Origin of the sequence: Escherichia sp. 10290, from assembly GCF_030295155.1 — a bacterium.
GTDB lineage: Bacteria > Pseudomonadota > Gammaproteobacteria > Enterobacterales > Enterobacteriaceae > Escherichia > Escherichia coli_F.
In genome coordinates this window covers 230686-346028 of the sequence record NZ_AP025741.1, presented here as the reverse complement: position 1 = coordinate 346028, position 115343 = coordinate 230686, and the positions used below count along the sequence as shown (strand labels likewise).

The following is a 115343-nucleotide window of genomic DNA, read 5'->3' as shown; positions in this document are numbered from 1 at the left end:
CAAAATAGGGATGCAACTCGACCTGGTTGACCATCGGTTTAACTCTTACCGTTTCACAAAAGTTTGCCAGAACATGAGGGTAGAAATTGGAAACCCCAATCGCTTTTAATTTGCCCTCTTCATAGGCATCTTCGAGTGCACGCCACGCACTGAAATAATCGCGCATAGCCTGGTGCAATAAATAGAGGTCGAAGTATTCTAGTCCCGATTTTTTTAATGACGCTTCAATACCTGCTTTTGCCGTATCCTGATTCAACATATCCTGTACCCACAATTTAGACGTTATAAATAACTCATCTCGGGTACATAAACCTTCAGATATAGCTTCACGAACGGCTTCACCGACGGCATCTTCATTACCGTATACCGCTGCAGTGTCGATGAGTCGATAACCCGTGCGGATAGCATTCAACACTGACTGTTTGCACACGTCTTTATCGGTAACCTGAAAAACACCAAATCCCATCATCGGCATTTTCAGATTGTTACTTAATACGGAAAATTCCACTGTCAGTCCCTCCATTAGGTATGAACAATGAGTCTACGTTAAAACGTAACCTCAAATTAGTATGTGGATTTTGATATCACTTATGCAAAAAATTCATTAATAATGTAGGACTGAAACCTCTCTATTTTTGGGGCAATGAAGCAGACGCTATCAGTGCTTTTGCCTTGGGACTTGCTGTTTTTGATACACTTAGGGCCCAGGACATAACGAAAATGTGCGATATGACAAAGAATTAACGGTGAATGTGATGATCAGGCAGAAGATTCTACAGCAGCTCCTGGAGTGGATTGAGTGCAATCTTGAGCACCCTATTTCAATCGAAGATATCGCACAGAAATCTGGCTACAGCAGGCGCAACATCCAGCTTCTGTTCCGAAATTTCATGCATGTGCCTTTAGGAGAATACATTCGCAAACGAAGGCTTTGTCGCGCCGCCATTCTTGTCCGGCTCACCGCGAAATCTATGCTTGATATTGCACTCTCTTTGCATTTTGATTCACAGCAGTCATTCAGCCGCGAATTTAAAAAGTTATTCGGCTGCTCTCCCCGTGAATACCGCCACCGTGATTATTGGGATCTCGAAAATATCTTCCCTTCTTTTTTAATACGTCAACAGCAAAAGACGGAGTGTAGATTAGTCAACTTTCCTGAGACACCTATTTTTGGCAATTCATTTAAATATGATATTGAAGTGTCGAATAAATCACCGGATGAAGAAGTCGAACTGCGACTTCATCATTTAGCCAGATGTATGAAGAATTTTAAGACGGATATCTATTTCGTCTCCACGTTTAAACCGTCAACAAAATCGGTCGATTTGCTGACAGTTGAAACTTTTGCCGGTACGGTATGTAAACAAACCGATTCAGAGATGCCGAAAGAGTGGATAATTAACCGAGGACTGTATGCCTCTTTCCGCTATGAAGGTGAGTGGGAGCACTACCCTGAATGGGCGCGAAACCTCTATCTGATGGAATTACCTGCCAGGGGGTTAGCCAGAGTGAACGGCAGTGATATTGAGCGATTTTATTACAATGAAGATTTCGTAGAAAAGGATAGCAATGATGTTGTTTGCGAAATATTTATCCCTGTTCGTCCGGTTTAGTTATCGCTATGTCTAAATGAATTTATAACAAGACTACTGTCAGGCAATTCAATAAATAATGGCGTTGAAGATGTCAACGCCATTATTGTTTATTAGAATGTTACTTTCATACTCTTAATATTATTTCATCGCCTCCTCGCCCGTTGCCGTATTGGCATCCACCGCGGTAATGGTCACCGTCACTGGCTTCATTTCGTACCCGCCATAAGTCAGGGCGTTAAATGTGAACGTATAGACACCAGGCTTGCTGGTACTAAATGTACGCGTGATTTTTCCGCTCACGAAATGGTCATTTTTCGACGGCAGGAACTGATAATCCTTCTCCGTCACCCCTTCCGGCGTCTGAATGTCAACCCACATATTCCCCCCAACAGGGTTGTTTGCCGACATCAGGGTAACCTTCAGCGTTGCGGTCGATTCCCCATCTGCCACCAGAGATTCCATATCAGATGTTGCGGTGAGTACCGCATTTTTATCATCCGCCACGAAACTGGATTCAGCCGTTTTCGTTGATACCTGACCGTTGTCCTGACTCACTTGCGCCGTAAGTGTATATTTCGCTGCAACAGTCGTGGTGGCGGTGAAAATAGCCTGCCCTTGCTCATTCGTTGTCGCTGTGCCATTCGGTTCCAGGTTTAACGAAGCCGGGCTGGCGGTCAGCGTCACTTCGCTATCTTTCAACAAATTGTTATTGGCATCAGTCACCGTAACTTTATACGTCTGTTTGGCTTTGCCATCCGCCACTGCACGGTTGCCAATCACCTCAATACTGGAGATGGTCGCCGTAGTCTTATCCGCCACAAACGTAATGCTCTTCGCGTCTGAAGGCTGGTTATTTCCTGCTGAAGCCGTGATCTCATACGTTCCGGCAGTCACTGAAACCACCTGCAACTCTGCTTTCCCTTCATCGTTGGCTTTCACCCAGACATTATCACCTGTAAGTGGCTTGACGCCCCGAGGCAGATTAAAGGTCACCAGAGTTCCTGGAACAGGGTTACCGTTTTTATCCTCAACGGTCGCCGTCAGCGTAAAGGCATCTTTGCCGTTTGCCACTTTTTGAGCGGCAGTGTCAACCTGCAGGTTTGCCTGACCGGTGCTGGCGTCTGCGTTGAATTTCACCGTGACCGTCTTCTGAGAGTTTTTCACCGCGGCCGCGATTTCAAGTTCCCCTGCAACGGTTGATATCAACTCAATATCCGCTTTACCTGCCGCATTGGTTGTTACTGTATTCCCCGTCTTGCTAGTCACACCCTGCGGTAAAGTCAGCGTAACTTCTTGCCCCTGCAACGGGTTACCATAGCTGTCCACGACGGTCAGGGTTACCTGGTTAGCAGACTGTCCATTTGCCAGTTGGTTATTCACCTTCACCGCCATATCACTGATCACTGCCCGGGAAGCGTCGCCTGCAACATTCAGCATCAGTGGCTGAGCAACGGCATTTTGGCCGTTCACGCGTGGCATGACAGACAACTGACCTGCAGCCGATCCCAGCGTTAAGGTCGCCACGTAGACCCCATTACTTTGCTCTGTCCAGCTTCCAGCTGAAGGTCGCTCTGATCCCGTGCTGGCGGCACCGCTAAACACGGGTGCATCTGGCTTCAGCCCGGTGACCGGGTTCCCGTACGCATCCTTCACGGTGAAGGTGAGTTCCGTCGTCGTTTTGACGACCGGAGCCTTATTGTCCGCAACAAGCGTAGAGTTCGCTGATGACATCTCCCCGGCAATAACAGTCAGCTGCGCGGCTTCGGTGGCTGCTGGCTGGCCGTTGAAGAGCGGCATGACACGAAGCTCGCCCGTCTTTCCGCCTGTAGTTAACGTAGCAACATAGGAACCGTCACCTTTTTCGGTCCAACTGGAAACGGTCGCCCCTTCAGAGGCGGTCCCCGTCAAACTTGCCGACAACGAAAGACCACTAATAGCGTTGCCATGCGCATCTTTTGCAATAAGCGTCACGGTTGTGCTTTCGCCTGCTTTTACGCGATCTGCGGCTACAGACACTGTCGACTGGCCTGAAGATAACGCATCAGCCACCACGGTCACTTTAGCCGCATTCGCTGCCGCGTCCTGCCCATTGAGCTTCGGCATAACCTCTAATTCACCCGCCGTAGAGCCGAGAGTAATTTGCGCAGTCCACGTCCCATCACCATTATTTGTCCAGCCAGATGCCGTAGAACCAGCAGCTGCTGCGCCCGATAATGACGGTGCATCCGGATTGAGGCCAGTTACAGGGTTGTCATTAGCATCTTTTGCCGTCCAGATTGCCGTAACTGTACCGCCAACCACCGGTTTATCAGGATTCAGGGTGATGGACGAATGTGCTGCATCAAGCGGCCCGGCAACAAACTTCAGCGTTTGTTGTAACGTGCCCAGCTGATACTGCTCGCTGAAGGCACGCACAACAACGTTTCCGGCACGGGTCGAAGAAACCGTGGCGCTGTAAACCCCTGGTTTTATTTCCGAAATGGCACCAACGGTTACACCATTAGTGTCTTGCGGAACAAGTCGCAGGCGGCTGGCTTCTCCCGTCACCGGATTACCCTCGGAGTCCACCGCTGTCAGTGTCAGCGTGTAGGCTTGCTGACCATCAGCAACCACATCACCTGACGGCTCGTTAGCGCTCAGGGTGGAGTTTGCCACATCCATCATCGTGGCCCGCAGTTCTGCAGTGACAGTTTTGCTCATGTCATCAACGCTAACAGTAATCGTTACCTCACCTGACTGCGTTCCGGTAGTAAAGACAGACTGATACACCCCTGCTTCAGTTTCGGTGAACTCACCCAGTGTGGGTTTTGCCTGTGATTTAGCGGCCTTCAGGGTACGAGTCACAATATTTCCAGCCGGTTTGAAGGTTAGTTCAGTCTTGATCTGATCTTTCATGCCCGTGACTGGCTGGCCCTCGGCGTCGCGCAGAGACAGCACCAGCGGCTTTTGCTCATTACCGTTAGCAAGCATTTGAATACTGCTCTGACCGTCAAGCGTTAACGCCGTACGATCGGCGCTCATACCAGCTCCGCTAATAACCACTTCTGTCTGCACACGTTTCGAGGCATTGCCTTTGTTATCGTAGGCAACTGCTGAAATCGCATAATAATTGTCTTTGCCTGGACGGTAAGCCGGGAGCGTTACTTGCCACTGACTACCCTGACCGGTAATTTTGCCACCTTCAGCCAGTAATGACGGCGCTTCCCACTGCACATTTTTCAGTCCGTGAGTTGCTTTGCTGACCACAAGCCCCAGGGAAACCGTCTGACCGCCCTTGCCTTCAATACGCTCAGGCAGAGCAATACGGATCACTTCAGATTTGCGGTACTCAAGAACGATGTTGTTATTACGCTCAACCAGGTCATAGCGGCTGCCTGCCAGCATTCGACGCTCGCGAATGCTGTCTGTATCGAGTTGTTTTTGCAGAGGTTCGCCAATTCGGTAGTTAACTTCCAGGCCAAAGCGAGTGTCATTCTCACCACTCTTGCCCTGCTTATGCCCGGCGCTCAGTGTCAGAAGAGGCACTGGTGTATAGGTTACCTCGGCAGAAATAGCATGCGGGTCTTTCTGGCGTTTATCTTTACCAAACAGCCCGACTTCATCGCCATAATACTGCTCATACATCAGGCTTGCGCCAAGCTGCGGCCAGGCAGGTAAATAGCCCTCAGCACGAATATCCCAGCCATTCGCCGGGCGTTCCTGATAATCCTCAACATCCGGCGATTTTTTCCAGCCAGAAGCCCGGATATAACCATTGGCGCTCAGTTTCAAATAATCACGCCAGTATTCCGCACCAACACCAATGCGGGTATGACTACGGGATAAATCATGATCGATAAAAGTATTCACCCCCGCCATCCAGTCATTTCCTGAAAAATGACGCCAGCCAAAACCAATATTTGACTGAGTACGATCGTCGGTACGATGTATTGCCCCCTGAGTGAACAACATATTTGTCGGCGTGTCATAAATCGGATAAAGCATTTCCAGCGAAGAATCCTTCAGCGAGAAATCTTTATCGACATTCAGTTTGACGCGCGCTGTACCATATTTCCCGAGCCACTCCTGTATTTCCTGGTTAGCTTTAGCGGTGGCCATTCCGGTAATAAAGTTACGTGTCGCATCGCTATCTGGCTGACTGCTTAAAAATGTCCCGGCATTTGCGGCAAACGACGCGACATTTTTCTCCACATTATTATCAGCAGCTACCGTGGTATTTTCCATGCTCAACCGTGGCTGAACCGCATGCTGCGCGCGTGCTGCCATTACTGGGGTAAAGGTGACAGCGAGTGGGAAAAGAACCTGAACAGAGATATTTGCCCACGCCACGCAGCGGGCCAGAACTGAATAACGAAATCGTGGTTGTTTATGACCTGTTTTATAACGTGACATTGAGATAATTTCCTGATGAACGAATTAACGAACATAGGCAGACACAAATAATGGCGTCTGCTTGTCAGAAAAACCGGGATTTCCCGGTTTCCTTTTCCGCAGAAAAGGAAATACCTTTATGTAAGAAAGTACACCGCCACCTAATATATCCAGTGCCTGTAGCCACTCATCAGGTGGTTGGGCGCGGGATTATATTTTTATTTATGGGTGAGAATTTAGCTTTTTGTGCAAACCATTAAATAGATACCTAAGTTATCTTTCTTACTCTGCGGATAGTGAATAATTCATTATTCAGAGTGAATAATAATGACCTGCTTTTAATTTACCACGATTGGAAATACGTCGAAGTAGGTATATACGCCAGGATAAACCAATGTATTTTTTATGGATATTCATTTTTCTTCATCGGACTGTAAATTCCGGGGATATCGAACTTGCACGACTAATCTCAACCCTCAAACAGATTTATGAATTTTGTTCATAACCCCTGACAAATCCTGCCGTCTAATCGAGCTTTTCCCTTTACGTTATGCTTCTCATGAACGATAACACAACTTGTTCCTGAATTAACCATTCCGGATAAACTATGGGATCAAATTCAGGCATCGAAAGGAACTGGCTGGTTTCCGTTAATGGATTAAATATCTATTACTCTCCCGAGAGTAAAACTATCAAACCAATGAGTAACCGATACAGCCTCGCAAATTCTTTCAGATAATTAACCCGTCACTGCGGCACGTTCTCTCATAAGGCGTGCCTGCTGTGTAATCCAGTATGTATCCGGCATACTTGACGGTTTAATAGAACTCAATTCCTTTCCCAGGTTACCAACAACGATATCTTGTATAACACCCCAGGAGATACGACATTATGATGAGATGAGGTATGCTCCTCAGCGCCAATCAACGCCAGGGCTGGGCCAGTTTTGAGATCAGACTCATTCCCGGACTGACTTCAGGCGACATATATCAATGACGTTGGGGCAATAAAAGATAGCCGATGTAATACATCTATTCAAATTTGTGATACATGTCAAAAAATTGGTTGACCAAACTCGTTATTTATATAAGGGCACTTACGAAGTGCACTCTTTTTTAAAGCGAGGAAGTACCAATGAAAGAGAATAAAGTACAGCAAATCAGTCATAAACTGATTAATATCGTTGTTTTTGTCGCAATTGTAGAATACGCCTATTTATTTCTCCATTTCTATTAATAACGGCAATAAACTGTTCACTTCAGTGATATTTAAAATATGCATCCTCTCCCTTTTTTTTAAGTAATTATTATATCCGTGGGAGAGGAATACACGCTGTCAGGTAATCAATCAAACTGCGATAAATCATCGGCCAGTAAAGTGGAGATAGCCTCCATTCTCGAAAAATTCATACTCTCAGCGAAACCATCATCAATCACTCATCCAGGCGTTTATGGGAGCGTCGCCAATGGCTGCTAACAATGCCAGACTTCCCCGTTGCCGAAATTCCACATACCACAAATGGTCACAGGGATTGGGTGTTGAAATGATCCGGATGAGCATGTATCTTTACGGTTATGTTATAACATAACAGGTAAAAATGATGAAACCCAATATCCATCCTGAGTATCGTACTGTGGTGTTCCATGACACCAGTGTTGATGAGTACTTTAAAATCGGCTCGACTATCAAAACAGACCGTGAGATTGAGCTGGATGGCGTAACGTATCCGTACGTGACAATTGATGTCTCTTCGAAATCGCACCCGTTCTATACAGGGAAGCTGAGAACAGTGGCATCAGAAGGAAATGTTACACGATTCACCCAACGTTTTGGTCGTTTTGTTAGCACGAAAAAGGGGGCGTGATGAAAGTCCTTAACTCTCTGCGTACCGCAAAAGAACGCCATCCAGACTGTCAGATTGTGAAGCGAAAAGGACGGCTGTATGTGATTTGTAAATCTAATCCACGTTTTAAGGCCGTTCAGGGGCGTAAGAAAAAGCGTTGATTCATAATTCGCCGAATTAACGATATTTGTCTGATTAATAATCAGACCGGATTAATGTTGGTGTGTTTATAACACCAACATTAATTTCCTGGGGATATATTCTTCCTGTTCATTTGAGGTCAACTGCCTGACGTTTCTCTCCGAATATTCCATTATCTTAATGTTGACTTGTTGACCAACTTCGCCCCTGTATGCTGGTATCAACTCTCTTTTAGACTGAACAAGCCACTCCGCCCCCTCCCTTTGCGGAGCAGCCTGCATTTACACTCAAACTGTTAAGAAGATAAATGTGGTAAATCTGTTGGTACTAACATAAAAACGTTTACGCCACAGGAACAGCCTGATCCACCGGTAACCCCATCGCCGACGTTCGAGTGCCAGTTAGAGTAACGCGCACAGATGACTGCACGCAGTGCCCTGTCAAAGAGGCCATCGTTCCTGTGACAGCTGGCAGCCTTCGTTTAACTTCACTTAATTTGGCTCTTGGGGGGCTTACCGAACAGATGACGTAGTCACACCTATTCAATTTATCACCACTTATTGGAGTAAACACCCATAACCATTTTGTGCGGCATGTTAATCCATTAAAACACCTTATTGATTGTCAAATCTTCTTTAATGATGGCCAATAATAGTTTTATGTTCTATTTATTATCATTAAAAATTGTTTTTTTACTAGTCGAGCACAAAACGCATTAAGACTATTCCTAACACCTCAGGGCAAAGTTCCTGGCTAATATAAAATGCAAGTAAGAATTGAACGTTATATTGCCAATAACCTTATGAAACTGAATGTCTTTTTCTTCTTATCAAAAAAGCAATATTTTCATTTTTAGTAAATATTGACTTAACCATGGAATTCCTTTTCTGTTCACATATTGACACTCATCAGGAAAAAAACATAAATTTAAGCCCAATCGAAAATAATTAAAACTTAATCTCGTTTAACCTATATTGATATGTGCTACGTATCTTATTTACTTCCGATTTACTAACAACACTGAATGTACCTGTAAAAATTACAGGTTTGGAAAGTAGTGACATGGCAAAATGATTACAGCAGGGACTATGAGGTTAAAAACCATATGGAATATCAAAACCGTTCTGATAAATACATCTGGTCTCCCCATGACGCCTACTTCTATAAAGGACTCTCTGAACTGATTGTGGATATCGACAGATTAATTTATCTATCGCTGGAGAAAATTAGAAAAGATTTCGTGTTTATCAATCTCAATACGGATTCTTTAACTGAGTTTATAAACCGTGATAACGAATGGTTATCCGCGGTAAAGGGGAAACAGGTCGTATTGATTGCGGCCAGAAAGTCAGAAGCCTTAGCAAATTATTGGTATTACAACAGCAATATTAGGGGCGTGGTATACGCTGGGCTGAGTCGTGATATTAGAAACGAATTGGCCTATGTGATTAATGGCAGGTTTCTCAAAAAAGATATTAAGAAAGATAAAATCACTGACCGGGAAATGGAAATTATCCGCATGACGGCCCAGGGAATGCTGCCTAAATCGATTGCCAGAATTGAAAATTGTAGTGTGAAGACAGTGTATACCCATCGGCGTAATGCTGAGGCCAAGCTGTACTCAAAAATATATAAGTTGGTTCCGTAAACTCCAGGCAAGTTAGTTTTAAAAAATGACTCACAGGGACATCATGTCCTCAATTTAACTCGGGAAGAAAAGCAATGAAAAAAAAGGTTCTGGCAATAGCTCTGGTAACGGTGTTTACCGGCATGGGTGTGGCGCAGGCTGCTGACGTAACAGCTCAGGCTGTAGCGACCTGGTCGGCAACAGCCAAAAAAGACACCACCAGTAAACTGGTTGTGACGCCACTCGGTAGCCTGGCGTTCCAGTATGCCGAAGGCATTAAAGGCTTTAACTCACAGAAAGGTCTATTTGACGTGGCTATTGAGGGTGACTCAACGGCTACCGCCTTTAAACTGACCTCACGTCTTATCACCAACACCTTAACCCAGTTGGATACCTCAGGTTCCACACTGAATGTGGGCGTGGATTATAACGGCGCGGCAGTCGAAAAAACTGGCGATACCGTGATGATCGATACCGCCAACGGCGTACTGGGCGGCAACCTTAGCCCGCTGGCTAACGATTACAATGCCAGCAATCGTACCACCGCACAGGATGGTTTCACCTTCTCCATCATCAGCGGTACCACCAATGGTACCACCGCAGTAACCGATTACAGCACTCTACCGGAAGGCATCTGGAGCGGCGACGTTAGCGTACAGTTCGACGCGACCTGGACCAGTTGATCTCTTTGATGTACCAGCAGGGGTAACCCCCTGCTTTATTCCTGGACGGAATTGTTATGAAAAAGCACCTTCTGCCTCTCGCTCTGCTGTTTGCCGGAATATCTCCGGCCCAGGCGCTGGATGTCGGCGATATATCATCGTTTATGAACAGTGACAGCAGCACGCTGAGCAAAACAATCAAAAACAGTACCGACAGTGGTCGCCTCATCAATATCCGTCTCGAACGGCTCTCTTCACCGCTTGACGACGGGCAGGTTATCGCAATGGACAAGCCGGATGAGTTGCTACTCACTCCCGCCAGCTTGCTGCTACCCGCCCAAGCCAGCGAAGTGATCCGCTTCTTCTATAAGGGACCAGTAGATGAAAAAGAGCGCTACTACCGCATTGTCTGGTTTGATCAGGCCCTCAGTGATGCGCAGCGCGATAATGCCAACCGCAGCGCTGTAGCCACTGCTTCCGCCCGCATCGGCACCATTCTGGTCGTCGCCCCCCGCCAGGCGAACTACCGCTTTCAGTACGCCAACGGCTCCCTGACAAATACAGGAAATGCGACGCTGCGGATCCTCGCCTACGGCCCCTGCCTGAAAGCCGCCAATGGTAAGGAGTGTAAAGAGAACTACTACCTGATGCCGGGCAAGTCGCGTCGTTTTACCCGCGTGGACACGGCGGATAACAAAGGACGGGTTGCACTTTGGCAGGGTGATAAGTTCATTCCCGTGAAATAGATAGCTGTGCAGATGGATAACGACAATGCCTTTACGACGGTTCTCCCCAGGACTGAAAGCCCAGTTTGCCTTCGGCATGGTCTTTTTGTTCGTTCAACCCGATGCCAGCGCTGCTGACATAAGCGCGCAGCAAATAGGTGGGGTGATTATTCCGCAGGCCTTCAGTCAGGCGCTTCAGGACGGCATGAGCGTCCCGCTCTATATTCATCTTGCCGGTAGCCAGGGTCGCCAGGACGATCAGCGAATCGGCAGCGCTTTTATCTGGTTGGATGATGGACAGTTACGCATCCGGAAAATACAGCTGGAAGAGAGTGAAGATAACGCCAGTGTCAGCGAACAAACTCGACAGCAGCTGATGGATCTGGCGAACACCCCGTTCAATGAGGCCCTTACCATCCCCCTGACTGACAACGCGCAGTTGGATCTCAGCTTGCGCCAACTGCTGCTGCAGCTGGTGGTCAAGCGCGAAGCACTGGGCACCGTACTACGCTCACGTAGCGAAGACATCGGGCAATCCAGTGTTAACACCCTCAGCAGTAACCTGAGCTATAACTTCGGCATCTATAACAACCAGTTGCGTAACGGCGGGAACAATACATCCAGCTATCTGTCGCTAAATAACGTGACAGCACTGCGCGAACATCATGTGGTACTCGACGGCTCGCTGTATGGGATCGGTAGCGGTCAACAGGACAGTGAATTATATAAAGCGATGTATGAACGCGATTTTGCTGGTCACCGATTTGCCGGTGGAATGCTCGACACCTGGAACTTGCAGTCCTTAGGGCCGATGACCGCCATTTCAGCAGGGAAGATTTACGGCCTTTCCTGGGGAAACCAGGCCAGCTCCACCATCTTCGACAGCAGCCAGTCGGCCACGCCAGTGATCGCCTTTTTACCTGCAGCGGGCGAAGTACATCTCACCCGTGATGGGCGGTTACTGAGTGTTCAGAACTTCACCATGGGCAATCATGAAGTGGATACCCGAGGTCTACCGTACGGTATTTACGATGTGGAAGTTGAGGTCATCGTTAACGGTCGCGTGATCAGCAAACGCACCCAGCGGGTCAATAAGCTGTTTAGCCGGGGGCGCGGTGTCGGTGCGCCGCTGGCGTGGCAGATATGGGGCGGCAGCTTTCATATGGATCGCTGGTCGGAAAACGGGAAAAAGACGCGACCAGCTAAAGAGAGTTGGCTAGCAGGAGCCTCGACCTCCGGCTCACTGAGTACGCTTAGTTGGGCGGCAACGGGATATGGGTACGATAATCAGGCAGTGGGTGAAACCCGTCTGACGCTGCCGCTTGGGGGAGCAATCAACGTTAACCTGCAAAACATGCTGGCCAGTGACAGCTCATGGAGCAATATCGGCAACATCAGCGCCACACTACCGGGAGGCTTTAGTTCACTGTGGGTTAATCAGGAAAAAACCCGCATTGGCAATCAATTGCGACGTAGCGATGCCGACAACCGTGCAATCGGCGGCACACTCAACCTGAACTCACTGTGGTCGAAGCTGGGCACATTCAGCATCAGCTACAATGATGACCGCCGTTACAACAGCCATTATTACACGGCAGATTACTATCAAAATGTCTACAGCGGTACCTTTGGTTCGCTTGGCCTGCGGGCCGGTATTCAGCGCTATAACAACGGCGACAGCAGCGCCAATACAGGGAAATATATCGCTCTCGATCTCTCGCTACCACTGGGCAACTGGTTTAGCGCAGGGATGACCCATCAAAACGGCTACACCATGGCAAACCTGTCAGCACGCAAACAGTTTGATGAAGGAACCATTCGCACTTTTGGTGCCAATCTGTCACGAGCCATCTCCGGCGATACCGGTGATGACAAAACTCTCAGTGGTGGGGCGTATGCACAGTTCGACGCTCGTTACGCCAGCGGAACGCTGAACGTCAATAGCGCGGCGGACGGCTACGTCAATACCAACTTAACTGCCAATGGCAGCGTTGGCTGGCAGGGTAAAAACATTGCTGCCAGCGGGCGGACTGATGGCAACGCCGGGGTGATATTCAATACCGGGCTGGAGGACGACGGTCAGATCAGCGCCAAAATCAACGGACGGATTTTCCCGCTTAACGGCAAGCGCAACTACCTCCCGCTCTCTCCGTATGGGAGATATGAGGTGGAGTTGCAGAACAGCAAAAACTCACTCGACAGCTACGATATCGTCAGCGGCCGCAAAAGCCATCTGACCCTCTATCCAGGCAATGTCGCCGTCATTGAGCCAGAGGTGAAGCAGATGGTTACCGTCTCCGGTCGTATCCGTGCAGAAGACGGCACAGTGCTGGCTAACGCACGGATTAACAACCATATCGGCCGAACCCGAACCGATGAAAACGGCGAGTTTGTCATGGACGTGGATAAGAAATACCCCACTATCGATTTTCGCTACAGTGGCAATAAAACCTGCGAAGTGGCACTGGAACTCAACCAGGCGCGCGGTGCCGTCTGGGTCGGTGATGTGGTCTGCAGCGGCCTCTCATCGTGGGCGGCGGTGACGCAGACAGGAGAAGAGAATGAGAGTTAACCTACTGATAGCAATGATAATCTTTGCGCTATTCTGGCCAGCAACCGCGCTCAGAGCGGCAGTGAGCAAAACAACCTGGGCGGATGCACCGGCACGCGAGTTTGTGTTTGTCGAAAACAACTCAGACGACAACTTTTTCGTCACTCCTGGCGGGGCGCTGGATCCGCGCCTGACCGGTGCCAACCGCTGGACCGGTTTAAAATACACTGGCTCAGGAACCATCTATCAACAAAGCCTCGGCTACATTGATAACGGTTACAACACCGGCCTTTATACCAACTGGAAGTTTGATATGTGGCTGGAAAATTCGCCGGTTTCATCTCCTTTAACTGGCTTGCGCTGCATCAACTGGTACACAGGGTGTAATATGACCACCAGTCTTATCCTGCCGCAAACCACCGACGCCAGTGGATTTTATGGCGCGACGGTGACCAGCGGCGGCTCGAAGTGGATGCACGGCATGTTGTCAGACGCGTTTTACCAGTATCTGCAACAAATGCCCGTTGGCAGCAGCTTTACGATGACCATCAATGCCTGCCAAACCTCAGTGAACTATGACGCCAGCAGCGGCGCGCGCTGTAAGGATCAGGCCTCCGGCAACTGGTATGTTCGCAACGTCACCCATACGAAAGCAGCAAATTTGCGGTTGATAAATACCCACTCGCTGGCGGAGGTATTTATCAACAGCGACGGAGTACCGACTCTGGGCGAAGGGAACGCCGACTGCCGGACGCAAACCATCGGCAGCCGTTCAGGATTAAGTTGTAAGATGGTTAACTATACCCTGCAAACAAACGGGCTCAGCAACACCTCAATCCATATATTCCCGGCGATCGCCAACTCGTCGTTAGCCTCGGCCGTCGGGGCGTACGATATGCAGTTCAGTCTGAATGGCAGTTCATGGAAACCGGTGAGCAATACCGCCTATTACTACACCTTCAACGAGATGAAGAGCGCAGACTCGATCTATGTTTTCTTCTCGAGCAACTTCTTTAAGCAGATGGTGAACCTGGGGATCAGCGATATCAACACCAAAGATCTATTCAACTTTCGCTTTCAGAACACCACATCACCGGAGTCTGGCTGGTATGAATTTTCTACCTCCAACACGCTGATTATCAAACCCCGTGATTTCAGCATCAGTATTATCTCCGATGAATATACTCAGACACCGTCGCGAGAGGGATATGTCGGCAGCGGCGAACCGGCACTAGATTTCGGCTATATCGTAACCACCAGCGGTAAAACAGCTGCCGACGAAGTGCTGATCAAGGTGACCGGACCCGCGCAGGTGATTGGCGGGCGCTCCTATTGTGTCTTCAGCTCCGATGACGGTAAGGCGAAAGTACCATTCCCGGCGATGCTTTCCTTTATTACCCGCAACGGAGCTACAAAAACCTACGATGCCGGGTGCGATGATAGCTGGCGGGATATGACCGATGCGCTGTGGCTAACCACACCGTGGACTGATATCTCTGGCGAAGTGGGGCAGATGGATAAGACCACTGTCAAATTTTCAATTCCAATGGATAACGCCATTTCGCTGCGTACGGTAGATGATAACGGCTGGTTTGGCGAAGTCAGCGCTTCAGGAGAGATTCATGTTCAGGCGACGTGGCGTAACATTAACTAAGGCGCTGCTGACAGTGGTCTGTATGCTGGCGGCACCTTTGACACAGGCGATTTCGGTCGGCAATCTGACATTTTCGCTGCCGTCCGAGACTGACTTTGTCAGCAAACGTGTAGTGAATAACAACAAAAGCGCACGGATATACCGTATTGCCATCAGTGCCATCGATAGCCCAGGCAGCAGTGAATTGCGCACTCGACCGGTGGATGGTGAACTGCTTTTCGCTCCCCGCCAGCTGGCGTTGCAGGCTGGTGAGAGTGAGTATTTTAAATTTTACTATCATGGCCCCCAGGATAAACGCGAGCGCTACTACCGGGTCTCATTCCGCGAGGTCCCCACTCGCAACCAGACAAGACGTAGCCCAACCGGCGGCGAGGTCAGCACAGAGCCGGTGGTGGTGATGGATACCATTCTGGTAGTACGACCACGTCAGGTTCAGTTTAAATGGTCCTTCGACCAGGTGACAGGAACGGTAAGTAACACCGGCAACACGTGGTTTAAGCTACTGATTAAACCAGGATGTGATTCGACCGAAGAGGAAGGCGACGCCTGGTACCTACGTCCAGGGGACGTGGTTCATCAGCCTGCGTTACGTCAACCGGGGAATCATTATCTGGTCTATAACGACAAATTCATTAAGATTAGCGATTCCTGTCCGGCTAAGCCCCCTTCGGCGGACTAAGACTTATCCATCGGACGAGGGAAGAATTCCACCTCAGAGACTCAAATAATCGTTTAAATGATGTGGAAGCGATCGTCAATGTCACCTGTAATGATGGGCTTTCTCATATGTACACCATAGTGTTCAGGAGACACGGAAAGGTGCCAGGCAGCCTGCTAACGAGTGGTTTCTTCACGAATTAGTACGTAAAATCGGTAACGGCTGGAAATCATTCAATACTCACACTATCGAAAGTTCCCCAGCCAACCGCGGTACGTTCTTACATACGAGGTACCGCTGTTCTCTTTACGATTTATAGCTGTACTGGTGAATTATGAGCAATCTGAATCCATGCATGACGTGTGGTGCCTGTTGTGCATTTTTCCGCGTCTCTTTTTACTGGGCCGAAGCCGACGATGCTGGCGGTACCATTCCCGCCAGGCTCACTGAACAAATATCCCCTTTTCACCGATGCATGAGCGGTACCAATCAGAAAAACCCCCGATGTATTGCCCTTGCAGGAACACCGGGCAAAAATGCCTGCTGCACGATATATAAAAATCGATCGTCCACGTGCAGAGAATTCGCCATGTCTGGTGAGAACGGAGTCGTCAATGAGGCTTGCAATCGTGCAAGAGCTAAATACGGGCTGACACCGTTATAAATATGCAATAATTAATTGCACTGCCCCGCCAGCTATAATCGCGGGGCTTCGTTTTTCAGGGATAACAAAACCCGAGACTTCTTCCATCTGCCAGCAACAATGCCTCTTCCTCTACAGTGTTCTCCGGATCTACAGCATCCTGAAGTAGCGCGATGTACTCACTGGCTATCTGCATCAGAAAGTTAAAAACAATGTTTTTAACCTATAAAAATGGCGCTGTATTTGCGCCATTTTTATCATTCAATGCATTATCTGTTTGAGCCTAAAGGGATCTCAGGGTCTGGCTCATGAGTAATTCTGTTTCGTAAATCTCTGCGAATAATTTCAATGGACCAGAACCAGACTAAATGTCCAAAAATTTCAGAAACATTCTCATACCACGGGAGATCAAACAGAGGTGGCGTCAGTCCCATGAGAGGGAATGAAATCATATGAACAAAAAGTTGGGCTAAAGCACCTGCCAGTAAGCCCTGCCAGAGTTTAATTTTTGGAAATACTTCAGCGACCACACAATAACCGACAGCAAACACTATCGAAAAGATAATGTGCGTAACACCAACCCAGTTAAAGACATGCCCGGCAAAGGTATAAACAGCCGCATTGGGATCTGTCAGCCCCAGCCAGTCTCGAAGAAAAATATACGGAGGATTGAGAAAATTACGGGAGCAATCAATTTGCCCAGCAGCCCTGATTAATGATTCCGGGCCACACGCTGCATTAAACATATCCACCGGGCTACGTGGCGGCAATGGAACTTCTGCCCCCCACTTCACAAATGCGGAAACAACGCCAGCAATCAGCCCAATGAATGCAGCAAGACCATAACGTCTGCGGTTCGGTGGAGTTTGTTCAAATATATTCATATTTACCCTGTTTGTTTCATTATGTTGTACACCTCTTCAGGAGTATTCATAAAACAAGATAAATGTAAAGAACTGTATTGTTTTGTATAATGCAATGGTGACTAATCGCCAATTAATATAAGCACCATCATTTCTCCATATTTTTATGTTAGAAGTGACAACGATTTGCAGGGTGATGCAGAGCTGACAATCACAGGTTTCCTTATCGGTTTTTGCATCGCACAACTAAAGCAATAAACTAGCTCCCGTCATCGGCGAATATGAATTAATTAGCCGGGCTCATAGCTGCATTCGCGTTTTAAGAATAATCCTCCTGCTCTCACCGACTATGCTTAACGTTTAAAAAAGCATCAACACTCTCGCAACGCACTCTTATTTTCCCCTTTAGAATACCGGAGGCCTGGTATGAGCAACCAAGGCGAATACCCCGAAGATAATCGGGTTGGGAAGCACGAGCCGCACGATTTTAGTTTGACCCGCCGCGATCTGATTAAAGTGAGCGCCGCAACGGCGGCGACCGCCGTGGTTTATCCTCATTCTACGCTTGCGGCAAGCGTTCCGGCAGCTACACCCGCGCCAGAGATAATGCCCCTGACACTTATGGTGAACGGCAAAACCGAGCAGCTTGAGGTGGATACCCGAACCACGCTACTGGACGCTTTGCGTGAAAATCTGCATCTGATCGGTACCAAGAAAGGTTGCGATCACGGACAGTGCGGAGCCTGTACCGTGCTGGTCAATGGTCGCAGGCTTAATGCCTGCCTGACGCTGGCAGTCATGCATCAGGGGGCCGAGATCACCACCATTGAAGGCCTGGGTTCACCAGAGAATCTTCACCCCATGCAGGCGGCCTTTATCAAGCATGATGGCTTCCAGTGCGGCTACTGCACCTCCGGGCAAATTTGCTCATCAGTAGCGGTGCTAAAAGAGATTCAGGACGGCATTCCCAGTCACGTCACGGTCGATTTGGTTTCCCCTCCAGAAAGAACTGCCGATGAGATCCGTGAACGTATGAGCGGCAACATCTGTCGCTGTGGTGCATACGCTAACATCCTTGCCGCCATTGAAGATGCTGCGGGGGAGATAAAATCATGAAGGCGTTTACCTATGAACGTGTGAACACCCCTGCCGAGGCGGCACTTAGCGCTCAGCGCGTACCCGGCGCAAAATTTATCGCTGGCGGGACCAATCTGCTGGACCTGATGAAGCTGGAAATTGAAACGCCAACCCACCTTATCGATGTGAACGGGCTCGGGCTCGATAAGATTGAAGTGACCGACGCGGGTGGGCTGCGCATCGGCGCACTGGTACGGAACACCGACCTGGCGGCTCACGAGCGCGTGCGTCGTGATTACGCGGTACTCTCCCGCGCTCTGCTCGCTGGCGCGTCTGGTCAGTTACGTAATCAGGCAACCACCGCAGGTAATCTGCTCCAGCGCACGCGCTGCCCCTATTTTTACGACACCAATCAGCCCTGCAATAAGCGCCTGCCCGGGAGCGGCTGCGCGGCACTTGAAGGCTTTAGCCGTCAGCACGCGGTGGTAGGCGTAAGCGAAGCCTGCATTGCCACCCATCCGAGCGATATGGCGGTCGCAATGCGGTTGCTGGATGCGGTGGTGGAAACCATCACGCCGGAGGGAAAAACTCGCAGTATCACACTGGCTGATTTTTATCACCCACCGGGGAAAACGCCGCACATTGAAACCGCCCTGCTTCCCGGTGAGCTTATCGTTGCGGTGACGTTACCTCCGCCGCTCGGCGGAAAACATATCTACCGCAAGGTGCGCGATCGCGCCTCCTACGCCTTTGCCCTGGTATCGGTCGCGGCGATTATTCAGCCTGACGGCAGCGGGCGCGTCGCGCTGGGCGGAGTAGCACATAAGCCCTGGCGCATTGAGGCTGCGGATGCTCAGCTATCCCAGGGGGCGCAGGCCGTGTATGACGCGCTGTTCGCCAGCGCCCATCCCACCGCTGAAAATACCTTTAAACTCCTGTTGGCGAAGCGAACGCTTGCCTCCGTACTGGCTGAAGCGAGGGCACAGGCATGAAATTTGATAAACCCGCAGGGGAAAACCCGATCGATCAGCTGAAGGTTGTCGGTCGTCCCCATGACCGCATCGACGGACCGCTGAAAACTACCGGCACGGCACGCTACGCCTACGAATGGCATGAAGAAGCCCCCAACGCCGCCTATGGCTATATCGTCGGTTCCGCCATTGCCAAAGGGCGCCTCACCGCCCTTGATACGGACGCCGCGCAAAAAGCGCCGGGCGTACTGGCTGTCATTACCGCCAGTAACGCTGGGGCACTCGGCAAAGGCGACAAAAACACCGCCAGGCTGTTAGGCGGCCCCACTATTGAGCACTATCATCAGGCCATTGCGCTGGTAGTGGCCGAGACCTTCGAACAGGCGCGAGCGGCGGCCTCGCTGGTGCAGGCGCACTATCGCCGTAATAAAGGAGCTTACTCCCTGGCGGACGAGAAACAGGCCGTCAGTCAGCCGCCGGAAGACACGCCCGATAAAAACGTTGGTGACTTTGACGGGGCTTTCACCTCCGCTGCGGTGAAAATTGATGCTACATACACGACCCCGGACCAGAGCCATATGGCGATGGAGCCGCATGCCTCGATGGCCGTCTGGGATGGAAATAAGCTTACCCTCTGGACCTCAAATCAGATGATTGACTGGTGCCGCACCGATCTGGCAAAAACGCTGAAAGTGCCCGTGGAGAATGTGCGTATTATCTCCCCGTATATCGGCGGAGGGTTTGGCGGCAAGCTATTCCTGAGAAGCGATGCGCTGCTGGCGGCCCTCGCCGCCCGTGCGGTGAAACGTCCGGTTAAAGTGATGCTCCCCCGCCCCACTATTCCCAATAACACCACGCACCGCCCCGCCACCCTTCAGCACCTGCGTATCGGTGCCGACCAGAGCGGGAAAATCACCGCTATCTCACATGAAAGCTGGTCCGGAAACCTGCCCGGCGGCACGCCGGAAACGGCGGTACAGCAAAGCGAATTACTCTACGCAGGGGCAAACCGTCATACCGGCCTGCGGCTCGCCGCGCTTGATTTGCCGGAAGGGAACGCCATGCGTGCGCCCGGCGAAGCCCCCGGTCTGATGGCGCTCGAAATCGCGATCGACGAACTGGCGGAAAAAGCGGGCATCGATCCCGTCGAGTTTCGCATCCTGAATGACACTCAGGTTGACCCCGCCGACCCGACGCGCCGCTTCTCTCGCCGTCAGCTTATCGAGTGCTTGCGCACCGGAGCGGATAAATTTGGCTGGAAGCAGCGCAACGCCACACCCGGACAGGTGCGCGACGGGGAGTGGCTAGTCGGCCACGGTGTTGCGGCGGGCTTTCGCAATAATCTGCTGGAAAAATCGGGTGCTCGGGTTCACCTCGAACAAAATGGCACCGTTACCGTAGAAACGGACATGACCGACATTGGCACCGGCAGCTACACCATTCTGGCCCAGACGGCAGCGGAAATGCTTGGCGTACCGCTGGAGCAGGTTGCGGTTCACCTCGGCGATTCCAGTTTCCCGGTTTCTGCGGGTTCTGGTGGACAATGGGGCGCGAATACCTCCACCTCCGGCGTTTACGCCGCCTGTGTGAAACTTCGCGAAATGATTGCCTCGGCGGTCGGGTTTGATCCTGAGCAGTCGCAGTTTGCCGACGGCAAGATTACCAACGGTACCCGAAGCGCCACGCTACATGAGGCCACCGCAGGCGGCAGACTGACAGCGGAAGAGAGCATTGAGTTCGGCACTCTCAGCAAGGAGTACCAGCAATCGACCTTTGCCGGGCATTTTGTGGAGGTCGGCGTGCATAGCGCGACGGGAGAAGTTCGGGTCCGGCGTATGCTCGCCGTGTGCGCAGCGGGGCGCATTCTGAATCCGAAAACTGCACGCAGCCAGGTCATTGGCGCGATGACTATGGGCATGGGCGCGGCACTGATGGAGGAGCTGGCGGTAGATGACCGTTTGGGCTACTTCGTTAATCACGATATGGCGGGGTATGAGGTGCCGGTTCATGCGGATATCCCAAAACAGGAGGTGATTTTCCTGGATGATACCGACCCCATCTCCTCCCCGATGAAGGCCAAAGGTGTCGGTGAGCTGGGCCTGTGCGGCGTGAGCGCGGCTATCGCCAACGCGGTGTATAACGCCACCGGTATTCGGGTACGGGATTATCCCATCACTCTGGATAAGCTGCTCGATAAACTGCCGGATGTGGTTTAAGGAGGAACAATGTCATACTCGCTTTTTGACAAAGACGAGCACTGGCATAAGCCAGAGCAGGCGTTTCTCACCGATGACCACCGGACCATTCTGCGCTTCGCCGTAGAGGCGCTAATGTCCGGTAAAGGAGCGGTGCTGGTGACGCTGGTGGAGATACGCGGCGGCGCGGCGCGCCCGCTCGGAGCACAGATGGTGGTGCGCGAAGATGGTCGTTACTGCGGTTTTGTCTCTGGCGGCTGCGTGGAGGCCGCTGCCGCTTTTGAAGCGCTGGAGGTGATGGGCTCAGGCTGCGATCGCGAAATTCGCTATGGCGAAGGTTCGCCGTGGTTTGACATCGTTCTGCCCTGCGGCGGTGGGATCACGCTGACGCTCCATAAACTACGCTCGACACAGCCTCTGCTCGCCGTGCTGAACCGCCTGGAACAGAGAAAACCGGCGGGTCTGCGCTACGATCCGCAAGCTCAATCGCTGGTGTGCCTGCCCACGCAAACCCGAACGGGCTGGAATCTCAATGGCTTTGAGATGGGGTTCAGGCCATGCGTCAGGCTGATGATTTACGGACGTTCTCTTGAGGCGCAGGCAACCGCGAGTCTTGCAGCAGCCACAGGCTATGACAGCCATATCTTCGATATTTTTCCGGCCTCAGCCAGCGCTCAGATCGATACCGATACGGCGGTCATTTTGCTGTGCCATGATCTCAACCGGGAGCTGCCAGTGTTGCAGGCCGCGCGAGAGGCAAAACCCTTTTATCTCGGCGCATTGGGCAGCTATCGAACCCACACGTTACGTCTGCAAAAGCTCCACGAGCTAGGATGGTCCAGGGAGGAGACAGCGCAAATCCGGGCACCCATCGGGATATTCCCCAAAGCCCGGGATGCGCATACTCTGGCACTCTCCGTGCTGGCAGAAGTCGCTTCTGTACGTCTCCATCAGGAGGAGGATTCATGCCTGCCCCCGTCGTCGTGATCCTTGCGGCCGGGCGTGGAGAGCGCTTTCTCGCCTCCGGGGGAAATACCATAAATTAAGAGAAAAATCTGCAGTAGCCGTTTTAGAAAATCACCTAAATCGTTTAAAAGAGCGCCCAACCCATAGTGGGCGCTCATCGCCTTGTGTAACTTATTCAGCAACGCGCGCCCTCGCCGGACTAAAGCGCACCGGCCTTCTGGCGTGCGGTAACAAAGGTCAGTACGCCAGCGCATAGGAGCAGCACGCTACTCATGGCAAACGTACTCTGCCAGCCGAGGTGGTCAAACACGATGCCTCCTGCCGTCGATCCAAGGGCGATTGAAAGCTGAATCACCGCGACCATTAGCCCGCCTCCGGCTTCCGCGTTGTCGGGCAACGTACGCGCAATCCATGTCCACCACCCGGTTGGCGCGGCGGTTGCCAGCATGCCCCAGAGGCCTAACAGCAGCGAGACCATCCAGACGTGATGCCCGGTAAGCATCAGGCTGATGGCAATGACGGCCATCAGTCCAGGTATAGCCATCAGCGTGGGGTAGAATTTCCTGTTGAGGAATGTCGAAACAACCAGCGTGCCGATAAAACCGGCTACTCCGATAATCAGCAAAATCAACGACAAGCCTGAGGAATCAACCAGCGTCACGGTCTCCAGGAACGGGCGCACATAGGTGAATAGCGCAAACTGCCCCATGAAAAACAGGCCACAAGCTATCATGCCGACCACAACCATGCGGCGGCTAAATAAGCGGAATACCGTGCCAAATGACGTGTGGCTTTTATTCGCATCCATACTGGGCAGGCTGATGCACTGCCAGATAAAGGCGACAACCGCCATGGGCACCAGGCACAAGAAAGCGCCTCGCCATCCGACCGTAGCCCCCAGATAGCTTCCCAGCGGTGCGGCCACGACCGTCGCCAGCGCATTACCGGCATTGAAAATCGCCAGCGCACGCGTGACCTGTTGCTGCGGCACCAGACGAATCGCCGTTGCCGCAGACATCGACCAGAATCCGCCAATCGCCACACCAATCATCGCGCGACCGATCATATACATCAGATAACTGGAAGCCAGCGCAATAATAAGCCCCGATACGGCCATCAGAACCGTCATTCCCAGCAGCAGGAATTTACGATTCATCTTTCCTGCTAGCGTTGAAAGCGTCAGGCTGGTCAGAACCGCCAGTGCGCCGGAGATAGCAATCCCCTGCCCAGCCAACCCCTCCGTCACGCCTAAATCGCGGGCAATCGGCGTGAGCAGGCTGACGGGCATAAATTCAGAAGCAATCAGCACAAACACGCACAGGGTCATGGCAAAAATACCGCCCCAGTATGCGCGCTGATGATGAGGTGATGGTGTTTGGTTTAGCGTCGACATAGTGAAATTTCACGAAGGCCAGGATAAAAGCCACCAGCCTATGGCCGGTGGCTTTGCATCAATTCAGGAGAGGTTTTATTTCAGTTTGGTCTGGAAAAATTGTTCGAACTTCGCGAAAGGTATTTTTCCGGCCACGTTATCGTACAGGTCCACGTGATTTGCCCCAGGTACCACCACCAGCTCTTTATCTTTACTGCCAACCGCCTTGTAAGCATCTTCAGCAAAATAGCGTGAATGTGCTTTCTCACCGGTCACAATCAGCGTCGGAATGGTGATTTCACTGGCGTAACTCAACAGCGGCATATTCATAAATGACAGCGGCATCGTTGCCGTCCACGCCCCGGTAGAGTTAACGGAACGTTCGTGGAAGCCGCGCGGCATGCGATAGTAGTCAAAGAACTCTTTCAGTACCGAATGAGGATTTGCCGGCAGCGTTTCTGGCAGAATGCGCTCGCCCGCACTGACCTTGCCGTTGCTATCGACATTAATATCATGACCACCATGAGCGAACGTTCCGCTCTGCGCATCCTTCCAGCGCTGTTCATTCAGATATTGCAGAACAGCACGACGGTCGGCGGTAGAATAACGGTCTTCGCCATCCCCCACACCATGGCCCATCGCCCGGCTCATGTCATACATCACGCTGGTAGCAACCGCTTTAACGCGGGTATCCATCGCCACGTCGTTCAGCGCCATGCCGCCCCAGCCACAAATACCGAGCAGCCCGATACGGTTGCGATCTACCTCTTTTTGCAGCCCTAAGAAATCCACCGCCGCGCTGAAATCTTCAGTGTTGATATCCGGTGAGGCGACGTTTCGCGGATAGCCGCCGCTTTCCCCGGTGTAAGAAGGATCGAACGCCAGGGTAACAAACCCTCGTTCCGCCAGCGTCTGCGCATACAGGCCGCTGGATTGCTCTTTCACCGCGCCAAATGGCCCACTGACCGCAATCGCCGCCAGCTTGCGATCGCCACGGTCTTTAGGCAGGTAAAGATCGCCCACTAAGGTGATGCCATATCGGTTCGGGAACGAGACTTTACGGTGATCGACTTTCTGGCTCTCGGCGAACGTTTTATCCCATTTATCTGTCATGGACACAGGGGCATTAGGATTGGTTGAATCAGCATAACTCATTGTCGTGACTCCACTTAATGATGCGAAAAGCAGCATGGTCGGCATCGCGGTTTTTAGCGTTCGGGTGAAGGCTTTCATAAAAATCCCCATAAAAAACAACAGAGAGATACAGGTTTCCGACGGACAACACTGCGGTGCTTTACTTTGATGGGGTCATTATAGTGAGCAGAATTAGTGCTGATTAGGGGGCGATTAATGCTAAGATTAATACCATATTGTTATAAATTAATGCGGAGATTGCCGGCATGAAGGGGGGATGTTTCAATGGCGAAAAGGGAGAACTACAACGAGCTGTACCTGCTTATGCAGGTGGTGCGGGAAGGCAGCTTTACCGCAGCGGCTCAGCGGCTGGGTCTTGCTCAGTCAGGAGTCAGCCGTTCTGTTCGCGAGCTTGAAGAAAGGCTCGGCGTCCAGCTGCTAGTGCGCACCACGCGTAAACTGTCGCTGACGCAAGCAGGCGAGCAGCTCTACCAGAAGACGGCATCTGGATTTGAAATGTTAGATCTTGGGCTTGCCACACTGGCGCACTATCGAGAGACGCCCTCCGGCACGGTGCGTATCAATGCCAGCCAGCACGCGATTGATAAATGCCTGCTGCCAAAGCTGGCGGTATTTAAACAGCGATATCCTGATATCCGGCTTGAACTGATAAATGAGAGCCGGTTCGTCGATATCATCGAGGAAAGATTCGATGCTGGTGTCCGCCTGGGGCCTGAAGTCGGCCAGGGTATGGTCGCGGTACGCATCACGCCCGATATGGAGATGGCAATTGTGGGGACTCCGGAACATTTTCGTCGCTATGGTTTTCCGCAAACCCCGACTGATTTAAAGGCACATCCCTGTATCGCCTATCAGTTTGCCGACGGCAGCGTATACCAGTGGGAACTCAATCAGGATGATAAAAAAATTACCCACCGGCCTGAAGGGCAATGGGCCCTATCCGACAGCTATATGGAAGCAGAAGCCGCACGGCTGGGCCTCGGATTGGCCTATGTTCCTGTTGAACTGGTTGCGGATGATTTAGAACACGGTAAGCTTATCAGAGTGTTGCAGCGTTACAGCCTGCGAATGGAGGGATTGTTTCTCTATTACCCTCATCGCAACGTCTCCCCCGCTCTGCGGATGGTCATTGATACATTGAAAATCTGAACGTTAACAACGACCGACTCTTCACTGTGCAATATTGTGTCAGGTAGTCACTCTGCGTTCAATTCCAGGGGCCGCTTTGAGCGAGAAAGAGCGGACTTATCTGTACAAGGGGACTATCCAGCAATGGAGATCACCCATAAGAAAAAAGTACCAGGCTCCCTCGACAACCTTCATCCGGGAATTTAGCCTCAATCAACATTTTTATATCTGTCAGGTTACTTCATTATGAAAACCGATCAATATCGTTGTTTTTGTTGCAATAGTAGAATACGCGTATTTATTCCTCCATTTCTATTAATAACGGCCATAAACTGTTCACTTCACTGATATTTAAAATATGCATCCTTTTCCTGTTTTTCAAGTTGTTCAGCGGCGTAAGAAAAAGTATTAATTATGAATTCGACGATTTAACCATTTCTGTCTGATTGGTAATCATCCGTGATTAATGCTGGTCTATTGATTACGCCAGCATTAACCGCTTAGGGATGTATTCTTCCTGATCATATACCTCCCTCGAAAAGAGAGAAAATAAAACTGTGTCCAATATTACTCTACCACTCCAGACCGAAGCATCGGTAGAATTAGCAGAACGACTGGTACAATAGATTGGGATAGCGTCATTTGTCAGGTATTCCATTGCCTGACAAATGACAATTTTGAGTCAATAGACGTGCTTCTTGATCATGTCTTAAAAATTATACCATGAGCCTTATGAAGCATCATTTTTACTGACTGGTGTTAACTTTGCTATCATATAAACTCTGTTCTTAAAAAACGCGCCCAGAATTTTATATGATTTCCCTTGTTTTTCTGCCTGTAAAGAAATTTCTTTTTCAGTGCTGTTAATGGTTGAACCGACGGCAGTAATCGTTTTGGCGACGCTACTGAATGATAATAAAGACAGTGTAACCACAACAATTAAAGAACAGATAGTATTCACGTTAATTCTCCTGACAATTGAGAGGGTGAGTTTTATATACATAGGTATTAAACATGAGTCATATTTACTCCAAGAGAAAATACTCCTTCTGTAATTAAACCTTCATCTCCTTCGGGGTGAGAAATACATAATGCATCTTACTATGAAAAACAGGTGGATATAAATTTTCCTCCCTACCTATTTAATAAAACGTGAATATAAAAGTTATTCTTCAGTTTGCAGATGCAGTAGGTCTGATGGTAATTTCGGTTGTATCAACGCTTTCGGGAGATTCAATAATATGCCTTACAGCACGGGCAATATCCGCGGGTTGAAGTGCAACAGAACGGTAGGCGTCCATTGACTTCATGGTTTCCACATGGGTCATGGTTGAAGCCAGTTCACTTTCTACAACCCCAGGATTTACGCAGGTCACACGGATTTTCGAGCTTTCCTGCCGTAAGCCATCAGAAATAGCCCGTACTGCAAATTTTGATGCGCAATAGACTGCGCCTGTGGGCACAACAGAAAGGGCACCAATAGAACCAAGATTGATTATCTGACCGGAACCCTGTGCGTCCATCACCGGAAGTACAGCGCCAATTCCCCAAAGTACGCCTTTGATATTCACGTCAATAGTGAGCTCCCATTCATTTTGTTTTCCTGCTGCAAGCGGTGAAAGCGGCATAACGCCCGCATTATTGATAAGAACATAAACTCGCCCCCAGCTATCCAGCGCTGCTTGCACGAAATCTGCCATGGACTGTCGGTCTGTGACATCCAACTCCCGCGCTTTAGCAATTCCTCCTGCGCGGCAGATTTCTTTTGCAATGGCTTCGATACGCTCAAGTCTGCGTGCTCCCAGTAAAACCTTTGCACCTGTCGTTCCCAGCTCTCTGGCAATACCTTCCCCAATACCACTTGATGCGCCGGTGATTAATATGACCTTATCCATTACGTTCTCCTTCAAATGTGTTCGGAGAGATAATAGAACTTTATGATTGGTTCCAGTATCCTGCTTTCAATGTACTCAATGGTTAGCGGCATTAAACAATGAAAATCGATCTTAATCTTTTACCCATTTTTATCGCGGTAGCAGAAGAGAGTAATTTCAGTAAAGCCGCCGCACGACTGGGCGTTACCCGTTCAGCGGTCAGTCAGGGAATAAGACGTCTTGAAGATGCATTCGGGACAATGCTTGTAATGCGGACCACGCGCTCAGTTAATTTGACGGAAGCGGGAGAACGGCTGCATAAATCGTTGTCATTACCTTTATCCGGTATTGAGGCAGCGTTCGAAGAGATGGTCTCTGACCATGTACCACGTGGACATCTCAGAATCGCGGTGACGTCGATAGCAGAAGAATTTCTTTCAGGTCCGCTAATCGCTTCGTTTGCAGCTGCCAATCCAGCCGTTACGCTTGATATTGTTGTCACGGATGAGGAATTCGATATCGTTACCGCAGGTTACGATGCTGGCGTAAGGCTCGGAGAGGTCATTGAAAAAGACATGATTGCTGTTCCCCTTACCGGTAAGCAGCGTGAAATGGTCGTTGCCTCTCCCTCCTATCTCGCAGCCAACAGCACACCTGTTCATCCGCGCGAACTTGTGAATCATAAGTGTATCGGCTGGCGTCAGTCCCCGGAGGTTGCGCCTTATCGCTGGCCATTTGAAGAAAACGGTAGAGCTTTCGACCTTGCGATTGAACCGCAGATTACGACGAATGATCTGCGTCTGATGTTGAGGCTGGCTCTTGCCGGCGGAGGAATAACAATTGCCACTCAGGAAACGTTCAGGCCATATATTGAAAGCGGTAAGCTTGTATCGCTGCTTGATGACTTTCTTCCACAATTTCCGGGCTTCTATCTGTATTTCCCACAGCGTCGCAATATTGCACCAAAGCTCCGCGCCCTGATTGACCACGTCAAGGAATGGCGGCAGCAATTGGCTTAAATGTCTGCACCTGCACTGCCTGATGTCAGAACAGTATTTTGAGAAATTGCCAGGGTTACAATGGCACAAATATGGCACAGGAGGAAAACGTGGTGTAATTGAATATGAGGTAACTACTTGATTTAAATGGTGCCGATAATAGGAGTCGAACCTACGACCTTCGCATTACGAATGCGCTGCTCTACCAACTGAGCTATATCGGCCCTGAAAGGACATGTTCACGAGCGTGAATCACGGTGGACAAGGTTAAAACTAACCGGGCGATGCGTCAATGGCCTTGTGAATCAAATGGCTACTTTTGCATCACCCGGTTTTATTTATGCACGAATGGTGTAATCACCAATGCCGATCCACTTGTAGGTGGTCAGAGCTTCCAGCCCCATTGGGCCGCGCGCGTGGAGTTTTTGTGTGCTTACCGCAACTTCCGCCCCCAGACCAAACTGGCCGCCGTCGGTAAAACGCGTAGAGGCGTTAACGTAAACAGCGGAGGAATCCACTTCGTTGACAAAACGCTGGGCATTACGCATATCGCGGGTCAGGATCGCATCGGAGTGTTGCGTACCGTGTTCACGAATATGGGCGATGGCATCGTCAAGATCGCTGACGATTTTGACGTTCAAGTCTAATGACAGGAACTCATCGTCATACTCTTCGGCTTTAACAGCCACCACCTTCGCGGGACCTGCCTGCAACTGCGCCAGCGCAGTTGCGTCAGCGTGTAATGTCACGCCGCTTTCCGCCATTTGCTTGCTTAATGCGGGCAGGAAGCTATCTGCGATGTTTTTATTTACCAGCAACGTTTCTACCGTATTACACGTGCTCGGGCGCTGAGTTTTCGCGTTGACAATCACTTTCAATGCTTCAGCGATCTCTGCACTTTCATCAACGTAAATATGGCATACGCCTATACCACCTGTGATTACCGGAATCGTCGACTGCTCGCGGCACAGTTTATGCAAACCAGCCCCGCCGCGTGGGATCAGCATGTCGATGTATTTATCCATACGCAGCATTTCACTGACCAGTGCACGGTCAGGATTATCAATCGCCTGCACGGCACCCGCCGGTAATCCGCAGGAATTCAGAGCATCCTGAATCACCGCTACCGTTGCAGCATTAGTGCGGCAGGTTTCTTTACCGCCACGCAGAATCACCGCGTTACCGGTTTTCAGGCACAGTGAAGCAACATCAACCGTCACGTTCGGGCGCGCTTCATAAATCACGCCAATCACCCCCAGCGGCACGCGACGGCGTTCCAGGCGCAGGCCACTGTCCAGCACGCCACCATCAATCACCTGCCCCACTGGATCGGCGAGGTTACACACCTGGCGCACATCATCGGCAATGCTTTTCAGCCGTGCGGGCGTCAGTGCCAGGCGGTCAAGCATCGCGTCACTAAGACCATTGGCACGCGCGTCAGCAACATCCTGGGCGTTAGCATTGAGGATGCTTTCGCTTTGTGCTTCCAGTTCATCGGCGATTTTTTCCAGCACGCGATTTTTTTCGCGGCTGGAGAGTTGCGCTAATTTATACGAGGCTTGCTTCGCGGCAATGCCCATTTTTTCCAGCATCGGCCTGCTCCTTAACGGGTAATCATGTCATCACGGTGAACGGCAACCGGGCCGTATTCATATCCCAGTATTGCATCAATTTCTTGCGAGTGGTGTCCGGCAATACGGCGTAATGCATCGCTGTTGTAACGACTGACGCCGTGGGCGATATCGCGACCTTCGAGGTTGCAAATGCGAATGACTTCACCACGCGAGAAGTTGCCGGTTACGCTTTTAATGCCTTTCGGCAACAGGGAGCTGCCGCGTTCAAGAATGGCGGCGGTTGCCCCTTCATCTACCGTGATTTCACCCGCAGGTGGCGCACCAAAAATCCAGCGTTTACGGTTTTCAAGCGGAGTTGCCTGGGCATGGAACAGCGTACCGACGGAAATGCCTTCCATCACATCACCAATGACGCCCGGCTTGCTGCCCGCGGCAATAATGGTGTCGATACCCGCGCGGCAAGCCACGTCAGCGGCCTGCAATTTGGTGCTCATGCCGCCGGTTCCAAGACCTGAAACGCTGTCACCGGCAATCGCGCGCAGAGCGTCATCAATGCCGTACACATCTTTAATCAGTTCTGCCTGCGGATTGCTACGCGGGTCAGCGGTATACAAACCTTTTTGATCGGTCAGCAACAACAGTTTATCGGCACCGGCCAGAATCGCCGCCAGTGCCGAAAGGTTATCGTTATCGCCGACTTTAATCTCTGCAGTAGCGACAGCATCGTTCTCATTGATTACCGGAACGATGTTGTTATCGAGCAGTGCACGCAAGGTGTCGCGGGCGTTCAGGAAGCGTTCACGGTCTTCCATATCAGCACGAGTTAGCAGCATCTGCCCGACGTGAATACCATAAATCGAAAACAGCTGTTCCCACAGTTGAATCAGTCGACTCTGCCCTACCGCCGCCAGAAGTTGTTTCGAGGCGATAGTCGCTGGCAGTTCCGGGTAACCCAGGTGCTCACGTCCGGCGGCAATCGCCCCCGACGTCACAATTACAATCCGATGCCCGGCGGCATGTAGCTGCGCGCACTGGCGAACAAGTTCAACGATATGGGCACGGTTCAGGCGGCGCGATCCGCCTGTTAGCACACTGGTGCCGAGTTTTACCACCAGCGTCTGGCTGTCACTCATGATTCTCTGCCATTCAATTTTAGGGAAAATGATATCAAACGAACGTTTTAGCAGGACTGTCGCCGGTTGCCAACCATCTGCAAGCAAAGCATGGCGTTTTGTTGCGCGGGATCAGCAAGCGTAGCGGCAGTTGTTTACGCTTTTATTACAGATTTAATAAATTACCACATTTTAAGAATATCATTAATCTGTAATATATCTTTAACAATCTCAGGTTAAAAACTTTCCTGTTTTCAACGGGACACTCCCGCTGAATATTCGCGCGTTAATTAAAATCAGGAATGAAAATGAAAAAGAGCACTCTGGCATTAGTGGTGATGGGCATTGTGGCATCGGCATCCGTACAGGCCGCAGAAATATATAACAAAGACGGTAATAAACTGGATATCTATGGCAAAGTTAAAGCCATGCATTATATGAGTGATAATGACAGTAAAGATGGCGACCAAAGTTATATCCGTTTTGGTTTTAAAGGCGAAACACAAATTAACGATCAACTGACCGGTTATGGTCGCTGGGAAGCCGAGTTTGCCGGAAATAAAGCAGAGAGTGATACTGCTCAGCAAAAAACGCGTCTTGCCTTTGCCGGGTTGAAATATAAAGATTTGGGTTCTTTCGACTATGGTCGTAACCTGGGGGCGCTGTATGACGTGGAAGCATGGACCGATATGTTCCCGGAATTCGGCGGCGATTCCTCCGCGCAGACCGACAACTTTATGACCAAACGCGCCAGCGGACTGGCAACGTATCGGAACACCGACTTCTTCGGCGTTATCGATGGTCTGAACTTAACCCTGCAATATCAAGGAAAAAACGAAAACCGCGACGTTAAAAAGCAAAACGGTGATGGCTTCGGCACGTCATTGACATATGACTTTGGCGGCAGCGATTTCGCCATTAGTGGGGCCTATACCAACTCCGATCGCACCAACGAGCAGAACCTGCAAAGCCGTGGCACGGGCAAGCGTGCAGAAGCATGGGCAACAGGCCTGAAATACGATGCCAATAATATTTACCTGGCAACTTTCTATTCTGAAACGCGTAAAATGACGCCAATCTCTGGCGGCTTTGCCAATAAGACGCAGAACTTTGAAGCAGTCGCTCAATACCAATTCGACTTTGGCCTGCGTCCATCGCTGGGTTATGTCTTATCGAAAGGGAAAGATATTGAGGGCATCGGTGATGAGGATCTGGTCAATTATATTGATGTCGGTGCTACATATTATTTCAACAAAAATATGTCAGCGTTTGTTGATTATAAAATCAACCAACTGGACAGCGATAACAAATTAAATATTAATAATGATGATATTGTCGCGGTTGGGATGACCTATCAGTTTTAATGGAGATTGCCGGATGCGGCGCATCCGGCACTTTTCACTCACGCGGTTAACTTCACCGGTTCATCACGAAAATCATCCGCCGGTTCCAGCTTCAGATTCAGTGTCGTCAGCAGTTCACGCAGCTTCTCATGAAACTCACGCAGGGTATGTTCCAGTCGCTCAACCACTTCGGCATCTTTTACCGGAACGTTCTTCCAGTCGCCTGCTTTATCGAACAGACCAAACTGGTAGCTGTAAGTAAAACGGGATTCCTGCGCTTCAAGCTCCATCCACCAACCCCAGAACTCACGCACTTCCGGCGCTGGTTTCACGTTGACGCATACAGCCAGACAATCGAAAAAGAATCGATTATCTTCGCACTTACCTTCACGAATATAGGGGCCTAGTGCGGTAAATTTTTTGATCAATCTGCTCTTCGGGTGTCCACTCGGTAACGTCATTGCGATCTCCTGTTGTGATGCACCTGTTTTACCAAACTGGTAAAATTTAGCAAATTTTTAACACAATCGTTTTTCGATCCAGCTCGTGATTTCCTGAAGACCTTTGTCAAAATTCCGATACACCGGATTAAATGGAATCTCTAACAATTTACCATCAGCAGATGATGAGGTGATTAAGCGTGAGTCCTCTTCCGGGCTGAACGGATCGTTCTTCCAGTAGCCTGATAACATTGGCGTTGGGCAGCGACGGCCCAGCAATCCTTGCACTTTTAATGAATAACGATTCAGTTCCACACGCAACGCTTCATCGGAAGCATCATGCATCCCCAAACGACTCGCCAGAACGTCAAGATACATTTCCGGCACCTGTTGCTGGCACTTAAAATCACTCAACAGGGTATGAACTACTGGACCAAGACAAGCAACCGCTTTCAGACGCGGCGATTCAAGATATGCCAGACGCACAGCAACGTTAGCGCCAAAACGGAAACCAAAGGCCGCGACACGGGTGTGATCCACCCACGGGACGTTAGGCAGCGCCTTTAAGACGTGCTGATGCAACAGGCTGGAGTCCTGAGTGAGCTTCCATTTTGAAGAAAAGCCCACCGACGGCATATCAATAGTCAGCATCGCAATGCCGCGCGGGGCAAAATAACGTTCATACAGACTGTAATAATCCGTCTGCATCGCATCCAGACCACCACACATTAATACCGTCGGGAACGGGCCATCGCCTTTCGGCATATGCAAAAAGCCGGTGATGGGCGCACCGCCTGGTACGGTAAACTCCATCTGCCGCATCGTGCCCGGCAGACGTTGGGCGGCCTCTTCATAGGCACGGTTTGACAAAGCCTGCGCTTGCTCGGCCAGGTCATCCCCTTTCAGATGAGGATAGGCGGCAATGTTGTACAACGTGGCCGCATGCAGCCAGTGACGACCACTGAGTTGTGGATCTTCTTCCGCACAAGCTTTTTGTTGCCACACCATCGCCTGGGTGGCCCATTCATAAATCCAGTTGCCGCCGCGGTAGCCAATCACCGTATCGTATAAATCATCGTCGGTACGTTCAGCATCGCTCATCACAATACGCGCCTGAACGTCGAGGATTTCACGTGGGTCAATGCCGCGCCAGATCCACATCAGACGGTTTATCATGCGATACCAGTGGGGGATGGTTTTACCATCAAGGGCCGACTGCACAGGCGGTTGTGCGCCGTGATTAAAGCGGCGGACTAGCGTCGAGGTTTCAGGATGTTTAAAGCGGGGTTTGAACAGGGTTTCGCTCAGGTTTGCCTGTGTCATGGATGCAGCCTCCAGAATACTTACTGGAAACTATTGTAACCTGCCTGAAGTTAAAAAGAACAACGCCCGGCAGTGCCAGGCGTTGAAAAGATTAGCGACCGGAGATTGGCGGGACGAATACGACGCCCATATCCCACGGTTGTTCAATCCAGGTATCTTGTGGGATATCAACAACATAATCATCAACCAGCGGACGACCTGCCGGTTTAGCGAAGATGGTGACAAAGTGCGCTTTTGGATACATTTCACGAATCGCAACCGCAGTACCGCCGGTATCCACCAGATCATCAATAACGATGAAGCCTTCGCCATCGCCTTCTGCGCGTTTCAGCACTTTAAGCTCGCGCTGGTTGTCGTGATCGTAGCTGGAAATACAAACGGTATCGACATGACGAATACCCAGTTCACGCGCCAGTAACGCACCCGGTACCAGACCGCCACGGCTTACGGCAATAATGCCTTTCCATTGTTCAGAAGGCATCAGTCGGCTTGCGAGTTTACGTGCATGGATCTGCAACATGTCCCAGGTGACGATGTATTTTTCGCTCATGTGAAGTGTCCCAGCCTGTTTATCTACGGCTTAAAAAGTGTTCGAGGGGAAAATAGGTTGCGCGAGATTATAGAGATCTGACGCACTAAAAACCAGTATTTCACATGAGTCCGCGTCTTTTTACGCACAGCCTCTCCCTGACGCGGGATAAAGTGGTATTCTCAAACATATCTCGCAAGCCTGTCTTGTGTTGACAACATTTTCTGCTAACCCTGTGACCTGCAATACTGTTTTGCGGGTGATCGACAAGGAGACTTAACGTGTCTGAACTGTCTCAATTATCTCCACAGCCGCTGTGGGATATTTTTGCCAAAATCTGTTCTATTCCTCACCCGTCCTATCATGAAGAGCAACTCGCTGAATACATTGTTGGTTGGGCAAAAGAGAAAGGTTTCCATGTCGAACGCGATCAGGTGGGTAATATCCTGATTCGTAAACCTGCTACCGCAGGTATGGAAAATCGTAAACCAGTCGTCTTGCAGGCCCACCTCGATATGGTGCCGCAGAAAAATAACGATACCGTGCACGATTTCACTAAAGATCCTATCCAGCCTTATATTGATGGCGAATGGGTTAAAGCGCGCGGTACCACGCTGGGCGCGGATAACGGCATTGGTATGGCCTCTGCACTGGCGGTTCTGGCTGACGAAAACGTGGTTCACGGCCCGCTGGAAGTGCTGCTAACCATGACCGAAGAAGCCGGTATGGACGGGGCGTTCGGCTTACAGAGCAACTGGTTGCAGGCTGACATTCTGATTAACACCGACTCCGAAGAAGAAGGTGAAATCTACATGGGTTGTGCTGGGGGGATCGACTTCACCTCCAACCTGCATTTAGATCGTGAAGCCGTTCCGGCTGGTTTTGAAACCTTCAAATTAACCTTAAAAGGTCTGAAAGGCGGTCACTCCGGCGGTGAAATCCACGTTGGCCTGGGTAACGCGAACAAACTGCTGGTGCGCTTCCTGGCGGGACATGCAGAAGAACTGGACCTGCGTCTTATCGATTTCAACGGCGGCACACTGCGTAACGCCATCCCGCGTGAAGCCTTTGCGACCATTGCTGTCGCAGCTGATAAAGTCGACGCGCTGAAAACGCTGGTGAATACCTATCAGGACATCCTGAAAAACGAGCTGGCAGAGAAAGAGAAAAATCTGGCCTTGTTGCTGGACTCTGTTGCGAACGATAAAGCTGCCCTGATTGCGAAATCTCGCGATACCTTTATTCGTCTGTTGAACGCCACCCCTAACGGTGTGATCCGCAACTCCGACGTAGCAAAAGGCGTGGTTGAAACCTCACTGAACGTCGGTGTCGTGACCATGACCGACAACAACGTAGAAATTCACTGCCTGATCCGTTCTCTGATCGACAGCGGTAAAGACTACGTGGTGAGCATGCTGGATTCGCTGGGTAAACTGGCAGGCGCGAAAACAGAAGCGAAAGGCGCATATCCTGGCTGGCAGCCGGACGCTAACTCCCCGGTGATGCATCTGGTACGCGAAACCTATCAGCGTCTGTTCAACAAGACGCCGAACATCCAGATTATCCACGCGGGTCTGGAATGTGGTCTGTTTAAAAAGCCGTATCCGGAAATGGACATGGTTTCTATCGGGCCAACCATTACCGGTCCACACTCTCCGGATGAGCAAGTTCACATCGAAAGCGTAGGCCATTACTGGACACTGCTGACTGAACTGCTGAAAGAAATTCCGGCGAAGTAATTACAATAATGTCCACGCCTGCGGGCGTGGACTACTGTTTGAAGCCAATGGCTATCTATATCGAAATAACAAAACATTATGAAACTCATGAAAAGGTCGCATATTTATATAGCTGCGACCATATTTCATGGGGAGAATTTCTGATCACCAAAGAAAGTTTTGCGCTGGAATCCGTGAAAGAACTTAAGGGTGAAAAGCAGAATTTTTATATGTTCAGAGCCTGGGGCAAAGTCAGGAAAACATACTTAGCCACGGGAGAATTTCCCCTGGAAACATGTTACGCCGCTTAAAGTCAGAATCATTTTTTCACGCGTTTTACATTTACCATTTTAGCATTACGCCTGCACCACATAGCAATGGCGGCAGCTACTAATGCCAGTTCCAGTAAAAAAGACCAGTGTAATAAAAAATTGAGCCACCACGGATGATGTACCGCTGTAATATGAAAGAATGCAAATGGCTGGTTAACGAAAGGCATCAACCACCAGATATCACCGACCAGCGTATCGAGTAATAAATGCGCGATACTATTCAGGCAAAACACCACGCCCAACCACGCCGGAAGTTTATTCTTCGCAATTGCGGCCCAGACTAATGTCGCCGCCAGCAGAGCAAACCATAATAATGGCCAATGAGACGGGTAAAGATGATGATGTCGTTGCCCGTTATCCACCAGATAACACCAGAAGAGATCAAAATCGGGTGCAACGGCCCCGACTAAGCCAATAACCATCGCCCACCGCGCATGACGAGAAATCAGCGGTAGGCGTTTCACTAAAGTACAAGTTATTAAATATCCAGCCGGAAGATGACCGATAAACATGACGAATCCTTTCATTTTTGCCCGCCGCTTTCACGAAGAAAACGGCGGGTGACATTCCTCAATTACACAGCGATAAAAGCCATCCCTGTAAACGTCCGTCGCGGGTTGCCACGTTCAATCTGGTGATGGAACATTCGCCGCTGCGATTTCAGCGCCGCGCTATTTTCCTGTCGCTGTTGTTCCAGCTTCCAGGCAATCAGTAATCGCGCCAGCCGTTTGTTAGCATGCTGACTGCGCTCTGACTGAACCTTCACCCTAATACCGGATGCCAGATGCGTGGCGCGCACAGCCGAGTCGGTTTTATTGACATGTTGACCGCCCGGCCCCGACGAACGCAGCGTCTCATAATGGATCGCATCGGATTGCTCCTGCTCATCTGCAGTAAAACGCCCAATGCCCAGAAACCAGTTTTTGCGCCCATGATGAGGGCGATACGGACTCGGACAAATCCACTGGATAGTGCCACACCAGCTTTCGCTTAGTGCCCATGCGTTGTCGCCATCAAGTGAAACCAGCGCCGAACGTAGTGTGTCAGAGTAGCGACCCGTTTCTGTTTCCAGCACCGTTACCGCGACGTCTTGTCGGGCAGCTTCTTTAATCAGCCTGTCCAGTGCCTTTTTCACTGCGAGACAACATTCTTCCGGTCCCTGAGCTGAGGAGAGTTGTAGCAAGATCATCCTTTTTTCCCTCCACTGTTTTTGAGCGTCAGCACCGGACGCAGTCGCGCGACAGGAATAATTAAACCGGCCTGCACCAGACATTGCACCACACTTTCAGCCGATTTATAGGCTTGTGGCGCTTCTTCAAAGATGAGTTGTTTATCGCGACAAATTACCCGGCTGCCAAGTTCAGTACGTGAGAGCTGCGTCGCTGTGTATTTCGCTGCCAGACGCCCTTTACACTCGGTGCGCCCCCATTTACGCCCTGCCCCATGCGCCAGCGAGTGGAGCGTTTTTTCGTTCGCAACAGGCTTAACCAGCCAGGAGTAATCACCGCGTGAACCGGGAATAATCACCAGACCGTTGTCATCCGGCGTAGCCCCTTTACGGTGTAACCATCCTTGTTGATCGCCGATTCGACATGCGCTAACAAAGTTATGCGCCACATCCAGAACCGAATTTCCGTTGGCCTTAACTTGTTGCATTATGCGCAAAGCGATCAGCTGGCGATTAATACGCGCAAACGCCAGCGCATCATCATGTTCCGCAATATAACTTAGCGCGTCGTCACTGCCTTCAGGCAAACCATGATGCGAAAACGAGGCAATATGCCGCTGTAAAATAGACTGCCCTAAACCACGCGAGCCGCTATGGACCAGCAGTTGCAGATGCTGCGCATCCAGACCTGACAGTGCAAACAGTTCAGCGTCGATAATTTGATCAACTTGTTGCAGTTCTGCGAAGTGGTTTCCGCCACCGATAGAGCCAAGCGCGCAGCGCCACGGATGCTGTGCAAACGCTGACGGCAGGTTTTCCTCCAGCCAGCTTTCTTCAGCAACGTCATCCAGCACAGATAATCGCTTTTCAAACTTATCGGCGTTGTATTTACGCGCGAGAATATCTGTTTGCCATAGCGCCATGCCGCAGCCGATATCATTGCCGACCAGTGCCGGGTAAAAACGGCCTACGGAGAAGAACGCTGCGCCAATCGGATAGCCGCGTCCGGGGTGTAAATCTGGCATCCCTACTACGCGTTGCATGTCGGGTAAATTTGCCGTGATGTGTAATTGTTGGATCGCTGAACTCTCGATCCACAGGTCATCAGATGCAATGGTAAATACCGCATCGGATAAGGGACGAATATATTTGCCCATGTATCATTCCATTTATACTCGTCATACTTCAAGTTGCATGTACTGCGACTGCGTTCGTTCACCCCAGTCACTTACTTTAGTAAGCTCCTGGGGATTCACTCGCTTGTCGCCTTCCTGCAACTCGAATTATTTAGAGTATATAAATATAAAAATCAGGAAATGGCAGACGAATCCAGGGCAAGAAAAAAAGAATTAATCCTGGAAAGGTCTGCAAAGAGTCATTGATAAAGGATTTTTCATGATTTACCTCCTTGCAGTTTGTGGAATAAGAAAACGCGCACATATTAGGCGGGCGTTATTTTCATTGCAAGCTGGATTTAGTGTTGCGGTTTATATCGCATATGAAAATTAGTAAACCACGCTCCCCGGCATTCAACGCGCTGCTGCTTAACTGTCTGAAAACCATAACGTTCAAAAAAGGGTTTTGCGGTTATGCTGGCGTCCACCGTAAGTTCGGATTCAGACTTAATCAAAGGTTTTAACAAAGCGCTGGCAACCCCACGGCGGGTATATTCAGGGTCAACAAATAACATATCGATATAATGTTCAATGCGGGAAATAAAACCAACCGGTTGTGCATTAATCACAGCAACCCGCACTTGTGATTTCGCGAGTTTCTCTTTCCATCGATGTTCATCAATCTGCGCCCAGGCGGCAATTTGTTGTGGTGAATAATGCTGACTGGCGGTCATCGTAACCGCTCTAATAAAAATAGCGCATAGTTGCTGAAAATCGCCAGGCTGATAGTCTCTTATTTGTATATTATTCATAATCCCAACACCAGTTGTCTTTCCATTTGCGGATCCAGCAACGTCACATGCAGCCCCACCAGCCGCACACCGCGCCCGCCACGGCGTTCATCCCAGGTTTTACGCGCAGTGGCGATCAAGTCAGCTTTATTCAGCCGCGGCCAGACGTGTTCCTGAGTGGTTTGCTGAAAATCGTCGAACTTTAATTTCACCCCCTGGCGGGCAATCAGCAAATCAGGTTTTACCTTTGCCAGACGGCGTTCAAGTTCCGGATACAACCGCTCGATAATCGCTTCACATTCAGACCAATGATGAATATCTTCCGCCATCGTGCGTTCCACACCAACGGATTTTCGCAACCTTTCGCTGTTAACGTCGCGCTCGTCAATGCCCTGGCTACGCTCCCACAAAATGCGGCCAAATTTGCCAAAGCGTTTAAGCAACGTCACCAGATCACACTTTTGTACATCGCCACAGGTTCGTAGCCCCATCGCTTCCAGTTTTGCCGCCGAGACTTTGCCGACACCGGGAATTTTTGCCAGCGGTAAGGTTTGCAGAAATGCCGGAACTTCTGCCGGCGTAATCACAAACTGACCGTTGGGTTTATTCATGTCTGAGGCGATTTTGGCGAGAAACTTGACCGGCGCAACGCCCGCAGACGCCGTCAGTTGCAGCTCGTTGAAGATCGTCTGGCGGATTTCCTGAGCGATAAGGGTCGCAGAGCCGTGGCAATGTACGCTGTCGGTGACGTCGAGATAAGCTTCATCCAGCGACAACGGCTCAATACGCGATGTGTAGCGAGAGAAGATTTCGCGGATATGATTTGACGCTTCTTTGTAGGCGTCAAAGCGCCCTGGAAGCAAGGTGAGATGCGGACACAGTTTGAGCGCCATGCCGGTTGGCATTGCGCTACGCACGCCAAATTTACGCGCGGGATAATTGGCGGTGCTGATCACCCCCCGGCGTTCGCGGCTGCCGCCAATAGCAATAGGGATATCGCGCAGGGCGGGATTGTCGCGCATCTCCACCGCGGCGAAAAAGCAGTCCATATCCACATGAATGATTTTACGCATTGCTCACCTCTCAATACTGGTAAAGTATACAGTGATTTCAGAGTTTGAGAAATGCGTAAAGATTCAGCATTTAACGCGTTCGCTGCGAAAGCACCTGCTGCTTATCCAGCTTTTTCACCAACGGCTGCACCACCTTATCCCCATGCTGACCAAAATATTGATACAACGTATCGGACGCGCTTTTGGTGAGCACCATAATCTCAATGCGCCGGTTACCCGCGCTTTGCGGATTTTTGGCATCCAGCAGCATCTGGTCCGCCATCGCGCTCACCTGCATTACTTTATCTTCCGGCATCCCGGCGTCTTCCAGCACCCGACGGGCCGAGAGCGCGCGGTCACCCGAAAGGTTCCAGTTGTTGTAGATATTGCTTTTATAGGCCATCGCATCGGTATGCCCGGTAATAATAATTTTGTTATCGAGCGAGTCGAATACCGGCGCGAGCTCCACCAGCAGCGTTTTAAAGAACGGCATAATCTTCGCGCTGCCGCGTTCAAACATATTGCGGTTCTGGTCATCTTTAATCAGCACGCGTAATCCCTGCGGAACAATCTCCATCTCCAGATTGGCTTCCATATGCGCATCGCGGGCGATGGTGTTGATACTGGTCGCCAGCTCGCCAAGCTCAGTGGCGGACTTCTTCTTCAGTAGCGCCGTTTTCTCGTTGACGTCGCGGGCTTTTTTCTCCGTCTCTTCCGGCACCGCCACGGTGGCAGGTTTCAGCGGATGCGTCGGGCTGATTTTATTTAACGGCGATAGCCCGCCGCCGTTGAAAATCGACTGCCCGTGCAGCGCGGCGATAATGCTTTCACGCTCGGATTTACTGACGCTGTTGACAATCAACTTTATCGTCGTCACCAAAGGGGCCGAGCGTATTTCCGAGGTTTCTGCCCGCTTTACCCTGGACGCGATGCCCGGCAAACAGATGGCGATTGACGCCGATCTTAACGCCGGGTTGATCAACCAGGCGCAGGCGCAGACCCGCCGCAAAGATGTTGCCAGCGAGGCCGATTTCTACGGCGCAATGGACGGGGCATCGAAATTTGTGCGCGGGGATGCCATCGCCGGGATGATGATTCTGGCGATCAACCTGATTGGCGGCGTTTGTATCGGGATCTTCAAATACAACCTGAGCGCCAATGCCGCCTTCCAGCAGTATGTCCTGATGACCATTGGTGACGGGCTGGTAGCGCAGATCCCTTCCCTGCTGCTCTCTACCGCGGCAGCGATTATCGTCACCCGCGTCAGCGACAACGGCGATATCGCCCATGATGTGCGCCACCAGCTGCTGGCAAGCCCGTCGGTGCTCTACACCGCCACCGGGATTATGTTCGTGCTGGCGGTGGTGCCGGGAATGCCGCACTTCCCGTTCCTGATGTTCAGCGCCCTGCTTGGTTTTACCGGCTGGCGAATGAGCAAACGCCCGCAGGCGGCGGAGGCGGAAGAGAAAAGCCTCGAAACGCTGACCCGCACCATCACCGAAACCAGCGAGCAACAGGTCAGTTGGGAAACCATTCCGCTGATCGAGCCCATTAGTTTAAGCCTCGGTTACAAGCTGGTGGCGCTGGTGGACAAAGCGCAGGGTAATCCGCTCACCCAGCGGATTCGCGGCGTGCGGCAGGTGATTTCCGACGGCAACGGCGTGCTGCTGCCGGAGATCCGCATTCGGGAAAATTTCCGCCTCAAGCCCAGCCAGTACGCCATTTTCATCAACGGCATTAAGGCTGATGAAGCGGATATTCCGGCGGATAAGCTGATGGCTCTGCCCTCCAGCGAAACCTACGGCGAGATTGACGGCGTGCTGGGGAACGACCCGGCGTATGGGATGCCGGTGACCTGGATTCAGCCCGCGCAGAAGGCGAAGGCGCTGAATATGGGGTATCAGGTGATCGACAGCGCCAGCGTAATTGCCACACATGTGAATAAGATTGTGCGCAGCTATATTCCTGATTTGTTTAACTATGACGATATTACTCAGCTGCATAACCGTTTGTCGTCGATGGCACCGCGCCTGGCGGAGGATTTGAGTGCGGCGCTGAATTACAGCCAGTTGCTGAAAGTGTACCGGGCACTGCTGACCGAAGGCGTTTCCCTGCGCGATATCGTCACCATCGCCACCGTGCTGGTCGCCAGTAGTACCGTCACCAAAGATCATATTCTGCTGGCGGCCGATGTGCGCCTGGCACTGCGGCGCAGCATTACCCATCCGTTCGTTCGCAAGCAGGAGCTGACGGTGTATACGCTGAATAATGAGCTGGAAAACCTGCTGACCAACGTGGTGAATCAGGCGCAACAGGCTGGCAAAGTGATGCTCGATAGCGTGCCGGTGGACCCGAATATGCTCAACCAGTTCCAGAACACGATGCCGCAGGTGAAGGAGCAGATGAAAGCCGCAGGTAAAGACCCGGTGCTGCTGGTGCCGCCGCAGCTGCGCCCATTGCTGGCGCGTTATGCGAAGTTGTTTGCGCCGGGGTTGCATGTGCTGTCGTATAACGAAGTGCCGGACGAGCTGGAGTTGAAGATTATGGGGGCGTTGAGTTGATTGAGGATTCTTTTCCATACTTTGCAGCACCTGACACCATTAATTGACGTCACACTGCAAAGAGACTACGATGACACCATACAATGACGTCATGGATTGATAGTATGATTAAGGTCAGCGCGCTAGGCTCTCGTCATAGAAAAACATTCGACGATGTAATGACGGAGCCGCCAAAATCTGGAATTAAATGGGATGATGTTGTTGCTCTCATTAAAGCGGTGGGTGGATCAATAAAAAATAACAACGGCTCCAGACGAAAATTTCAGATTGGAACGACCAAATTCAGCACACATGAGCCGCATCCAAAGAATGTGATGGATAAAGGCGCAGTAGCAGGTCTTAAGGAGTGGTTTGTTAACTGTGTAGGGGTAGATTATGAATAAAGCATCGAACATTATCACAATTAAAGGTCAACCAGCCGCAGTGACATTTGAAGCCGATATCAACGCATTTCGCGGCAAGTTCCTCAATGTAAACGGTTATTGTGACTTTGTAGCCACAAGTATTGAGGCATTATATCGTGAAGGCGAAAGCGCTCTGGATGAGTGGATGGCGGATTGTGAAGAGGACGGTATTGCCCCTTTTCGTGAAGAAGAAGAGCAAAAACGCCTGACGCTTCGTGTGCCGCATCACATCGATTCGCGGCTGACCATCGTCGCCAGACAACATTCCATTTCAAAAAACCAGCTCATTATTGATGTCTTAGAACGTGAGTTTTCAGCCCAGATGTAAACAGGTCGGATGCCGCGTGGCATCCGACCTGTTGCCAGTTCGTCAATATTACCCATTTACAAAATCGTCTCTTCCGTCAAAATCCGCCGCGCGCCTAAAAAATGATCCTGCCAGAAAGGTTCAGCTAACCGACTTACCCGAATGGTTTCCCCGGTGCGCGGCGACTCGATAAACTGACCGTCTCCCAGATACACGCCCATATGGTCGGCAATCTCGCGGCTGTGAATATGGAAAAACAGCAAATCTCCCCGGCGCAGGTCGTTATTTGCCACAATGGTTGCCCGACGGTAGTGATACATCTCATTGGCCGTGCGCGGGAGTTTCGCCTCGAGGATCTTGTTGTAGGCATAAAAAACCAACCCGCTACAGTCGAAGCCTTGATCGGGTCGCGTGCCACCCCAGACGTATGGCTTGCCAAGCTGCTGCTCCAGACGGTGAATCGCCACTTCGGTGATATTATGCAGGTGGTTACTGCTGAGGAAATGATTGTTTTCCGCCAGCGCCTGCCAGCGTCTGTCACTCGCCTTGAGCGGCGCAGGAAACCATTCTGGATGCTGTTTTATCTGTTCGCGGTTGTGTTGCCGCAGTGCCCTTCTGCTTTCGGCATTGCCTTCCACAATATAGCTGGCCTGCTTTTTCAGATGAATTTGGTACTGTTTTAATAAACGCGCACGGTTTTGCATCCGCTGGCGGGCGGCGTAGCTGAAAGAGATATGTGATGTGGTGGCGCTGGCGAGTAAAGGGAGCAAAACGCATAACGAAAACACGCCTGGATGCAGAAATCTGCCGAGCAAGAACGAAGACATGAAGGACATAAACCGGCTGAATGAAGGTGAGAATTTTAAAAGACCGGAGGAGTAAACGGGATTATTAATTGCTTATTTGCATATTACTATTGAGGTTTCATAATCTTAGGAAATAAATGATACATGCGCTTTTCGGACTAATGAAAACTGCCCTTGTGCTAAATTTGTAAACCCTGCGCCGACAGGCTTGCGTAAAACTCTTTTGGTGATAATGTGAGCCTTCCAAATCCAGACTATTCCGATTTGGGATCCATTTTGCCGTCCTGGCGTGTGTAACCGTTTTATCAAGGAATAAGCAGTATGCGTAAAATCGCATTAATTCTTGCGATGTTGTTGATCCCGTGCGTTTCGTTTGCCGGTTTGCTGGGCAGCAGTAGCTCGACCACGCCAGTGAGCAAAGAGTATAAGCAGCAGTTGATGGGATCCCCTGTCTACATCCAGATCTTCAAGGAAGAACGTACGCTCGATCTCTACGTCAAAATGGGCGAGCAATATCAGCTGCTCGACAGTTATAAAATCTGTAAATATTCCGGCGGCTTAGGGCCAAAACAGCGTCAGGGCGATTTCAAAAGCCCGGAAGGGTTTTATAGCGTCCAGCGTAATCAGTTAAAACCAGACAGCCGTTACTACAAAGCGATTAATATTGGTTTCCCCAATGCCTATGACCGTGCGCATGGTTATGAAGGGAAATACCTGATGATCCACGGCGATTGTGTTTCCATCGGCTGCTACGCAATGACCAATCAAGGTATTGATGAGATCTTCCAGTTCGTTACTGGTGCGCTGGTGTTTGGTCAGCCGAGCGTGCAAGTGAGTATTTACCCGTTCCGCATGACCGACGCCAATATGAAGCGCCATAAATATTCCAACTTTAAGGACTTCTGGGAGCAACTGAAGCCGGGTTACGACTACTTTGAACAGACCCGTAAGCCACCGACCGTTTCTGTGGTCAATGGCCGTTACGTGGTCAGCAAGCCGTTAAGCCACGAAGTTGTGCAGCCACAACTGGCATCAAACTACACGCTCCCCGAGGCAAAATAAGCGCCATTCGCCTGGCATAATCTTTTGCCAGGTTTCATTGCCCGTCAGCGGCTGTGTCGCAATCACCGTGACCACATCATTCGGTGTGGTCTGCGAGCTGAAGTCGATTTCCACATCCTGATCCAGCAACGTTGCCACGCCAAACGGCGCGCGGCGGGTGATCCAGTGTAAATTAGTCGAGCAATACGCCATTACATAGCGCCCGTCAGAAAGCAGCATGTTGAAAACGCCCTTCTGCCGCAGTTCATCCGCCAGTGAGGCGATATATTTAAACACTGCCGCCATGTTGCCCGGTGTGCGTGGGTAACGCTGCGTTAATTTATGCAGCAGCCAGCAAAAGGCTTTTTCGCTGTCGGTTTCACCTACCGGGCGGAAGTTGCCGGTTTCCAGTGACTTGTACCCCGTCAGTTGCCCGTTATGGGCATAAGTCCAGTTGCGTCCCCATAACTCGCGGGTAAACGGATGAGTATTTTCCAGTGCCACCTCGCCCCGATTCGCCTGGCGAATATGAGCAATTACCGAGCAGGATTTGATTGGATAGTCCTGGACCAGTTTAGCGATAGGGGAATTAAAGCTGGGTTGCGGATCTTTAAATGTGCGACAGCCTTTACCTTCGTAAAAGGTAATGCCCCAGCCATCTTTATGTGGCCCGGTTCCACCACCACGCTGCACCAGACCGGTGAAACTAAAGCAGATATCGGTAGGGACGTTAGCGCTCATCCCGAGCAATTCGCACATGGGTAACCTCCACAACAGCGGGAGCGCATGGCCCCCGGCGAAGATTGATTTAAGAATTTTCAGGTCGGATGCAGCGTGAACGCATTATTCGGCCTACGGTTCGGGTACAGATTTGTAGGCATGATAAGACGCGTCAGCGTCGCATCAGGCATCAGCGCACAAGTGCCGGATGCGGCGTAAACGCCTTATCCAGCCTACGCCAGACTTACTTAACCATCTCTTTTTCAATTAACTGGATCAGGATATGGATCACTTTAATGTGGATCTCCTGAATGCGGTCGGCATAACCAAAGTGCGGAACGCGAATTTCGATATCCGCCGCGCCAGCCATTTTGCCGCCGTCTTTACCCGTCAGGGTGATCACTTTCATCCCCTTCTCACGCGCCGCCGAGATCGCTTTGATCACGTTTGCAGAGTTACCAGAGGTGGAGATCCCCAGCAATACATCGCCTTCGCGACCTACCGCTTCAACGTAGCGGGAGAAAATATCATTGAAACCGAAATCATTACCGACGCAGGAAATATGACTAACGTCAGAAATAGCAATCGCCGGATAGCCCGGACGGTTTTCACGGTAGCGCCCCGTCAACTCTTCGGCAAAGTGCATGGCGTCGCAATGGGAACCGCCATTACCGCAGGAAAGCACCTTACCACCGGCTTTAAAGCTATCTGCTAACAGGACCGCCGCGCGCTGAATGGCGTGAATATTGGCGTCATCTTTTAAAAAGTTAGCCAGCGTTTCCGCCGCTTCGTTCAGTTCGTTACGAATAAGATCCTGGTACATGAGGATATCCTTCAGCATAAATGTAATAGACAAAATGCAGTGTACCGGATACCGCCAAAAGCGAGAAGTACGGGCAGGTGCGATGACCAGGACTTTTTGACCTGAAGTGCGGATAAAAACAGCAACAATGTGAGCTTTGTTGTAATTATATTGTAAACACATTGCTAAATGTTTTTACATCCACTACAACCATATCATCACAAGTGGTCAGACCTCCTACAAGTAAGGGGCTTTTCGTTATGATGATTTTGAGTATTCTCGCTACGGTTGTCCTGCTCGGCGCGTTGTTCTATCACCGCGTGAGCTTATTTATCAGCAGTCTGATTTTGCTCGCCTGGACAGCCGCCCTCGGCGTCGCTGGTCTGTGGTCGGCGTGGGTACTGGTGCCTCTGGCCATTATCCTCGTACCGTTTAACTTTGCGCCTATGCGTAAGTCGATGATTTCTGCGCCGGTATTTCGTGGATTCCGTAAGGTGATGCCACCGATGTCACGCACTGAAAAAGAAGCGATTGATGCAGGCACTACCTGGTGGGAAGGCGACTTGTTCCAGGGTAAGCCGGACTGGAAAAAGCTGCATAACTATCCGCAGCCGCGCCTGACCGCAGAAGAGCAAGCGTTTCTCGACGGCCCGGTAGAAGAAGCCTGCCGGATGGCGAATGATTTCCAGATTACTCATGAGCTGGCTGATTTGCCGCCGGAGCTGTGGGCGTACCTTAAAGAGCATCGCTTCTTCGCGATGATCATCAAAAAAGAGTACGGCGGGCTGGAGTTCTCGGCTTATGCCCAATCTCGTGTGCTGCAAAAACTCTCCGGCGTGAGCGGGATCCTGGCGATTACCGTCGGCGTGCCGAACTCATTAGGCCCGGGCGAGCTGCTGCAACATTACGGCACTGACGAGCAGAAAAATCACTATCTGCCGCGTCTGGCGCGTGGTCAGGAGCTCCCTTGCTTTGCACTGACCAGCCCGGAAGCGGGTTCCGATGCGGGCGCGATTCCGGATACCGGGATTGTCTGCATGGGTGAATGGCAGGGCCAGCAGGTGCTGGGGATGCGACTGACCTGGAACAAACGCTACATTACGCTCGCGCCAATTGCGACCGTGCTTGGGCTGGCGTTTAAACTTTCCGACCCGGAAAAACTGCTGGGTGGCGCAGAAGATTTAGGCATTACCTGTGCACTTATCCCGACCACCACGCCAGGCGTGGAAATTGGTCGTCGCCACTTCCCGCTGAACGTACCGTTCCAGAACGGACCGACGCGAGGTAAAGATGTCTTCGTACCGATCGACTACATTATCGGCGGACCAAAAATGGCCGGGCAAGGCTGGCGGATGCTGGTGGAGTGTCTCTCCGTGGGCCGCGGCATCACCCTACCTTCCAACTCAACCGGCGGCGTGAAATCGGTAGCACTGGCAACGGGCGCGTATGCGCACATTCGCCGTCAGTTCAAAATCTCTATCGGTAAGATGGAAGGGATTGAAGAGCCGCTGGCGCGTATTGCCGGTAATGCCTACGTGATGGATGCTGCGGCATCGCTGATTACCTACGGCATTATGCTCGGTGAAAAACCTGCCGTGCTGTCGGCTATCGTTAAGTATCACTGTACCCACCGCGGGCAGCAGTCGATTATTGATGCGATGGATATCACCGGGGGCAAAGGCATTATGCTCGGGCAAAGCAACTTCCTGGCCCGTGCTTACCAGGGCGCACCGATTGCCATCACCGTTGAAGGGGCCAACATTCTGACCCGCAGCATGATGATCTTCGGTCAGGGAGCGATTCGTTGCCATCCGTACGTGCTGGAAGAGATGGAAGCGGCGAAGAACAATGACGTTAACGCATTCGATAAACTGCTATTCAAACATATCGGCCACGTCTGCAGTAACAAAGTTCGCAGCTTCTGGCTGGGCCTGACGCGCGGTTTAACCAGCAGCACACCAACCGGCGATGCCACTAAACGTTATTATCAGCACCTGAACCGCCTGAGTGCCAACCTCGCCCTGCTTTCTGATGTGTCGATGGCGGTGTTGGGCGGCAGCCTGAAACGTCGCGAACGCATCTCGGCACGTCTGGGGGATATTTTAAGCCAGCTTTACCTCGCCTCTGCCGTTCTGAAGCGTTATGACGACGAAGGCCGTAATGAAGCCGATCTGCCGCTGGTGCACTGGGGCGTACAGGATGCGCTGTATCAGGCTGAACAGGCGATGGATGATTTACTGCAAAACTTCCCGAACCGCGTGGTTGCCGGGCTGCTGAATGTGGTGATCTTCCCGACCGGACGCCATTATCTGGCACCGTCTGACAAGCTGGATCATAAGGTGGCGAAGATTTTACAAGTGCCTAACGCCACCCGTTCACGTATTGGTCGCGGTCAGTACCTGACGCCGAGCGAGCATAACCCGGTTGGTTTACTGGAAGAGGCGCTGGTGGATGTGATTGCCGCCGACCCAATTCATCAGCGGATCTGTAAAGATCTGGGTAAAAACCTGCCGTTTACCCGTCTGGATGAACTGGCGCATAACGCGCTGGCGAAGGGGCTGATTGATAAAGATGAAGCCGCTATTCTGGTGAAAGCTGAAGAGAGTCGTCTGCGCAGTATTAACGTTGATGACTTTGATCCGGAAGAGCTGGCGACGAAGCCGGTAAAGTTGCCGGAGAAAGTGCGGAAAGTTGAAGCCGCGTAATTGAATAACGGAGCCGAAAGGCTCCGTTTCTTTATCCGCTAATTATTTAAAATTAAAGCCATCCGGATGGTTTTCCAGGCTGCCGGTCAACGCCGCGAATAGCACCGTTTTACCATCAATCGAAAGCGCATCATTCACATTCAACCAGGTGAGTTTCTCTTGCGAGGTTTTCTCATCAATGGTCGAGAACAGCCCCGTCATCTGATTAGATTTCTCGGACCACATCACAGCGATACGTTGCGAGCCACAGTCATGCGGTTTGCACGCGCTCATCACCTGATACGTCTCATCTCCCAATGTCACGGTTTGTGCGGGGGTATAAGTACCGCCTTTCATCACCCAGGCTGGCAGCTTATGCCCTTGCACCATCTGACTAAATGCAGCGTTGGTGGTTTCGCCCTTTGCAAGGCTGCTAATGGTTAAATCATCCTGCGCCATTGCACTGGTGGCGATGACCAGAGCGGCGACTGTTGTTATTGCCTTAAACATCATTCCTCCCGAGCTTATCCTGCCCATGTTATTAACCTCCTAAAGCCTGGCGACAACACGATAATTTGCAAATCAGATATTTCCAATATCAGCATTTGTTATCAATTTATTCTGCGCTAAGGCAACTGCCTGATAAGGTGTTAAAGTTATAAAACCCTTCGCATAAAGGAGTTGTACACCGTGCCTGGTTTGAAGATTACGCTTTTGCAGCAACCACTGGTGTGGATGGATGGTCTTGCCAACCTGCGCCATTTTGATCGTCAACTGGAAGGTATTACCGGGCGCGATGTGATCGTTCTACCGGAGATGTTTACCAGCGGCTTTGCCATGGAAGCGGCAGCTTCGTCGCTAGCACAAGATGACGTAGTGAACTGGATGACAGCTAAAGCGCAGCAGTGCAATGCGCTGATTGCAGGCAGTGTTGCATTACAAACGGAGTCTGGTTCGGTTAACCGCTTTTTGCTGGTTGAGCCGGGCGGCACGGTACATTTTTATGATAAGCGTCATCTGTTCCGAATGGCAGATGAGCATCTGCATTATAAAGCGGGCAATGCGCGAGTGATTGTGGAATGGCGCGGCTGGCGTATTTTGCCGCTGGTGTGCTACGACCTGCGTTTTCCGGTGTGGTCGCGCAATCTCAACGATTATGACCTCGCCATCTACGTCGCCAACTGGCCTGCCCCACGCTCTCTGCACTGGCAGGCATTGCTGACAGCCCGCGCGATTGAGAATCAGGCGTATGTGGCGGGATGCAATCGCGTCGGCAGCGATGGCAACGGCTGCCATTATCGCGGTGACAGCCGGGTGATTAATCCACAGGGCGAGATTATCGCTACTGCCGACGCGCATCAGGCAACGCGCATTGATGCGGAGCTGTCGATGGCGGTGTTAAGGGAATATCGCGAAAAGTTTCCGGCATGGCGGGATGCGGATGAGTTTAGGTTGTGGTGAGTGGGGGTTGTGTTTAGGGCCGGGGAGAGTTGGGGTATGACTACGAAAGCCCGCTCTCCTGCGACCACTTTTATCATAGGAGTGTGGAAGTGCTTTTCCATCAATCGCGATGACGTCTTTGTCATCTGAAGAATGACATTCACGCATCCGGTTAATAAAGCATTCGTGAAATTATACTGAACGGATACAAGACATAACTCTAATTATGGTGCCGTGAACAGGATTACCATTTTCAAAATTACGATATTATTTGCAGTAATTATGTTATTAATCATTGTGATATTTCCATCTCTGTGATTAATACCGGATACGCATTTAATTGCAGAGTTTGCACGAAATTATCGCAGATAACTGGCAATAACAATAACCCATCAGCCCGCTGCTGTAATACCTCCATTCGTTCTACTGATTCAACATTAACAACCAAACCAAGGGCATTTAGCGATTTAAGGATCTCCAGATGTTCACTCATCCAGCGCAGAGAAAAAGGATCATCACCAATTATAAAAACAGGCCCCCAGCCGGTTAATAACTGGCGTTTCATTACGGAACCAGGATGAAGTCGAGTACATATTACAGGAAATACCCCCTGTTGCGATGGTTCCGATGATGTGGATAATTCAGAAATATTTTCCATTGTTAGTGAAGAATTAACATCCATTAATAATGGTGAAACAACCTCACTTTCCTTGCTAGTAATGGCTGCACTAATCTGAGAGGAAAATAACAATATTATTACGTATAAACTCATTTTTAACATAACAAATTCAATCCGTTTATTCATGTTATAGAATAATGATGCTATAAATCATCATTAATGTTCAATTATTTAATCACACAGTTTAAAAAATCATTGACCAATGTGAATTGGCAATGTACCACTCAAGTTAAAATCACTGAATATTTTATCAATTTCTCTTGCAGTTTCTATATATTTAACCTCTTTCGTACTTGCATTATAAATAGCCCAAGCCTCGGGATGGGATGTTCCACCAAACCTTACAAAAAAACTTGATTTCATATTATTATATAAATTAACATCAGGAAAAGGATCTTCTCCAAAATTAGTAGTATTGAATAATGAAAGTTCGTATCGCTTAGAAAATTCTATTGGTAGGATAGCTTCACTGCCATCAATAGCATTCATCCAGAGTTTGTTACCATTATATTCCAACAATAATCTCTGTTTTGCATGTGTTTTATCTCGTTCTTTAACGACAGCGAATACCTTTTTAACAACCTGCTGTGCGGATGGTCCTATTGTATTACCAAAAGATGGCAACCCGATTTTGCCATAAACACTCTCCTGAATGAAATAAATATCCGTTTTATCGGCCTCGACAATATCTACCATTTATCCCTCCAAACAAGACCTGACTCCAGGACAAGAGCATAGTGTGTAGTAAACACATCATGCTCTTGCCCTGACCATTGAAATAACAACTTTCGTTTGTTTACTGTACGCTGTCTAAATAGCTGCGTGGAATAAAGTTGCACTTTTTATCATCCCTTGTAGAGCAAGATTACGAAAGCCCGCCCCCGCAAGGGCTGACGCGAGGTAGTCTCTGTCCGCAGCTGCTTTTCACATCTTACATCTTGCCCCTGCCTTGAGTATCTTATCTTTCGTTAAAATATTAATAGCGATCTTCCGTATCCCTGAAAATAATTATGCTGCATTTCCTCTTCTTATTTTGAAGTCGTCTTTATTCATTACCACTTCCAGATGCCAGTGCAATTTATTCTCCACTTGCCAGTGATTTCGGTTCGCTGTGGCGAACTTCTCTGCGGTTAAATCAGCAGAAATGCTATAATATCTGACCGTCATTTCGGGATTTTTCTTTTGTTCTGCTATTATTGAGCGAAATGAGACTGCCATGCATAATTTCTTCAGCCCTTTCCATTCAAACGTAAAATCAATAAATTCATCAGAGACATGCAAACAATATGAAGACGGATTTTAATGACATAAGTTGCTCCCTTGTGACGAGTTTTATCATAAGAGTGCCGGAGCGTTTTTCCATCAATTGCAATGACGTCTTTATCATCTGAAGAATGACATTCACGCATCCGGTTAATAAAGCATTCGTGAAATTTTGCAGGACTGATACATGATACAACTCTGGCAATAGTATCGTGAACAGGAATACCATTTTCAAAATCACCATATTGCTTCAAAAAATCGAGATGAGTTTCCCCGAAATCCTCTATATCTTCCCAGCCTTCTGCACCCGAAATAACGGCGCAAATAGTCAACAGTAGAATATCCGATAATTTATGCTCCACTTTCCAGGCTTGTCTGTAATCGGGGATAATAGAAATATGTTCCATCAATTTTTTAAGTTCCATTTTGTTCTCCTTAATTATGTAAGGAGTATTTGATCATGTATAAGCAATAAAAAACAGCTTCAGGTAATGAGGAATATCTCAATTTTTAAACATAAAATGCGAATTATTTAGTACAAAAAAGCAGCGTTAAGTGAGTAGGCCACCGGAACCTCCCCGACAGCCTCTCGCAGAACCGTACGTGAAACTCTCGCTTCATACGGCTCCCGTCAGGCAAACGCGCTTCCTGGTCCTGCTTTCCAGTGGGCAAACAACTCCGGCTTCTCTTTTGACAGCCTTTCCATTAGCTGACACGCCTTCGTCTTTCTATACCGCAGGGTTTTATATTTCTTTCTCGCCCACGCAATCAGCGTCAGATTAATATATCTGCATACTTTCTTCATCGCTGATTTGTGGTATCTCGCGTAATAATTCAGCCACCCCGATATTATCGGATTCAGCCACTTCGCAATATCTTCGAGACTCATCTCCACCCTGCGTCTGATCCACAGTTTCCTGAGTTTTCCAATCATGCCTTTCTGCGCACGGTTACTCGCCGCCGGGCTGAAACTCGTAAAGAGGTTTCCCCGCCGGTGGTTACGTGCTCTTCGCGCTCTGAACGTATACCCCAGAAAATCAAACTGCACTGTTTCATGGTTCGCCTGTCGTTCGCTGTCTTTGCAGTAAACTATTTTCGTTTTCTCCGGATGTAATTCCAGTCCACATTCCTGAAAACGTTTTGCCAGCTTATTCAGTAATTCCTCTGCCTGTTGTTTACTGCCACAATGAATTAATCCATCATCTGCATAACGGCACCAGGGAATTTCCGGATAATGTAACGTCAGCCATTTATCAAACACATAGTGCAGAAATAAATTCGCCAGTACCGGGCTGATGACTCCACCCTGTGGCGTACCTTTATTTCTTTCCTTCAGTGTTCCATCCGGCATCTGCACCGGCGCTGTCAGCCACCGGCGAATAGACAGTCTTACCCATTTATCCGCACAATGTTTATCTACTGCCCTGAGTAATAAATCGTGGGAGATATTATCGAATAACCCTTTAATATCAAACTCAAGACACCAGTCGTATTGCCAGCAACGTTTTCTGGTGACTGCTATTGCATCCAGCGCTGATTTTCCATGCCGGTATCCGTATGAATCATTCAGGAAATAACGCTCCACTAATGGTTCAAACGTTACCAGCACCGTCATCTGCGCTATTCGATCGCTTACTGTCGGTATTCCTAAAAGTCTTTTGCTGCCATCCTTCTTCGGAATTTCCACCGCACGCACTGGCGGCGGCATCCAGCTTCCCGACGATAACCTGTTCCAGATTTTGTACAGATTTCCTTTCAGATCCCGCTCAAAATCTTTCAGCGTCTGGTTATCCACTCCGGCAGCTCCGGCATTCGCCTTTATCCGCCGGTACGCTTCCACCACATGCAATTTACTGACCTGAAACGGTTTTGTCTGTTCACACACAGCCTCCTCCTGCCTACAGTTGGGCTGTGATGCAGACTGCCCGACGCTGTCCCTTCGCTCCACGTTCATTACAAACGCTTCCTCACTACTACGAACAGCTCTGCCCCGGTTTCGCACATCGATACTCTCATACTCATAATTTCGGTTATTTGTATTTCTCTCTTGAAATTGCGACGACCGGTTCCCGTAGTTCCTGCAAAGAGCCTGATACAGCGTCATGCCTGCTATACACCGGACACCATTCACGCAGCATTCGGAATTCACCCGTAAATTAATCCCGGCGGTATCACGAAACCTCCGGTTTTGATGTCACTTAGGACTAACGACGTTTCAACACAGGTTCGGGTTTACTCATCTCACTGTATCTCACATAGGATCAGATCTCGTCTGATCGTTCCCCCTGCGCTCACTACCATGGCTCTTTACCACAGCAGCCGGGGTTGTTTGGGACCGACTTCCGACAGCAGATCCCGGTGGGCCTGCCACCATCTCTTCACAAGCTTATGCTTATTACATGCAAAACGTCCCGTTTTGCATCTTTGTGCCTACGGCACACGATGATCTTTCCCTGATTACTTGACCTTTCCCTGGGAGTACAGAGTGAAGTTTCCGGCATGGCGGGATGCGGATGGGTTTGAACTGGGGTGATTAGGCACTACATGTCTACATTTTCCCGGTCTCCAACCCCTCAATCTTATAAACTTAACCTCGGCTCACCGTTTTCGATTCCATCCAATAAATGACCCGGTTGGATGTGGGCTGATCGCCAACAACTTTGCCATCTGCAGAGATTAGCTTCAGCTCTTTATTAGCCTCATCACCGAAGTAAATCATGCGGTAGCGAAAATAACCGCCCCAGGGTTCGCGTCCACCCAGCGAACTTTGCATAAACCAGGCGCGGGAGTCGTGAACCTGGTCATCATAGAGAGCCAGTAATTCAGCGCAGGGCTGAGTTCGCGTTCGCGTTCCCGTTCCCAGTGAATCAATAAAAAATTGTGGATAGAGTCCGTTTCCCATAGCCTTAATTTGTTGATATTCCTTTGCTTCATCATCGCCATTAATCAGATACACCGGATATTTAGGAATGACATCCACAAGAATCTGAATGGCTTTCTCCGTGACGCTGCCGTTAATATCGCGCGTCCATCCTTTATAATCGCTCTGAAATTCTCGGGCTGCCTCTCGCAATTGGTACTGAGCGTTCGTCGGGTCAAGGATAGGTATGCCCTGATTACTTTCATCAAGTGTGCCATTGCCTTTCTGCGTGTTCGCCCGCTCTTTTTCGATATTTTCCATTTGTTCTTCGCGCGCTTGGGCCTCTTTATCAAGTCCATCTTTATCCAGCTGTGGCGCCTTAATATAAAAAGGTTGCACAAGAAGGCTGTTGTTCGCATAGCGACCGATACGCCAGGCGGTGATCCAGCCGATCTGATCGCTAATTGCGCTTTCAAGAACCTGGGCAAGTTGATAGGGGTGATAACCTTCCCTCGTATCAATCATTTCTTCTGTACCCTGCAAGGTGGTGTTCAGCAGCGTTTGTCGCCAGATGTTGAAGCGTTTTGTTAATGAATTAGCAATCGTAAATTCCTTTACGCTAGAAGGACTCATAATTCGCAGAGGCGACACACCTTTTATTAATGGAGTAACAAATTTAGAATAAACAGCAAGTGGTGCTCCTGAATCAAATGCAGCAAGATACATATCATGCAGGGCTATCTGAGAAAGAATTTCGCCTGAGTCACCACAGGACTTCCCCTGATCGCGAACGGGATAGCCACCACCGACATCAGAGTGCATCCCCGGATAGATAACTTCCTCTGCATATAAAGGATAATTGCCTTCAGGACGACGGATTGAATCCAGCGGAAAGCACAACCGCTGTTCATGCGCAGCGACGAAGTGGCGGCAGCATTTAATCAGGCCGGGAAACTGCGTCTCATCAGGGAGTTGCTGAGTACTATCGGCCCATCCCATATGACCGGCTGCGCCCGGTAAAACATGCGCCGCCCCCACAGAAGCTACGGTATCCAGCAGCCCCAAAAACTCAATACTGACAGCTAAACCGGCCAGCATCACCTGTTGCCTCTGCGGGCAAGCTAACTGAGTCAACCAGTTAACAAAAGTTCGTGCTTCCGCTGCGCCACGGGAAAATCCGTAGATAAACAGCCTTACGTTTAGCAGGCGCGGACTAGCTTGTTCTAACTGTCCCTGTAATTTTTCCAGGTAGGGGTTAATCACATTGCGACGATTCACTTCACCAGTCATCGGCCAAGGAGCACGCATAAGAGGAATGTGCTCTTTTGCCACCTTCTCATTCAGTCCATTTTGGGTTGGGTCAATAGCATAGCTAAGGGCATCCACGAGACGTAATAATGCCCAATTAATTCGGTCTTCACCACCGGTGGCAAATTCCAGTCCGCTGTTGCTGTAATCCATTTCACCTATCTTGGGAAATGGTGTGCCTACACCAGGTATGTAATAGGAAAAATACCCAGCATTACGGTCTTTAATACTTGCGTGGAATAATTTCGCAATATTGGTTGGATGAGAGGCTTTTGTGTCATTATATTCATTATTATTTGTACCATCAAAAAACAGACTAATATGCAGACTTTGACTACATGTAAAGCCAATTCTAAATCCAGCCTGTTTACTACAGTTGGTTTTGTGCTCCTCTGTTTTATTGATTTGTTTCAGGTAGTTCGCGTTTACCTGCGCTTCAGATAATATTAATCGCCCATCTTCAGGGAACACCGGGGGGGCATAACACGGAAAAGCCAGACCACTTATTTCGCTGGACATGTTGCAGGTTCCTTCATCTCGCGGGGTTCTTTGATAGGATAATTTGGTGTACCATATTTCTGGCAGACGGTTGTCACTTTTATCTGATTGCACGATAGAAAATGAACGGTCAGGCCACAAAGCTCAGCATCGTATTCCGGGATATCAACAATTACTTTATATTTTTGATAATTTGCAGCATGTTTAGCATACGCATCTTCTTCATAGCCAAAACCTTCTTTTTTCATTGCAATAGGTTCAAGGGGGTTCGGGTCTACTTCCCACTCAATCCGGGCCTTTAATCCCACACGCCACTTATCTGGCAGCATAACGCAACAATATCCTCCACCGTCCCCGAATGGAGAAATATTTGGCCCACCGTAACCATTGATGTGTAAATAATTTATAGCCTTATCCGTATGATTTATCCCATTAATATCCACAGCAGTGTAATCTCTGCTATTTTTTGCCATTGAACAGCCTGATACTGCAAATAAAATCATTAGAGAATAACATTTGAAAATCGCTCTCATACTGATACTTTTCCTTATTTCGCTGGACATGTTGCAGGTTCCTTCATCTCACGGGGTTCTTTGATGGGATAATTCGGTGTGCCATAACCCTCGCAGACGGTTGTCACTTTTATCTGATCGCATGGCAGAAAATGTACGGTCAGGCCACAACGTTCAGCGCCGTATTCCGGGATATCAACAATTGTTGAATATTTTCTAAAACTGTTTAGCGCAACTTTCTTCCATGCTTCAAATTTCTCCCTGTCCACATAACCTGGAGGCAGAGGAGCTGTATTTGGATCAACCTCCCACTCAACCCGGGCTTTTAATCCAGAATGCCACTTATCTGGCAACATAACACAACAATATCCTCCACCGTCCCCGAATGGAGCAATATTTGGACCACCGTAACCATTGATGTGTAAATAATTTATAGCCTTATTCGTATGATTTATCCCGTTAATATCTCCAGCAGTGTAATCACCGCTATTTCTCGCCATTGAACAGCCTGATACTGCAAATAAAATCATTAGAGAATAACATTTGAAAATCGCTCTCATACTTATACTTTTCCTTATTTTGATGGACATGTTGCTGGTTCCTTCATCTCGCGGGGTTCTTTGATGGGATAATTTGGTGTACCATATTTCTGGCAGACGGTTGTCACTTTAATCTGATTACACGTTAGAAAATGAATCGTCAGGCCACAAAGCTCAGCATCATATTCCGGGATATCAACAATTGTTGAATATTTTCTAAAACTGTTTAGCGCAACTTTCTTCCATGCTTCAAATTTCTCCCTGTCCTTATTGCCTGGAGGCAGAGGAGCTGTATTTGGATCAACCTCCCACTCGACCCGGGCTTTTAATCCAGAATGCCACTTATCTGGCAGCATAACGCAACAATATCCTCCACCGTCCCCGAATGGACCAATATTTGGTCCGCCGTAACCATTGATGTGTATATAATTTATAGCCTTATCCGTATGATTTATCCCGTTAATATCCACAGCAGTGTAATCACCGCTATTTTTCGCCATTGAACAGCCTGATACAACAAATAAAACAATTAGAGAATAACATTTGAAAATCGCTCTCATACTTATACTTTTCCTTATTTTTCTGGACATGTTGCAGGTTCTTTTACTTTGAGAGATTTTAATTGATGGGTGTTATTTCTACGACAACAAAGTTTTGACAAAGAAGCAAATAAAATGCATATCTTTTGATTGTCACACATTGGAATATCGACAGAGCATTGATGATATTACGCAAAATATATTGCAGCCAAGTGAACTGACATTACGATCGAACACAAATGCAACATGATGGATACTACCATTACATGTCGAGCTTGATTTTCCGCTTATTTTACGATTATCTCTTGATATTAACAGCTACGGACTTTTAAACAGATAAATCTCCCCGTACATCACTACAATATTATCCTTCGAAGTCCCGCAAAGCTCCAAAATATTTCGCGTCATTGGCCCTGAAAGCAATATCAAGACAGTGGGCAAAATAGCTTTCCTGACTGAGTTCACTGACTGCTTTTTCCTTCATCAGGGCTTCAGCGTCGCAGATACAGCCCATCAATCCCACCTGTACATCATCCACCCGATTCATCTCCGGGTTGTCAGTAAGCCTGCGTTCTGGTGAAAAACTTCCTGATTTCCAGTTAATCTCTCCATCACGGTCTAACCAGCTCCAGAACAACGCAATATCAGTAAATGTCGCCTGCTGCTCGTTGGTCAAAACATGTGTGAACAGCAAAGGGAACACCCGATTATCATAGTAACGCAGCAATCCGGTCTGTTCTTCCCACTGAACCTGTGACAATACCTGAAGATGCCGCCCCAGCAGGTCGAATGTAAGAGGGGATATCAACAAAGTAAGACGCGGCGTATCAGCAAATGACGCCATCAGTTGCGCCAGAAATTTGCGATGACTACTGAGCGCAAAGTACAGGCGTAACACTACAGGGGAATACTCCATCGTCTCAGCTTCAGGCGTTCCTTCAAACAGGGCATACCAGTGAATGGCTGGCGACAGATGAAGCATATCATTTTGCAAAGGTTGGTCTGTTCCAGCCTGGTCAACAAGCACATCTATGTAATCCAAACCAGCGGCAGAACAGAATGATTCAGTCTGCTTCAGCCAGATAATATATTTGTCTTGATCGGTAGCGTGTGGCGATACTGTTATCATTGTCTTTCTCCCTTATCCACGAGGCGCAAAAGCGGCGGCGGCTTCCTGCGCCCTTTTCAGGCACTCCTTACACACCGATTTTTCTGGTGCTTCCTCATCCTCATCGTTGTTATCATTCTGATCGGACGACGCATTACTGTCATTTTGCTCAGCCGCTAAACTTTTATCATCTGCCAGCGCTTTCAAAACCGCCGGTTGTAGCGTCGGCACCGGCGTTCCCGGACTACCGCCGCTATTGAGATTGATTTTCGGCCCGACGATGTCCACGCCCCCTGAATGGATGACCACAAACGAACCACCCACCTTCAGGGTGATTTTACCGCCACTCTCCAGTACGATTTCATCCCGGACCTTCATTCCCAGCGCACCGGTAATCTTCCTCGCCAGGTCGCCCTTCACCTCCAGACTGTGCTTTCCCTCCACCAGACTGATATGGTTCCCCGTCGTCTTATGCTCCTGCTTCCCTTCCACCGTCACTTTACGGTCGTTTCTGACATACAGGCCGTCATCGTGACTCACGCTCACCGTCCGGTCATTCGTCACCTTCAGCGTCTGGTCATTACGTACCGTTATGCGCCGGTCGTTCGCCACCGTGATACTCTGGTCGTGGCCCCCTTCTTTTCTGGTGCCGACCTCAACCGTCTGCCCCTTCACCACCCTTATCTTCTGGTCGTTACCGATGGTCTCCGTATGGTCATGCTTCACGTGTCAGCGCCAATGATATAAGACAGTAATTCACCATTTGGATTGTCCGCTCCACCCAACATGTTGTTTCCTTAAGGTTCCTACACCACAAAGGGAACACTCATGCTGAGCAGAGAGGACTTTTACATGATAAAGCAAATGCGCCAGCAAGGTGCGTATATTGTTGATATTGCCACTCAGGTTGGTTGCTCTGAGCGGACTGTCAGACGGTACCTGAAATACCCGGAACCTCCGGCCAGAAAAACACGCCACAAAATGGCCAAACTCAAGCCGTTCATGGACTATATCGACATGCGTCTGGCTGAGAATGTCTGGAACGGCGAGGTCATCCTGGCGGAAATCAAAGCGATGGGTTATACCGGTGGCCGTTCCATGTTGCGTTACTACATCCAGCCCAAACGTAAGATGCGGCCATCGAAGAAAACGGTTCGCTTCGAAACTCAGCCCGGTTACCAGCTACAGCATGACTGGGGAGAAGTTGAGGCTGAGGTTGCCGGGCAACGATGCAGGGTTAACTTCGCGGTTAATACGCTGGGGTTCTCACGTCGCTTCCATGTCTTCGCGGCACCAAAGCAGGATGCTGAACATACCTATGAGTCACTGGTCCGCGCCTTTCGCTACTTCGGCGGCAGCGTGAAAACCGTGCTGGTCGATAACCAGAAAGCCGCAGTGCTGAAAAATAACAACGGGAAGGTGGTGTTCAACTCCGGGTTCCTGCTGCTGGCCGATCACTATGGCTTCCTGCCACGGGCCTGCCGTCCACGAAGGGCCAGAACCAAAGGTAAGGTGGAACGGATGGTGAAATACCTCAAGGAAAACTTCTTCGTCCGGTACCGCCGGTTCGACAGCTTCGCCCATGTTAATCAGCTACTGGAGCAGTGGATGGCTGACGTTGCCGACAGGCGGGAACTTCGCCAGTTCAGGCAGACACCGGAACAGCGCTTCACGCAGGAACAGGTGCATCTGCAGGCGCTGCCAGGTACGGACTTCGATACCAGCTACTTCGATATCCGTCATGTCTCCTGGGATGGCTATATCGAGGTTGGCGGGAACCGTTACAGCGTGCCGGAAAGCCTGTGTGGCCAGCCGGTATCAATACGGATCTCGCTGGATGATGAACTGCGGATCTACAGTAATGAGCAACAGGTAGCATCGCACCGTCTCTGTTCGGCTGTATACGGCTGGCAGACCGTGCCGGAGCATCACGCCCCACTCTGGCAGCAGGTCAGTCAGGTGGAACACAGGCCGTTGAGTGCCTATGAGGAGCTGTTGTGATGCATGAACTGGAGACACTGCTGGGTCGTCTTAAAATGGAACATCTGGGCTACCACGTTGAAAGCCTGCTGGAGCAGGCGGCCAAAAAAGAACTGAACTACCGCGAGTTCCTGTGCATGGCGTTGCAGCAGGAATGGAACGGGAGGCATCAGCGCAGTATGGAGTCCCGGCTGAAACAGGCCCGCTTCCCGTGGGTCAAAACGCTGGAGCAGTTCGACTTCGGCTTCCAGCCAGGTATCGATCGTAAGGTCGTCCGTGAGCTGGCCGGGCTGGCGTTCGTGGAGCGTAGCGAGAACGTGATCCTGCTGGGTCCGCCTGGTGTGGGTAAAACGCACCTGGCAGTCGCTCTCGGGGTAAAAGCGGCGGACGCTGGTCATCGGGTGCTGTTCATGCCACTGGATAAGCTGATCGCCACACTCATGAAGGCAAAACAGGAAAACCGGCTGGAAAAACAGCTACAGCAGCTTGGTTATGCCCGGGTACTGATACTGGATGAGATAGGCTATCTGCCGATGACCCGCGAGGAAGCCAGTCTGTTCTTCCGGTTGCTGAACCGTCGATATGAAAAAGCGAGCATCGTGCTGACGTCAAATAAAGGGTTCGCCGACTGGGGAGAGATGTTCGGCGATAACGTGCTGGCAACGGCAATCCTGGATCGACTGCTACACCACTCAACCACACTGAACATCAAAGGAGAAAGCTACCGGTTAAAGGAAAAACGCAAAGCGGGAGTGCTGGCAAAAAACGCCACGCCAATCAGTGATGATGAAATGGCGGCAAGCGGACAACATTAATGACCAATAGCGGACATTAAAAATGGCGAAAAACGGCCAATAATCTTGGCGTTGACACACGTCCGTCGTCCGGTCGTTAAGCACCTCCGTGTCCATGTTCTTCTGCGCGTGGATATACACCTGCTCACTGTCCGTCGCATCCTCGAAACGCAGTTCATTAAAGCCGCTTCCTTTATAGGTCTTCGAGCGGATGGTCATCTGCGTCCGCGTGCCCGGTAAATCCCCCGGTGAACGGTTGTCTTCATGGTAGGTCCGCCCCGTCACAATGGGCTGGTCCGGGTCGCCGTTCAGAAAGTCCACTATCACTTCCTGACCCACACGCGGTATCGCCAGATTGCCGAACCCCGGTCCCGCCCATGCCTGCGACACCCGTATCCAGCATGAACTCTCCTCCGTCATCCCGTGATAACGGTCCCAGTGAAACTTCACCCGTACCCGGCCATGTTCGTCGCAGAATATCTCCTCGCCCTTCGGCCCGGTCACGATGGCACTCTGCGGGCCGTCCACCTTCGGCTTCGGCAGCGGCGCGTGACGCCACGTCCTGTCCGCCGGTATCACCTCAAACTGATTGCTCAGCGTCGTTCCCTCGCCGTGACTCCCGTGCAGCGCCTGCGGCTGTTCTCCCCGCAGTGTGCTTCCCACAACCTGCCATTCCCGGTTCAGCGTCCCTGAGGGATGGCCCGTCAGCCGGAACCGCGTTCCCGGCCACAGTCGCGCCGTGTTACACACCCCGCTCGCCGTCTCCGCCCCGTTCCGCCACCCTTCCGTCTGGTAACGCGCAAAGTCCTGGCCGTGCTGCTCATCCTTGAAACGCCCCGGATAATCAAATATCTCGTACTGCGTTCCCTGCCCGTTCAGGCTCTCCCCGGCATGGCTGTAGTACCCCGGCCACCCCGGCGTTTTGAACATATAATCCTGCGTCTCCACCGACGCCACGCTTATCTGCGCACGGTAACGAAACTCGCTGATGTACTCCGTCGTTCCCCCGGTCGTCGTGTCCGGGTTAAACGCCAGCGCCCCCATTCCCGTCAGCCCCGCCACGTCATCACACACCGCCAGCTTCTGTTCCGGCCCTTCCTGACTGCAGCGCTCATAAAAGAAGATACCTTCCTCCGCCCACAGCCGGGTCAGGAACGCCAGGTCGCTCTCCCCGTACTGCACGCAGAACTCCCGCGCCGGGTGCGCCTCATAGAACAGCGGCATCCACGCCGTCACCCCGTTCTCTTCAAGAAGCTGTGCTGATATCGTCCCGATGTCCTGCTGCTGGAAGATACGGAAGTTCTGCCGTAACCCTGCCCGCCACAGCGGCGGGCTGATGCTCAGGGAATAACGCATCTGCCAGTCGTTGTTCTCACCGAGCTGCACCTCCGTCACGATACCGCTGACGTAACGCTGTGCAGTGTCGCCCTGCCAGACCGTCAGCACCGCGCTTTTCTCCAGAAAATCCTCCGCCGTCAGGTCAGACAGTCCGCTGGCGATATCCACATCCAGGATGAACGGTGTGCAGTGGTGCTGGTACAGACGGAAGCTCACCACTGCCGTCGCCATCTCCACAATACCGTCCACCGACAGCGTGAAACGTAATCCTTCTGAGGACATATGACCTCCCTTGATTAATCAGCGATAATAGCCCGGTTTTAAATACCACAGTACCCGGACATATTAAGTTTTATTTCGCTATTTTTTGTTTTGATTACAATAACGGCATTCACATCACCACCCTCTTCATCCACCACAGCTCCTTTAACTGGGCTTTGTGTTGTGATAATCGATACCTCATCATTCTTAAAAAAACTGATATTTTTATTTGTCGATATCTGTTTTAATATCGCCATCTTGCCATTCAGTTTTATGACGGCTGAATAAGGACAACTTTCACCGCCCACAGGGCAGATACCGCCCTCAACATAATTATAAAGATGTTTCTCATTATTTTCAGCCAGACTCAAAGTACAAACAGGATGAGGCAACCCTACGACTTCATCAACGCCAAAATTATTCACAACAGGATCTACTGATAATATCTTTTCTGAATCAGCCGCAAGACAAACAACAAAACTCGAAGATATCACCGTTAAAAATAGTATTATCTTTTTGAACATTTTATTGATTCCTTAAACATCAGAGGGTAGGCAGGTTATTTTTCCAGATATCCAGATATGGGGCAGGATCTGTCACATCAGAACGTCTTTGATAAGGCGCTCTGTTGCGATCTGTAAGGTCACCCGATAAGGTCGCATTCGTATAAATCTCCAGATGCAACATAGATGAACCCGAATGCAGCCTTCCTACCTTAGCAATAACCTGACCTTTTTGAACCGTTTGCCCACCTACGTATGACCCATTAATAATTTCACCATAGCGAAGGAGAAGGTTGCCATGTCTAATTTCTACAGCAGAAGTACCTTCGTAAAATGGATATGGGGGCTGAACTAATATGCCATCAGCAACAGCATAAATAAGCGTTCCTCGGGGGAATATCAAATCACAACCGGCATGTCTGCGGCCCCCACTGCGTGACGCCCCAAATTGACGACCGCCGTTTGTCCACGATCTCGCAGGAAGTGCAGGGAATGGGAAACAGAATCCATCACCAGTCTCAGCAACAGTACCATTTGAATCAGCAGAAGGGCTCCGGGATGGCCCCGAAGAAGGGCTGGCGGGAGAGCCTGATGAACTTCGCGTTAAAAGTTCAGGAACACCCAATTTCCGCCAGGTTTGTGGCCCTACGATGCCATCATCATTTAACCCATTATACCGCTGAAATATTTTCACTGCGTCGTATGTATTTTTTCCAAATATGCCGTCCTCTACGACCACCGCCGTCGCCATCTCCACAATGCCGGCCACCGACAGCGTGAAACGTAATCCTTCTGAGGGCATACAGCCTCCCTGATAATTAATCAGCCTATATTTACCGTGCCGCCACCGATAACCACGCCGCCACAGTCAATGGCATCGCCGGTTCTGGCGGCAGGTTTACCGTCAATAAAGACAGTGGCAGAGCCGCCTGCGATTTTACGGGGGTGAGGGGGATGGTCGGGTTTGGAATGCGGTGTCAGCGGATCGCCCTGACGGGCGGCGGGCATACCATCAATAAAGACGGAGGAGGAGCCTGCAATAATGGCGGTCTCATAATAACCGTCATGCTGGGTGCCTTTATCGCTGAGTCTGGCTGCTGTGGGCATATAAATTTCCTTATGTGTTGTATAATTTACATATTGAATTATATCGCAAATCCTTTGCGACATTTATTGATAGCCGCGTTTTTAAACTAAACGATGTAAAGTACTTATGTAAAAACGCTTAGACACTTTAATAGCGAATGATATTTTTCTCGGATATTTTATATTATTTTCGAACAAATACAATTTTTATATATTGCATTGCATCCAAAAAAAACAAAGTCACCGCCAGAATTATCTATTCGAGTGCGTTTCTCTCAATTTCGACAGTCCTCTCATGAATGATTTTTTTTAGAAATACACCCAACTCTTTTGAATGATAAAAATTTACGCAGTCGTATATAACCATATTTGAAGATGCTAAATCACCACTAGTTTGTTTTGGCCTGTAAAAACCCCCTGTTTTTTTATTAATGAAAGATGCTAAAACACTATCCTTATTTCGATAAAAAGCGAGTCCAGCATCAATATCAATAAATCCCATAGTGTTATCTTTCAATGGTAGTTTTGTAAAATCAACCCCCATTTTTTCATAATTACTGGTAATGCATTTAGCGAGTGTAAATATTTTATAATCATCCAGAGTACTTTCTGATTCACTGGCTTTAGCCTCTGAATATAACAATGAATTTCCCATAAAAAAAATACAGAATATAAAAAATATAGCTTTCATTATTTCAATTCCCAAAAATAGATTGCAAAAGCACTGGAATCAGCATGGTCATTACCGCCAATGGCTCTGTTACCAGTCCATAGTGTAGCATGTCCCGTAGCACCACCATGATCCGCAGGTCTTTTATAAACCATTATATAAACACCTTTTTTATCATTTAATACCGAGCTTACATCGTCAAAGCTTAGAGGATATTTAATGACATAATCTGCATTTCCCCATATTTTTATCAGAAAATCTTTTAATCTTGCAGCTCCGGGCTCTATTGATTTCCCATAATGGATATGAGATTTTTCACTAATAACAATATCTCTTTCCCCCACTCTTTTTAATCCTTCAGAAAGTAATCCAAGAGATACTCTTGTAGCACAACCATTATTGAATTGCGTAGTATCATAATCAGGCCCAAAAATTGATGTAAACAATTATTTCATAGGCAAATCACTCTCAATTTCAGTACCTCCATTAACTTTTGGATATCCTTCATATACATCAGACCATGCAGGTCTTTTTACATTAACAGTCGATTTTTGTTTTCCCGCACTAGCTGTAACTTTTTTTGCCATAATAAGCCCTTACTGATTCAACGAATAAGTATCACGTAAAACTGTCATGTAAACAATCGCCAGACTTTAAGTGAATACAACATAGTAGTATGTATTCTGTCATCTAAATGATCAGCTAATCATATAATTCTTATTCAACAACATCAGCCATATATTACCAAACAACTACTCATCTAAAGTACAGACGTCTGCCCCAGATAAAACCTGCTCAACAACCATCTCACCTGATTCATCTACCGTGCCGCTAACAGCAAGAGATCTTTCCATACCATCAAAGTCATCATATTTTATTTCGACGGACACACTTTCCCCAGGACTATACCCTTTTGTCTGCACATGGAGATTGAGGTCTACATAGTGTCTGGATGTATCCTGAACTTTTGTCCGATTGTTACCATAGGACCAACTAATAGAAACAATTTCCTTTTCATCATCATCTGAATTGTCCGAATCGTTTCCACTATCATCATCTCCGGCCCCCCCCTCTCCATCACCGGAGTCGCCATTGCCCTGCCCGTCATCTTCGCCTTCTTCATCACCCCCGTCATCCGCCAGCGCCGCCAGTACACCCGGCTGCATCGTCCCCACCGGTGTCCCCGCACTGCCCCCGCCGTTCAGGTTTATCTTCGGCCCGGCAATATCCACGCCACCAGAATGAACGACAACGAACGAGCCGCCCACCTTCAGGGTGATTTTACCGCCGCTCTCCAGTACGATTTCATCCCGGACCTTCATTCCCAGCGCGCCGGTAATCTTCCTCGCCAGGTCGCCTTTCACCTCCAGGCTGTGTTTTCCCTCCACCAGGCTGATGTGGTTTCCTGTCGTTTTGTGCTCCTGCTTCCCTTCCACCGTCACCTTTCGGTCGTTTCTGACGTACAGACCGTCATCGTGGCTGACGTTCACCCGCCGGTCGTTCGTCACCTTCAGCGTCTGGTCGTTGCGCACCGTGATGCTCCGGTCATGGGCCACCGTGATGGTCTGGTCATGCCCTCCGGCATTCTCTTTCCCCACCGTCACCGTCTGGCCCAGCCCCACCGTGATTTTCTGGTTGTTCCCGATGGTCTCCGTGTGGTCATGCTTCACGTCCGTCGTCCGGTCGTGAAGCACCTCCGTGTCCATGTTCTTCTGCACATGGATATACACCTGCTCACCGCCCGTGGCGTCTTCAAACCGCAGCTCGTTAAATCCGCTTCCTTTATAGGTCTTCGACCGTATCGTCATCTGCGTCTTCGTGCCCGGTAAATCCCCCGGTGAACGGTTGTCCTCATGGTAGGTGCGTCCCGTGACGATGGGCTGGTCCGGGTCCCCGTTCAGAAAGTCCACTATCACTTCCTGACCCACACGCGGTATCGCCAGATTACCGAACCCCGCTCCCGCCCACGCCTGCGACACCCGTATCCAGCATGAACTCTCCTCCGTCATACCGTGATAACGGTCCCAGTGAAACTTCACCCGTACCCGGCCATGTTCGTCGCAGAATATCTCCTCGCCCTTCGGCCCGGTCACGATGGCACTCTGCGGGCCGTCCACCTTCGGCTTCGGCAGCGGCGCGTGACGCCACGTCCTGTCTGCCGGTATCACCTCAAACTGGTTACTCAGCGTCGTTCCTTCACCGTGACTGCCGTGCAGCGCCTGCGGCTGGCTCCCCGTCAGCGTGCTGCTCACCACCTGCCACTCACGGTTCGGGTTCGCTCCCTGTACCGGATGCCCCGTCAGGGTGAACCGCCGTCCCGGCCACAGCGCCGGGGAGTTACTGATACCTGTGGCGGTTTCAGCACTGTTACGCAGCCCTTCCAGCCGGTAGCGGGTAAAGTCCTGACCATGCTGCTCGTCCTTGTAGCGCCCCGGCCAGTCCAGGATTTTGTACTGCTTCAGTTGCCCGTTGAGGTTTTCAGCATCCTCAATGTAAATACCCGGCCAGTCCGGCACCTTAAACGTGTGGTCTTTTGAACGCACCTGCGAGGGCCGCACCTGCGCCTGGTAGCGGAACAGGCTGATGCACGCCGTCGTCACCTCACGGGTGTTCGGGTTAAACGGTATCTCCCCGTACACCGGCAGGCCCGCCACATCATCGCACAGCGTGAGCGTCTGCTCCGGGCTGTCGTCAGCGTATCTGTCATAAAAGAAGATGCCTTCCTCCGCCCACAGCCGGGTCAGAAACGCCAGGTCGCTTTCACCGTACTGGACGCAGAACTCCCGTGCCGGGTGGCTCTCATAAAAGCGCGGCGTCCACTGCGTCACTCCGTCCTCGTTTAACAGCGTGGCGGAGATGGCCTGAATGTCCTGCTGCTGGAAGATTCGGTAGTTCTGCCGCAGCCCGCTGCGCCACAGGGGCGGGCGTATCTGAAGGTGGTACTGCATCTGCCAGCCGTTGTGCTCCTTCATGCCGAACCCCGACACCACACCGCTCACATAACGCAGCGCCGTGCCACCCTGCCAGATGGTCAGCACGGCCCCCTTCTCCAGCAGCTTCTCCGCCGTCTGGCGGAACGAGTCGCTGGCAACGTCCACATCCAGGACGAACGGCGATGAGTATGCCTGCGTGAGGCGGAAATCCACCACCGCGAACGTCTCCGGCACCAGTCCGTCCACCGTCAGCGTAAAGCGCAGCCCTTTTAATGACGTGATGACCTCCCTGGTATCGCTACAGGAAAAAGTAATTAACCGATGTTGACCGTACCGCCACCAATAACCACGCCGCCGCAGTCAATGGCATCGCCGGTTCTGGCGGCGGGCAGGCCGTCGATAAAGACAGAAGAAGAGCCGCCTGCGATTTTACGGGGGTGAGGCGGATGGTCCGGTTTGGCGTGCAGCGTCAGCAGGTCGCCCTGCCGGGCGGCAGGAAGGCCGTCAATAAAAACGGTGGAGGAGCCTGCAATAATGGCGGTCTCGTAATAACCGTCATGCTGGGTGCCTTTGTCACTGAGTCTGGCTGCTGTGGGCATGTTTAAGTTCCTTAAATGCATATTGGTCAGATATTGTTCTCTTCTTTGTAATTATTTAATTGCTATTTCGATGTGTTTTTCTCATAAATTGATACCAGGAAGTATCCTTGTTAGCATCAATGTATACAGAGACCTGATTTGTTCTAATCAAAAAATATTCTTTACTACCATCACCATTAAAGCCGAGGCGATTAAGAATATATTTTAGGTTATTTTTCCGGATTTCGAATTCGTACTGAGTAGACTGGCCCCCTGAATCTCCAGACAACCAGTATCACTTAAATAAGTGATAGTCTTAATACTAGTTTTTAGACTAGTCATTGGAGAACAGATGATTGATGTCTTAGGGCCGGAGAAACGCAGACGGCGTACCACACAGGAAAAGATCGCAATTGTTCAGCAGAGCTTTGAACCGGGAATGACGGTCTCCCTCGTTGCCCGGCAACATGGTGTAGCAGCCAGCCAGTTATTTCTCTGGCGTAAGCAATACCAGGAAGGAAGTCTTACTGCTGTCGCCGCCGGAGAACAGGTTGTTCCTGCCTCTGAACTTGCTGCCGCCATGAAGCAGATTAAAGAACTCCAGCGCCTGCTCGGCAAGAAAACGATGGAAAATGAACTCCTCAAAGAAGCCGTTGAATATGGACGGGCAAAAAAGTGGATAGCGCACGCGCCCTTATTGCCCGGGGATGGGGAGTAAGCTTAGTCAGCCGTTGTCTCCGGGTGTCGCGTGCGCAGTTGCACGTCATTCTCAGACGAACCGATGACTGGATGGATGGCCGCCGCAGTCGTCACACTGATGATACGGATGTGCTTCTCCGTATACACCATGTTATCGGAGAGCTGCCCACGTATGGTTATCGTCGGGTATGGGCGCTGCTTCGCAGACAGGCAGAACTTGATGGTATGCCTGCGATCAATGCCAAACGTGTTTACCGGATCATGCGCCAGAATGCGCTGTTGCTTGAGCGAAAACCTGCTGTACCGCCATCGAAACGGGCACATACAGGCAGAGTGGCCGTGAAAGAAAGCAATCAGCGATGGTGCTCTGACGGGTTCGAGTTCTGCTGTGATAACGGAGAGAGACTGCGTGTCACGTTCGCGCTGGACTGCTGTGATCGTGAGGCACTGCACTGGGCGGTGACTACTGGCGGCTTCAACAGTGAAACAGTACAGGACGTCATGCTGGGAGCGGTGGAACGCCGCTTCGGCAACGATCTTCCGTCGTCTCCAGTGGAGTGGCTGACGGATAATGGTTCATGCTACCGGGCTAATGAAACACGCCAGTTCGCCCGGATGTTGGGACTTGAACCGAAGAACACGGCGGTGCGGAGTCCGGAGAGTAACGGAATAGCAGAGAGCTTCGTGAAAACGATAAAGCGTGACTACATCAGTATCATGCCCAAACCAGACGGGTTAACGGCAGCAAAGAACCTTGCAGAGGCGTTCGAGCATTATAACGAATGGCATCCGCATAGTGCGCTGGGTTATCGCTCGCCACGGGAATATCTGCGGCAGCGGGCTTGTAATGGGTTAAGTGATAACAGATGTCTGGAAATATAGGGGCAAATCCACTGAGGGCAAAGCCATCTTTTTTTCAATACTAACGGAAAGTCGGTCTTTATCGGACATATCGAGCGCCAGTCCAGTATCATAAACATTGTTTTATATATTTTTTTCTCCAAAAACCATTGTTCTGTAACCACAGGGAATTCAAGAGAACCTATCTGATATTGATGCCCCCCTGGAAGAAACTCATATGCATGGTTTAGTAAAACCTCATATGAAAATTGTTCTCCCCCTCCAATTTTTAGCCACCAGTCCCGCATATAATCGCCAAAGTCACAGGAACGCCCTAAATAATCGAGTTTAATATTCTCGGTCGTAATTAGAAAAGAAGCACTACACATAGCACCAAAAGCAGCATCATAACTGGGTAACATTCTCTTGTTAATAAAATAATCATTATTGCTTTTATTATTAAACACAACCCGAGCTAATACGTTATACTCTTCCTGACTTACAGTAAGAGAGACATCTAAATCATATATTTCCTGGCTTTTCTTGTTTTCTGACTCGCTAATATTGTAATAAAGGTAATAGAGATCAGCGATTATGGAATCAGGATGCTGAATAATAAATCTCTCATATGATTCAGATTTATATAATGGATAAATCACAGGATAAGATGTTGATGCCTCCCTTCCCCAATAAATATCACCATAACCATATTTTATGTTCATAACACTAATTTCATTTGCATCAACAACTGATAAATTCAAAAAAAAGAGAAGTGCTGTACTCCAGATATTAAACCGCATATCAATACACCTCGCACTCTTCCTTAGTTAGCTCAAAGTATAATTCAAAATTATAAGCATTTCTAAAAACGTCTAAACTATGTTCTTCTTTTAACTTATCTTTATATTCATCATATACATTACCCCCAGTCTCTCCGGTTACATGTTTATAATCTTTATCATTTGGTAAATCATCTGTTCCTACACCTCCCCATGGTCCCTTGGATTTTTCTCTGTCCTCTTCGCTGGCATTTATATGCTCAACTCTATAAAAATGAGACACCTCATGGCATAGTGTACTTACCCGCGAATCCTCCCCCATCACATCTTTCTCTTTGAAACCATACCCTATATGTATTTCAAGAGAAGTCTTGTACTCTTCTGGATAATACTTAAATGTAGCATTCCGTTCCACAAATGCTGAATACTCACTGGTATAGGTTCGATTAACAAAATTCCCATACTTATACACCGTCTTATCAGGCACAACCTCGGCCTCCTCACTGCATGGACTAATTGTGGAAACTTTAACAGGAACAGCATCAACATGTAACTCGCTCATAATATAATGCATCCTGTCAACTGATTTTCGCATAAATTCAATAACAGTTGTTGTATCCAACTTTTTGGGTGACAACGGCTCTTTAGCTGCATTTTCTATATCACACCGATAATATTCATGATCAAACATTATTGTGTCATTATTTTTTACATCAATCCCCATAATGCGACTAAACTCATCTTTCTCTTTGTCCCCCCACGTTGCCAAATCTTTTTTTCTTTTCTCTAAAACCTTCAAAGCACCTTTAAGAGCTTCATCCATCATTTTTACAAATTGATTAGTTACTATGATTTTCTTGCCGTATTCTTTTTTATACTTTTTTTGTGCGATGGTTTGTCCATCTGTACAAGATAACCCATCAGTTTTTGTTGTCGCCTCGGCCATAAGCCCCTCATAAAAAAGTAATAGTAATAGAAATATAAATGTGATATTTAAAAAATATTAAATTTTATCTTTGAGTCAGGATTATTCATAAACACCGCCTTCAATCATATCGATGCTCTGATGTAGTAGCCTGACTTTTATCGTTTGTTCACTGTCAGTGGTAAATGTTTCTGTATACCCGTCTTCATCCGTTTCCCCGCGTGTCTGCGTGCCGTCCTCAAAGAAGGCAATGTAGCGTGTCTCTGAATACGGTATCCCGTCATCGTCTGTAAAATGGAACTGGAGAGTATATTTTTCAGGGTTCTCATCATCATTCTCATCCTCCAGCGCCTCCAGTACAACCGGTTGCAGCGTCGATACTGGCGTCCCCGGACCTCCCCCACCATTCAGGTTTATCTTCGGCCCCACGATATCCACGCCGCCAGAATGAATGACGATGAATGACCCACCCACCTTCAGGCTTATCCGGCTGCTGCTCTCCAGCACGATATCCCCGTCCACCTTTATCCCCAGCGCGCCACTCACCTTCTCCGCCAGGTCACCCTTCACCTCCAGGCTGTGCTTCCCTTCCACCAGGCTGACGTGGTTCCCCGTCGTTTTGTGTTCCTGCTTACCCTCCACTGTCACTTTACGGTCGTTTTTTACATACAGACCGTCATCGTGGCTGACGTTCACCCGCCGGTCGTTCGTCACCTTCAGCGTCTGGTCGTTGCGCACCGTGATGCTCCGGTCATGGGCCACCGTGATGGTCTGGTCATGCCCTCCGGCATTCTCTTTCCCCACCGTCACCGTCTGGCCCAGCCCCACGGTGATTTTCTGGTTGTTACCGATGGTCTCCGTGTGGTCATGCTTCACGTCCGTCGTCCGGTCGTTAAGCACCTCCGTGTCCATGTTCTTCTGCGCGTGGATATACACCTGCTCACTGTCCGTCGCATCCTCGAAACGCAGTTCATTAAAGCCGCTTCCTTTATAGGTCTTCGAGCGGATGGTCATCTGCGTCCGCGTGCCCGGTAAATCCCCCGGTGAACGGTTATCTTCATGGTAGGTCCGCCCCGTCACAATGGGCTGGTCCGGGTCGCCGTTCAGAAAGTCCACTATCACTTCCTGACCCACACGCGGTATCGCCAGATTGCCGAACCCCGGTCCCGCCCATGCCTGCGACACCCGTATCCAGCATGAACTCTCCTCCGTCATCCCGTGATAACGGTCCCAGTGAAACTTCACCCGTACCCGGCCATGTTCGTCGCAGAATATCTCCTCGCCCTTCGGCCCGGTCACGATGGCACTCTGCGGGCCGTCCACCTTCGGCTTCGGCAGCGGCGCGTGACGCCACGTCCTGTCCGCCGGTATCACCTCAAACTGATTGCTCAGCGTCGTTCCCTCGCCGTGACTCCCGTGCAGCGCCTGCGGCTGTTCTCCCCGCAGTGTGCTTCCCACAACCTGCCATTCCCGGTTCAGCGTCCCTGAGGGATGGCCCGTCAGCCGGAACCGCGTTCCCGGCCACAGTCGCGCCGTGTTACACACCCCGCTCGCCGTCTCCGCCCCGTTCCGCCACCCTTCCGTCTGGTAACGCGCAAAGTCCTGGCCGTGCTGCTCATCCTTGAAACGCCCCGGATAATCAAATATCTCGTACTGCGTTCCCTGCCCGTTCAGGCTCTCCCCGGCATGGCTGTAGTACCCCGGCCACCCCGGCGTTTTGAACGTATAATCCTGCGTCTCCACCGACGCCACGCTTATCTGCGCACGGTAACGAAACTCGCTGATGTACTCCGTCGTTCCCCCGGTCGTCGTGTCCGGGTTAAACGCCAGCGCCCCCATTCCCGTCAGCCCCGCCACGTCATCACACACCGCCAGCTTCTGTTCCGGCCCTTCCTGACTGCAGCGCTCATAAAAGAAGATACCTTCCTCCGCCCACAGCCGGGTCAGGAACGCCAGGTCGCTCTCCCCGTACTGCACGCAGAACTCCCGCGCCGGATGGTCTTCATAAAACAGCGGCATCCACGCCGTCACCCCGTTCTCTTCAAGAAGCTGCGCCGATATCGTCTGAATGTCCTGCTGCTGGAAGATACGGAAGTTCTGCCGTAACCCTGCCCGCCACAGCGGCGGGCTGATGCTCAGGGAATAACGCATCTGCCAGTCGTTGTTCTCACCGAGCTGCACCTCCGTCACGATACCGCTGACGTAACGCTGTGCAGTGTCGCCCTGCCAGACCGTCAGCAGCGCGCTTTTCTCCAGAAAATCCTCCGCCGTCAGGTCAGACAGTCCGCTGGCGATATCCACATCCAGGATGAACGGTGTGCAGTGGTGCTGGTACAGACGGAAGCTCACCACTGCCGTCGCCATCTCCACAATACCGTCCACCGACAGCGTGAAACGTAATCCTTCTGAGGACATATGACCTCCCTTGATTCACTTACAGAACACTGGTTGTCTACTGACCATGCAGCAGAGGGTGCCAGTACAGCGTTACGCTCATATTCAGGTACGCTACCGCCCGGGTTCCCGGCATCCACCATCTCCCTCATGAAAGCGTAACTCCTTACTGACACTCATTTTTTACACGTACAAAAACAACATCCTGCACTAAGGCAGGATGTTGTTGACTCAGATTTATGCTTCCAGCGGTGCACGCCAGTCATCGGCACCAGAAGTACCGGATTTGATGTGCTCCCACTCAACCTTACGGTAGGCCAGTGATACTGCGAGCAATTGCGTAAACTCACGCTGTGCAGGGTCCTGGCAGTGCGGCATATGCAGGTTCATGTCCACAATCGTCGCGTCAGTAAGACGTGTGGTGAAGTAGTGCTCCTGCTTGCCTTCAACAGAGGTACGCCACCAGTGCAGCTCCACTTTCGGCAGCATTTCACCGGAGGCCAGCGCGTTGTACAGCAGCGGAACGGCTTTGTTCAGCGCCACGGTGAAAATGAACGGTTTGTGAGCACGCTGCCCGGAAGGCTGACCAGACTGCGGATCGGTTGGAACAGTAACGTTATGCAGAAACTCCTGCACCAGCATTTCATCTTCGTGTCCCTGCACGTAGATATTGCCGACAGAATCTGCGGTGAAAGCACCGGCAGTGATGTTCCCCTGGGTCTGACCTGTAATTGAAATGTAACATGGGGTTGGCATTTATGAACTCCTTGTGAAATTATCAACTGCTGTTTTACGAACAACCCGTCGTTAATCCCCGACAGGTTAGAGTGTGATGCGGCTCACATCAGGAACCACACCCTTTTCTTTATTCGAGTTACAGGCACACGTAATTAGCACCTACCGAAAAACTCTTTTATGGTGTTTAAATATATTTTTAGTCAATTTCAGAACACGGTCACATAAGCTAAAAATATATCAACATCAACAGTAGAATTATCCATAACGTATCCTTACCCCCATAAAAACCTACAATTTCGTCAAAAATCAATTATTACAACACTTACTTCACCATCGTTCCGGCACGCAATTAAGATATTCCTTAAAGAAATTTCTTATGATGTATTGCTAGCAATTAATTAATTTATAAAACCATACATAAAACTTATTAATCAATTTAATAAACACATATAAATCAATATGTTATGGCGCTTTATTGGCCGTAAAATTATATTCACCAAGTCTATAAATACCAAATTGATTTCACTATCATGTATTAATAATGAAGGATACATCTCTTTCAAAAATATAAATAGTTCTTTTAATATTTTATTTCACGAGTAGAATACCGATCACAACAGAAGGAAGGTTACATTATCTAACTGCCACTGAAACGGTATTGTCGGTATTTGTATGCAGTACGAAAATGCTGTGCTCATGGCCTGAACGGGAACATTTTTATGAGCAAAATGAACAACAATGGCGGCAGTGTCGCGCCGAAAGAAAGAATCAGCGTTCGGTATACACCAAAAGTTGATGGGGTGGCTGCTGATATCGAATTGCCGCTGAATTTATTGATCACCGGCAATCTGAAAGGGAAACCAGATAACACGCCGTTGGATGAGCGAACTGCCATTGCTATCAACCGCTATAACCTCAACGCAGTCATTTCAGAAGCTGACATTGAACGGGAGTTTGTTGTTCCGGCTGAACTCAGTGACGCACCCAATGAGCAAATGTACGTCAACCTGAAAGTCAAATCTATGGATGACCTTTCTCCTGACCATATTGCCAGCCAGGTACCAGAAATAAAACGTCTGCTCGAATTGCGTGAAGCCCTGGTCGCACTTAAGTCTCCACTAGGCAATATTCCGGCCTTCCGCGCACAACTTCAGGCGCTACTGGAAAACGAAGACAGCCGCGAGCAGCTGATCCAGGAACTGGGTATCGCCGTTCAGAAATAATTTTCACAGAAGGATATTCAGTATGTCAGTAAAGGAAGAAATTGCTCCCGTCAGCGCGTCTCAAACCGCCGCGCCCCCATCTCTGCTTGATGAAATCATGGCGCAAACCCGCGTCCAGCCTAAATCAGAAAGCTACGATATCACCCGCCAGGGCGTGAGCGCCTTTATTGCCGCCATGTTACAGGGCGACAGTAGCGCTGAACCTATCAATATCCTGGCCGTTGACGCCATGATTGCTGATATTGATGCCCGAACCAGCAGGCAGATGGATGCCATTATTCATGCCCCGGAGTTTCAGGAACTGGAATCCCTGCTGCGCTCGCTGAAGCTGCTGGTTGAACGCGCGGATACACGGGAAAACATCAAAGTCCATTTCCTGAATGTCACTCAGGAAGAACTGCTGGATGATTTCGAATTTGCACCTGAAATCACGCAGTCTGCGTATTACAAGCATGTATATTCAAGCGGTTACGGACAATTTGGCGGTGAGCCAGTGGCGGCGGTAATCGGCAACTTTGCCTTTAAGAACACCACGCCGAATATGAAGTTGCTGAAATATATCAGCCAGGTCAGTGCGATGGCGCACAGCCCGTTCCTCTCATCAGTATCATCCGAATTTTTCGGTCTGGACTCATGGACAGAGCTACCAGGGATCAAAGAACCAGGAGCCATCTTTGAAGGCCCGGCCTATTCCCGCTGGCGTGCCTTGCGTGAATCTGAAGATTCACGCTACCTGGGGCTGACTGCCCCCCGGTTCCTGCTGCGTCACCCTTACTCGCCAGATGAGAACCCAGCCAGGACCTTCCGTTACCATGAAGACGTCAGCCAGAGTCACGAGTCTTATTTGTGGGGGAACACCTCGTTTTTACTAGCTGCGAACCTGGCTGAAAGTTTTGCTAAATATCGCTGGTGTCCCAATATCATTGGCCCTTCCAGCGGCGGCGCAGTCAAAGACCTCCCGGTGCATCTGTATGAATCCATGGGGCAAATGCAGGCAAAAATTCCGACTGAAGTGTTGATCACTGACCGGAGAGAGTATGAGCTGGCGGAAGAAGGCTTTATCACACTGACCATGCGTAAAGGGTCTGATAATGCGTGCTTTTTCTCGGCCAACTCGGTGCAGAAACCCAAAAAATTCCCCAAAACCCCCGAAGGCAAGGCTGCGGAGACCAACTATAAACTCGGCACCCAGCTGCCATACTTGTTTGTTATCAGTAGGTTAGCGCATTACATCAAGGTAATTCAGCGCGAACAGCTTGGCTCATGGAAAGAACGCAGTGACCTGGAGCGTGAGCTGAACACCTGGATTCGCCAGTATGTTGCCGACCAGGAGAATCCGCCTGCCGAAGTCCGCAGCCACCGGCCATTGCGTCAGGCAAAGATCGAGGTACTGGATGTGGATGGTGAGCCAGGCTGGTACCAGGTCGCGATATCTGTCAGACCGCATTTTAAATACATGGGTGCCAGTTTCGACCTGAGCCTGGTCGGACGATTGGATAAGGAATAATCCGATGCAAAGACGGGATTCAGGACCAACCGGCAGTCTTTTTGAACGTATCCGTGAGGCGGCAAACCCACCTTCATACCAGAATCCAAAAGAAGCACTGATACGTTCCATCAGATGTAACCTGCGACAGGTCCTGAATACCCGCGCCGGCAGCTGTTATGGCTCACCAGAGCTGGGGATCGGCGATCTGGATAATGTGGCCTCCATCTCCATGAATCTCAGGGATTCAACTGCGCAGAAAATCAGGCACTGCATTCTGCGTTATGAACCCCGTATCACTGAAGTCACTGTTATCGTCGTCGCACAGGATGAAAATGCACCGTTAGAGTTGCGTTTTCGGATTGTGGCTTGTGTTGATTTCAGCGAGGCCAGAGATGTACTTGAGTTTGACATCGTGCTGGACAGCCACCAGCAATACCGAGTGGAGTAAACGTCATGCCCTTTGAGGAACGGTATTACCGCGAAGAGCTGGATTATCTGCGCCAGCTCGGCAAGCTGTTGTCCCAGGAAAAACCGCATCTGGCCCATTTTCTGGCCGAGAAAGAGGGCGATCCGGATGTGGAACGCCTGCTGGAAGCCTTTGCTTTTATGTCCGGCAGCCTGCGCCAGAAACTTGAAGATGAATTTCCAGAATTCACCCATGGGTTGATCCGTATGCTGTGGGCCAACTATTTACGCCCAGTTCCGGCCATGACGGTTATTGCTTATGAACCCAAAGCCAGTCAGTTAAAAGTTCCTGTTCAGGTCTGTCGTAATGAGCTGATAAGTTCAGATACAACCCGTACAACCGTTTCGGGTCGAAAACCCCTGCCAGACGACAAAGATAAATCAGAGTTACTCCCAGCCTGCCATTTCACGCTAGCAAGGGATATCTGGCTGCAACCGCTGCGCATTCTCGATACCCGCAACTCCAGCAGCCTGAAAGAAGGCGTCATCGATATCAGTTTCACCGCAGATAACAAAGTCTCCCCCGCCATGCTTGACCTGAACAAAATCACATTCTGGTTGGGTAATGAAGACGATTATACCCGACACCAGCTTTATCTGTGGTTTTGCGAATGCCTGATGGATGCGGAGCTGATTGCCGGAGAGCGCCACCTGCCGCTGCCGGATCTGTGGCTGGAAGCTGCGGGTTTTGACAACCAGGATGCCCTGCTGCCGTGGCCGAAAAATGTCCACAGCGGCTACCGGGTACTCCAGGAGTATTTCTGCTATCCCGAAGCCTTCTTCTTTTTTCATCTGCGCGATGTTGCGCCGCTACCGGACGATTTCCCGGTGAGTGCGTTTACGCTGCGCCTGCACTTTAACCGCCCGTTACCTGCTGACATTAAACTACGCCAGGATTCACTGCGTCTGCATTGTACGCCAGCCATTAACTTGTTTACGCATTACGCGGAACCCGTCAGGCCGGATGGTCGGATGGCGGAATACCCACTGCGCGCCAGCCATCGACACCCGGATGCTTATGACATTTTTCAGATAAGCACCGTCACCAGTAAAGCCAAAGTTTCAGGTACTGAATCCAGCCCTGGTAGCCAGGCGCGTGTCTGGCCCGAATTTGAAAGCTTCCAGCACCAGATGGAGTACAGCCGCCAGCGGGAAGTCGTCTACTGGCACCACCGGACTAAAACATCCCTGTTTCACCGCGGGCTTGAACATTCCATCGCCTTTGTCCATGCTGACGGCAGCATACCGGACCGTTCACTGTTTAACGATGATGTGATCACCACGTCATTACTCTGTACCAACCGGATGCTTCCGGCCCGGCTGCATACTGGCGATATCTGCGTGGCCGTCAACAAAAATCCGGCAGTGGCCTCATTTCGTAATGTCACGCGCCCGACACAGCCGCTCTGGCCAGTAACGGACGGCGACATGCACTGGTCGCTGATTTCCGCGATGAACCTGAACTACCTCTCGCTGCTGGACAGGGAGACACTGATCCAGATCCTGCGGACCTTCGACCTGCCAGGCGCTCACCATCCGCAACGGGCCAGACTGTCACGCCAGAAACTGGATGCCATAGAAAAACTCGAAACCAAACCTGTTGACAGGTTGTTTAAAGGCGTACCGGTTCGCGGGCTGGCGACCACGCTGTGGATACGTCCCGATCCGTTTATCTGCGAAGGTGAAATTTATCTTCTGGGTACCGTGCTCTCGCACTTTTTTGCCCTCTACGCCAGCATCAATTCGTATCACTGTCTGAAAATCATTAACACGGAAAGTCAGGAGTCCTGGGAATGGCAGGAGAAAATGGGCCAGCACGCCCTGATATAGCGGCAAAACCGCCGTTACCGGCGGATGTGCGCAACTGCAATTTCTATGTGCTAATGGAGGCGCTGTACCGTCGGTATGGCACGCCGGGCCAGGACATTTCCCTGCGTACCGAGCCTGCCCGGGAGATCGTGCGTTTCAGCTCTGACGCCAGTATCGGTTTTCCGGGTACGGACCTGAGTGCGCTTTCCCGTAGCCAGAACGGACAGTATGTACTGCAAACCCGGTTCCTGGGTTTTTCCGGCAGCCAGTCGCCGCTACCAGGCTATTATCTGGATCAGATGGCGCAGGAGTCCGCACAGAACGAAGACGGCCTGAAAGAATTTCTCGATCTATTCAGCCACCGCTGGACACAGTTTGCCTATCATGCCTGGCGCAAATACCGCTACTACATCTGCTTTCGTAACGGCGGTACTGACACCTTTTCACAGCGCATGTACGCACTGGTCGGGCTGGGTAATCAGAGCGTGCGTGACAGGCTTGCCATTAACCACAGCAAAATGCTGGCCTACGCCGGAATTCTGGCAACACCAGGCCGCGCGCCGGAGGTTATCTGTAATCTGGTGTCGCACTGTTTTGATTTGCCGGATGTCACCATTGAACGCTGGCAACTGCGTAAAGTCGCCATTGATCCGGCACACCAGAACCGGCTGGGTGTACGTAATCCGAAAGGAAAAACGGCTGGACATATTCCGGGACGCTCCATACTCGGCGTTAATTTTACCCTCGGCGCACGGGTGCCGGATCGCAGCGGAAAATTCCTGTTGCAGATTGGCGGCCTGTCGCAGGAGCGTTATCTCTCATTTTTACCCGATGGCGAAAATCACCTGCCGCTGACCATGTTCCTTTCTTTTATTCTGCGCGACCAGTTTGCCTGGGATTTACGGCTGTGCCTGGCACCACAGCAGGCTAAAGGGATGCGCCTTGGCGATTCGGCCAGCTCCCGCCTCGGCAGAACCAGCTTTATTGGTCAGCCGAAAGTACCGCCCGCCATCACAATCCGAATCAGGGAATAATTCTATGGAACCACATATGGCTGAGGAAAAACAGCAATCCCGCCAGGCCTCACTGACTTTACAGGTGATGAATGGCAACGAACTGGAAAGCGGACGTGCCGCAAAATGCCTGTTCAGCGAAAACGGCGGTGATATTGGCCATACGCCGGAATGTCACTGGCAGGTACAGGACCGGGCGGGAAGCATTGCTGCGCGTGCCTGTACCGTTATCCGGCACGACGGAGCCTATTGCCTGCGGTGCCTGACGCCGGGACTGATGATTAATCTGGCCCCGGTCTCTTCCGATGCGCTCATCCGCCTGCGCCAGGGGGATGAGATCCAGCTCGGCGCACTGGCGCTGAAAGTGTTTCTGCATGACGGTGCAGCTGTTACTTATGACGAGCGGATGGCGACCCCGGAAACGATTGTAATGAACCGCGACAGTCTGGCGGACACCCTGTTGACCACCGAGGGACAACCGGCGTATCCGGGAATGCCGTTCCAGCATCAGCTTGCCCCCACGGTGGCGCACGGTTTTTCCAGCGATCCGCTCCAGGCACTCCAGACGGAAAGCCTGATGGTGGCAGATGATCCGATCGCCCCACGCGTTTCCCGGCCCGTTGCCCCCGCCTCCGATCTGACAGGTGCAAACGGGATCAACACGCCGTTTATGGATCTGCCGCCCGGCAATGCCCGTCATGAGGACGGCGATGAATTTTCTGCCATGGCGCAGTACCACCTGGCCGTAACCCCGCTGCTGCGCGGTATGGAGTGTCCGCTGACGCTGCACAATTCTCAGGATGCGGATGAGTTTCTCGAAGAGGCCGGACGGGCGTTGCAGGCCGCCATTAAGGGATTGCTGAGTCTGCAACAACAACAGAACAGCCTGTCGGATAAACACCTGCGTCCACTGGAAGACAACCCGTTGCGCCTTGATATGGACTATGCCACCGCGCTGAACGTCATGTTCGCCGAGGGTAAAAGCCCGGTACATCTCGCCGCACCTGCGGCCATCGCCGAAAGCCTGCGCAACATCCGGCATCATGAAGAGGCCAACCGGGCGGCGATTGTGGAAGCGTTGCGTGTCATGCTGGACGCCTTCTCGCCGGGCAACCTGATGCGCCGCTTTGCGCAATACCGCCGCAGCCATGAGCTGCGCCAGAAAATGGACAACGCCTGGGCATGGCAGATGTACAGCAACTATTACGATGAACTGGCCTCCAGCCGACAGCAGGGATTTGAAATGCTGTTCAATGAAGTTTATGCCCAGGTCTATGACCGGGTGCTGCGCGAAAAACAGCGGGAGCCGGAAGCATGAACGGCAAAGCGTTTCTGGCCTGCGTTCTGATGAGCGTTGTGTTAACTGGCTGTGAAACAGCGAAAAAAATCAGCCAGGTGATCCGCAATCCGGATATTCAGGTCGGAAAGCTGATGGATCAGTCAACCGAGCTGACCGTCACGCTGCTGACCGAGCCGGACAGCAACCTGACGGCAGACGGTGAAGCCGCGCCGGTGGATGTGCAACTGGTTTATCTGAGTGATGACTCTAAATTCCAGGCCGCCGACTACGACCAGGTTGCCACCACCGCACTGCCCGACGTGCTGGGAAAAAACTATATCGATCATCAGGACTTCAACCTGTTGCCGGACACCGTAAAAACACTGCCGCCGATCAAGCTGGATGAGAAAACCGGTTATATCGGTGTCATTGCCTATTTTTCAGACGACCAGGCCACAGAATGGAAACAAATTGAGCCGGTAGAAAGTATCGGCCACCACTATCGCCTGCTCGTGCATATCCGCGCCAGTGCGATTGAGATGAAAAAAGAGGAAAACTGACGATGGCAACAATGAAAAACAAGGTGATCTGGCAGGAAGGGCTGTTTGCCCTGCCGCAGCATTTTCAGCAACAGCAGCGTCACTGCGAGTACCTGCTGACCCGTCGTCTGGATGCTCAGGGTGATTTTTTCTGGGGCTTTACGGAACTCTCCATCAATACCGAACTGCTTGCCCAGGGCAAAATCATGATTGACCGTGCGGCGGGCTGTATGCCTGACGGCACCGTATTCAGCATTCCCGACCAGGATCTGCTGCCGGAACCTTTCCAGCCGGGAACCCTTTCATCGAAAGAGAGCCACAATATTTATCTGGCGCTGCCTGTAATCAGCGACGTGATCAATGAAATCCAGGGGTTGCACAGCGCCGGTCAGGGTACGGAGCGTTACCGCCTCACCCATACCCGCGTCCGTGATTTTCACACTGACGAAGGCGACGAACAGCCGGTCGGTCTGGGGCAGTTGATCCCCAGGATAGTCAGCGGCGCAGATGATCTCAGCGCGATGGTGACCCTCCCCCTGTGCCGTATCCTCAATAAAAATGCTACCGGCGCACTGGTGCTGGACAACACCTTTATTCCCACCATTCAGGCCGTCCGTGTCAGCGGGTTGCTCGGGGCATTCTCCGGCGAGGTGCAGGGGCTACTTGCCACCCGCGCCGCCGACCTGGCCGGGCGCATCGGTTCGCCTGAACAGAGCGGGATCGCCGATGTGGCCGAATTTATGATGTTGCAGATGCTTAACCGCCATCAAATGCAGTTCACGCATCGTTCCCAACTGCACACGCTGCATCCGGAAGCCTTCTACCGGGATCTGGTGGGGCTGCTGGGAGAACTGATGACCTTCACCGAAGGTAATCGCCTGCCCTGCACCGTGGAGCCGTATAATCACCGGGATCTTACCGCGACCTTCACCAGAACAGTAATTCCGGAACTGCGGCGCGCACTCAATACCGTGCTGGTACCGCGTGCGCAGAATCTGCCGCTGTTCTTTTCAGAGGGGACCTGGATCGCCACCATCAGCGATCCCACACTGTTGCAGTCCTGCAAGCTGGTACTGGCAGTGCGCGCCAGGATGCCCTACGACCAGGTGCAGCGCCAGTTCATCCAGCAGTCGAAAGTGGCCGCTACCGACAAAATCCGCAGCGTGGTCAGCGTGCAGGTGCCGGGTATTCCGCTGCACACGCTTACCGCTGCGCCGCGTCAGTTGCCCTGGCATGAAGGTTATGTTTACTTCGAACTGGAAAAAGGCACCCCAGCCTGGCAGGACGTGATAAAAGCGGGCGCGCTGGCGCTGCATATCTCCGGCACCTTCCCCGATCTGAACCTTCAGCTCTGGGCGATAAGGGGATAAGTGAATGAGCGATATCAGCGATATGGGTGAACCGTCGGTTTTTCCCATGGAGCCGGAGAGCGGAACATCAGGACGTCAGTACCGTCTCGCCCTTCGCGGCAACAGCCTGAACCCAATGATTGACGCCGCCACGCCGTTGCTCGGCATGGTGATGCGTCTGTCCACCATGAACAGCCAGGCCATGCCGGAACACCTGTTTGCCCAGGTGGTAACCGATGTCCAGGCTGTGGAGCAACTACTCCAGGAGCAGGGTTACGAGCCGGGCGTCATTGTTTCGTTCCGCTACATTCTCTGCACATTTATAGACGAAGCGGCGCTAGGCAACGGCTGGTCCAACAAAAACGAATGGATTAAACAGTCACTGCTGGTTCATTTCCATAACGAAGCCTGGGGCGGTGAGAAAGTGTTTATCCTGCTCGAACGCCTGATCCGCGAGCCGGTACGTTACCAGGATCTGCTGGAGTTTTTATACATCTGTTTTTCGCTCGGCTTTCGCGGGCGCTACAAGGTTGCCATTCAGCAACAGGATGAATTTGAGCGGATCTACCAGCGCCTGCACCATGCCCTGCACAAACTGCGCGGTGACGCGCCATTTTCGCTGCTTCACCAGAAGAACAACATACAGGGCGGGCGTTATCAGTTAATCCGGCGGCTGACCATCAGGCATGTAATGTGCGGCGGTCTTGTTGTGCTGGCCGTATTTTATCTGTTTTATCTGCTGCGTCTGGACAGCCAGACACAGGATATTCTGCATCAGCTCAATAAATTACTCCGATAAGGACATCTTATGATCCAGATTGATTTAGCCACGCTGGTAAAGCGGCTTAACCCCTTTGCAAAACAGGCGCTGGAAATGGCTGCCTCGGAGTGTATGAGCCAGCAGGCCAGTGAGATCACCGTTGCCCATGTGCTGTTGCAGATGCTGGCTATCCCGCGCAACGACGTAAGGGTAATTACCGAACGCACAGGCATCAGTGCGGAGGAGCTACGCCAGGCGCTGACCGTGGAGAGTTATCCCAGCGGACGTTCCGCCGAAGGCTATCCCAGCTTCTCCCCGATGCTGGTCGAATGGCTCAAGGAGTCATGGCTGCTGGCCTCGGCCCAGATGCAGCACAGCGAACTACGCGGCGGCGTGCTGCTGCTGGCTCTGCTGCATTCACCGCTGCGCTATATTCCACCCGCTGCTGCCCGTCTGCTGACGGCCATAAACCGCGACCAGTTACAGCAGGATTTCGCGTCATGGACTAAAGAGTCCGCCGAATCCGTGAACCAGGTTGGCGGACAGGCACCCGGCACGCCTGAAACCGGCGACAGCGGGCTTGCCCGCTACGCCAAAAACATGACCGAAGATGCCCGTAACGGCAAACTTGACCCTGTACTGTGCCGTGACCATGAAATCGACCTGATGATCGACATTCTCTGCCGCCGTCGTAAAAACAATCCGGTGGTGGTGGGTGAAGCGGGTGTGGGTAAAAGTGCCTTAATCGAAGGGCTGGCGCTGCGTATTGTCTCAGGCCAGGTGCCGGACAAGCTGAAAAACACCGATATTATGACCCTTGACCTCGGCGCATTGCAGGCCGGGGCGTCAGTGAAGGGCGAGTTTGAAAAACGCTTTAAGGGACTAATGGCGGAAGTTATCTCGTCTCCTGTGCCGGTCATTCTGTTTATCGACGAAGCGCATACCCTGATTGGCGCGGGAAATCAGGCCGGAGGACTCGATGTTTCCGGGTTGCTGAAACCGGCGCTGGCGCGGGGTGAACTGAAAACCATCGCCGCCACCACCTGGAGCGAATACAAAAAATACTTCGAGAAAGATGCCGCGCTTTCGCGCCGCTTCCAGTTAGTGAAAGTCAGTGAACCTACCGCAGCAGAGGCCACCATTATTCTGCGTGGTCTGTCGGCGGTCTATGAACAGTCTCACGGCGTGCTGATTGATGATGACGCCTTGCAGGCCGCTGCGACATTAAGTGAGCGTTATCTCTCCGGGCGTCAATTGCCGGACAAAGCGATTGATGTGCTGGATACGGCCTGCGCCCGCGTGGCAATCAACCTGTCATCGCCACCAAAGCAAATCTCAGCGCTGACCACCCTGAGCCACCAGCAGGAGGCGGAAATTCGCCAGCTTGAGCGCGAGCTTCGCATCGGGCTGCGTACCGACACCTCGCGGATGACGGAGGTGCTGGTGCAGTATGATGTAACGCTGACGGCGCTGGATGAACTGGAAGCCGCCTGGCACCAGCAACAGGCGCTGGTACAGGAGATTATTACGCTACGCCAGCAGTTACTGGGCGTTGCAGAGGACACAGATGCCGTAGTGGATACGCCGTCAGAGTCAGAACAGGATAATACCGGTGCCGTACTGGCTGATGAAGCTGGCAGCGTACAGCCGGAAGAGACTGTTGAAACAGTTTCCCCGGTACAGCGTCTGGCACAGCTCACTGCCGAGCTGGACGCCCTGCATAACGACCGGTTGCTGGTTTCCCCGCACGTCGATAAAACGCAGATTGCGGCGGTAATCGCAGAATGGACCGGCGTACCGCTTAACCGCCTGTCGCAGAATGAAATGTCGGTCATCACCAACCTGCCCGTATGGCTTGGAGACACTATCAAAGGCCAGGACCTGGCGATTGCCAGCCTGCATAAACATCTGCTGACTGCACGCGCCGACCTGCGCCGTCCGGGACGTCCGCTTGGCGCGTTCCTGCTGGCTGGCCCCAGCGGCGTGGGTAAAACCGAAACCGTCCTGCAACTGGCGGAACTGCTCTACGGCGGTCGCCAGTATCTGACCACCATCAATATGTCCGAGTTTCAGGAAAAACACACCGTCTCGCGGCTGATTGGTTCCCCTCCGGGCTATGTCGGCTATGGCGAAGGTGGCGTCCTGACCGAAGCGATTCGCCAGAAACCCTACTCGGTGGTGCTGCTCGATGAAGTGGAAAAAGCGCACCCGGATGTACTCAACCTGTTCTACCAGGCGTTTGACAAGGGCGAGATGGCAGACGGTGAAGGCCGCCTGATTGACTGTAAAAATATCGTTTTCTTCCTGACCTCCAACCTTGGCTACCAGGTGATTGTCGAACACGCCGATGACCCGGAAACCATGCAGGAAGCCCTCTATCCGGTGCTGGCGGACTTCTTTAAACCTGCCCTGCTGGCGCGCATGGAAGTGGTGCCTTACATGCCGCTGTCGAAAGAGACGCTCGCTACCATTATTGCCGGGAAACTGGCCCGCCTGGATAACGTGCTGCGCAGCCGCTTTGGCGCGGACGTGATTATTGAGCCGGAAGTGACGGACGAAATCATGAGCCGTGTCACCCGCGCTGAAAACGGCGCAAGGATGCTCGAATCGGTCATCGACGGCGACATGCTGCCGCCGCTCTCGCTGCTGCTGTTGCAGAAGATGGCAGCCAACACGGCGATTGCCCGGATTCGTCTGTCGGCGGCAGACGGTGCATTCACAGCAGACGTGGAAGATGCTCAGGACGACGAGTCCGTCACAGAGGATGAAACGGTTTTATGAGCAGGTTGCGCGTTTTCCGGCAGACAGGATTGTTTATCGCGGGCCTGATGGCGGGCTTACCCGCCAGTGCCGCACCCGCAGAAACATCGTCAATGGCCGGTGTGGCGGTAGCTGTCGCCACAGCGACACCGCCGGATGCGACAGCCACGTTACAGGCCATGCAGTCCTGTCGCCAGGAGACGGCGGCGCTGGATCGGCTTGACTGTTATGACCGCATTCTTGCGCCGGAACAGGCTGGCTTTGGTGGTGCCGCACTGGTGAAAGCTCGTTACCAGGGTGAAGCCTGGACCCGTGCGACAGAACAGGAAAAACGCCGCCAGGGCAACACCACGGAGCTGCTGGTAACGCAAGTACCGGGTGAACGCCCGACGGTGGTGATAACCACCCCGGCTATCGGCCATGTTCCGCCGCGCCCGGTGCTGATGTTCAGTTGCGTGGACAATATCACCCGGATGCAGGTGGCGCTGATGCACCCTCTGGATGTCCATGATATCGCCGTCACCCTGAATGCCGACAGCCGGGCATTGCGCAGCCACTGGTTTGTGCGCGAGAACGGCACCCTGCTGGAGTCCAGCCGGGGGTTATCCGGTATCGATGAAATTAAGCAACTGTTCGGCGCAAAAACGCTGACGGTGGATACCGGCACAGACAACGCCGCCGGAAAGCTGACCTTTAACATTGACGGGCTGGCACGGGTTATTGCGCCGCTACGCGACGCCTGCCACTGGGCGGGAGAATAAGAATATGGCAATGGACTTACGTAATCCTGATGTATGGCTTGCACACCTGCTGGAAAACCTGCCGGAAGATAAGCGGTCCGCCGCGCTTGATGATGGCAATGCAGACTGGGAGTTTATCGACAGCGAAATCGTCAAGCTCGGCTCGCTGGCGCACAGCCAGCTCGATATCCCGGAACTTCAGCGCCGGGGCCTGATGCTTCTGGCCTCAGAAACCAAAGATTTTCGCCTGCTGGCCCACCTGCTGCGTACCCTGCAACATGCCGGTGATATTCTGCTGGCCACCAGGATGCTGGCACAATATACAGAACACTACTGGACATGCGCCGCACCGCAGAACATGGCCCACAAAAAACGCTTTGCCGCCCAGGTGATAAAACGCTTTGAGTCTGCCGTTCAGGACTTTGCCGGGAATGCTGCGACAATACAGCGCGATGCTTTGCTGGGAGAGCTGGCAAAACTGGCACAGTGCTGGCAGGCGCACAACGCGCCTGAGCTGGCTAAGGCGACAGACGATTTATTTGCCCTGTTTCAGCGCGCGTTTCGTGATGTAGCGCCTGAAATGCCATCATCTGCACGAACCGCCGCCATTGCGCCGCAGGCCACAGCCGGATCTGTACCGGATATGTCACCGCACACGGTTGCCGCTCAGCCTCCTGTTGCAGCCACTCCAATCCCGCAGGTCACTGTTGACAGCCACGACGATAAAGCATGGCGCGACACCCTGCTGAAGGTGGCCGCCATTCTCTGTGAGCGCCAGCCGGAGTCACCGCAGGGTTACCGACTGCGCCGCCATGCTCTGTGGCAGACCATCACCAGTCCCCCGCAGGCAGAAAGCGATGGCCGGACCCCACTGGCAGCCTTCCCTGTCGATATGATGGATGATTACCTGGCGCGGCTGAACAATGCCGACATGGCGCTGTGGCAGCAGGTGGAAAAAAGCCTGCTGCTGGCCCCGTACTGGCTGGACGGCCATTACCTCTCAGCACAGACCGCGTTGCGCCTTGGTTATATACAGGTGGCGGATGCTATCCGTGATGAAGTTACCAGTTTTCTTGCTCGCCTGCCCGCACTGCTCAACATGTTGTTTAACGACCGCACTCCGTTTGTGTCCGAACAGACGAAACAGTGGCTGGCATCATCGGGCTCAGGCAACCAAACCGCAGCAGCTGTACAGACCGATGAAGAATTACAGGCGGCCAGGGCGTGCTTCGATGAGAACGGGCTGGAAACCGCGCTGCGGTATCTGGAAAACCTGCCCGAAGGTGATCCCCGTAACCAGTTTCATCGCCAATTTTTCGGCGCGCAGTTACTGGAAGAAGCCGGTATGGTTCAGCTTGCACAACAGCAGTACCGGATGCTCTTCAGAACAGGATTACACATGATGCTGTCCGAATGGGAACCGTCCCTGCTGGAAGCTCTGGAACAAAAATTCACGGCAGAACAGTAAAAGATAACAAGGAGTTACCGTGTTCAAATTTCCCACATCCCGACTGTTCAGCTCGTTGAGATCTGCGCTCAGGCCAGCGATGCCGCGATTCAGGGTATCCGCCGCCTGGCTGCTGGCGCTGGCATGGATTTTTCTGCTGGTGTGGATCTGGTGGCAGGGTCCAAAATGGACGCTCTATGAGCAGCACTGGCTGGCTCCGCTGGCAAACCGCTGGCTGGCGACCGCCGTCTGGGGGCTTATCGCTCTGGTCTGGCTCACCTGGCGGGTAATGAAGCGTCTGCAAAAGCTGGAAAAACAGCAGAAACAGCAGCGGGAGGAAGAAAAAGATCCGTTGACCGTGGAACTCCACCACCAGCAGCAATATCTGGATCACTGGCTGCTGCGCCTGCGCCGCCATCTGGATAACCGCCGTTATCTGTGGCAGTTGCCGTGGTATATGGTCATTGGTCCTGCGGGTAGCGGCAAAAGCACGCTGCTGCGCGAGGGCTTTCCGTCTGACATTATTTACATGCCGGAAAGCATCCGGGGGGTGGAATATCATCCGCTGATCACACCGCGAGTGGGCAACCAGGCAGTAATTTTCGATGTTGACGGCGTACTGACCTCCCCCGGCGGGGATGATCTGCTCCACCGCCGCCTGCGCGAACACTGGCTGGGCTGGCTGATGGAAACGCGCGCACGCCAGCCGCTCAATGGTCTGATCCTGACGCTCGATCTTCCCGAACTGCTGACGGCGGATAAACCCCGTCGCGAAGCACTGGTACAAAATCTGCGTCAGCAACTTCAGGAAATTCGCCAGTGCCTGCACTGCCGGTTGCCCGTTTATGTGGTGCTGACCCGACTGGATCTACTGACCGGCTTTGCCGCGCTGTTCCATTCACTGGATAAAAAAGACCGCGACGCGATCCTCGGCGTCACGTTTACCCGCCGCGCTCATGAAAACGATGACTGGCGCAGCGAGCTGAGCACCTTCTGGCAGACCTGGGGACAACAGATGAACCTGGCCCTGTCAGACCTGATGCTCGTGCAGACCGGCACTGCATTGCGCAGTGCCGTGTTCAGCTTCTCCCGTCAGATGCAGGGAACGGGAGAAATCGTCACCGCACTGCTCGCCGCATTGCTGGACGGTGAGAACATGGATGTGATGCTGCGCGGCGTCTGGCTCACATCATCGCTACAGCGTGGCCAGGTGGATGATATTTTCACGCAGTCTGCCGCCCGCCAGTACGGGCTGGGCAACAGTTCGCTGGCAACCTGGCCTCTGGTGGAGACAACGCCCTATTTCACCCGCCGCCTCTTCCCTGAAGTCCTGCTATCCGAGCCGAACCTGGCGGGTGAAAACAGCGTCTGGCTGAGCAGCTCCCGGCGCAGGCTGACCGCCTTTTCCGCCTGTGGCGCAGCGCTGGTGGCGTTGCTGGTCGGAAGCTGGCACCATTATTACAACCAGAACTGGCAGTCCGGCGTTAACGTACTGGCACAGGCTAAAGCCTTTATGGACGTACCACCACCGCAGGGAACGGATGAATTCGGCAATCTGCAACTACCGTTGCTTAACCCGGTACGCGATGCCACCCTGGCCTATGGCGATTACCGCGATCACGGTTTTCTGGCGGATATGGGATTGTACCAGGGCGTCCGCGTAGGGCCGTATGTGGAGCAAACCTACATTCAGCTTCTTGAGCAGCGTTATCTCCCCTCATTAATGAACGGCCTGATCCGGGATCTGAACAATGCCCCGCCAGAGAGCGAAGAAAAGCTCGCCGTGCTGCGCATACTGCGCATGATGGAAGACAAAAGTGGGCGCAACAACGAGGCGGTAAAACAGTACATGGCGCGGCGCTGGAGCAATGAATTTCACGGCCAGCGTGATATTCAGGCGCAACTGATGGCGCATCTGGAGTATGCGCTTGAGCACACGGACTGGCACGCGCAGCGCCAATCCGGTGATAGCGATGCTGTCAGCCGCTGGATACCCTATGATAAACCGGTCATTAATGCACAACATGAACTGAGCAAGCTGCCCATATACCAGCGTGTCTACCAGACACTACGCACCAAAGCATTAAGCGTGTTGCCCGCCGATATGAATTTGCGCGACCAGGTTGGCCCCACCTTCGACAAAGTTTTCGTCGCTGGTAATGATGAAAAACTGGTGATCCCGCAGTTTCTCACCCGCTATGGCCTGCAAAGCTATTTTGTCAAACAGCGTGAGGGCCTCGTTGAACTGACCGCGCTGGATTCGTGGGTACTGAACCTGACGCAAAGCGTCGCCTACAGCGAGGCCGACCGTGAAGAGATCCAGCGTCATATTACCGAACAGTACATCAGTGATTACACCGCCACCTGGCGTGCCGGAATGGATAACCTCAACGTACGTGATTATGAGGCTATGCCGGAGCTGACCGACGCGCTGGAGCAGATTATCAGCGGCGACCAGCCGTTCCAGCGTGCACTGACAGCGCTGCGAGATAATACCCACGCGTTAACGCTCCCCGGTAAACTGGACGATAAGGCGAGAGAAGCGGCGATAAATGAGCTGGATTACCGCCTGCTATCCCGGCTGGGACATGAGTTCGCACCAGAAAACAGCGCACTGGAGGAGCAAAAGGACAAAGCGAGTACGCTCCAAGCCGTGTACCAGCAACTGACCGAGTTGCATCGTTACCTTCTGGCGATCCAGAACTCACCAGTGCCGGGGAAATCGGCACTAAAAGCAGTACAGCTACGGCTGGATCTAAACAGCAGCGATCCAATCTTCGCCACCCGTCAGATGGCAAAAACCCTGCCTGCGCCTCTTAACCGCTGGGTGGGCAAGCTGGCGGATCAGGCCTGGCATGTAGTGATGGTGGAAGCCGTTCATTACATGGAAGTGGACTGGCGCAACAATGTAGTGAATCCCTTCAACGAACAGCTTGCCGACAACTATCCATTTAATCCACGCGCCACACAGGATGCCTCACTGGATGCGTTTGAACGTTTCTTTAAACCGGATGGCATTCTGGACAATTTCTATAAGGATAACCTGCGACTGTTCCTTGAAAACGATCTGACCTTTGGCGACGACGGCAGAGTGCTGATCCGTGAAGATATCCGACAACAACTGGATACCGCGCAAAAAATCCGCGACATCTTCTTCAGCCAGCAGAACGGGCTGGGCACACAATTTGCCGTGGAAACGGTGTCGCTTTCCGGCAATAAACGGCGCAGCGTACTTAACCTGGACGGCCAGTTAGTGGACTACAGCCAGGGACGCAACTATACCGCCCATCTGGTCTGGCCAAACAACATGCGTGAAGGCAATGAAAGCAAGCTGACGCTGGTTGGCACCAGCGGTGGAGCACCGCGCAGTATCGCTTTCAGTGGACCGTGGGCGCAGTTCCGCCTGTTCGGCGCGGGCCAGTTGACCAACGTGACCAGTGACACCTTTAACGTGCGCTTTAACGTGGACGGCGGCGCGATGGTTTATCGGGTGCATGTGGATACCGAAGATAACCCGTTCACCGGTGGTCTGTTCAGCCAATTCCGTTTACCGGATACGTTGTATTAAGGGGGTTAGTGATGAGCAACAATGTACTGACACAAACTATCGTTACCGGCAGCGATCCGCGTACCCTGCCGGAGTTCAGCGCCATCCGCGAAGAAATTAACAAAGCTAACCACCCGTCACAGCCGGAGCTGAACTGGAAACTAGTGGAATCGCTGGCGCTGTCAATTTTTAAGGCCAACGGGGTGGATTTGCATACCGCCACCTACTATACGCTGGCACGTACACGTAATCAGGGACTGGCAGGGTTCTGTGAAGGCGCGGAACTGCTAGCTGCGATGATCACCCACGAATGGGATAAATTCTGGCCGCAAAGTGGCCCGGCGAGGACTGAGATGCTGGACTGGTTCAACACCCGCACCGGGAATATCCTGCGCCAGCAGGTTTCCTTTTCCGAAAATGATCTTTCGTTGCTCTACCGCACGGAACGGGCTTTGCAGCTTATCTGCGACAAACTCCAGCAGGTGGAACTGAAGCGCCAACCGCGCGTGGAAAATCTGCTTTATTTTGTGCAGAACACACGCAAGCGGTTTGAGCCGCAGCCCAGAAACCGTACTGCTACGGCGGCACAGACCATGGTCAGAACGCTGGTCTATGCGCCTGAAGGCACGGCTTCCGCCACAGCGGAAACCATGCCCCCCCTACCCGACCTGCCGGAAATGCGGGTGGAGGTGCGCGGAGTGGCAGATAACGCCGACAAAGCAAAACAGGGCGACACGGTAAAAGGTTTTGTTGCCGGTGCCGCCTGTACTGCCGTTATCGCTGCTGCACTCTGGTGGTGGCAGACGTACCCGATGCAGCGGCAGCTTACAAAGGTCAGGGATACCACACAGGGAGCAGCCACCGTCTGGCTGGCATCACCGGTACTGAAAGAATATGAACAGAACCTGCAACAGCTTCTGAATACCCCACCGCTACAGCCGCTGGAAACCGGAATGCAGATGATGCGCACCGCAGACACCCTCTGGCCGGAAAGCCTGCAACAGCAGGAAGCCAGCCGGATGTGGAGCACCACGCTGAGAAACCGGGCGCAAGCCAGTCCGCAGATGAAGGGCTGGCAACAGGCGCGGCAGAATTTGCGGGATTTTGCGGATCTGATGATGAAAAAGGAGACGGAGAAACAGGGTTTCACCCTCTCGTATATCAAAACGGTGACCTGGCAGGCCGAACGGTTACTGAATCAGGAAACTCCACTGGAGTACATGCTGACGCAGTACCAGGAGACCCGCACGCAGAATCAGGACACACAAGCGCTAGCAAAAGAGATCAACCAACGGCTGGATGGGCTGTTAAGCCGCTGGCTGTTGCTGAAAAATACCGGACAGGATATGGCAACGGACAACAGCACCGTGCCAGTCCCTCCGACCCATTGAGTTTAAGGAGAATAACAATGGCAAATCCCGTCTATCTGACACTGAACGGAGAACTTCAGGGGCTGATTTCATCCGGATGCTCGTCAATGCCGTCCATCGGTAACAAAGCCCAGATTGCACATCAGGATCAGATCATGGTGACGTCACTGTCCCATGGTCTGAGCCGGGCGCAGAATGTCAACCACCAGGAGCTGACCATCACGAAACCGGTGGACAAATCTTCCCCCCTGCTGGGCAAGGCCATTTCGGAGAATGAATGTCTGACCTGTGATTTTGTATTCTATCGCACCAACCGCTTTGGTGTTAATGAACCGTACTACAAGGTGAAACTGACTAACGCCCGGATCTCAAACATCGGCCTTACCGTTCCCCATACCATTAACGACAGCCCAGGACAGCCGGAAGAGTCTGTGTCATTTACCTATGAGAGTATCAACTGGGAGCACAGCGTCGCCGGAACCAGTGCGTACAGCCTTTGGAGTGAACGGATTTTCTAAGTTACCTGGGAGTTTTTCATCTGCATTATTGTTATATTTTAAAAAGGCAATTTAACATCATAAAATAAAATGATAAAGTACGGTTAATCACGAATAAAAATTCTTAATTAACCGTACCTGCTGTTTTATAGATGTGTATGATGTATTTTTGACAGTTCAACCGAAAACTCGAACTACAGCTTATATGTTGAGAGAACAATAAATAACTTTAGTAAAGTTTTTTACTACTCCTAAAAAAATATATATGTAAAATTAATTAGCAGACTTGAACCAGAGTATAAATAGAAAAGAAAATGCTCTTTCTTGCTAAGTACCATTAAAACGTCTGGTATAAAACCTTACTACTGATAGCGATTCACCAGATCTTTAACCACTGCTGCGTACGTTTTCTGCTTAAGTTGTGAAATCTGCTGTTCTGCCACATCAAGGCTGTCAGAATTTTTATTCCCTATCTGCGGAAAAATCACTTTCGATTCATAATTCACAGGCGACCAGGTAGCCCACTCACCTGTAGCCACATCCACCAGCGTGAATCGAACCAAATAACGCAGTGACATCGTGTCAGTCAATTTTTGATTTTTATAATCTGACCAAACTATTGATTTCAATCCAGAGTCATATTTTCCTGTCTGCAACGTATCCTGGAAAACAATAATCGCTTTCTGATGGCCTTTTGCCGCAACAAAACGTAATGCCTGCATCCAGTTCATATTTTCGGCATCTACAACATCCAGACTTTCATCTTTGTTTTTGTCTTTATTACAAGTTACAGGTTTTTGCCTGTCAGGAATGCCAGAAAATGTGGCAACTGTATAATATTTTCTCATCTCCTCCTGCATAATGGTTTCCGGTGCGCGACTGCCAGACTGAACAAGTATAACGGGAGAATTAAGAGGCACACGAAACTCATCTCCTTCAAGCGCAGCTTGAATATCCTCCTCGGATACAGCCAGTGTGGTTTCATTACCATATAAATCTTTGTCTGTTAGTTGCTGGGGAACGTTTTTATTAATAGAACTTTGTGCGGTTTGAGTTTTTTTCTTTTTTTCATCAATAGGAGATTCAGAGGCACATCCTGCAAGCAGCGAGAATAATACACATATACAACAACCCCTTCTTAAATTCATAATCGGACACTCCCTCGCCTGTCATAATCATGGTAATGTTTAGCTAACGATTTTTAATTATATACTCCACTTGAATCAGAACAAACAAAAATAACAGCAAATATAAATTCATTAAATCAATAGAAAAATGAAAATCATAACATGCAAATATATTTAAATTGAATGATTCGATAGTATGATTAAATATTAATGATATGGTCTACCATATGTGATTAACACATTTACAGCATAACAAAATCATAGACCGAAGAAATAGCGGGATTTAAATGCAAAAAAACCGCAAAATTAAAAATCTTGCGGTTCTCTGAACTCATTTTCATGAGTGAATTTGGCGGAACGGACGGGACTCGAACCCGCGACCCCCTGCGTGACAGGCAGGTATTCTAACCGACTGAACTACCGCTCCGCGTTGTGTTCCGTTGGGAACGAGGCGAATATTACGGATTGCCTCCCCCTTCGTCAATGGTTTTTCTCATCTTTTGAATCGTTTGCTGCAAAAATCGCCCAAGTCACTATTTTTATCGCCTTTCACAGATAATTAAGCCCGCCAGAGGCAGCTTCCACCCTTCTTCTGCACCAGATCAAGACGGGCTTCATGTGCTGCAAGCTCTTCATCTGTCGCAAAAACAACGCGTAACTTACTTGCCTGACGCACAATGCGCTGAATTGTTGCTTCACCTTGTTGCTGTTGTGTCTCTCCCTCCATCGCAAAAGCCATCGACGTTTGACCACCGGTCATCGCCAGATAAACTTCCGCAAGGATCTGGGCATCGAGTAATGCCCCGTGCAGCGTTCGTTTACTGTTATCTATTTCGTAGCGGGCACATAACGCATCGAGGCTGTTGCGCTTACCGGGAAACATTTTCCTCGCCACCGCAAGGCTATCGGTGACCTTACAGAAGGTATTGGTCTTCGGAATATCGCGCTTAAGCAACGAAAACTCGTAGTCCATAAAGCCGATATCGAACGCTGCGTTATGGATCACGAGCTCCGCGCCGCGGATATAGTTCATGAACTCATCGGCTACCTCGGCAAACGTGGGCTTATCGAGCAAAAATTCATCGGCAATACCATGTACGCCAAAGGCTTCCGGATCCACCAGCCGATCGGGTTTGAGATAAACATGGAAGTTATTGCCCGTCAGGCGACGGTTCACCACTTCAACGGCACCAATCTCAATGATCTTGTGGCCTTCATAGTGCGCACCAATCTGGTTCATACCGGTGGTTTCGGTATCGAGAACGATCTGGCGTGTAATTGCAGTGCTCATAGCGGTCATTTATGTCAGACTTGTCGTTTTACAGTTCGATTCAATTACAGGAAGTCTACCAGAGATGCTTAAACAGGTAGAAATTTTCACCGATGGTTCGTGTCTGGGTAATCCTGGACCCGGGGGTTACGGCGCTATTTTACGCTATCGCGGACGCGAGAAAACCTTTAGCGCTGGCTACACCCTCACCACCAACAACCGTATGGAGTTGATGGCCGCTATTGTCGCGCTGGAGGCGTTAAAAGAACATTGCGAAGTCATTTTGAGTACCGACAGCCAGTATGTCCGCCAGGGGATCACTCAGTGGATCCATAACTGGAAAAAACGTGGCTGGAAAACAGCAGACAAAAAACCAGTAAAAAATGTCGATCTCTGGCAACGTCTTGATGCTGCATTGGGGCAGCATCAAATCAAATGGGAATGGGTTAAAGGCCATGCCGGACACCCGGAAAACGAACGTTGCGATGAACTGGCTCGTGCCGCAGCGATGAATCCCACACTGGAAGATACGGGCTATCAAGTCGAAGTTTAAGCCTGTGGTTTACGACATTGCCGGGTGGCTCCAACCGCCTGGCGAATTCGTGGCTTGTTTTTACTCTGTTTCATCGGATTTAGCGTTAAAGGAATAGTCCGTTTCCGGGCGACAATAAGTTGTAAGCAACCAAGCGCAGGAATATGCGCATTCAATAGTTTTCCACCGTGTTTGTTCCACGGGAGAACGTGGAAACGGCTGGCGTGCAGCACTTCAAAATTCAACAAAGAGAGCCAGTCCAGTTGCCGCATCAGAGTAAACATCCGGCTGTTATAGGGCGATGTTTTTCGCAATACCGGCACAAGTTTGCGTAATCCCATTAAACTGATGGGATTGAAGCCGCTAATGACCAACCAGCCATCATCAATCAATACCCGATCGGCTTCACGTAATAATCGATGCGGATCGGTGCACCACGGCAATGTATGTGCCAGTAGACAAACATCAACGGATTTATCGGCAAAAGGAAGATGAAGTGGGTCCGCCTGCACCTGGACGGGCATTCCTTGCGCAGAAACATTCACTTGATGAGAAACCGCGCACGCTTCGCAATTGATTTCTGCGCTTAAATTGCCAATCTTAAGCAGATGAAAACCATACATTTTAGTGAACCACGGGTTGAGCTGGCGCTCCAGCGCTTTGCGATAAAGCTCTCCCCAGGGCAAATCGCCCCAGCAATCAGGAGCCACGACAGTTTGAGGGACTCTTGCCGGTTTCATCACAACCTTCCGTTTCACACTGAGAGGTAATCTATGAATCTTAACAGTATTCCCGCCTTTGATGACAATTACATCTGGGTTTTGAATGATGAAGCAGGTCGCTGCCTGATTGTCGATCCCGGAGACGCAGAGCCAGTATTAAACGCCATTACCGCCAATAACTGGCAACCGGAGGCCATATTTCTCACTCACCATCACCACGATCACGTTGGCGGCGTAAAAGAACTGGTGGAAAAGTTTCCGCAAATTGTGGTGTATGGTCCACAAGAGACACAAGATAAGGGAACAACACAGGTAGTCAAAGATGGCGAAACTGCCTTCGTTTTGGGGCATGAATTTAGTGTAATTGCCACACCGGGTCACACTTTAGGACATATCTGTTACTTCAGTAAACCTTATCTATTTTGCGGCGACACGCTGTTTTCTGGTGGGTGTGGTCGGTTGTTTGAAGGGACACCATCACAAATGTATCAATCACTTAAAAAGTTAAGTGCGTTACCTGACGATACATTGGTATGTTGTGCTCATGAATATACGTTATCAAATATGAAGTTTGCTTTGAGTATTCTTCCGCACGATTTGTCCATAAATGATTATTATCGTAAAGTTAAGGAGTTACGGGCAAAAAATCAAATAACACTACCCGTAATTCTGAAAAATGAGCGGCAAATTAATGTTTTTTTAAGAACGGAAGATATTGATTTAATTAATGTAATTAATGAAGAAACATTATTGCAACAACCTGAAGAGCGTTTTGCATGGTTAAGGTCAAAGAAAGATAGGTTCTGATAAAACTTTCTTGTCATCGGCTCCGTTCGCCGTTATGATCGGTCGTCTTTTAAGCAACTATTGACACACACATGAAGGCAAAAGCGATATTACTCGCCTCTGTCCTGCTCGTGGGTTGCCAGAGTACCGGCAACGTTCAACAGCACGCACAGAGCCTTTCTGCAGCTGGTCAAGGGGAAGCAGCAAAGTTTACAAGTCAGGCACGATGGATGGACGATGGGACGTCTATCGCGCCAGATGGTGACTTGTGGGCTTTCATTGGCGACGAGCTAAAGATGGGAATTCCGGAAAATGACCGGATTCGCGAACAGAAACAGAAATATTTACGCAATAAGAGCTATCTCCACGATGTAACTTTACGGGCAGAGCCGTATATGTACTGGATAGCCGGGCAAGTTAAAAAACGTAACATGCCTATGGAACTGGTACTACTACCCATAGTGGAGAGCGCTTTTGATCCTCACGCGACGTCTGGCGCCAATGCCGCAGGCATCTGGCAGATCATTCCGAGCACGGGGCGCAATTATGGTTTGAAACAGACCCGCAATTATGACGCGCGTCGCGATGTTGTTGCTTCAACGACTGCCGCGCTGAACATGATGCAGCGTCTGAACAAGATGTTTGACGGCGACTGGCTTCTGACCGTAGCGGCTTATAACAGCGGCGAAGGTCGGGTCATGAAGGCAATTAAAACGAACAAAGCGCGTGGGAAATCCACGGACTTCTGGTCATTACCATTGCCGCAGGAAACGAAGCAATACGTGCCTAAAATGCTGGCATTGAGTGATATTCTCAAAAACAGCAAGCGTTATGGTGTACGTCTGCCAACGACTGATGAAAGCCGTGCTCTGGCGCGTGTGCACCTGAGCAGCCCGGTTGAAATGGCGAAGGTTGCAGATATGGCGGGGATTTCCGTCAGCAAGCTGAAGACATTCAACGCTGGCGTGAAAGGCTCCACGCTGGGCGCAAGTGGCCCGCAGTACGTGATGGTGCCAAAGAAGCATGCAGATCAACTGCGTGAATCTCTGGCTTCTGGCGAAATTGCTGCCGTACAGTCGACACTGGTTGCCGACAATACGCCGCTTAACAGCCGTGTTTACACCGTACGCTCTGGCGACACGCTTTCAAGCATCGCTTCACGTCTCGGCGTTAGCACCAAAGATTTGCAGCAGTGGAACAAACTGCGCGGATCTAAGCTGAAGCCAGGCCAAAGCTTGACGATTGGCGCAGGTAGTAGCGCACAGCGGTTGGCAAACAACAGCGATAGCATTACTTATCGTGTGCGCAAAGGCGATTCGCTTTCAAGCATTGCTAAACGCCACGGCGTGAACATCAAAGATGTGATGCGCTGGAACAGCGATACTGCGAATCTGCAACCAGGCGATAAGCTGACGTTGTTTGTGAAAAACAACAACATGCCAGATTCCTGACAAACCAGATAATAAAAGGCACCGATTCCCCCGGTGCCTTTTTTATTTATGCTGCTTTATGTGCTTCTACCATGATGATATCACTGGTGAAAGAGCCATCATTCTGCAAGGCAAAATACGTTTTCACCTCTGTCGATGCGCTCTGTTGGTAAATGCGAATAGCGTCTACTAACGCTTCTTGCGTACGCATTCTCGCGACCCATGAAGAAAATTCCAGCGGTAACTTATCTGTAATTAAATTATCAACTATCAGATTGGCTTCATTGATTAACGCCAACCACTCACCGCAGGCGTAATTACGCACATGTGATGTATCGCGTAACGCTTCTACCGTCTGTAACCAGATATCACGTACCGGATGTCCTGGCGACATGATGTCCATCACAATCAGCATACCGCCGGGCTTCAATACCCGATTCACTTCGCGCAGTGCTGCGCCGACATCATGCCAGTGATGGGCAGAATAACGGCTGATAACAATATCAAAGGCGTTATCGGCAAATGGCAGACTTTCGGCATATCCCTGGCGGGTGGTGATATTTTTCAGTTGCCGGGCTTCGGCAGCTTGTGCCACGACATCCAGCATTTGGGCAGATAAGTCATACGCCACCACCGCGCTCACGTTCTGCGCAGCGACAAAGCTGGCATGCCCTGCTCCGCAGCCCATATCAAGTACACTTGCATCAGGATAATCAGCCAGACGCTCCGCCAGGCGCTGTAAATCTCGTCCGGATGTATGTACGGTACTGGTCAGATATTCGCTGGCTTGAGAGCTAAACTGCTTTTCTACGTGGTCATGGTGGGATTGTGTTGTCATTGCGCTGTCCTTTTGTTATTTGAGTATAAAAGGGCAGCGCCAAACGTTGGTCTGCCCTGTGGCAGACCTGACATACCTTATTTATCAGGCTTGCCGGGACTGAATTCAACGAGTAGCGGATTGTGATCGGAAGCGCGCGTAACCAGTACAGAAGCTTCGCTGACGTTCAGACCACGGTAGAAAACAAAATCGAGCGGGCGACCAAACGCCCGACGGCGCTGATCATCGGTAAAACGCACCTGGCGCAGCGACATTTCCCGCGCAAAGCGATATAACGCGTTCATCCTTCTACGGCTCCAGGCATTGAAATCTCCTGCCATAATGACCGGGCCGCTGTGGTGAGCTATCTGATCACCAATAGGAAGTAACTGCTTACTATAGACATCCACGCCCAGACTGAAGTTGACGGCGTGTATATTAACCACCATCAACAGGCGGGTGTCAGGTAATGGATAGACCGTCACCAGTGCCGACTTCGCCAGACGCAAAATGGGTTCTCGTTCACGTAACGGGCAGCAATACACTGGATGCGCCGCCGAAAGGGTCATTACACCGGAAGGATGTTGTGGCAGCACGAAAGCGGGTACCTGATCGGCGGCAAGATAGTTAGCGGTCGCAAACTGTACTAACTCTGGCGTTGTCTGCGCTTCCTGCAATAACACCAGATGTGCATCTTTGCCGTAGTTCTTTAATACCGACAACCATTCAGCGCGTTGCTGTTTGTATATGTTCCACACCAGGATCCGAATACGCTCTTCGGTACTTAACGGTTCTCCAGGTGGTAATGCCTGGCCGATGCTCGCAAAAGACCCCGGCGGTAAGATCCTTTCCGCAGGTTGTCCGGCAACATAGCGCATGGCATAGGTGGTTTTTCGCACTTTTGACTTTGAAACCTCTATTACGTCAACCCTTCCGCACTCGGGAAGGTTCTACTGTTATAGGGATTTTAGCTCACTCTTTCAACGAGCAATTGTATATTGTTATGTAAGCAAGTGCTTACACCGGTCAGAAATTTGCTCATTATTGAGAATATTAAATCGGATGACATATCACGCATCCTGATGGTTTAATGACAAATAAATTCAAAATATCTCATCTATTTTGCAACAGGAGCAAAAATGAAAGCCACGTCGGAAGAACTCGCCATTTTTGTTTCGGTCGTCGAAAGCGGCAGCTTTAGCCGGGCAGCGGAACAATTAGGGCAAGCAAACTCAGCGGTAAGCCGGGCGGTGAAAAAGCTGGAGATGAAACTTGGCGTTAACCTGCTTAATCGGACCACGCGGCAACTTAGCCTGACAGAAGAAGGCGAGCGTTATTTTCGCCGCGTACAGTCAATTTTGCAGGAGATGGCAGCGGCAGAATCAGAAATTATGGAGACGCGTAATACACCGCGTGGACTGTTACGGATCGATGCCGCAACTCCAGTGGTGCTGCACTTTCTGATGCCGTTAATTAAGCCTTTCCGTGAACGCTATCCGGAAGTTACTTTATCGCTAGTCTCCTCCGAAACGATTATTAATTTGATCGAAAGAAAAGTGGATGTCGCGATACGCGCTGGTACGTTAACGGATTCCAGCTTACGTGCCAGGCCATTGTTTAACAGTTATCGAAAAATTATCGCCTCCCCTGATTATATTGCCCGCTACGGCAAGCCAGAAACTATTGACGATTTAAAGCAACATGTTTGCCTGGGATTCACTGAACCCGCGTCTCTCAATACCTGGCCAATAGCCTGTAGTGATGGGCAATTACATGAAGTGCAGTACAGTTTGTCATCTAATAGTGGCGAAACGCTGAAACAGCTTTGCCTGAGTGGCAACGGGATTGCGTGTTTGTCCGACTATATGATCGACAGAGAAATCGCTCGCGGAGAATTGGTGGAGTTAATGGCAGACAAAGTGTTGCCAGTGGAAATGCCATTCAGTGCAGTCTATTACAGCGACCGTGCGGTAAGTACGCGCATCCGGGCTTTTATCGATTTCCTTAGCGAGCATGTAAAAACAGCTCCCAGAGGAGCTGTCAGAGAGGCTTAATCCCATTCAGGAGCCAGACCTTCCGGGCTAACCAGGCGGTCGTTGCAATCCAGTGCGGCGATCGCTTTTTTATCTTCGGCATCAAGCTGTAAATTTTGTGCCTTAAGATTACTCTCCAGGTTTTCACGTTTAGTAGAAGAAGGAATTACTGAGTAACCTTCCCCCATAGCCCACGCCAGAATCACTTGTGCCGGAGTCGCATTGTGTTTAGCTGCAATACGAGCAATAACCTCATCTTTCAGGGCATTCCCATATGCCAGCGTCATATAGGAAGTAATATGGATGCCGTGCTGTTTAGCCCAATCGACTACTTTACGGTTTTGCAGATAAGGAGAGAGTTCAATCTGGTTGGTAGCGATATTTTCAGCGCCAACAGCAGCAATCGCTTTTTCCATCAATGGGATCGTGAAGTTGGAAATACCGATCTCACACGTCAGACCTTGTTTTTTGGCTTCCAGCAGCGCCTGCATAAACTCTTCAACAGAGACTTCATCGTTTGGTGACGGCCAGTGGATTAGCGCCAGATCAACATAATCGGTACGCAATTTTTGCAGACTCTCTTTCAGACTCGGGATCAGTTTGTCTTTGCTGAGATTTTCAATCCAGATTTTAGTGGTGATATAGAGTTCATTACGAGGCACGCCACTTTCTGCAATCGCCTGACCTACTGCGGCTTCGTTATCATAGATTTGTGCGGTATCAATTGCGCGATAACCAAGTTCAAGCGCCGTTTTCACAGATGAAATAACAACGTCGTCTTTCAGACGAAAAGTACCTAAACCAAATGCAGGGATAGCCATAATATGCCTCTTTTAATGCTATGTTCGTTAACTGAGATGATTATGGACTTTAGACTGTTGCGGAAAAAGGGCATAAAATGCAGAGGATTTTTGCGATTTTGGCAATAATAGAAATACAGACGAAAAAAAACCTCGAGCGTTAACTCGAGGCTTCTTAATAAGTGGCGGAACGGACGGGACTCGAACCCGCGACCCCCTGCGTGACAGGCAGGTATTCTAACCGACTGAACTACCGCTCCACCGAATTCTTTTACAACCACCGGTTTTATGACCGGCTTACTGCTTAATTTGATGCCTGGCAGTTCCCTACTCTCGCATGGGGAGACCCCACACTACCATCGGCGCTACGGCGTTTCACTTCTGAGTTCGGCATGGGGTCAGGTGGGACCACCGCGCTAAGGCCGCCAGGCAAATTCTGTTTCATCAGACCGCTTCTGCGTTCTGATTTAATCTGTATCAGGCTGAAAATCTTCTCTCAATCCGCCAAAACACCTTCGGCGTTGTAAGGTTAAGCCTCACGGTTCATTAGTACCGGTTAGCTCAACGCATCGCTGCGCTTACACACCCGGCCTATCAACGTCGTCGTCTTCAACGTTCCTTCAGGACCCTTAAAGGGTCAGGGAGAACTCATCTCGGGGCAAGTTTCGTGCTTAGATGCTTTCAGCACTTATCTCTTCCGCATTTAGCTACCGGGCAGTGCCATTGGCATGACAACCCGAACACCAGTGATGCGTCCACTCCGGTCCTCTCGTACTAGGAGCAGCCCCCCTCAGTTCTCCAGCGCCCACGGCAGATAGGGACCGAACTGTCTCACGACGTTCTAAACCCAGCTCGCGTACCACTTTAAATGGCGAACAGCCATACCCTTGGGACCTACTTCAGCCCCAGGATGTGATGAGCCGACATCGAGGTGCCAAACACCGCCGTCGATATGAACTCTTGGGCGGTATCAGCCTGTTATCCCCGGAGTACCTTTTATCCGTTGAGCGATGGCCCTTCCATTCAGAACCACCGGATCACTATGACCTGCTTTCGCACCTGCTCGCGCCGTCACGCTCGCAGTCAAGCTGGCTTATGCCATTGCACTAACCTCCTGATGTCCGACCAGGATTAGCCAACCTTCGTGCTCCTCCGTTACTCTTTAGGAGGAGACCGCCCCAGTCAAACTACCCACCAGACACTGTCCGCAACCCCGATAAGGGGCCTACGTTAGAACATCAAACATTAAAGGGTGGTATTTCAAGGTCGGCTCCATGCAGACTGGCGTCCACACTTCAAAGCCTCCCACCTATCCTACACATCAAGGCTCAATGTTCAGTGTCAAGCTATAGTAAAGGTTCACGGGGTCTTTCCGTCTTGCCGCGGGTACACTGCATCTTCACAGCGAGTTCAATTTCACTGAGTCTCGGGTGGAGACAGCCTGGCCATCATTACGCCATTCGTGCAGGTCGGAACTTACCCGACAAGGAATTTCGCTACCTTAGGACCGTTATAGTTACGGCCGCCGTTTACCGGGGCTTCGATCAAGAGCTTCGCGTTACCGCTAACCCCATCAATTAACCTTCCGGCACCGGGCAGGCGTCACACCGTATACGTCCACTTTCGTGTTTGCACAGTGCTGTGTTTTTAATAAACAGTTGCAGCCAGCTGGTATCTTCGACTGATTTCAGCTCCACGAGCAAGTCGCTTCACCTACATATCAGCGTGCCTTCTCCCGAAGTTACGGCACCATTTTGCCTAGTTCCTTCACCCGAGTTCTCTCAAGCGCCTTGGTATTCTCTACCTGACCACCTGTGTCGGTTTGGGGTACGATTTGATGTTACCTGATGCTTAGAGGCTTTTCCTGGAAGCAGGGCATTTGTTGCTTCAGCACCGTAGTGCCTCGTCATCACGCCTCAGCCTTGATTTTCCGGATTTGCCTGGAAAACCAGCCTACACGCTTAAACCGGGACAACCGTCGCCCGGCCAACATAGCCTTCTCCGTCCCCCCTTCGCAGTAACACCAAGTACAGGAATATTAACCTGTTTCCCATCGACTACGCCTTTCGGCCTCGCCTTAGGGGTCGACTCACCCTGCCCCGATTAACGTTGGACAGGAACCCTTGGTCTTCCGGCGAGCGGGCTTTTCACCCGCTTTATCGTTACTTATGTCAGCATTCGCACTTCTGATACCTCCAGCATACCTCACAGTACACCTTCGCAGGCTTACAGAACGCTCCCCTACCCAACAACGCATAAGCGTCGCTGCCGCAGCTTCGGTGCATGGTTTAGCCCCGTTACATCTTCCGCGCAGGCCGACTCGACCAGTGAGCTATTACGCTTTCTTTAAATGATGGCTGCTTCTAAGCCAACATCCTGGCTGTCTGGGCCTTCCCACATCGTTTCCCACTTAACCATGACTTTGGGACCTTAGCTGGCGGTCTGGGTTGTTTCCCTCTTCACGACGGACGTTAGCACCCGCCGTGTGTCTCCCGTGATAACATTCTCCGGTATTCGCAGTTTGCATCGGGTTGGTAAGTCGGGATGACCCCCTTGCCGAAACAGTGCTCTACCCCCGGAGATGAATTCACGAGGCGCTACCTAAATAGCTTTCGGGGAGAACCAGCTATCTCCCGGTTTGATTGGCCTTTCACCCCCAGCCACAAGTCATCCGCTAATTTTTCAACATTAGTCGGTTCGGTCCTCCAGTTAGTGTTACCCAACCTTCAACCTGCCCATGGCTAGATCACCGGGTTTCGGGTCTATACCCTGCAACTTAACGCCCAGTTAAGACTCGGTTTCCCTTCGGCTCCCCTATTCGGTTAACCTTGCTACAGAATATAAGTCGCTGACCCATTATACAAAAGGTACGCAGTCACCCCATAAAGAGGCTCCCACTGCTTGTACGTACACGGTTTCAGGTTCTTTTTCACTCCCCTCGCCGGGGTTCTTTTCGCCTTTCCCTCACGGTACTGGTTCACTATCGGTCAGTCAGGAGTATTTAGCCTTGGAGGATGGTCCCCCCATATTCAGACAGGATACCACGTGTCCCGCCCTACTCATCGAGCTCACAGCATGTGCATTTTTGTGTACGGGGCTGTCACCCTGTATCGCGCGCCTTTCCAGACGCTTCCACTAACACACACACTGATTCAGGCTCTGGGCTCCTCCCCGTTCGCTCGCCGCTACTGGGGGAATCTCGGTTGATTTCTTTTCCTCGGGGTACTTAGATGTTTCAGTTCCCCCGGTTCGCCTCATTAACCTATGGATTCAGTTAATGATAGTGTGACGAATCACACTGGGTTTCCCCATTCGGAAATCGCCGGTTATAACGGTTCATATCACCTTACCGACGCTTATCGCAGATTAGCACGTCCTTCATCGCCTCTGACTGCCAGGGCATCCACCGTGTACGCTTAGTCGCTTAACCTCACAACCCGAAGATGTTTCTTTCGATTCATCATCGTGTTGCGAAAATTTGAGAGACTCACGAACAACTTTCGTTGTTCAGTGTTTCAATTTTCAGCTTGATCCAGATTTTTAAAGAGCAAAACTTCGCAGTGAACCTTTGCAGGTACACTCTGAAGTATTTTTTATTTAATCACTACAGAGATGGTGGAGCTATGCGGGATCGAACCGCAGACCTCCTGCGTGCAAAGCAGGCGCTCTCCCAGCTGAGCTATAGCCCCATAACATGTAGTTAAAACCTCTTCAAATTTGCGGTGCAAATTTGGTAGGCCTGAGTGGACTTGAACCACCGACCTCACCCTTATCAGGGGTGCGCTCTAACCACCTGAGCTACAAGCCTGTAGAGGTTTTACTGCTCATTTTCATCAGACAATCTGTGTGAGCACTGCAAAGAACAGTTCTTTAAGGTAAGGAGGTGATCCAACCGCAGGTTCCCCTACGGTTACCTTGTTACGACTTCACCCCAGTCATGAATCACAAAGTGGTAAGCGCCCTCCCGAAGGTTAAGCTACCTACTTCTTTTGCAACCCACTCCCATGGTGTGACGGGCGGTGTGTACAAGGCCCGGGAACGTATTCACCGTGGCATTCTGATCCACGATTACTAGCGATTCCGACTTCATGGAGTCGAGTTGCAGACTCCAATCCGGACTACGACGCACTTTATGAGGTCCGCTTGCTCTCGCGAGGTCGCTTCTCTTTGTATGCGCCATTGTAGCACGTGTGTAGCCCTGGTCGTAAGGGCCATGATGACTTGACGTCATCCCCACCTTCCTCCAGTTTATCACTGGCAGTCTCCTTTGAGTTCCCGGCCGGACCGCTGGCAACAAAGGATAAGGGTTGCGCTCGTTGCGGGACTTAACCCAACATTTCACAACACGAGCTGACGACAGCCATGCAGCACCTGTCTCACGGTTCCCGAAGGCACATTCTCATCTCTGAAAACTTCCGTGGATGTCAAGACCAGGTAAGGTTCTTCGCGTTGCATCGAATTAAACCACATGCTCCACCGCTTGTGCGGGCCCCCGTCAATTCATTTGAGTTTTAACCTTGCGGCCGTACTCCCCAGGCGGTCGACTTAACGCGTTAGCTCCGGAAGCCACGCCTCAAGGGCACAACCTCCAAGTCGACATCGTTTACGGCGTGGACTACCAGGGTATCTAATCCTGTTTGCTCCCCACGCTTTCGCACCTGAGCGTCAGTCTTCGTCCAGGGGGCCGCCTTCGCCACCGGTATTCCTCCAGATCTCTACGCATTTCACCGCTACACCTGGAATTCTACCCCCCTCTACGAGACTCAAGCTTGCCAGTATCAGATGCAGTTCCCAGGTTGAGCCCGGGGATTTCACATCTGACTTAACAAACCGCCTGCGTGCGCTTTACGCCCAGTAATTCCGATTAACGCTTGCACCCTCCGTATTACCGCGGCTGCTGGCACGGAGTTAGCCGGTGCTTCTTCTGCGGGTAACGTCAATGAGCAAAGGTATTAACTTTACTCCCTTCCTCCCCGCTGAAAGTACTTTACAACCCGAAGGCCTTCTTCATACACGCGGCATGGCTGCATCAGGCTTGCGCCCATTGTGCAATATTCCCCACTGCTGCCTCCCGTAGGAGTCTGGACCGTGTCTCAGTTCCAGTGTGGCTGGTCATCCTCTCAGACCAGCTAGGGATCGTCGCCTAGGTGAGCCGTTACCCCACCTACTAGCTAATCCCATCTGGGCACATCCGATGGCAAGAGGCCCGAAGGTCCCCCTCTTTGGTCTTGCGACGTTATGCGGTATTAGCTACCGTTTCCAGTAGTTATCCCCCTCCATCAGGCAGTTTCCCAGACATTACTCACCCGTCCGCCACTCGTCAGCGAAACAGCAAGCTGTTTCCTGTTACCGTTCGACTTGCATGTGTTAGGCCTGCCGCCAGCGTTCAATCTGAGCCATGATCAAACTCTTCAATTTAAAAGTTTGATGCTCAAAGAATTAAACTTCGTAATGAATTACGTGTTCACTCTTGAGACTTGCTATTCATTTTTCGTCTTGCGACGTTAAGAATCCGTATCTTCGAGTGCCCACACAGATTGTCTGATAAATTGTTAAAGAGCAGTTGCGACGCGGCTTTCAGCTCACTGTCGCGAGTTGGCGTATATTACGCTTTCCTCTTTCAGAGTCAACCCTGAATTTCAGGATTTTTCTCTTCAACCGAACCGGCTGTTTGTGTGAAGTGATTCACATCCGCCGTGTCGATGGAGGCGCATTATAGGGAGTCGTTTCAGGAAGACAAGCGGAAAAATGCATTTTTATTTCAACCGCTCATCTTTTAATCATTACGCCGGTTTTTGCTGCTTTTTTATCGCTTGCGGCAGGTCTGCCAGGCTATTTAACACCCAATCCGCCGCGTTTTCTGCTTCAGGCGTAATAGGTTTTCCCGTACGCACCAGCACTTTTGTTCCCACGTTCGCCGCAGCCGCTGCCTGCATATCTTCTAATTTATCGCCCACCATATAAGAAGCAGCCATATCAATATGTAAATAATCGCGTGCTGACAAAAGCATCCCCGGATGTGGTTTGCGGCAATCGCAGACCTGACGAAACTCTTCAACACTACCCTGCGGATGATGCGGGCAATAATAGATGCCATCCAGATCGACATCGCGGTCCGCCAGCGACCAGTCCATCCACTCGGTCAGCGTTTCAAACTGTGCTTCAGTAAATTTACCGCGAGCAATGCCAGACTGGTTGGTTACTACCACCAGCGCAAAGCCCATTTTTTTTAGCTCGCGCATGGCGTCAATAACACCGTCGATAAATTCAAAGTTGTCGATCTCATGGACATAGCCGTGATCGACATTAATGGTGCCATCACGGTCAAGAAAAATTGCGGGTACGCTCTTCGCCACCTTTTATAGCTCCTTAATAAGGCATGTGACGCTAGTATCGCATGTTTCGACCTGCAAGAAAGTGCTCTTCGCATAAACCTGATTGATTTAGACGTCTGGATGCCTTAACATCCATTTCATTGACGGCTTTGACCGTTTCAGGCATTCGAAATGCCACGACTAACTTAATGACGATAATAAATAATCAATGATAAAACTTTCGAATATCACCAAAGTGTTCCACCAGGGCACCCGCACCATCCAGGCGTTGAACAACGTCAGCCTGCATGTGCCAGCTGGACAAATTTATGGCGTTATCGGTGCCTCAGGCGCGGGTAAAAGTACGCTTATCCGTTGTGTAAACCTGCTGGAGCGCCCAACCGAGGGTAGCGTGCTGGTCGATGGTCAGGAACTGACCACGCTGTCAGAATCCGAGTTGACCAAAGCTCGCCGCCAGATTGGTATGATTTTCCAGCATTTTAACCTGCTCTCTTCGCGCACTGTTTTTGGCAACGTGGCACTGCCGCTGGAGCTGGACAACACGCCGAAAGACGAGATTAAACGTCGCGTGACAGAATTACTGTCATTGGTTGGTCTTGGCGATAAGCATGATAGTTACCCGTCTAACCTTTCCGGTGGGCAGAAACAACGTGTGGCGATTGCCCGTGCGTTAGCCAGCAATCCCAAAGTATTGCTGTGTGATGAGGCCACCAGCGCGCTGGACCCGGCAACAACACGTTCTATTCTCGAACTGCTGAAAGACATCAATCGTCGTCTGGGTTTGACGATTCTGTTGATCACCCACGAAATGGACGTTGTGAAGCGCATTTGTGATTGCGTGGCGGTGATCAGTAATGGCGAGTTGATCGAGCAGGACACGGTAAGTGAAGTGTTCTCGCATCCGAAAACGCCGCTAGCGCAGAAGTTTATTCAGTCGACCCTGCATCTGGATATCCCGGAAGACTATCAGGAACGACTGCAAGCGGAACCATTCGCTGACTGCGTGCCGATGCTGCGTCTGGAGTTTACCGGTCAATCGGTCGATGCCC

Annotated in this window: 98 protein-coding genes, 5 tRNA genes, 3 rRNA genes and 7 pseudogenes (2 of these 113 only partly in view); 51 read left to right on the top strand and 62 right to left on the bottom strand. The window is 50.7% G+C overall.

What is annotated here, in order from left to right:
* On the bottom strand, positions 1-508 hold the 5' portion of the coding sequence (locus QUE74_RS01605) for an aldo/keto reductase (protein WP_001355149.1). It extends 362 nt beyond the left edge of the window; only the first 508 of its 870 coding nucleotides appear in the window; it begins with the start codon at positions 506-508; its stop codon lies off the left edge, out of view.
* 247 nt (positions 509-755) lie between these two features.
* Between QUE74_RS01605 and QUE74_RS01600 the strand changes: the two genes are divergently transcribed.
* Positions 756-1613 (top strand): helix-turn-helix domain-containing protein, encoded by an 858-nt coding sequence (locus QUE74_RS01600; protein WP_024166200.1) that lies wholly within the window; start codon positions 756-758, stop codon positions 1611-1613.
* Positions 1614-1733: 120 nt separating this feature from the next.
* Here the strand turns inward: QUE74_RS01600 and fdeC are convergent, their stop codons facing one another.
* A complete protein-coding gene (gene fdeC, locus QUE74_RS01595; protein ID WP_286331887.1) occupies positions 1734-5987 on the bottom strand; it encodes an inverse autotransporter adhesin FdeC in 4254 nt (1417 codons plus the stop codon).
* 551 nt (positions 5988-6538) lie between these two features.
* Between fdeC and QUE74_RS01590 the strand changes: the two are divergent.
* The 4 genes and pseudogenes from QUE74_RS01590 to ykgO all read left to right on the top strand — a co-directional run.
* Positions 6539-6628 (top strand): annotated as a pseudogene (locus QUE74_RS01590) (hypothetical protein); the annotation flags it as partial.
* Positions 6629-7100: 472 nt separating this feature from the next.
* Positions 7101-7202, top strand: a complete 102-nt coding sequence (ykgR, locus tag QUE74_RS29415; RefSeq protein ID WP_000662258.1) for a small membrane protein YkgR — start codon at positions 7101-7103, stop codon at positions 7200-7202.
* Between the two features lie 364 nt (positions 7203-7566).
* Entirely contained in the window at positions 7567-7830 is a 264-nt protein-coding gene (locus QUE74_RS01580; RefSeq protein WP_000804000.1) for a type B 50S ribosomal protein L31, read from the top strand.
* Positions 7830-7970 carry a type B 50S ribosomal protein L36 gene (gene ykgO, locus QUE74_RS01575; RefSeq protein ID WP_000866436.1) on the top strand — a complete coding sequence of 47 codons (141 nt, stop codon included), beginning with the start codon at positions 7830-7832 and terminating at the stop codon, positions 7968-7970. Before QUE74_RS01580 ends, ykgO begins: the two co-directional genes overlap by 1 nt.
* Before the next feature lie 34 nt (positions 7971-8004).
* Here the strand turns inward: ykgO and ykgL are convergent.
* Positions 8005-8231: pseudogene (ykgL, locus tag QUE74_RS01570) on the bottom strand (protein YkgL).
* A gap of 824 nt (positions 8232-9055) precedes the next feature.
* Between ykgL and ecpR the strand changes: the two are divergent.
* The 7 genes from ecpR to QUE74_RS01535 all read left to right on the top strand — a co-directional run bounded on the left by ecpR (position 9056) and on the right by QUE74_RS01535 (position 16491).
* Positions 9056-9598 (top strand): ECP biosynthesis operon DNA-binding transcriptional regulator EcpR, encoded by a 543-nt coding sequence (gene ecpR, locus QUE74_RS01565; protein WP_024166199.1) that lies wholly within the window; start codon positions 9056-9058, stop codon positions 9596-9598.
* Between the two features lie 74 nt (positions 9599-9672).
* A complete protein-coding gene (gene ecpA / locus QUE74_RS01560; protein WP_000730970.1) occupies positions 9673-10260 on the top strand; it encodes a common pilus major fimbrillin subunit EcpA in 588 nt (195 codons plus the stop codon).
* A 56-nt stretch (positions 10261-10316) separates the two neighbouring features.
* Positions 10317-10985, top strand: coding sequence for a fimbrial chaperone EcpB (gene ecpB / locus QUE74_RS01555; RefSeq protein ID WP_000716391.1), 669 nt, complete (start codon positions 10317-10319; stop codon positions 10983-10985).
* A gap of 25 nt (positions 10986-11010) precedes the next feature.
* The gene (gene ecpC / locus QUE74_RS01550; RefSeq protein ID WP_001131104.1) at positions 11011-13536 is read left to right on the top strand and encodes a fimbrial usher EcpC; all 2526 of its coding nucleotides are present in this window, start codon (positions 11011-11013) and stop codon (positions 13534-13536) included.
* A complete protein-coding gene (ecpD, locus tag QUE74_RS01545; protein WP_001364143.1) occupies positions 13526-15169 on the top strand; it encodes a fimbrial adhesin EcpD in 1644 nt (547 codons plus the stop codon). The genes ecpC and ecpD overlap by 11 nt, the downstream gene beginning before the upstream one ends.
* Positions 15138-15848: a fimbrial chaperone EcpE gene (ecpE, locus tag QUE74_RS01540; protein WP_001355145.1), complete on the top strand. Its 711-nt coding sequence runs from the start codon at positions 15138-15140 to the stop codon at positions 15846-15848. The genes ecpD and ecpE overlap by 32 nt, the downstream gene beginning before the upstream one ends.
* Positions 15849-16161: 313 nt before the next feature.
* Positions 16162-16491 (top strand): YkgJ family cysteine cluster protein, encoded by a 330-nt coding sequence (locus tag QUE74_RS01535; RefSeq protein ID WP_001303809.1) that lies wholly within the window; start codon positions 16162-16164, stop codon positions 16489-16491.
* A 248-nt stretch (positions 16492-16739) separates the two neighbouring features.
* Here QUE74_RS01535 and QUE74_RS01525 read toward each other — a convergent pair whose 3' ends face one another.
* Complete coding sequence (locus QUE74_RS01525; protein WP_001019920.1) at positions 16740-17354, bottom strand: YagU family protein; 615 nt, start codon at positions 17352-17354, stop codon at positions 16740-16742.
* A 405-nt stretch (positions 17355-17759) separates the two neighbouring features.
* On the opposite strand from QUE74_RS01525, the gene paoA reads away from it, so the two are divergent.
* The 4 genes from paoA to paoD are packed head-to-tail and all read left to right on the top strand — an operon-like array spanning position 17760 to position 22563.
* Complete coding sequence (gene paoA / locus QUE74_RS01520) at positions 17760-18449, top strand: aldehyde dehydrogenase iron-sulfur subunit PaoA (protein WP_000070684.1); 690 nt, start codon at positions 17760-17762, stop codon at positions 18447-18449.
* Positions 18446-19402 (top strand): aldehyde oxidoreductase FAD-binding subunit PaoB, encoded by a 957-nt coding sequence (gene paoB / locus QUE74_RS01515; protein ID WP_000643332.1) that lies wholly within the window; start codon positions 18446-18448, stop codon positions 19400-19402. The genes paoA and paoB overlap by 4 nt, the downstream gene beginning before the upstream one ends.
* Positions 19399-21597 (top strand): aldehyde oxidoreductase molybdenum-binding subunit PaoC, encoded by a 2199-nt coding sequence (gene paoC, locus QUE74_RS01510; protein ID WP_000667032.1) that lies wholly within the window; start codon positions 19399-19401, stop codon positions 21595-21597. Before paoB ends, paoC begins: the two co-directional genes overlap by 4 nt.
* A gap of 9 nt (positions 21598-21606) precedes the next feature.
* On the top strand, positions 21607-22563 hold the full coding sequence (gene paoD / locus QUE74_RS01505) for a molybdenum cofactor insertion chaperone PaoD (RefSeq protein WP_000122399.1): 957 nt from the start codon (positions 21607-21609) through the stop codon (positions 22561-22563).
* A gap of 178 nt (positions 22564-22741) precedes the next feature.
* On the opposite strand, the gene QUE74_RS01500 is transcribed toward paoD, so the two are convergent.
* Together QUE74_RS01500 and QUE74_RS01495 are read right to left on the bottom strand one after the other, a co-directional pair.
* The gene (locus QUE74_RS01500) at positions 22742-23869 is read right to left on the bottom strand and encodes an MFS transporter (RefSeq protein ID WP_024166198.1); all 1128 of its coding nucleotides are present in this window, start codon (positions 23867-23869) and stop codon (positions 22742-22744) included.
* 141 nt (positions 23870-24010) lie between these two features.
* Positions 24011-25069, bottom strand: coding sequence for an alpha/beta hydrolase (locus QUE74_RS01495; RefSeq protein ID WP_123058987.1), 1059 nt, complete (start codon positions 25067-25069; stop codon positions 24011-24013).
* A 264-nt stretch (positions 25070-25333) separates the two neighbouring features.
* Here QUE74_RS01495 and QUE74_RS01490 point away from each other — a divergent pair, with 264 nt between their 5' ends.
* Together QUE74_RS01490 and ykgR (QUE74_RS01485) are read left to right on the top strand one after the other, a co-directional pair.
* Positions 25334-26218, top strand: a complete 885-nt coding sequence (locus QUE74_RS01490; RefSeq protein ID WP_001119040.1) for a LysR family transcriptional regulator — start codon at positions 25334-25336, stop codon at positions 26216-26218.
* 229 nt (positions 26219-26447) lie between these two features.
* Positions 26448-26516 (top strand): annotated as a pseudogene (ykgR, locus tag QUE74_RS01485) (small membrane protein YkgR); the annotation flags it as partial.
* 411 nt (positions 26517-26927) lie between these two features.
* On the opposite strand, the gene QUE74_RS01480 reads toward ykgR (QUE74_RS01485), so the two are convergent.
* Entirely contained in the window at positions 26928-27206 is a 279-nt protein-coding gene (locus QUE74_RS01480) for a hypothetical protein (protein WP_024166197.1), read from the bottom strand.
* Positions 27207-27369: 163 nt separating this feature from the next.
* Positions 27370-28092, bottom strand: a complete 723-nt coding sequence (locus tag QUE74_RS01475; protein WP_000361972.1) for an SDR family oxidoreductase — start codon at positions 28090-28092, stop codon at positions 27370-27372.
* Between the two features lie 98 nt (positions 28093-28190).
* Between QUE74_RS01475 and QUE74_RS01470 the strand changes: the two genes are divergently transcribed.
* The gene (locus QUE74_RS01470) at positions 28191-29090 is read left to right on the top strand and encodes a LysR family transcriptional regulator (protein ID WP_000687181.1); all 900 of its coding nucleotides are present in this window, start codon (positions 28191-28193) and stop codon (positions 29088-29090) included.
* Positions 29091-29217: 127 nt separating this feature from the next.
* On the opposite strand, the gene QUE74_RS01465 is transcribed toward QUE74_RS01470, so the two are convergent.
* From QUE74_RS01465 to proB, 3 genes are all read right to left on the bottom strand, one after another.
* Positions 29218-29293 (bottom strand) — tRNA-Thr (locus QUE74_RS01465).
* A 114-nt stretch (positions 29294-29407) separates the two neighbouring features.
* Complete coding sequence (proA, locus tag QUE74_RS01460) at positions 29408-30661, bottom strand: glutamate-5-semialdehyde dehydrogenase (protein ID WP_000890578.1); 1254 nt, start codon at positions 30659-30661, stop codon at positions 29408-29410.
* A gap of 11 nt (positions 30662-30672) precedes the next feature.
* On the bottom strand, positions 30673-31776 hold the full coding sequence (proB, locus tag QUE74_RS01455; protein ID WP_001285288.1) for a glutamate 5-kinase: 1104 nt from the start codon (positions 31774-31776) through the stop codon (positions 30673-30675).
* A 287-nt stretch (positions 31777-32063) separates the two neighbouring features.
* Between proB and phoE the strand changes: the two genes are divergently transcribed.
* The gene (phoE, locus tag QUE74_RS01450; RefSeq protein ID WP_000749856.1) at positions 32064-33119 is read left to right on the top strand and encodes a phosphoporin PhoE; all 1056 of its coding nucleotides are present in this window, start codon (positions 32064-32066) and stop codon (positions 33117-33119) included.
* Between the two features lie 38 nt (positions 33120-33157).
* Here phoE and crl read toward each other — a convergent pair whose 3' ends face one another.
* The 3 genes from crl to gpt all read right to left on the bottom strand — a co-directional run bounded on the left by crl (position 33158) and on the right by gpt (position 35411).
* Positions 33158-33559 (bottom strand): sigma factor-binding protein Crl, encoded by a 402-nt coding sequence (crl, locus tag QUE74_RS01445; protein ID WP_000174675.1) that lies wholly within the window; start codon positions 33557-33559, stop codon positions 33158-33160.
* Between the two features lie 57 nt (positions 33560-33616).
* On the bottom strand, positions 33617-34861 hold the full coding sequence (frsA, locus tag QUE74_RS01440; protein ID WP_000189544.1) for an esterase FrsA: 1245 nt from the start codon (positions 34859-34861) through the stop codon (positions 33617-33619).
* A 91-nt stretch (positions 34862-34952) separates the two neighbouring features.
* The gene (gene gpt / locus QUE74_RS01435) at positions 34953-35411 is read right to left on the bottom strand and encodes a xanthine phosphoribosyltransferase (protein ID WP_001291990.1); all 459 of its coding nucleotides are present in this window, start codon (positions 35409-35411) and stop codon (positions 34953-34955) included.
* 260 nt (positions 35412-35671) lie between these two features.
* Between gpt and pepD the strand changes: the two genes are divergently transcribed.
* Both pepD and QUE74_RS01425 read left to right on the top strand, forming a co-directional pair.
* The gene (gene pepD / locus QUE74_RS01430) at positions 35672-37129 is read left to right on the top strand and encodes a cytosol nonspecific dipeptidase (protein WP_001293012.1); all 1458 of its coding nucleotides are present in this window, start codon (positions 35672-35674) and stop codon (positions 37127-37129) included.
* Positions 37130-37137: 8 nt separating this feature from the next.
* A complete protein-coding gene (locus QUE74_RS01425) occupies positions 37138-37419 on the top strand; it encodes a hypothetical protein (protein ID WP_000106439.1) in 282 nt (93 codons plus the stop codon).
* A gap of 8 nt (positions 37420-37427) precedes the next feature.
* Here the strand turns inward: QUE74_RS01425 and QUE74_RS01420 are convergent, their stop codons facing one another.
* From QUE74_RS01420 to lafU, 6 genes are all read right to left on the bottom strand, one after another.
* The gene (locus tag QUE74_RS01420) at positions 37428-37952 is read right to left on the bottom strand and encodes a metal-dependent hydrolase (protein WP_000469798.1); all 525 of its coding nucleotides are present in this window, start codon (positions 37950-37952) and stop codon (positions 37428-37430) included.
* A 62-nt stretch (positions 37953-38014) separates the two neighbouring features.
* Positions 38015-38629 (bottom strand): peptide chain release factor H, encoded by a 615-nt coding sequence (gene prfH, locus QUE74_RS01415; protein WP_000602108.1) that lies wholly within the window; start codon positions 38627-38629, stop codon positions 38015-38017.
* Positions 38626-39765 carry an RNA ligase RtcB family protein gene (locus QUE74_RS01410; protein WP_000521570.1) on the bottom strand — a complete coding sequence of 380 codons (1140 nt, stop codon included), beginning with the start codon at positions 39763-39765 and terminating at the stop codon, positions 38626-38628. The genes prfH and QUE74_RS01410 overlap by 4 nt, the downstream gene beginning before the upstream one ends.
* Positions 39766-40082: 317 nt before the next feature.
* The gene (locus QUE74_RS01405) at positions 40083-40535 is read right to left on the bottom strand and encodes a GNAT family N-acetyltransferase (protein ID WP_001059848.1); all 453 of its coding nucleotides are present in this window, start codon (positions 40533-40535) and stop codon (positions 40083-40085) included.
* Positions 40532-41587, bottom strand: coding sequence for a DNA polymerase IV (gene dinB, locus QUE74_RS01400; protein WP_001226166.1), 1056 nt, complete (start codon positions 41585-41587; stop codon positions 40532-40534). Before dinB ends, QUE74_RS01405 begins: the two co-directional genes overlap by 4 nt.
* 70 nt (positions 41588-41657) lie before the next feature.
* Entirely contained in the window at positions 41658-42443 is a 786-nt protein-coding gene (gene lafU, locus QUE74_RS01395; RefSeq protein ID WP_000207580.1) for a putative lateral flagellar export/assembly protein LafU, read from the bottom strand.
* On the opposite strand from lafU, the pseudogene QUE74_RS01390 reads away from it, so the two are divergent.
* The 3 genes and pseudogenes from QUE74_RS01390 to QUE74_RS01380 form a co-directional block, all read left to right on the top strand.
* Positions 42409-44127 (top strand): annotated as a pseudogene (locus tag QUE74_RS01390) (flagellar biosynthesis protein FlhA); the annotation flags it as partial. The gene lafU and the pseudogene QUE74_RS01390 overlap by 35 nt on opposite strands.
* Positions 44128-44231: 104 nt before the next feature.
* Positions 44232-44510, top strand: coding sequence for a type II toxin-antitoxin system HicA family toxin (locus QUE74_RS01385; protein ID WP_000598759.1), 279 nt, complete (start codon positions 44232-44234; stop codon positions 44508-44510).
* Positions 44503-44859: a type II toxin-antitoxin system HicB family antitoxin gene (locus QUE74_RS01380; protein WP_001030482.1), complete on the top strand. Its 357-nt coding sequence runs from the start codon at positions 44503-44505 to the stop codon at positions 44857-44859. Before QUE74_RS01385 ends, QUE74_RS01380 begins: the two co-directional genes overlap by 8 nt.
* 56 nt (positions 44860-44915) lie before the next feature.
* Here the strand turns inward: QUE74_RS01380 and QUE74_RS01375 are convergent, their stop codons facing one another.
* A complete protein-coding gene (locus QUE74_RS01375) occupies positions 44916-45665 on the bottom strand; it encodes a C40 family peptidase (RefSeq protein ID WP_000093943.1) in 750 nt (249 codons plus the stop codon).
* 300 nt (positions 45666-45965) lie between these two features.
* On the opposite strand from QUE74_RS01375, the gene dpaA reads away from it, so the two are divergent.
* Positions 45966-46706 carry a peptidoglycan meso-diaminopimelic acid protein amidase gene (gene dpaA, locus QUE74_RS01370; RefSeq protein WP_001225679.1) on the top strand — a complete coding sequence of 247 codons (741 nt, stop codon included), beginning with the start codon at positions 45966-45968 and terminating at the stop codon, positions 46704-46706.
* Here the strand turns inward: dpaA and QUE74_RS01365 are convergent.
* Together QUE74_RS01365 and lpcA are read right to left on the bottom strand one after the other, a co-directional pair.
* Entirely contained in the window at positions 46677-47444 is a 768-nt protein-coding gene (locus QUE74_RS01365) for a class II glutamine amidotransferase (protein WP_001355142.1), read from the bottom strand. The genes dpaA and QUE74_RS01365 overlap by 30 nt on opposite strands.
* 205 nt (positions 47445-47649) lie before the next feature.
* Positions 47650-48228 carry a D-sedoheptulose 7-phosphate isomerase gene (lpcA, locus tag QUE74_RS01360; protein WP_001355141.1) on the bottom strand — a complete coding sequence of 193 codons (579 nt, stop codon included), beginning with the start codon at positions 48226-48228 and terminating at the stop codon, positions 47650-47652.
* Positions 48229-48467: 239 nt separating this feature from the next.
* Between lpcA and fadE the strand changes: the two genes are divergently transcribed.
* A complete protein-coding gene (gene fadE / locus QUE74_RS01355; RefSeq protein WP_000973100.1) occupies positions 48468-50912 on the top strand; it encodes an acyl-CoA dehydrogenase FadE in 2445 nt (814 codons plus the stop codon).
* Positions 50913-50954: 42 nt separating this feature from the next.
* Here fadE and ivy read toward each other — a convergent pair whose 3' ends face one another.
* On the bottom strand, positions 50955-51401 hold the full coding sequence (gene ivy, locus QUE74_RS01350) for an Ivy family C-type lysozyme inhibitor (protein ID WP_001355140.1): 447 nt from the start codon (positions 51399-51401) through the stop codon (positions 50955-50957).
* Between the two features lie 180 nt (positions 51402-51581).
* Between ivy and yafV the strand changes: the two genes are divergently transcribed.
* Complete coding sequence (yafV, locus tag QUE74_RS01345; protein WP_001118006.1) at positions 51582-52352, top strand: 2-oxoglutaramate amidase; 771 nt, start codon at positions 51582-51584, stop codon at positions 52350-52352.
* 51 nt (positions 52353-52403) lie between these two features.
* Here the strand turns inward: yafV and QUE74_RS01340 are convergent.
* The 11 genes and pseudogenes from QUE74_RS01340 to QUE74_RS01290 all read right to left on the bottom strand — a co-directional run.
* Positions 52404-52598 (bottom strand): annotated as a pseudogene (locus QUE74_RS01340) (ISAs1 family transposase); the annotation flags it as partial.
* 25 nt (positions 52599-52623) lie between these two features.
* A complete protein-coding gene (locus QUE74_RS01335) occupies positions 52624-53112 on the bottom strand; it encodes an integrating conjugative element protein (RefSeq protein ID WP_001355139.1) in 489 nt (162 codons plus the stop codon).
* Positions 53113-53202: 90 nt separating this feature from the next.
* Positions 53203-53706: a hypothetical protein gene (locus QUE74_RS01330; protein WP_000227715.1), complete on the bottom strand. Its 504-nt coding sequence runs from the start codon at positions 53704-53706 to the stop codon at positions 53203-53205.
* Between the two features lie 228 nt (positions 53707-53934).
* Positions 53935-54698: pseudogene (locus QUE74_RS01325) on the bottom strand (ISAs1 family transposase).
* A 206-nt stretch (positions 54699-54904) separates the two neighbouring features.
* Positions 54905-56227: a group II intron reverse transcriptase/maturase gene (gene ltrA / locus QUE74_RS01320; protein WP_001100278.1), complete on the bottom strand. Its 1323-nt coding sequence runs from the start codon at positions 56225-56227 to the stop codon at positions 54905-54907.
* Between the two features lie 633 nt (positions 56228-56860).
* Positions 56861-58960 carry a T6SS phospholipase effector Tle1-like catalytic domain-containing protein gene (locus tag QUE74_RS01315; RefSeq protein ID WP_000093558.1) on the bottom strand — a complete coding sequence of 700 codons (2100 nt, stop codon included), beginning with the start codon at positions 58958-58960 and terminating at the stop codon, positions 56861-56863.
* Positions 58945-59472, bottom strand: coding sequence for a Tli1a family immunity protein (gene tli1a, locus QUE74_RS01310; RefSeq protein WP_001364119.1), 528 nt, complete (start codon positions 59470-59472; stop codon positions 58945-58947). The genes QUE74_RS01315 and tli1a (QUE74_RS01310) overlap by 16 nt, the downstream gene beginning before the upstream one ends.
* 14 nt (positions 59473-59486) lie before the next feature.
* Complete coding sequence (tli1a, locus tag QUE74_RS01305; protein ID WP_000023343.1) at positions 59487-60041, bottom strand: Tli1a family immunity protein; 555 nt, start codon at positions 60039-60041, stop codon at positions 59487-59489.
* Positions 60026-60550: a Tli1a family immunity protein gene (tli1a, locus tag QUE74_RS01300; RefSeq protein ID WP_001355133.1), complete on the bottom strand. Its 525-nt coding sequence runs from the start codon at positions 60548-60550 to the stop codon at positions 60026-60028. The genes tli1a (QUE74_RS01305) and tli1a (QUE74_RS01300) overlap by 16 nt, the downstream gene beginning before the upstream one ends.
* A 343-nt stretch (positions 60551-60893) precedes the next feature.
* Positions 60894-61658: a toxin Tle1 chaperone Tla1 gene (gene tla1 / locus QUE74_RS01295; RefSeq protein WP_000633878.1), complete on the bottom strand. Its 765-nt coding sequence runs from the start codon at positions 61656-61658 to the stop codon at positions 60894-60896.
* Positions 61659-61670: 12 nt separating this feature from the next.
* Positions 61671-62363: pseudogene (locus QUE74_RS01290) on the bottom strand (bacteriophage T4 gp5 trimerization domain-containing protein); the annotation flags it as partial.
* Between the two features lie 102 nt (positions 62364-62465).
* On the opposite strand from QUE74_RS01290, the gene istA reads away from it, so the two are divergent.
* The gene (istA, locus tag QUE74_RS01285; protein ID WP_000952431.1) at positions 62466-63638 is read left to right on the top strand and encodes an IS21-like element ISEc62 family transposase; all 1173 of its coding nucleotides are present in this window, start codon (positions 62466-62468) and stop codon (positions 63636-63638) included.
* Positions 63638-64432: an IS21-like element helper ATPase IstB gene (gene istB / locus QUE74_RS01280; protein ID WP_000544800.1), complete on the top strand. Its 795-nt coding sequence runs from the start codon at positions 63638-63640 to the stop codon at positions 64430-64432. The genes istA and istB overlap by 1 nt, the downstream gene beginning before the upstream one ends.
* Here istB and tssI (QUE74_RS01275) read toward each other — a convergent pair.
* The 9 genes from tssI (QUE74_RS01275) to QUE74_RS01235 all read right to left on the bottom strand — a co-directional run bounded on the left by tssI (QUE74_RS01275) (position 64346) and on the right by QUE74_RS01235 (position 71801).
* Positions 64346-66031, bottom strand: coding sequence for a type VI secretion system tip protein TssI/VgrG (gene tssI / locus QUE74_RS01275; RefSeq protein ID WP_000093543.1), 1686 nt, complete (start codon positions 66029-66031; stop codon positions 64346-64348). The two genes, istB and tssI (QUE74_RS01275), sit on opposite strands and share 87 nt — an antisense overlap.
* Before the next feature lie 38 nt (positions 66032-66069).
* The gene (locus tag QUE74_RS01270) at positions 66070-66534 is read right to left on the bottom strand and encodes a hypothetical protein (protein ID WP_000473462.1); all 465 of its coding nucleotides are present in this window, start codon (positions 66532-66534) and stop codon (positions 66070-66072) included.
* Between the two features lie 19 nt (positions 66535-66553).
* On the bottom strand, positions 66554-67315 hold the full coding sequence (locus tag QUE74_RS01265; RefSeq protein WP_001355449.1) for a peptidoglycan DD-metalloendopeptidase family protein: 762 nt from the start codon (positions 67313-67315) through the stop codon (positions 66554-66556).
* A 20-nt stretch (positions 67316-67335) separates the two neighbouring features.
* Positions 67336-67620 (bottom strand): type VI secretion system PAAR protein, encoded by a 285-nt coding sequence (locus QUE74_RS01260; RefSeq protein ID WP_001141623.1) that lies wholly within the window; start codon positions 67618-67620, stop codon positions 67336-67338.
* Between the two features lie 235 nt (positions 67621-67855).
* On the bottom strand, positions 67856-68290 hold the full coding sequence (locus QUE74_RS01255) for a hypothetical protein (protein ID WP_000643727.1): 435 nt from the start codon (positions 68288-68290) through the stop codon (positions 67856-67858).
* Complete coding sequence (locus QUE74_RS01250) at positions 68290-68715, bottom strand: T6SS effector amidase Tae4 family protein (protein ID WP_071533190.1); 426 nt, start codon at positions 68713-68715, stop codon at positions 68290-68292. Before QUE74_RS01250 ends, QUE74_RS01255 begins: the two co-directional genes overlap by 1 nt.
* Entirely contained in the window at positions 68716-68856 is a 141-nt protein-coding gene (locus QUE74_RS01245) for a hypothetical protein (protein ID WP_157786623.1), read from the bottom strand.
* Between the two features lie 165 nt (positions 68857-69021).
* On the bottom strand, positions 69022-71484 hold the full coding sequence (gene tssI / locus QUE74_RS01240) for a type VI secretion system tip protein TssI/VgrG (RefSeq protein WP_071533189.1): 2463 nt from the start codon (positions 71482-71484) through the stop codon (positions 69022-69024).
* A 32-nt stretch (positions 71485-71516) separates the two neighbouring features.
* Positions 71517-71801, bottom strand: a complete 285-nt coding sequence (locus QUE74_RS01235) for a type VI secretion system PAAR protein (RefSeq protein ID WP_001141625.1) — start codon at positions 71799-71801, stop codon at positions 71517-71519.
* Between the two features lie 331 nt (positions 71802-72132).
* On the opposite strand from QUE74_RS01235, the gene QUE74_RS01230 reads away from it, so the two are divergent.
* Positions 72133-73361 (top strand): IS3-like element IS2 family transposase gene (locus tag QUE74_RS01230; RefSeq protein WP_088895425.1). Its coding sequence is split into 2 segments (ribosomal slippage): positions 72133-72448 and positions 72448-73361, totalling 1230 coding nucleotides; the frame shifts between segments, so codons are not numbered across the junction.
* On the opposite strand, the gene QUE74_RS01225 is transcribed toward QUE74_RS01230, so the two are convergent.
* The 4 genes from QUE74_RS01225 to QUE74_RS01210 all read right to left on the bottom strand — a co-directional run bounded on the left by QUE74_RS01225 (position 73286) and on the right by QUE74_RS01210 (position 78173).
* Positions 73286-74119 (bottom strand): hypothetical protein, encoded by an 834-nt coding sequence (locus QUE74_RS01225; protein ID WP_001211980.1) that lies wholly within the window; start codon positions 74117-74119, stop codon positions 73286-73288. The two genes, QUE74_RS01230 and QUE74_RS01225, sit on opposite strands and share 76 nt — an antisense overlap.
* 1 nt (position 74120) lies before the next feature.
* Positions 74121-75044, bottom strand: a complete 924-nt coding sequence (locus tag QUE74_RS01220) for a M35 family metalloendopeptidase (RefSeq protein WP_000796674.1) — start codon at positions 75042-75044, stop codon at positions 74121-74123.
* An 81-nt stretch (positions 75045-75125) separates the two neighbouring features.
* Positions 75126-77438: a type VI secretion system tip protein TssI/VgrG gene (gene tssI, locus QUE74_RS01215; RefSeq protein WP_286331886.1), complete on the bottom strand. Its 2313-nt coding sequence runs from the start codon at positions 77436-77438 to the stop codon at positions 75126-75128.
* 216 nt (positions 77439-77654) lie between these two features.
* Positions 77655-78173 (bottom strand): Hcp family type VI secretion system effector, encoded by a 519-nt coding sequence (locus tag QUE74_RS01210; RefSeq protein ID WP_001142963.1) that lies wholly within the window; start codon positions 78171-78173, stop codon positions 77655-77657.
* Between the two features lie 701 nt (positions 78174-78874).
* On the opposite strand from QUE74_RS01210, the gene tssB reads away from it, so the two are divergent.
* Genes tssB through QUE74_RS01135 form a run of 15 tightly spaced genes read left to right on the top strand, consistent with a single transcriptional unit; the run spans position 78875 to position 98463 of the window.
* Positions 78875-79378, top strand: coding sequence for a type VI secretion system contractile sheath small subunit (tssB, locus tag QUE74_RS01205; protein WP_000041479.1), 504 nt, complete (start codon positions 78875-78877; stop codon positions 79376-79378).
* Between the two features lie 22 nt (positions 79379-79400).
* Positions 79401-80885 (top strand): type VI secretion system contractile sheath large subunit, encoded by a 1485-nt coding sequence (gene tssC / locus QUE74_RS01200; protein ID WP_000111584.1) that lies wholly within the window; start codon positions 79401-79403, stop codon positions 80883-80885.
* A gap of 4 nt (positions 80886-80889) precedes the next feature.
* Positions 80890-81315, top strand: a complete 426-nt coding sequence (gene tssE / locus QUE74_RS01195; protein ID WP_001189666.1) for a type VI secretion system baseplate subunit TssE — start codon at positions 80890-80892, stop codon at positions 81313-81315.
* Positions 81316-81320: 5 nt separating this feature from the next.
* Entirely contained in the window at positions 81321-83162 is a 1842-nt protein-coding gene (gene tssF / locus QUE74_RS01190) for a type VI secretion system baseplate subunit TssF (RefSeq protein ID WP_001115714.1), read from the top strand.
* Positions 83126-84175 carry a type VI secretion system baseplate subunit TssG gene (gene tssG / locus QUE74_RS01185; protein WP_000896710.1) on the top strand — a complete coding sequence of 350 codons (1050 nt, stop codon included), beginning with the start codon at positions 83126-83128 and terminating at the stop codon, positions 84173-84175. Before tssF ends, tssG begins: the two co-directional genes overlap by 37 nt.
* Before the next feature lie 16 nt (positions 84176-84191).
* On the top strand, positions 84192-85472 hold the full coding sequence (gene tagH, locus QUE74_RS01180) for a type VI secretion system-associated FHA domain protein TagH (RefSeq protein ID WP_001468491.1): 1281 nt from the start codon (positions 84192-84194) through the stop codon (positions 85470-85472).
* Positions 85469-85993, top strand: a complete 525-nt coding sequence (tssJ, locus tag QUE74_RS01175) for a type VI secretion system lipoprotein TssJ (protein ID WP_001013425.1) — start codon at positions 85469-85471, stop codon at positions 85991-85993. Before tagH ends, tssJ begins: the two co-directional genes overlap by 4 nt.
* 2 nt (positions 85994-85995) lie before the next feature.
* Positions 85996-87342, top strand: a complete 1347-nt coding sequence (gene tssK, locus QUE74_RS01170; RefSeq protein WP_000224520.1) for a type VI secretion system baseplate subunit TssK — start codon at positions 85996-85998, stop codon at positions 87340-87342.
* Positions 87343-87364: 22 nt separating this feature from the next.
* Positions 87365-88120 (top strand): type IVB secretion system protein IcmH/DotU, encoded by a 756-nt coding sequence (gene icmH, locus QUE74_RS01165; protein ID WP_050541223.1) that lies wholly within the window; start codon positions 87365-87367, stop codon positions 88118-88120.
* A 9-nt stretch (positions 88121-88129) separates the two neighbouring features.
* Positions 88130-90862, top strand: coding sequence for a type VI secretion system ATPase TssH (tssH, locus tag QUE74_RS01160; RefSeq protein ID WP_000614317.1), 2733 nt, complete (start codon positions 88130-88132; stop codon positions 90860-90862).
* Positions 90859-91602: a type VI secretion system-associated protein VasI gene (gene vasI / locus QUE74_RS01155; protein ID WP_000088848.1), complete on the top strand. Its 744-nt coding sequence runs from the start codon at positions 90859-90861 to the stop codon at positions 91600-91602. The genes tssH and vasI overlap by 4 nt, the downstream gene beginning before the upstream one ends.
* A 4-nt stretch (positions 91603-91606) precedes the next feature.
* Complete coding sequence (gene tssA / locus QUE74_RS01150) at positions 91607-93049, top strand: type VI secretion system protein TssA (RefSeq protein WP_001355440.1); 1443 nt, start codon at positions 91607-91609, stop codon at positions 93047-93049.
* A gap of 19 nt (positions 93050-93068) precedes the next feature.
* Complete coding sequence (gene tssM, locus QUE74_RS01145) at positions 93069-96596, top strand: type VI secretion system membrane subunit TssM (RefSeq protein WP_001355441.1); 3528 nt, start codon at positions 93069-93071, stop codon at positions 96594-96596.
* 11 nt (positions 96597-96607) lie between these two features.
* On the top strand, positions 96608-97966 hold the full coding sequence (locus QUE74_RS01140; protein ID WP_001355442.1) for a VasL domain-containing protein: 1359 nt from the start codon (positions 96608-96610) through the stop codon (positions 97964-97966).
* Between the two features lie 17 nt (positions 97967-97983).
* Entirely contained in the window at positions 97984-98463 is a 480-nt protein-coding gene (locus QUE74_RS01135) for an Hcp family type VI secretion system effector (protein ID WP_000013183.1), read from the top strand.
* A gap of 341 nt (positions 98464-98804) precedes the next feature.
* Here QUE74_RS01135 and QUE74_RS01130 read toward each other — a convergent pair whose 3' ends face one another.
* The 3 genes from QUE74_RS01130 to dnaQ form a co-directional block, all read right to left on the bottom strand.
* Entirely contained in the window at positions 98805-99590 is a 786-nt protein-coding gene (locus tag QUE74_RS01130; RefSeq protein ID WP_001053596.1) for a lipoprotein YafT, read from the bottom strand.
* Between the two features lie 329 nt (positions 99591-99919).
* A tRNA-Asp gene (locus QUE74_RS01125) sits at positions 99920-99996 on the bottom strand.
* 132 nt (positions 99997-100128) lie between these two features.
* Entirely contained in the window at positions 100129-100860 is a 732-nt protein-coding gene (gene dnaQ / locus QUE74_RS01120; RefSeq protein ID WP_001360395.1) for a DNA polymerase III subunit epsilon, read from the bottom strand.
* A gap of 64 nt (positions 100861-100924) precedes the next feature.
* Here dnaQ and rnhA point away from each other — a divergent pair, with 64 nt between their 5' ends.
* Entirely contained in the window at positions 100925-101392 is a 468-nt protein-coding gene (gene rnhA, locus QUE74_RS01115) for a ribonuclease HI (RefSeq protein ID WP_000917877.1), read from the top strand.
* Here rnhA and QUE74_RS01110 read toward each other — a convergent pair.
* On the bottom strand, positions 101389-102111 hold the full coding sequence (locus QUE74_RS01110; RefSeq protein ID WP_001295200.1) for a class I SAM-dependent methyltransferase: 723 nt from the start codon (positions 102109-102111) through the stop codon (positions 101389-101391). The genes rnhA and QUE74_RS01110 overlap by 4 nt on opposite strands.
* 33 nt (positions 102112-102144) lie before the next feature.
* On the opposite strand from QUE74_RS01110, the gene gloB reads away from it, so the two are divergent.
* On the top strand, positions 102145-102900 hold the full coding sequence (gene gloB / locus QUE74_RS01105; RefSeq protein WP_001052752.1) for a hydroxyacylglutathione hydrolase: 756 nt from the start codon (positions 102145-102147) through the stop codon (positions 102898-102900).
* A gap of 71 nt (positions 102901-102971) precedes the next feature.
* Positions 102972-104330 carry a murein transglycosylase D gene (gene mltD / locus QUE74_RS01100; protein ID WP_000644685.1) on the top strand — a complete coding sequence of 453 codons (1359 nt, stop codon included), beginning with the start codon at positions 102972-102974 and terminating at the stop codon, positions 104328-104330.
* Positions 104331-104376: 46 nt separating this feature from the next.
* On the opposite strand, the gene QUE74_RS01095 is transcribed toward mltD, so the two are convergent.
* Together QUE74_RS01095 and QUE74_RS01090 are read right to left on the bottom strand one after the other, a co-directional pair.
* Positions 104377-105147, bottom strand: coding sequence for a class I SAM-dependent methyltransferase (locus tag QUE74_RS01095; RefSeq protein WP_000211732.1), 771 nt, complete (start codon positions 105145-105147; stop codon positions 104377-104379).
* Between the two features lie 77 nt (positions 105148-105224).
* Positions 105225-106025: an endonuclease/exonuclease/phosphatase family protein gene (locus QUE74_RS01090; RefSeq protein WP_001232862.1), complete on the bottom strand. Its 801-nt coding sequence runs from the start codon at positions 106023-106025 to the stop codon at positions 105225-105227.
* Positions 106026-106265: 240 nt separating this feature from the next.
* On the opposite strand from QUE74_RS01090, the gene yafC reads away from it, so the two are divergent.
* Positions 106266-107180, top strand: a complete 915-nt coding sequence (gene yafC, locus QUE74_RS01085; protein ID WP_000648546.1) for a DNA-binding transcriptional regulator YafC — start codon at positions 106266-106268, stop codon at positions 107178-107180.
* On the opposite strand, the gene dkgB is transcribed toward yafC, so the two are convergent.
* From dkgB to gmhB, 8 genes are all read right to left on the bottom strand, one after another.
* A complete protein-coding gene (dkgB, locus tag QUE74_RS01080) occupies positions 107177-107980 on the bottom strand; it encodes a 2,5-didehydrogluconate reductase DkgB (RefSeq protein ID WP_000997054.1) in 804 nt (267 codons plus the stop codon). The two genes, yafC and dkgB, sit on opposite strands and share 4 nt — an antisense overlap.
* 162 nt (positions 107981-108142) lie before the next feature.
* Positions 108143-108219 (bottom strand) — tRNA-Asp (locus QUE74_RS01075).
* Positions 108220-108273: 54 nt separating this feature from the next.
* Positions 108274-108389 (bottom strand): 5S ribosomal RNA (gene rrf / locus QUE74_RS01070).
* Between the two features lie 95 nt (positions 108390-108484).
* Positions 108485-111389 (bottom strand): 23S ribosomal RNA (locus QUE74_RS01065).
* A 183-nt stretch (positions 111390-111572) separates the two neighbouring features.
* Positions 111573-111648 (bottom strand) — tRNA-Ala (locus QUE74_RS01060).
* A gap of 42 nt (positions 111649-111690) precedes the next feature.
* A tRNA-Ile gene (locus QUE74_RS01055) sits at positions 111691-111767 on the bottom strand.
* A gap of 68 nt (positions 111768-111835) precedes the next feature.
* Positions 111836-113377: ribosomal RNA gene (locus QUE74_RS01050) — 16S ribosomal RNA — on the bottom strand.
* Together the 16S, 23S and 5S rRNA genes with 3 tRNA genes alongside form the textbook arrangement of a ribosomal RNA operon.
* Positions 113378-113742: 365 nt before the next feature.
* Entirely contained in the window at positions 113743-114315 is a 573-nt protein-coding gene (gmhB, locus tag QUE74_RS01045; protein ID WP_001140174.1) for a D-glycero-beta-D-manno-heptose 1,7-bisphosphate 7-phosphatase, read from the bottom strand.
* A 187-nt stretch (positions 114316-114502) separates the two neighbouring features.
* On the opposite strand from gmhB, the gene metN reads away from it, so the two are divergent.
* Positions 114503-115343: the 5' portion of a methionine ABC transporter ATP-binding protein MetN gene (gene metN, locus QUE74_RS01040; protein ID WP_000593991.1), read on the top strand. Its footprint extends 191 nt past the window's final position; 841 of the gene's 1032 nt are visible here — the first part of the coding sequence; the start codon lies at positions 114503-114505; the stop codon falls past the right edge of the window.

What these genes read in the sequence shown, in the direction of transcription:
- QUE74_RS01600 (WP_024166200.1), top strand. Translation starts at nt 756, where the DNA reads ATGATCAGGCAGAAGATTCTACAGCAGCTCCTGGAGTGGATTGAGTGC.
- fdeC (WP_286331887.1), bottom strand. Translation starts at nt 5,987, where the DNA reads ATGTCACGTTATAAAACAGGTCATAAACAACCACGATTTCGTTATTCA.
- ykgR (WP_000662258.1), top strand. Translation starts at nt 7,101, where the DNA reads ATGAAAGAGAATAAAGTACAGCAAATCAGTCATAAACTGATTAATATC.
- QUE74_RS01580 (WP_000804000.1), top strand. Translation starts at nt 7,567, where the DNA reads ATGAAACCCAATATCCATCCTGAGTATCGTACTGTGGTGTTCCATGAC.
- ykgO (WP_000866436.1), top strand. Translation starts at nt 7,830, where the DNA reads ATGAAAGTCCTTAACTCTCTGCGTACCGCAAAAGAACGCCATCCAGAC.
- ecpR (WP_024166199.1), top strand. Translation starts at nt 9,056, where the DNA reads ATGGAATATCAAAACCGTTCTGATAAATACATCTGGTCTCCCCATGAC.
- ecpA (WP_000730970.1), top strand. Translation starts at nt 9,673, where the DNA reads ATGAAAAAAAAGGTTCTGGCAATAGCTCTGGTAACGGTGTTTACCGGC.
- ecpB (WP_000716391.1), top strand. Translation starts at nt 10,317, where the DNA reads ATGAAAAAGCACCTTCTGCCTCTCGCTCTGCTGTTTGCCGGAATATCT.
- ecpC (WP_001131104.1), top strand. Translation starts at nt 11,011, where the DNA reads ATGCCTTTACGACGGTTCTCCCCAGGACTGAAAGCCCAGTTTGCCTTC.
- ecpD (WP_001364143.1), top strand. Translation starts at nt 13,526, where the DNA reads ATGAGAGTTAACCTACTGATAGCAATGATAATCTTTGCGCTATTCTGG.
- ecpE (WP_001355145.1), top strand. Translation starts at nt 15,138, where the DNA reads ATGTTCAGGCGACGTGGCGTAACATTAACTAAGGCGCTGCTGACAGTG.
- QUE74_RS01535 (WP_001303809.1), top strand. Translation starts at nt 16,162, where the DNA reads ATGAGCAATCTGAATCCATGCATGACGTGTGGTGCCTGTTGTGCATTT.
- QUE74_RS01525 (WP_001019920.1), bottom strand. Translation starts at nt 17,354, where the DNA reads ATGAATATATTTGAACAAACTCCACCGAACCGCAGACGTTATGGTCTT.
- paoA (WP_000070684.1), top strand. Translation starts at nt 17,760, where the DNA reads ATGAGCAACCAAGGCGAATACCCCGAAGATAATCGGGTTGGGAAGCAC.
- paoB (WP_000643332.1), top strand. Translation starts at nt 18,446, where the DNA reads ATGAAGGCGTTTACCTATGAACGTGTGAACACCCCTGCCGAGGCGGCA.
- paoC (WP_000667032.1), top strand. Translation starts at nt 19,399, where the DNA reads ATGAAATTTGATAAACCCGCAGGGGAAAACCCGATCGATCAGCTGAAG.
- paoD (WP_000122399.1), top strand. Translation starts at nt 21,607, where the DNA reads ATGTCATACTCGCTTTTTGACAAAGACGAGCACTGGCATAAGCCAGAG.
- QUE74_RS01500 (WP_024166198.1), bottom strand. Translation starts at nt 23,869, where the DNA reads ATGACCCTGTGCGTGTTTGTGCTGATTGCTTCTGAATTTATGCCCGTC.
- QUE74_RS01495 (WP_123058987.1), bottom strand. Translation starts at nt 25,069, where the DNA reads ATGAGTTATGCTGATTCAACCAATCCTAATGCCCCTGTGTCCATGACA.
- QUE74_RS01490 (WP_001119040.1), top strand. Translation starts at nt 25,334, where the DNA reads ATGGCGAAAAGGGAGAACTACAACGAGCTGTACCTGCTTATGCAGGTG.
- QUE74_RS01475 (WP_000361972.1), bottom strand. Translation starts at nt 28,092, where the DNA reads ATGGATAAGGTCATATTAATCACCGGCGCATCAAGTGGTATTGGGGAA.
- QUE74_RS01470 (WP_000687181.1), top strand. Translation starts at nt 28,191, where the DNA reads ATGAAAATCGATCTTAATCTTTTACCCATTTTTATCGCGGTAGCAGAA.
- proA (WP_000890578.1), bottom strand. Translation starts at nt 30,661, where the DNA reads ATGCTGGAAAAAATGGGCATTGCCGCGAAGCAAGCCTCGTATAAATTA.
- proB (WP_001285288.1), bottom strand. Translation starts at nt 31,776, where the DNA reads ATGAGTGACAGCCAGACGCTGGTGGTAAAACTCGGCACCAGTGTGCTA.
- phoE (WP_000749856.1), top strand. Translation starts at nt 32,064, where the DNA reads ATGAAAAAGAGCACTCTGGCATTAGTGGTGATGGGCATTGTGGCATCG.
- crl (WP_000174675.1), bottom strand. Translation starts at nt 33,559, where the DNA reads ATGACGTTACCGAGTGGACACCCGAAGAGCAGATTGATCAAAAAATTT.
- frsA (WP_000189544.1), bottom strand. Translation starts at nt 34,861, where the DNA reads ATGACACAGGCAAACCTGAGCGAAACCCTGTTCAAACCCCGCTTTAAA.
- gpt (WP_001291990.1), bottom strand. Translation starts at nt 35,411, where the DNA reads ATGAGCGAAAAATACATCGTCACCTGGGACATGTTGCAGATCCATGCA.
- QUE74_RS01425 (WP_000106439.1), top strand. Translation starts at nt 37,138, where the DNA reads ATGTCCACGCCTGCGGGCGTGGACTACTGTTTGAAGCCAATGGCTATC.
- QUE74_RS01420 (WP_000469798.1), bottom strand. Translation starts at nt 37,952, where the DNA reads ATGTTTATCGGTCATCTTCCGGCTGGATATTTAATAACTTGTACTTTA.
- prfH (WP_000602108.1), bottom strand. Translation starts at nt 38,629, where the DNA reads ATGATCTTGCTACAACTCTCCTCAGCTCAGGGACCGGAAGAATGTTGT.
- QUE74_RS01410 (WP_000521570.1), bottom strand. Translation starts at nt 39,765, where the DNA reads ATGGGCAAATATATTCGTCCCTTATCCGATGCGGTATTTACCATTGCA.
- QUE74_RS01405 (WP_001059848.1), bottom strand. Translation starts at nt 40,535, where the DNA reads ATGAATAATATACAAATAAGAGACTATCAGCCTGGCGATTTTCAGCAA.
- dinB (WP_001226166.1), bottom strand. Translation starts at nt 41,587, where the DNA reads ATGCGTAAAATCATTCATGTGGATATGGACTGCTTTTTCGCCGCGGTG.
- QUE74_RS01385 (WP_000598759.1), top strand. Translation starts at nt 44,232, where the DNA reads ATGATTAAGGTCAGCGCGCTAGGCTCTCGTCATAGAAAAACATTCGAC.
- QUE74_RS01380 (WP_001030482.1), top strand. Translation starts at nt 44,503, where the DNA reads ATGAATAAAGCATCGAACATTATCACAATTAAAGGTCAACCAGCCGCA.
- QUE74_RS01375 (WP_000093943.1), bottom strand. Translation starts at nt 45,665, where the DNA reads ATGTCTTCGTTCTTGCTCGGCAGATTTCTGCATCCAGGCGTGTTTTCG.
- dpaA (WP_001225679.1), top strand. Translation starts at nt 45,966, where the DNA reads ATGCGTAAAATCGCATTAATTCTTGCGATGTTGTTGATCCCGTGCGTT.
- QUE74_RS01365 (WP_001355142.1), bottom strand. Translation starts at nt 47,444, where the DNA reads ATGTGCGAATTGCTCGGGATGAGCGCTAACGTCCCTACCGATATCTGC.
- lpcA (WP_001355141.1), bottom strand. Translation starts at nt 48,228, where the DNA reads ATGTACCAGGATCTTATTCGTAACGAACTGAACGAAGCGGCGGAAACG.
- fadE (WP_000973100.1), top strand. Translation starts at nt 48,468, where the DNA reads ATGATGATTTTGAGTATTCTCGCTACGGTTGTCCTGCTCGGCGCGTTG.
- ivy (WP_001355140.1), bottom strand. Translation starts at nt 51,401, where the DNA reads ATGTTTAAGGCAATAACAACAGTCGCCGCTCTGGTCATCGCCACCAGT.
- QUE74_RS01335 (WP_001355139.1), bottom strand. Translation starts at nt 53,112, where the DNA reads ATGTTAAAAATGAGTTTATACGTAATAATATTGTTATTTTCCTCTCAG.
- QUE74_RS01330 (WP_000227715.1), bottom strand. Translation starts at nt 53,706, where the DNA reads ATGGTAGATATTGTCGAGGCCGATAAAACGGATATTTATTTCATTCAG.
- ltrA (WP_001100278.1), bottom strand. Translation starts at nt 56,227, where the DNA reads ATGAACGTGGAGCGAAGGGACAGCGTCGGGCAGTCTGCATCACAGCCC.
- QUE74_RS01315 (WP_000093558.1), bottom strand. Translation starts at nt 58,960, where the DNA reads ATGTCCAGCGAAATAAGTGGTCTGGCTTTTCCGTGTTATGCCCCCCCG.
- tli1a (WP_001364119.1), bottom strand. Translation starts at nt 59,472, where the DNA reads ATGAGAGCGATTTTCAAATGTTATTCTCTAATGATTTTATTTGCAGTA.
- tli1a (WP_000023343.1), bottom strand. Translation starts at nt 60,041, where the DNA reads ATGTCCATCAAAATAAGGAAAAGTATAAGTATGAGAGCGATTTTCAAA.
- tli1a (WP_001355133.1), bottom strand. Translation starts at nt 60,550, where the DNA reads ATGAGAGCGATTTTCAAATGTTATTCTCTAATTGTTTTATTTGTTGTA.
- tla1 (WP_000633878.1), bottom strand. Translation starts at nt 61,658, where the DNA reads ATGATAACAGTATCGCCACACGCTACCGATCAAGACAAATATATTATC.
- istA (WP_000952431.1), top strand. Translation starts at nt 62,466, where the DNA reads ATGCTGAGCAGAGAGGACTTTTACATGATAAAGCAAATGCGCCAGCAA.
- istB (WP_000544800.1), top strand. Translation starts at nt 63,638, where the DNA reads ATGCATGAACTGGAGACACTGCTGGGTCGTCTTAAAATGGAACATCTG.
- tssI (WP_000093543.1), bottom strand. Translation starts at nt 66,031, where the DNA reads ATGTCCTCAGAAGGATTACGTTTCACGCTGTCGGTGGACGGTATTGTG.
- QUE74_RS01270 (WP_000473462.1), bottom strand. Translation starts at nt 66,534, where the DNA reads ATGTTCAAAAAGATAATACTATTTTTAACGGTGATATCTTCGAGTTTT.
- QUE74_RS01265 (WP_001355449.1), bottom strand. Translation starts at nt 67,315, where the DNA reads ATGCCCTCAGAAGGATTACGTTTCACGCTGTCGGTGGCCGGCATTGTG.
- QUE74_RS01260 (WP_001141623.1), bottom strand. Translation starts at nt 67,620, where the DNA reads ATGCCCACAGCAGCCAGACTCAGCGATAAAGGCACCCAGCATGACGGT.
- QUE74_RS01255 (WP_000643727.1), bottom strand. Translation starts at nt 68,290, where the DNA reads ATGAAAGCTATATTTTTTATATTCTGTATTTTTTTTATGGGAAATTCA.
- QUE74_RS01245 (WP_157786623.1), bottom strand. Translation starts at nt 68,856, where the DNA reads ATGGCAAAAAAAGTTACAGCTAGTGCGGGAAAACAAAAATCGACTGTT.
- QUE74_RS01235 (WP_001141625.1), bottom strand. Translation starts at nt 71,801, where the DNA reads ATGCCCACAGCAGCCAGACTCAGTGACAAAGGCACCCAGCATGACGGT.
- QUE74_RS01225 (WP_001211980.1), bottom strand. Translation starts at nt 74,119, where the DNA reads ATGCGGTTTAATATCTGGAGTACAGCACTTCTCTTTTTTTTGAATTTA.
- QUE74_RS01220 (WP_000796674.1), bottom strand. Translation starts at nt 75,044, where the DNA reads ATGGCCGAGGCGACAACAAAAACTGATGGGTTATCTTGTACAGATGGA.
- tssI (WP_286331886.1), bottom strand. Translation starts at nt 77,438, where the DNA reads ATGTCCTCAGAAGGATTACGTTTCACGCTGTCGGTGGACGGTATTGTG.
- QUE74_RS01210 (WP_001142963.1), bottom strand. Translation starts at nt 78,173, where the DNA reads ATGCCAACCCCATGTTACATTTCAATTACAGGTCAGACCCAGGGGAAC.
- tssB (WP_000041479.1), top strand. Translation starts at nt 78,875, where the DNA reads ATGAGCAAAATGAACAACAATGGCGGCAGTGTCGCGCCGAAAGAAAGA.
- tssC (WP_000111584.1), top strand. Translation starts at nt 79,401, where the DNA reads ATGTCAGTAAAGGAAGAAATTGCTCCCGTCAGCGCGTCTCAAACCGCC.
- tssE (WP_001189666.1), top strand. Translation starts at nt 80,890, where the DNA reads ATGCAAAGACGGGATTCAGGACCAACCGGCAGTCTTTTTGAACGTATC.
- tssF (WP_001115714.1), top strand. Translation starts at nt 81,321, where the DNA reads ATGCCCTTTGAGGAACGGTATTACCGCGAAGAGCTGGATTATCTGCGC.
- tssG (WP_000896710.1), top strand. Translation starts at nt 83,126, where the DNA reads ATGGCAGGAGAAAATGGGCCAGCACGCCCTGATATAGCGGCAAAACCG.
- tagH (WP_001468491.1), top strand. Translation starts at nt 84,192, where the DNA reads ATGGCTGAGGAAAAACAGCAATCCCGCCAGGCCTCACTGACTTTACAG.
- tssJ (WP_001013425.1), top strand. Translation starts at nt 85,469, where the DNA reads ATGAACGGCAAAGCGTTTCTGGCCTGCGTTCTGATGAGCGTTGTGTTA.
- tssK (WP_000224520.1), top strand. Translation starts at nt 85,996, where the DNA reads ATGGCAACAATGAAAAACAAGGTGATCTGGCAGGAAGGGCTGTTTGCC.
- icmH (WP_050541223.1), top strand. Translation starts at nt 87,365, where the DNA reads ATGGGTGAACCGTCGGTTTTTCCCATGGAGCCGGAGAGCGGAACATCA.
- tssH (WP_000614317.1), top strand. Translation starts at nt 88,130, where the DNA reads ATGATCCAGATTGATTTAGCCACGCTGGTAAAGCGGCTTAACCCCTTT.
- vasI (WP_000088848.1), top strand. Translation starts at nt 90,859, where the DNA reads ATGAGCAGGTTGCGCGTTTTCCGGCAGACAGGATTGTTTATCGCGGGC.
- tssA (WP_001355440.1), top strand. Translation starts at nt 91,607, where the DNA reads ATGGCAATGGACTTACGTAATCCTGATGTATGGCTTGCACACCTGCTG.
- QUE74_RS01140 (WP_001355442.1), top strand. Translation starts at nt 96,608, where the DNA reads ATGAGCAACAATGTACTGACACAAACTATCGTTACCGGCAGCGATCCG.
- QUE74_RS01135 (WP_000013183.1), top strand. Translation starts at nt 97,984, where the DNA reads ATGGCAAATCCCGTCTATCTGACACTGAACGGAGAACTTCAGGGGCTG.
- QUE74_RS01130 (WP_001053596.1), bottom strand. Translation starts at nt 99,590, where the DNA reads ATGAATTTAAGAAGGGGTTGTTGTATATGTGTATTATTCTCGCTGCTT.
- dnaQ (WP_001360395.1), bottom strand. Translation starts at nt 100,860, where the DNA reads ATGAGCACTGCAATTACACGCCAGATCGTTCTCGATACCGAAACCACC.
- rnhA (WP_000917877.1), top strand. Translation starts at nt 100,925, where the DNA reads ATGCTTAAACAGGTAGAAATTTTCACCGATGGTTCGTGTCTGGGTAAT.
- QUE74_RS01110 (WP_001295200.1), bottom strand. Translation starts at nt 102,111, where the DNA reads ATGAAACCGGCAAGAGTCCCTCAAACTGTCGTGGCTCCTGATTGCTGG.
- gloB (WP_001052752.1), top strand. Translation starts at nt 102,145, where the DNA reads ATGAATCTTAACAGTATTCCCGCCTTTGATGACAATTACATCTGGGTT.
- mltD (WP_000644685.1), top strand. Translation starts at nt 102,972, where the DNA reads ATGAAGGCAAAAGCGATATTACTCGCCTCTGTCCTGCTCGTGGGTTGC.
- QUE74_RS01095 (WP_000211732.1), bottom strand. Translation starts at nt 105,147, where the DNA reads ATGACAACACAATCCCACCATGACCACGTAGAAAAGCAGTTTAGCTCT.
- yafC (WP_000648546.1), top strand. Translation starts at nt 106,266, where the DNA reads ATGAAAGCCACGTCGGAAGAACTCGCCATTTTTGTTTCGGTCGTCGAA.
- dkgB (WP_000997054.1), bottom strand. Translation starts at nt 107,980, where the DNA reads ATGGCTATCCCTGCATTTGGTTTAGGTACTTTTCGTCTGAAAGACGAC.